The organism is Saccharibacillus deserti, assembly GCF_013618475.1.
In the GTDB taxonomy this organism is placed as follows: domain Bacteria; phylum Bacillota; class Bacilli; order Paenibacillales; family Paenibacillaceae; genus Saccharibacillus; species Saccharibacillus deserti.
Genome location: NZ_JABJVN010000002.1, coordinates 403,269 through 518,611 on the forward strand (window position 1 = coordinate 403,269; position 115,343 = coordinate 518,611).

A 115,343-nucleotide genomic window follows, 5' to 3' on the forward strand; every position below is an offset into this window, starting at 1 on the left:
CGCAACAGGAAGACGGTCAGCGATAAGCCCACGTATTCTTTTGCTGCGAAAGACTGTCGGATGGATCGCGGCTGCCGCAAACGCTGCACGTCTGCAAAATGAGTCCGATCAGCATGGGCCGGATTCCAGCAGCTGCAGCGTCAGATAGAAATTGCGTTCCGGCTGGGAAGCATCGACGATATTGAGAATGGAGGCAGGAGTTTCTTCCATCGTAAAGGGAAAATGGCTGTGATTTTTGTCGCATTTTCGTCAAAATTCCGCTTTACTTTACAGAGGGGCTTGAGTATGATAAAAAAGCGAAAAATGCCCTATTGCTTATCCTAGGCGGACGAAGGCAGAGTAAACGGAGATCAACGAAAAGGAAGGTTCCGACAGGGAGCCTTTTTTATGCTTCAAAAAGAAAATGTCCGGATTTGGTGAAGCAAGGCAGGAGAAAGCAAGACGGCGTAGAATCTATGACGAAGGTGAGACTGATCGATTTTATGACATCCCAGCAGGACGGAAGTGAGTTCATGCATACAACCCCGGCGATCCGCCAACTGAAGCTCTACGCCTTTTCCGTCTTTCTTCTCGTTCTTGCATGCGAAGCGGTAGAAATGTTCTTCTACGCCGCAGGCGCCGACAGCCGATGGGCCCCCGCTTTATCTCTACTGACGGCCTGCTTTTCGGTTACGGCCTGCTTGACGGTTTATTTCCATGCCACTCCGCTTTTTGACCGCAGGATCGGCAGCTACAGCAAACGCATGGTCAAGCTTATGGGAGCGGCCGGTGCGATCGAACTGCTGTATCTGCTGACCCATTTACACGCTTTCATGACCGAGACGAAGCCGGGAAGCTCCGGCACGGAATGGCTACTCTCGCTGGCGGCTCTTGTCTATTCGCTTGGACTTGTACTCTTGTTCGTTCTTCCCGACCGACCGGGTCGGATTCCCGGCCGTTTGATGTATTTCGGACTCCCTCTGGCTGCATTGGCTGCAGCGGGATTGTTGTTCTTCGTTCGCTCCGCGCTTCCTGCCTATCAGTGGAGCGGCGTTGAGCGGGTCTTGACGATCCTGGCTCTGGCAGGGGCCGGAATCGCCGCGGTCCATCTGTGTGTCCGTTATCTTCGCCTGCGCATCAAAGCGCTGTGGGTCGCGGTGCAGTCTCTGGGGTTCATGGCGATTGCCCAGATTCTGATGCTTCAGGCCGACGCCTCCCCTGGAGTTGCGCTGCTGGCCGCTTCCGCGCTCCATGCGCTGGCTTATGCCGTTCTGGTAAGCCAGGGTCTTCGCCTGGCGATTGCCGAACCTCTGCGGGAACAGCGTCAGGCGGAAGACCGGATCGAATTTCTGGCTTACAATGACGAACTGACGGGTCTGCCGAACCGCAGAAGTCTGCATGCGAGGCTGAACACGCGGCTTGAAGAAGCCTATTCCGGCAAGACGTCACTGATGGTGCTCAATATCAACCGTTTCAAGACGATCAACGATTCGCTCGGTTACGAGGCGGGCGATCGTCTGCTCGGCATCGTTTCGGAAACGCTGCAGAGCCGCCTCAAAGGGAGCGAAGAAGTATTCCGTACCGGCGGAGACGAATTTGCGGTCGTTCTGCCGGAAAGCGGGGGCGAGGAAGCCATGCATCGTGCACAGGCGCTGCTCGAAGAGTTCGAGCGTCCGGTCAACGTAGGCGGAATGGAACATTATGTCGCATTGTCCGCGGGCATCTCGGTCTACCCGGAAGACGGTCATGCCGCAGACGGACTGCTGCAAAGCGCCGATGCGGCCGTCCATCTGGCAAAGGAGCAAGGGGCCGAAGTTAAACGTTTCTCCAAAGGCATGACGATGATCGCCCGCGAGAAGCTGATTCTGGAAAGCGATCTGCGCAAGGGATTGGAACGCGGCGAATTCTTCCTGGAGTACCAGCCTAAAATGTCGGTCGAAAACGGCGGGATTTTGGGCATGGAGGCGCTCGTGCGCTGGAATCATCCGACGCGGGGGCCCGTATCTCCCGGCGAATTTATTCCTTTGGCGGAAGAATGCGGTCTGATTGTGCCGCTTGGCGAATGGGTGCTGCACGAAGCCTGCCGGCAGAACAAGGAATGGCAGTGCAAAGGATACGCGCCGCTCTGCATGTCCGTCAATCTGTCGATCCGCCAATTCCGCCAGCCCCGGCTTGCGGAACAGATCGGACAGATGCTCGAAGAGATCGGTCTCGATCCGCAGTATGTGGAACTTGAGATTACCGAGAGCATGACCGTGGACAAAGATGCCGCTTTCGAACAGCTCAAGCGTTTCAAGCAGCTCGGCCTGCATATCAGCATCGACGACTTTGGCACAGGCTACAGTTCGCTGCATTATTTGAAAAACATGCCGATCGACCGTCTCAAGATCGACCGTTCCTTCGTCAGCGAAGTGATGAGCGGCGAGAGCGATGCGGCGATCGTCTCCACGATCGCTTCGATGGCGCATCACCTGAAGCTGAAAGTAACGGCGGAAGGCGTGGAGAACGAAGAGCAGCTTGCGTTCCTGCGCAGCCAACGCTGCCATGAAGCCCAGGGATTCCTGTTCAGCCGTCCTGTCCCTGCAGGGCGATTCGAACGAATGTTTTTGCAGCAAAAAAAGCTCGGTTAAGCTGCTTGAAACTGCTGCATCAGCAAGTCACGCCAAAAGGTGTACGGCCGATTCGAATGGGCCGTACACTTTTTTTGAAATAATGCTTGCAAACTTTTTCTGAGCGTGGTATATTATTTCTTGTCCTCAAGAGGACGTGAGAGCCAAAAGGCAATACACAATGTCGGGACGTAGCTCAGCTTGGTAGAGCACCTGGTTTGGGACCAGGGGGTCGCATGTTCAAATCGTGTCGTCCCGACCATTATTTTTTCAACAATATCATATTGATTTGTGCGGGTGTAGTTCAATGGTAGAACTCCAGCCTTCCAAGCTGGTAGCGTGGGTTCGATTCCCATCACCCGCTTTAGAGCAAGTCTTGCAAGAAACCGCTGCGGTGCAGCGGTTTTTGTTTTTTAGGAAGTATGTTGTTGGCCTGTTATAAAGAAAGCCCGCTGTCGTCTGTCGACTAAGCGTGGCTTTTTTATGTTGCCGGAAACTTGTCATTATGTTGAAAAGAGCAAGCGAGAAAAAGAAGACGAACAAAAACCGCCGAGATTTCTCCGGCGGTCTTTGTTCGTCTAATGGTAAAATCATATTCAAGTTAAATACATCGAATCAGGCCGTAACTTCCGCGGTTACCCGTACTTCGAGAACGGTCTGCTGACCGGCCGTAACGATCTGGGACGGCCGCGGATGTACGTCCAATACGGCATCAAGCCCGTCAGGAACGATCACCGGCGTGACGGACGAGAGGCCCGCCGCATGGATCACATCCAGATCGAATTCGAGCAGCGGCTGCCCCGCCGTTACGCGTTCGCCGCTCTGTACGTGAACGGTGAAACCGGCTCCTTTGAGCGATACCGTATTGATCCCGACATGGATCAGAAGCTGTGCGCCGCTGCCGTGTTCCAGGATTACGGCGTGCTTGCTTTTGTCCATCACGTGCGCGACGGTACAGTCGAACGGAGCCAAGACCAACCCTTCCGACGGAACGATAGCAAGACCGCGCCCCATATGTCCTTCGGAGAAGGCCGGATCGGGAACTTCCGATAACAGAACCGCGCGTCCGGTCATCGGAGAGAGGACCGAAAGGGACGAGAACGGAACTTCATCCGGATCGGCGGAAAGAGCGTTCTCTCCGGCTTTTGCGGATACGGGGGCAGGTGCTGGGATCTCCGCATTCGTCGGCGCTTTGGCGGCCGGAGTTCCGGCTGCAGGCACAGCGGACGCGCTGCCGGCGTTCAGGCGTTCTGCTTCGACCGCAGGCTCGTCTTTGTAACCGAACAGCCAGGTCAGCGTAAAGGCGACTGCCGCCCCAACCAGGTTGCACAGGATGTACATCGGGAGCTGATCGTTCAGATACAGCAGGGCGCCCGGAATGACGGTGACCGCCATACCCGTACCCGCCAGATGCAGCAGCGAAGCGAGGAAGCCGCCGGCCGCGCCGCCGATCAGACCCATGACGAACGGTTTCATGTAGCGCAGGTTGACGCCGAAGATCGCAGGTTCGGTAATGCCGAGGAACGCCGACAGCGAAGACGGCAGCGCCAGCGCTTTGAGCTTGGCATTCTTGGTCTTCAAGCCGACGGCCAGGCAGGCCGCGCCCTGAGCCGCCATGGCGCAGGTGATGATGGCGTTGAACGGATTGGAACCGGTCTGCTCCAGCAGTTGGATCTCCAGGAAGTTGAAGATATGATGCACGCCGGTGACGACGACGATCTGATGGAAAAAGCCGATCAGCAGGCCCGCGATGCCGAAAGGCAGGTCAAGCAGGTACGTCGTGCCGTGCAGGACGACGTTCTCCAGCGAGTGGAACACCGGTCCGATCGCGAACAGTCCAAGCGTAATCATGACGAGCAGCGTGACAAACGGCGTCAGAATCAGATCAAGCGCTTCGGGCACCCTTTTGCGCAAAAATTTCTCGAACTTTGCGCCGAGCAGGCCAACGAAAAACGCCGGCAGAACGGAACCCTGATAGCCGACGACCGGGATGAAACCGAACATCGTCAGCGCTTGGGCGCTGCCGTCGGCGACGGCGTAGGCATTCGGCAGCGCCGGATTGACGAGCATCAGGCCGAGCACGATCCCGAGCACGGGACTGCCGCCGAAGACGCGGAACGCGGACCAGGCGACGAGCGCCGGCAGGAACGCGAACGCGGTGTCGGTCAGCACCTGCGTGAACAGCAGGAAATTCGGCGGAATACTGGCCGACGTCAGGCCGAACCAGGACAGGACCAAATCCTGTGTCAGCAGGCCGCGCAGGCCCATGAACAAGCCCGTCGCGACGAGCACGGGAATGATCGGGACGAAGACGTCGCCGAACGTACGGATGGCGCGTTGGAACGCATTGCCCTGTTTTTTGCTTTCGCTTTTGATTTCTTCTTTGGATGTACTGTCGATGCCGAGCCGTTCGACTTCTTCAAATATCCGGTTGACGGTGCCGGTTCCGAAGATGATCTGATATTGGCCGGAGTTGAAAAAGGCACCTTTGACTTTGTCGGTATTCTCGATCCGGTTCTGGTCGATCTTGTCTTTGTCGCGGACCATGATGCGCAGCCGGGTTGCGCAGTGCGCGAACGAGGCGATATTTTCTTTGCCGCCGATAGCTTCGACGATGTCGCGGGCGATGTCGCGGTTTTCGGACATAAGAGTCATTCCTTTCCGGATAGGGGGTGGAGGGGCTGCGACTGCATAAGGGTTTCGACGGCGGCGCGTTCCGGCAGAGCGGAAATTGCGCCTTTGTTCGTGGTGGTCAGGGCTCCGCTCGCATTGGCGAACCGAAGGATTTCGGCATGATGTTCGTCAAGGACGGCCGTCAGATTCGCAGGATTGGCGCCGCGTTCCAGCAGATGCAGCAGCAGTCCGCCGACAAAAGCGTCGCCTGCGCCGGTCGTATCCTGGGCATCGACTGCGAAGCCGGGAGCGTTGTAGCGGCCGGCGGCCGTATGCAGCTGCGCTCCGCCGGGGCCGCGCGTGTAGACGACCGCCTGCACGTCGCCGCGGAATAGCGAAGAGATCGCGGTCTCCTCGTCTTCGATGCCGGTGATGAACGTCAATTCTTCGTCCGATATTTTGACCAGATGGGCTTTCGGCAAAAATTCCAAAATGGCGCGGCGGCAGTCTTCGGCGTCTGTCCACAGCGGAAGCCGGACATTGGGGTCGAAGCTGACGAGGCCTCCGGCTTCCTTGACGGCGCGAATGGCTTTGCGGTGCGCCTGTTTCATCGGGCTTTCGACGAGGTCGACCGAGCCGAAATGCAGGATATCGCCGGCTTGGAACAGCTGCGCGTCGATCTCGCTCTCCGACAGCAGCAGGTCGGCGGACGGATTCCGGTAGAAGGAGAAGTCGCGTTCGCCGTTTTCTCTCAGCGAGACGAAGGCAAGGCCCGTATTCGCTTCGTGGGTTCGCAGAATATGGCGTGTGTCTACGCCAGCCTGACGCAGCGCTTCCAGCAGGAAGTCGCCAAACGCATCGGTGCCGAGTTTGGTCAGTACGGCGGCGGAAGCGCCGTATTTGGCCGCGGCGGCCGCTACATTTGCGGGAGCTCCGCCGGGTGCGCGTTCGAACGCGGTCACGTCTTTGAGCGCGAAGCCTTTTTGCAGCGGAATAAAATCGATCAGCACTTCGCCGATCGCGTACAGCCGGCTCATGGTCTCACCTTCCCGAAGTCCGACATGCCGGCCGGAAGTCCGCGCGGAATCGCGCCTGTGCCGTACGGCCAGCAGGAGCCTTCGAATGCCGCGCCGCCTCCGTCCGCAAAGAACGCAATACCGGTGCTGGCGGAATCGGGGAACAAGCGCGCGGTAAATACGGCTTCGCCGTCGTTGACGAAAATTTCGACGGATGAGGTGTCCACGAATAAGCGGAACTCCACAGCGGTTCCGCCGTGTTCGCCGCCCAGCGTGCAGCTGCGCGTCGTTCCGTAGTCGGGGCTAAGCGGAGCGCCGGAGCGGGAACGGTCGAGCGTGACCGTGCGGCTGCCCGCGTCGTAGGTCAGCACCGTGCGTTCCTCGGCGCCGGTGCGGAATTCGACGCCGAACCGGCCGCTTCCGCTCTCGGGGAGCCTGTCTGCGTGTCTAACATCGGAAGCGCTTGGATCCGCAGGCGTTATCGCGACCAGCAGCTCGTAGGCGGTGCCTTCGATTCCGTCGAAGCTGCGGCGTCCGTCGGCCCAAGCGGCGGAGAAAGAGCGCGACTCGCCGCGCAGATTCCGCAGTCCGGCCGCGGGCCGCTGAATCAGCCGGCCGCCGCGCAGCGAGAGTTCTCTCGGTAGAGTCAGGCAGTGTGCCCAGCCCCGATCGTCTGTCGGATATTCCAGATCGGGCAGTCCCATCCAGCCGACCAGGATTCGCTGTCCGTCGGGTCCTTCGGTCGTCTGCGGCGCGTAGAAGTCGAAGCCGCGGTCAAGTTCCGCGAAGGCCCCGTGCTTGAATGTACCGTTCTTCGTATTCAAGGGATCGCCGAGCAGATAGCCCGATTGGTAAATGTTGCGGAAGTGTTCGCCGTCTCGCTCCACGCCCTGCGGGCAGAGCAGCAGCAGACCGGCGCCGTCCAGCTCAAAATAATCCGGGCATTCCCACATATAGCCGAAATCAGGCAGCGAAGTCTTGAGCTCGCCCGCGAACGTCCAGTCCAGCAGGTCCGGCGAACGGTACAGCACCGCTGCTCCGGTCAGATCGCTGCGCTGCGTGCCGATGACGCACCAGTAGGAATCGCCGTTTTTCCAGACTTTGGGGTCGCGGAAATGATCGGTATAGCCGTCGGGAACGTTCGAAATGACAGGCAGTTCCCGTTTCGCGATCGCTCCGGTTTCGTCCATGATGGCGAGGCATTGATATGGACGGCGTACCCAGTCTTCGTCGCGTGTATTGCCGGTATACATCAGATGCAGCCGACCGTCTTTTTCGATCGCGCTGCCGGAGTAGGCTCCGTGCGAATCGTACGGACCGCCCGGTTCCAACCCGATGCCGGCATCGGTCCAACAGGCCAGATCCGTAGAGACAACGTGGTACCAGTATTTCATTCCGTGGTCCGTACCCAGAGGGAACCATTGATAGAACAGATGATATTTGCCGTTGTAATAAGCAAAACCGTTGGGGTCGTTCAGCAGTCCGGCGTGGGGTTGGATATGGTACGTTTGGCGCCAGCCGCAGCCGTCCGCCTGTTTCGCCAATATCTCCAACTCGCCCGGTTCCGCCTGCCGGAGCAGCCGGTATTTTTGTTCGCGCGTCATGTTCATAAGAGTAGGCATTCCTCCGCATTTATTTTGGGAACCGGTTCCGTTTTCGGTTAAAAAAGTAGGGCAGGTAGAGAATCAAACCCGGAACCGGTTCCAAAAGAGAATGAAAAAAGACCGTGAAAAGATTCGGCGAATCAGAACGCCGTTCCGGTCCGACGAGAGGGCATAGCCCGAGCCTCAAACCGGAACCGGTTCCGATTGCATTATACAAAAGGTATATTTAAATTGTCAACGCTTTCTCGGGAAAGCATTTCGACGTCCATGACAGTGGAACGCCGAACGTCTTCGCCCGCCGTCAGCTTGAGTATGCTGCGGGCGGCCAGCCTGCCGGCCTCGTAATACGGGAAACGCACGGTAGTCAGCTCCGGATTGATGATTGCCGTGACTTCATAGCCGCCGAAGCCGGTCACCGACAGCTGCGACGGGATCGACAGACCGCGCACATGGGCCGTTTTGACGACGCCCAGCGCAATATTGTCCGTAGCGCAGACGATCAGCGAAGGCGCATGCTCATCCAGAATCTTCTCTGCCGCAGCCCGGGCGTCGCCGATCGCGAAACTGCTCTCGTAATAGCGGATTTCGCAGTCCGGGCATTCCTCCGCCGCGGCCCGGAAACCTTCTTTGCGCAGCCGTCCGACCGCTTCGTCGTCTTCGGTCACGCCCAGATAGGCGATGCGGCGGTGCCCCATGTCCAGTACGTGGCGTCCCATCAGCCGCCCGGCTCCGTAATCGTCGTAGACGAGGCTGTGCAGCCGATCATTTCCCTGGCCCACGAGCAGCACGGGAATACCCGCCGCTTCGGCCGCCCGCAGATGTCCGTCCGTTACCTGCGCCGGCATTAGAATGATACCCGCCACTTTTTGCCGGGCCAGATCCTGCATCGCTTCGATCTCCCGCTGCCGATCCTGCCCCGCGTTATAGACGAGCATACGGCCGCCGGCCGTGCGAAGCTCCTCGTCGATGCCGGTCATTGTCTGCGCGGCCGCGAACGAATCGAGCCGGGGCACGATAGTGCCGATCAGATTGGTCCGTTTGGCTTTGAGGCTCTGGGCGAACGTATTGGGCACATAACCGGCTTCCCGGGTAATGCGCTCCAGTTTCTGTTTTGTTTTGACGCTGACGGAGCCGCCGTTCAAGTAACGGGATACCGTGCTTTTGGCGACGCCCGCCATCTGCGCGATATCCGATATATTTTTGGTCATATCCGCTGATTCCCCTCGCTTTCGCTATGCCGATTTTACCACGTTCACACAATCTTTGCAGATACGGGGTATCGAAATTGCGTTGAAATGCCGATAAACAAACGGAAGGGTTTTTGGCTGGGGAGAAACACAGGCCGCAGGCCCAATCGGAGAAACGGGGAGTGTTCGGATATGGAAGACCGCATGCACGGGAAAAAGGAAGCCCGAGTCTCGCACCGAATCGCAAATCGGATCGGGAACGGAATCCGGATCGGCGTTGCGCTGATTGCGGGGATCGGACTGCTGGTTTATCTGGCTTTTATCGCAGGCATCCTGTTTCTTGCGGGAACGGGGCTGCACGCGGTCTGGGGATTCATTTTCGGCTAACCGGGTAAAAAAGGTTGTCACCGTTATAAAGTTTTGTTAGACTTGCGGTGTTCAACCATTCTGTAGAATTCGAGAGGTACACTCTATACGATGAAGTATACTGCGCATGTCCTCATCTAACTCGGCATACTTGCTTTTCGGCAGCTATCGGTTTTCGAACCGTTTAATTTCTTGCGCCGAAAAAGCGGGACACGACAGGCGGACGTTCAAACGTTCGGCTGCGGCAGGAGTGAGAGAGGGAACCGTGCGTCTTCCATCGGGAGTGTGTGCCTCTTTTTGCGTACCGATTTTTCGGAATTTTCCGACAGGCGCGCCTCACTTCCCGTGAAATACGCAGGTTTCTGCTCGATCATCGACTCTCCAAGTCCGCAGCGGCGTTTGCCGTCACGCGGACTTTTTTATTCGGAGAGGATGATCGATCGATGCGAACCTGGATGATTGCCAAACAATTGGAGAAAGAATGGAACGGGCAGCCGCTGTTTGAAAAGGTGAATCTGGAAGTGGCGGAAGGCGAGCGCCTGGCGCTGTTCGGACGCAACGGCTGCGGCAAAACGACGCTGCTGCGCATACTTGCCGGTATGGAAGAAGCGACGGGCGGCAGCGTGGAACGCATCCTGCCAATCGAAGAATGGGGCATGATGAAGCAGCACGAAGACGTTCCCGAAGAAACAACCGCGCTTGAGCGGGCCTATCTGGAAAACGATCATCTGCATGCGCTCAAAATGAAACTGGAACGACTGGCCCGGGAGATGAGCGGTTCCGGTCATCCGGCGGAGCAGGCGCTGGAAGCGTACGGACCGACCCTTGAAGAGTACGAAAGCCAAGGCGGATTTCACTGGGAAAACGAAGTCGAGAAGCAGCTTCAGCGGATCGGGATGCCCAAAGAAAGCTGGAATCTGCCGTATGCGTCGCTCAGCGGCGGCCAAAAAACGCGGGTGCGCCTGGCCGCGCTGCTGGCGAAATCGCCCAAGCTGCTGATCTTGGACGAGCCGACCAACCATCTGGACGAAGAGAGTCTGCACTGGCTCGAAGAGCAGCTTCGCCATTACGCGGGCACGCTGCTGTTCGTCTCGCACGACCGGCAGTTCATCGACGAGGTGGCGACTGCGGTCTGCGAACTGAATCCGGACGGCATTGTAAAATACCGCGGCGGTTACACCGATTACCAAGGCCACAAGGAACGCGAACTGCGCGAACACGAAGCACTGCACAAAAAGCAGGAACAGCAGCGCAAAGCGCTCGAGGAATCGATCCGCAATTATCAGCAGTGGTTCCTGCAGGCGCACAATTCCGCGACGCATCAGAGCGAAGTCAAAATCACGCAGAGCTATTACAAAGCAAAAGCCAAAAAAAATATTTCCCGCTACCATGCCAAGCAGAAGCAGCTGGAGCGGCTGGACGCGGAAAGCGTCGGCAGCGTGCGCCAGGCGCCCAAATTGAATATGACCCTGGAAGACGAAGGATTCGAAGCCCGCACGCTGCTGCGGTTCGAACATGCCGATTTCGCGTACGACGGGCAGCACATTTTGGAAAACGTCCATTTCAAACTGGATCGCGGCGATCGGCTGGCGGTGCGTGGACCGAACGGAAGCGGGAAGACCACCCTGCTGCGTCTGGCGACAGGGAAGCTTGAACCGACGCGGGGCGAAGTACGGCTGCATCCCGGCGTGAAGATCGGATACTTTTCGCAGGAGCTGGAAGGACTGCCGGCCGATCAAAGCCTGTTGGACAGTCTGCTTGAGCTGCCGAACATGACGCAGACGGAAGCGCGGACGATACTCGGCTGCTTCTTGTTCCCGCGCGAAGATGTATTCAAGCGGATCGGCGATCTCAGCATGGGAGAAAAATGCCGGGCGGCGTTTATTCGGCTGTATTTCGGCGGAGCGAATCTGCTGGTGCTCGATGAGCCGAACAATTATCTCGATATTGATACGCGCGAAGTGATGGAAGCGGCGCTGATGCGCTATCAGGGTGCGCTGCTGCTCGTTTCCCACGACCGGATGCTGGTGCGCAAAGCGGCCAACCGGATTGCGGAGCTGCAGCCTGAAGGCGGGTTTTCCTTGTTCGAAGGCAGTCTGGAGGAGCAGGAAGAGGACGCGAAGCTGCGCGAGAAAAATCCGGGCGGCCGCGAAGAAAATGAACGGCGGTTGATGCTAGAGCTTAGACTGGCGGAGCTGCTGCGGGGAGAAGCGGAAAATCGGACGGCTGTAGGCGCGAAAGATAGGAAGAACTCTTTTTCGGAAATATTCTCGAATAATAAAATTAAAGAAATACGCAAATTGAAAAGAGAATTAGAAGAAAATTCATAAATAACATGTACAGAAACTTTTCTAACACCGTTTTTCATATTTTTTCATCTTTACATTGAAAATATATGAATAAGGTGTTAGATTATTTTTATCTAAAGGAGGGATAAAATGCGAGGTTTAATATTTGAAAACAAGAAGTTTATAGGTATCACTTTGTTATTGGTAATTATGTCTTCTATTACAGCTACAATCGTTCCGGTTCTTATTCAGTTTTTTTCGAAGCAAACTGATAAACTTGATGTTAAATTATTTGTTTTTGCAATAACTGCCATGATTGTATCATTTGTAATACAATTTTTTCTTCTTATTTATAGACAAAACTATGCATCTAAATTCAATACACAGCATCTTTCATCACTTATAAAAAAAATGTATCAGCTAAAATATGATCAATATAACAAGTTTGAACCTACATACCTCATCAATAGAATTTTCGCTGCTGTTGATACCTTATATATTTTTTTGATAACCAGTTTTGAAAGTCTGGTTCAAGCGTCGTTTCTTATTTTAGTTTCGTTGATTCTTTCTTTTTCTATACACTGGTCAATAGCTACAATATTATTTCTTCTAATTCCAATCAATCTTTTCGGTTTTCGGTTCATTAATACTCGATTGAAAACGAAAATGGAAGAACTACAATTCATGGGTGCGGCGGCTAATAAAGACTTAGTCGTTACTTTATCAAACGTTGATCATATCAAACAGATCCCTCAGTATTCAGATTTAGAAAAAGCTATTGTTCCTAAAATAGAAAATTTATATAAAATACTATCTAATACTAATAAATTTGCTCAAGGATCAAGTTCCATTATTGATTTCGTCAACCAGATCATTCAAAATGTTTTATATATTTCAGTTGCTTATTGTATTATTCAAGGATGGCTTCCTATAAGCAGTATGATTATGATCGGAATAATTTTTCCTTTGTTTTTTAATTCATTGAAAAAACTAACAGAAGTAAATATCAATTTAAAAGCTTTAGAAACGAGTAATGACTTTATTAAAAAAGACTTAGATGATCATAGTGAAACAGACGGATCGATAGAAATCGAAAAAATCGAAAAAATAACCTTAAGAAATCCAGCATTTCAAATTGAAAATTTCCAATTTAGATTGTTAGTGGATAGTACCTTATTGAAAGGTCAAATTGTTTATATACAAGGAGATTCAGGATCAGGGAAATCCTCTCTTTTAAAGCTTCTAGTCAAATTTAGAGAAAGTTCAGGAATTGAAATTAATGAAATTCCAATCCATTTAGTAAGCAACTGTTCTCTAAGATCAAAAATTGCTTATCTTTCTCAGAACACTACAATTTTATCAAGAACAATCGAAGAAAATATCGGATTTGGGAGAGATTTGACTGAAAGAGAGAAACAGATTGTGGAAGAATCCGGAATATTGGATCCGATTTTTAAAACTAAACAGTGGAGCACTCTCTTGACGGAAAATGGAGCGAATTTATCAGGAGGAGAAAAGCAAAGAATTGCAATTGCTAGAATGTTAATCAAAGAAGCTGATGTATATATATTCGATGAGAGCACAAGCAGTATTGACCAAGTGTCAGCTAACGCTCTTTTTCAGTCTCTCATAAAGCTATCTACAGGAAAAATCATGATTTATACTTCGCATGATATAGTATTCAAAACTTATGCAACACATACAATTCCCATAGAAACGGTGAAAGAATGAAAAATTATTGGACGATCGAAGAAGTCGCTCAAGAATTAAGCGTTACAACGAGAACAGTCAGAAATTATTTAAAGTCGGGTGAACTTTCAGGCATAAAAGTTGGAGGACAATGGAGGTTCACAGCAGAAAATATCCGTAGATTAGTAGGGGTTAATAGCCCGCTAATTTCTTTTTCTGAGAACAAAGAAACAGATAAGGATTATCAAGAAGCAATCATAGCATTCAACCTTCCCATAAGGAGCGAAGATGAAAGTTCCAATTATCGAAATTTACTTCTTGAACAATACAATAAAGTTTATTCCGGAGAAAATCGGAATTTTTATTATGAGAATGTTTCTCCAAAAGTAGTTAGAATAATTTTATCAGGATCCGCAAAATATGTTTTGAATTTTGGAGCATGGATTGAACAGAAATTTTATTAACCTTCAGATATAAAGGTGGCTCTTCACCACAAGTTTTCCATGACAGAATCAGGGCCATTTTCTAGCCAGATTGATGCATGAAATGAGTCATGTTTCGGTAGCCATACGCTCGATGTTTCAGAGATTCACTTTCGCGTTCAGGGCTTCATCTACACGCAGATGCTCTCGGACTTCGCGCCGTTGTTCGTCGGTCGGGCGGTAAGCAGCCGAAGCGCAGGTCGGGTTTCGCCATGCGCTTCGGCTGAACAATGTCATTTTTCGTCGTTGCTTCATTGAATCCGCAAAGAATACAATCGAGTGAAACCGATCCAAAACCTGTTTGGTCTGCAGATAGGTTATTTGCATCGCTTTGCTCATCACCGGTGTTACGTCTCTCACTACAGCCTGGGCCTGCTGCATCTTATTCATTGGAGACAAGTCAGATCCAGCTGTCTTCCCGCTGCTCGGTTTCTTTCCCTTAGACTGCTGGCAGATTGATGAGTTGTTTGATAAACGGAACATGCAAGCCGCTCTCCTCTTCGTGCGGGTCTCGACAATTACAGGATTACCGGAAGTGAAGCTTATTTTCTATTTTTTAGTTTAAAGCCTGTAAAATACATTTTATGATGAAGATATAATAAATGTTTAATTTGTAAAAGATAGAAGTAAAGCGGATTTCTAGCTTACTTCTATCTTTTTGTTATAAAATGTGATCTTTTTCATTTATGTATAAGTGCATATAAGGTATTTTTTTGAAAAAGGAGGTGATTTCTGTGAAGGAATATTCCAAGCCAAAAGTATTTATGATGTCAATTAAAGCTCAAGCAGCATGTATGTGTTCATGTGGTTTTATCACGGGAGCCGGATCCGGTTAAAGCTTCGAAAATTGATTTGGATTATCCGCTTACTCTTTTAAAAAAGAACTGAGAGTAAGCGGGATTCTCGTAATTGATTATTGATTTTCACACTTTGAGAAGGAGTAAATAAAATGAACAAAATTTCATTTCCTAAAATAGCTGTTTATAAAGAAAAACAAGACTATATTGTTCACAACTTTCAATTGAATAGCTGGGTGGTTTTTGGAAAAAGTGAATACGATATTGCATCCAAAATTATTTTTCAAAATCGATCTGAACAAGAATTAATCGTTGAAGGATATGAAAAGGATAAAATCGTTTATATTTTAAACTTGCTTTTGCTTTATAAAATTGGATATATAGAAAAGCTGCCGGAAGAATATAAGGAATATAATTCATATAAGCAAAAAAAAATAGAATCTGAAAAACCCAGTACTATGTATTTTGTGACAACTTATAAGTGTAATTTAAATTGTATATATTGTTACGCTGAAAGTAGCCCCACACGTTCTACTTGTGATGATTTAAATACCGAGGAAGCAATGAGAATGTTTGAAAATGTTCAAGAACTGGGAGTCGAAACAATTGTTTTTACAGGAGGAGAGGCATTTTTAAGAAAAGATATTTTTGAATTAATAGAATTTGTGAGAAATTTAAATATGAACGCAAACATTATAACAAACGGTTCTTTAATTCAGAATAAAAAGGTTGCTGGAAAATTAGCTTCTCTAGCAAATCTTATTACAATTAGCTTAGATTCAATGGATGCTGCAAAACATGATCTTAATAGAGGTAAAGGATCTTGGGAAAAGGCAAAAAAAGCGATTGATTTATTGGTAGAAGCAAAGGCAAACTTGAAAATCAATCAAACAATTACAAAGAATAATCTAAATGCTTCTGAGAAAGTTCTGAAGTTCGCTAATTTAAATAATCTTCATGTGAAAGTAATCGCTACTTCCTCATTGGGTAGAGGAAAGGATTTTGCTTTTAGTCAATCTTTAAATCGTTATGAAAGAATTAAACTAGACGAAAAATTATTTGACTTAAACAGAAAAAAAGCTAATAAATTATCAATCAAACAATTTGAGCATAAAAAACATTGTGGACACGGTGTAGGGGAGTTTTCTATAGACAGTATGGGAAATATATATTTATGTAAGTTATTACATGACGATAAAATGGTGGCAGGTAATATTAAGAATGATGATCTGAAAACCGTTTTTTATGAATCGGATTTGTTTATGAATGCAAAAAACAGGACTGTTCATAATATTTCAGGATGTAAAGATTGTACTTTTAAAGAATTTTGCGGAGGCGGCTGTAGAGCCATTCAAGCATCTCAAGATGGTGATTTGGATCAAACGGATTTTCATGAATGTTTTCACATACGTAAAAATTTCAAAACACAAATGTGGAGTTATTTCAAAAATTGAAAGGTGGTTTTAATAAATATGAACATCTACTCTTTAAATGGTTCTGTTTTCTCTAACGCTAATACTGAAGGTGTTTTTATTCTATCTCCTACTGGAGAAACGTTAATTTTAAAAGACGATGTTTCTTGTTCAATTTTCAATGAATTCAAAAAAGATAACTCTGTATCATTGGAGCAAATTTCCGAAGTTGTACGACGCAACTTTAAAATATCAATCGAAGAAGAAGAATTTCAAAAGGATATTTCCGAGTTTGTTGAAGTTTTACTACAACATCAAATAATTCAAGTGATGAGCTTATGATAAAAAATTTTACTAAAGAAGCTCTTTTGTCTGGGAAAGATGTCTTAATGGAAATTGAAGGGAATTGTATGGTTCCACTTATTTTAGGAGGAGAAAAAGTTTTAATACGGTCGATAAAAAGTAATGAAAAATTACGTATAGGTGATGTCGTTTTATTTGAAGATGAAGTTTTAAATAATTTAGTGCTTCATAGGATAAATTATATATATGAAGATTTTATCGTAACGTCAGGAGATAACAACCCTTTTTTTGATCCCATTATAAATAAAAGAAAAATCATTGGTAAAATTAAATTTTCTAATAAAAACACAGAGCAAGATTCATCTAATATAATATATGTAATTAATTCTTCATTGAAAAAAACAAAAAAACAAAACTTTTATTATACAGATTGTCCTAATGAAATGATTGATAAAATGAAAGCTCTAAATTATTCAATTGTTGTGCTACATAATCAAGCAAAAGTTCATTTATTTGAATGTGATCTTTCTAAATTTAATAAGATCGCTTACTTTTTCGGATATGAATTCAATGATGAACTAGACAATCACATTTCCAAAAATAAAGTTGATGCGGTTTTGAGAACAGAAATATTTCCTAGCACGACGGACTTGGTAGAACAAATTAAATCAATAGATTTTCTACATACGAAATATAACACATTACCTTTTTTGCATAGTGATTGACGTCGTGAATAAAATTTTAGTACAATAATGCAGTGAATATTTAAAATCTAATGCCGCGATGATAGAGAAAAGTAAGCGCCGACGCCGTACAGGGAAAAAATGCCGTGGATTGAGAGCATTTTTACGACAACGCCGACGCCGAAGTTCGCTCTGGAGCCGCTGTCTGAACCGGGACGCCTGCCGCCCCGCATTAGGACAGCCGGGTCGACGACCCGTTATCTTCGTCATCTGAGAGAAGTCCGGCCGCTGCGGCCGCGAGTTTCCCGATACCGACAGGTCGGCGGGAAGGCTTCTGAATTAGGGTGGTAACGCGATCTTTTCGTCCCTTGGGGCGGGAAGATCTTTTTGTTTTTCGGGTTTTTTTAAGGTAAAAATGACGAGTATTCATTACTTCCCTTGGCGGGAAAGGAGTCTGCGGACGATGAGAGAACGTTTGGAACAGTTGAAAGCCGAAGCGCTCGAGCATTTGAGAAGCGTGGCGGACGCAAAACAGCTCGATGAGCTGCGCGTCAAATATCAGGGCAAAAAAGGCAAATTGACCGAGATTCTGCGCGGCATGGGCGGGCTGTCGGCCGAAGAGCGTCCGGTGATCGGACAGCTGGCGAACGAGGTGCGCGATGCGATCGATGCGGCCGTCAGCGCGCACAGCGAACGTTTCGAACGCGAAGAAACGGAGCGCCGCCTGGCGTCCGAGACGATCGACGTGACGCTGCCGGGGCGCAAACTGCCGCGCGGCGCGGCACACCCGCTGAACCGGATCATCGAAGAGATCGAACAGATCTTTATCGGCATGGGCTACCAGGTGTCCGAAGGCCCGGAAGTCGAGACCGACTACCACAACTTCGAAGCGCTCAATCTGCCGAAAGACCATCCGGCGCGCGATATGCAGGATTCCTTCTATATTACGGAAGATCTGCTGATGCGTACGCATACGTCCCCGGTTCAGGTGCGCACGATGCAGAAGATGGACGGCGAAGTGCCGGTGAAGATCATCTGCCCGGGCAAAGTATACCGACGCGACGACGACGACGCGACCCATTCGTTCCAATTCCACCAGATCGAAGGACTCGTGATCGGCAAAAATATCCGCATGAGCGACCTCAAAGGCACGCTGCTGCAGCTGATGCAGGAGCTGTTCGGCAGCGATACGCAGATCCGGATGCGTCCGAGCTTCTTCCCGTTCACCGAACCGAGCGCGGAAGTGGACGTGAGCTACCGCAAAAAAGGCGCGGAAAGCACGGGCTGGCTCGAAGTGCTCGGCTGCGGCATGGTGCATCCGCGCGTGCTGGAGATGAGCGGCTACGATCCGAAAGAGTACAGCGGTTTTGCATTCGGCATGGGCGCCGAGCGTCTCGCGATGCTCAAATACGGCATCGACGATATCCGTCATTTCTACAACAACGACGAACGGTTCCTAAACCAGTTCGCCCGTCAATAGAAGCGTAGAAGCAGGAATATAACACAAGAGAAGGAAGTGAGCGGGCAGTGAAAGTATCGACGCAGTGGTTGTCCGAATACGTAAATATCGAAGGCATTACGCCTGAAGAGTTGGCAGAGAAAATTACGCGGTCCGGCATCGAGATCGACGAGATCGAGCAGCGAAATCAAGGCGTGCAGGGCGTAGTGGTAGGCTATGTCAAGCACAAGGAAAAGCATCCCGATGCCGACAAACTGAACGTCTGTACCGTCGACGCCGGAACGGGCGAAGATTTGCAGATCGTCTGCGGCGCGAAAAATATCGATGCGGGCCAAAAAGTTCCGGTCGCGGTCGTGGGCGCGGTTCTGCCGGGCAACTTCAAGATCAAAAACGCCAAGCTGCGCGGCGTGGCTTCGCAGGGCATGATCTGCTCGGCCAGCGAGCTTGGCATGAACGACAAGCTGCTGCCGAAAGACCAGCAGGAAGGCATCCTCGTGCTGCCGGAAGGCGCCGAGATCGGTCTGCCGATCACGCAGGTGCTCGGCCTGGACGACGCGGTGCTGGAATTCGATCTGACGCCGAACCGTTCCGACTGTCTCAGCATGATCGGCGCGGCTTACGAGACGGCCGCCATTTTGGGCCGCGAAGTGAAGCTTCCCGCGATCGATCTGATCGAAACGGGCGGACCGGCAGCGGACCAAGTGAGCGTTACGGTCGAAAACGGCGAATTGAGCCCGCATTACGCGATCCGCTACATTTCCGGCGTTCAGATCGGTCCTTCGCCGCAGTGGATGCAGAATCGCCTGATGGCCGCGGGGATCCGTCCGACGAACAACGTCGTCGATATCACGAACTATGTCATGCTCGAATGCGGACAGCCGCTGCATGCGTTCGACGCGGACAAGCTCGGCCGGGAGATCGGCGTGCGTTCCGCGCGCGACGGAGAAACGCTGACGACGCTCGACGGGCAGGAGCGCAAGCTCGATCCGTCGATGCTGCTGATTACCGGCGGAGACCGTCCGGCGGCGCTTGCGGGCGTGATGGGCGGACTTGAGACCGAAGTGACAGATTCGACGGTTAACATCGCGCTGGAATCGGCCCGTTTCGCCGGTTCTTCCGTGCGCAAAACGTCGAGAAAGCTCGGTCTGCGCTCGGAAGCGAGCCTGAGATTCGAAAAAGAAGTCGATCCGTCGGCCGTGATCGCGGCCTTGGACCGGGCGGCACTGCTGCTGTCCCGCCATGCGGGCGGCGCCGTTTTGCACGGAATCGTGGAAAGCAAAAGCGGAGCCGTCGGAGAAAAAACCCTATCGCTGTCGCTGCCGAAACTGAACGCTTACCTCGGTACGGATATTTCGATGCTGGAAGTGAAAGCGATCTTCGCCCGTTTGAATTTCAAATGCGCCGACAGCGCGCAGGGCGTGCTGGACGTACAGGTGCCGACGCGCCGCGGCGACATTACGCGCGACGTGGATCTGATCGAAGAAGTCGCCCGGATTCATGGCTACGACAATATCCCGTCGACGGTCATCGAAGGCCCGACGACGGCGGGAGCGTATACGAAGTCGCAGGCGGTTCGCCGTGCGGTTCGCCGCACGCTGACCCACGGCGGGTTCCATGAAGCGGTGACGTATTCGTTCACCCGCCCCGAGAACACGCAGCGCTTCACCGCCTTCTCGGCCGGCAGCTATGCGGTACCGCTGGCCATGCCGATGAGCGAAGACCGCAGCGTGCTGCGCACGACCCTTGTTCCGCTGCTGCTGGAAGCGGCGCAGTACAACCGCAACCGCAAGAACGCCGATCTGTCGATGTTCGAAGTCGGTACCGTCTTCCACGGCAGCGAGCAGAAAGTGACGAAGCAGCCGACCGAGCGCACGATGCTGGCCCTGCTCATGGCCGGCAGCCGTACGGATGAAACCGTAGGCGCCGCATCGCGCAAAGTCGATTTCTTCGATCTCAAAGGCGCCGTGGAGAGCGTGCTCGAAGAGCTGGGCCTGCATGCGGAATTCCGCGCCGATTCGCCGGACGGGTTCCATCCGGGACGTTCCGCTTCGCTGTATCTGGCAGGCGCTCCCGATAAACGTATCGGCGTACTGGGACAGCTGCATCCGCAGCTGCAGCTCGATTACGATCTGGATGATACCTATGCGGCCGAGATCTGCTTGAACGATTTGTATGCGCCGGCCGCGCCGGAGATCGAATACCGCGATCTGCCGCGCTATCCGTCCGCACAGCGGGATATCGCCGTTGTGGTCGGCCTCGACGTTGAAGCCGGTTCGCTGATCGCGGCGGTCCGCGAGTCGGCGGGCGAACTGCTGCAGGATGTGCGCGTATTCGACGTCTATACGGGAGACCGCGTCGCATCGGACAAGAAAAGCGTAGCGCTGGCGCTGACTTACCAGCATGGCGAACGTACACTGACGGACGAGGAAGTGGCGGCTGCCCAGCAGAACGTCATTGCCCGTCTGGAACAAAGTTTTGCTGCCGAATTGAGAAAGTAAGCAGTCTCGGCAGGAGAAGAGCAAAACCGCATCGAATTCTTTTAGGAATCCGGTCCGCCGCGCGGACCCCTGTCCTGAAGAAGGGTGCGGTTTTTGCCCGTCGGCTGTGTATTTTGCGGGTATTGGAAGCGCTCGGAGCAACTTTCAGGCGGAAATGGCGTCAAAACCCGATAGGTGGTGTGAGGCGATCCTTCGAAGCCGACAACCGAATTCTGCAATCCAAGCGGATCCTGCCCAAGAGCGTCGGGCGATCCCCTGAAGTGTTTATTTAGAAGAAACGGCGGCTGAACGCCAGCGTGCCGCCTCCGAGCGGCAGGCGATAGATGATGGATATAATGGAGAGGAGCGGGCGAATATGGCTGAACGAAAAACAGTCAGCGTGGAGATTTACGGAACGTCCTATAAAATTTTCGGAAGCAGCCAAGATTATGTGAAACGGGTCGCCCGACTGGTCGATGAACGGATGACTACGATCGCAAACGGCCATCCGAGGCTGGATACGGTGCGTATTGCCGTTCTTGCTGCGGTCAATATGGCCGAGACCAATATCGCGAATCAGGATTTGCAGGAGCGGCTGGACGAGTCGCTGTCGCGCACCGGTCTGCTGGAAACCGAAACGGCGGAGCTGCGCGAACGGACGGCGGAGCAGGTTTCGATCGCGGACTCGCTGCGCGCCGAAAATGCCAAGCTGGCCGAAGCGGACAAAGAGCTGACGCTGCGCCGCGAAGAACTGCGCAAAGCGAATGCCGAATTGGAACGGCTGAACGGCCTGAAACGGCAGCTGGAAGGGAAATTGGCCGAAGCGGAGAAAAACGGCAGCGTTTCGCGCGAAGCGCTGCAAAAAGCGGGCAAAGAACTTACGGCGGAACGTACAGCCAAAGAAGATCTTGCGGGCGAACTGCAAACGATCCGTCTGGAACTTCGCCAAGGCGAAGAAGCGCTGGCCGAAAGCCGCGAACGGGCAGGACGTTTCGAGCAGGAAGGCGAAGAACTCCGGGTACGCCTGGCGGAGAGCGAGTCGAAGCGGGAAGAGCTTGAACTGGAGCTTGGTCTGCTGCGCGAAGAAGAAAGCCGCCTGAACGGACTGCGGAGCGAACTCGAAACCCGGGTCGCGGAATTGAAAGCGTCCGGCGAACGCGCGGCTGCCGAGAGCCTCGAGCTCAGGCAGCAGCTGTCCGCGCTGCAGGCGGAAGAAGCCGAGCTGCGGCAGGAACTTGAAGCGGCGGTCCGGCAGACTTCGGAACTTGAAGCCGGTATGCGGTCGCTGGAGGAAATCCGTGCGGGACTGGAAGCGCGGGTCGGCGAACTGGAAGAAGGCGAGACGATTTGGAGCGAGGAACATACGCGTCTGGAATCGGAACTTGGCGAGACCCGTCTGCGCGAGAACGGGCTTTCCGAGCGTTACGAGGAAGCCCGTGCGCATCTGGAAGAACTTCGCACCCGCGAAGCGGCGGAGCAGGAGCTCCGCGGCAAGCTGGAAATCGAACTTGCGGACGTCCGCGAAACGGAGCTCGACCTGCGCGCAGAACAGGAGCGTCTGCGCCTTGCGATGGAGGAGCAGCGGAAGGAACGCGAAGAACTGGAACGCCGGACAGCCGAGCTGACCGAAGCCGAAGCGGCCCGCGCAGCGGAGAATGCCGCGCTTACGGCAGAACTTGCGTCGTGGACGCAGCGCGAAAACGAATGGAAGACCGAGAAAGAAACGTTCGAATCGATGCTTGAAGAAGCGGAACATTTCCGAGGCGAACTGAAACGCGTACTGGAAGAACGCCAGGCGGAAACGGTCCGTCTCGGGGAAGAACGCGATCAGCTGGAGATCGGGAAGACGCGTCTGGAGCAGGAACTGGCCGCTCTGTCGGCCGACAAAACCCGTCTGGAACAAGAGTTGTCGGGTCTTGGCGAGAGTAAACAGCGCCTCGAACAGGAGCGGGAAGAAGCGAATGCGGAGAAAGTCCGTCTGCTGGGCGAACTTGAAGCTGCGTCTTCCGACCGGACACGCCTGGAAGGCGAACTTCAGGCTGCAGGCGAAACGGCTCGGAACCTGAAAAGCGAAACGGAAGCGTTAAACGGGGAGAAACGGCGCCTGGAAGCGCTGCTCGATGCGCTGACCAACGAGAAAAACGTGCTGGAAGAAGAATGGATAGCGCTGGGCGAAGAGCGGGACCGTGTAGACGGCGAACGTTCTGCCGCAGTCGGCGAGCGCGATCGGTTTGCCGCCGAGCTGGCTTCGCTGACCGGCGAGAAATCGGGGCTTGAGCAGGAATTGTCCGGATTGAAAAAGCGTCTGGATGAACTGGAAGAAGAGCGGACGACGCTGGCAGGCCGCTTGGACGATTACCGGCTTGCCGAAGAGAATTGGGAACTTCGCCGCCTCGAACTGGAAGAAGCGGCGGAAACCCGCGAACGTCTGATCGCCGAACGCCAGGTGCAGTCCGCGGAACTGGAAGCCAAAGCGGCGGAGCTCGAAGAGCGGCGTTCGCAGCTGGAGCAGCGTGTACGCGAGCTGAACGAGAGTGAAGAGTATCTCACGGGCGAAGCGGTGCGCCTCGAAGAGGAAGTCGCCGGGCTGGTGGAACGCGAGCGCGGCCTGCACGGCGATCTGCGCGAGCGTGATGCGGCGGCGGAAGCGCTGCGTGCGCGCCTCGCCGAACTTGAAAGCGAGCGCGCGGCGCTGCAGCAGCGGCTGCAGGCCGAGCGCGAAGCGGCCGCGGAACTGGGCGCGGCCCAAGCCGAACTGGAAGCCGGACTGCAGTCGGCGCATACGGAGCGCGAAGCGCTTCGGGCGGACAAGGATGCCCTGGCCGCCGATCTGTCGGCCGCGCGCGAAGAAAGCGCGCGGCATGCGGAAGCGGAAGCTTCGCTTGCGCTTCGTCTGGAGGCGCTCGAGCAAAGCGCCGAAGCTCTGGCGGACGAGAAGCGGGCGCTTGCCTCCGAATTGGAAGCGGCCCGGCTTGCGGCCGAGGGTCTTGCCGAGAGCGGCGCACGCCTGGAAAGCGAGCTGCGCGATGCAGGCAGCCGCATCGAAGAGCTGCAGGGCGAGCGCGAAGCGCTCGAAGCGCGGCTTGCGGCCCGAAGCGGCGAACTGGAAGAGACGAGAGCGCGCCTGGAACAGCGCGTAAGCGAGCTGGGAGCAAGCGAAGAAGCGCTGACGGGCGAAGTGATCCTTCTGGAAGAAGCCCGAAGCGGCCTCGCCGCCCGTCTGGCCGGGACGGAAGCTTCGCTCGGGACGCTGGAAAACGCTCATCGGGAAGCGGTTCGTGAGCTTGACGATCTGCGCGGGCAGGCGAGCATGCTCGAAACCGAACGCGATACGCTCGCCGGACGTCTGGGCGAAGCCGAAGAGCGGGAACGCGAACTGCAGGACGTGCGCGAAAGCGTACAGGCGGAACTTGAACGCCTGCGCGGCGAGCATCAATCCGCCGTGCAGGCCAACGGCGACCTGTCGGCCGAACGGGAAGAACTGCACGGAAGATTGGCCGAGGCTGAATCCCGCCTTACGGACCTGTCGCGCGAGCTGGAATCCTATACGGCCCGGGAAGCCGAATGGACCGGCGAACGCGAACGCCAGGAGCGGCTGACCGGCGACCTGGAAGAACAAGTACGCCGTCTGCGCGAACAAAAAGAAGAACTGGAACGCGGACTCGAAGCGCTGACGTCCGGCGAAGAAGAGCGCGCCCGGGAATATGCGCGCCTTGAGAATGAACTTGCCGCATCCCGGGAACGGGAACAAGCGGCCGAGAGCCGGGAGCAGGATTTGGTTGCGCAGCTTCACGAATCTTCCCGCACCGCGCAGCGTCTTGACGAACAAGCCGGCAGCCTTGCCGCCCGAATCGGCAGCCTGGAAGCCGAATTGGAAGAAGCGCGAAGCGGGCTCGGCGAAGCCTCCGAAGCGCTGGACGAAGCGAAGCGGGAAGCCGAGCGCCTCGCCGAAGCCGAAACGCAGTGGAACGCGGAACGCGAGCGGCTGTTTTCCCGGGTGGCGGAATTCGGCGGCCGCGAAGCTTCATGGCGTCTGGAGACCAGCCGTCAGCGCCGCGAACTCGAAGAAGCCGGCGAACGCGAACGCCTGCTGACCAAGCAGAAGAATTCCGCGGAACGCAAAAGCGAAGAAGCGGCGGCCCGGGCGGCGCAGACGGCCGAAGCGTGCGAACAGCTTCAAGCCGAGCTGCGAACGGCCAAAGAGTCGGCCCGCGAACTTGAACGGCGCAGCGCGAAGTGGAATGCGGAACTGGAACGGCTCCGGGAGCTGCGGCAGGGCTGGGCGGAAGAGAAAACGGAACTCGAACGCCGGTTGGAAGCTGTGGCGAACAAGGCACCAAGAGAGGAAGAACCGGGCAGCCTCCAGCGCGAGCTCGCCCAGGTCACCGAGCAGTACGAGATGCTGTCCCATCAGCTTCGCATTCTTCATATCGAACGCGAGCTGGAGAAAGATAAGCGCGAAGAGACCGACCGCGAATACGCGCGTCTTCAAGAGGAGTACGCGGCGCTGCAAAAAGAGCACAACGAATGGATGGAAATGCTGGAGCAGGAGCAGCGGTAGGGCATGGGAAACGTGGATCGCCTGAACAGACAGATCCTGACTGCGTATTGGATCGTGGCGGCGATGGTTATTGCGGTCGACTCGACCTACTTTTTTTCGGGAGCCAATGCGGAAGAAGGACACTCCCCTTCTTCCCTGCTTACCCGGATCCTGTTGATCCTGGGTATTGCCGGACTCGGAGAACTTCTGTACGCATCTTTCCGGCGCTACGGGAGACAGATCGTGGTCGGAATAAGCCTGACGATGGCCTATATCAACTATTTGAACTTGAGCGCCTACACGGAGAGTTCACCCGGTATTCTGCTGATGTTCCCGATGTTCGTGCCCTTGATCTATTTCGACCGCAGACTGCTTGACGGGTTTGGCGTTTCGAACATCGTTTTGTATACGGCTTTTTACTTTTTGGTGGAACGGCCGTTTTACGAACGGGGAATCGAGGATTTTGCCCTTAGAGTCTTGATGCTGGCCGCCTCGCTGCTGCTGGGCCGTCTGGTGCTGATCCGCGCACTGGAGATCGGCCGCCAGGTCGAACTGCTGACCCAGGCGCAGCAGGATTTAATCGTCGACAAAGCGGTCTCGCAGCGTCTGCTCAAGACCGATGCGCTGACGCAGCTGTACAATCACGGAACCTTTTACGAATATCTCGAAGACCTGGTCGACCAGTGCATGCGCAACGGGCTTGAAATTCAGGTGGCGGTGCTGGACATCGACAATTTCAAAAAAATCAACGATACCTACGGCCATCTGATCGGAGATCTGGTACTCAAGGAAGTCTCGATCCGAATCGGAATGATCGTGGCGCCGAACGATTTTGCAGCCCGTTACGGCGGCGAAGAGTTTGCCGTCATTTTCACCGAGAAAACGATCGGCGAGTCCGCCGAATATACCGAGCGCATACGCGAAGCGGTGCAGAGCGCCAATTATTCCTACATGGGCAACCATCCCGTTACGGTCAGCGTCGGCATCAGCGCCTATGAGCCCGGCGATACGGCGGAGACCCTGTTCGGCAAAGCCGACGGCGCTCTGTACCGGGCGAAGCGCTCGGGCAAGAACCGGGTCGAATTGTACGACGCGGGCCGGGATACGTTGTCGGTGCGCGATTAACGTGTACGCCCGTTGTTTCGCGGAGCTGCGGCCGAAAAGCCTTTTCGATTCTCCGACCGGAGGCGAAAAGGCTTTTCGTTTATTCCCGGTTAGCGGAGGCAGCCGGCAGCCGCGAACGCCCGATGTCCGGCATCCATGGTGTCCGCGCCCCGAATCCGGTATAATTAAAGGACGGAGAACCGCTGCGTTCTCCAGAACCGATAAGGAGTTGTCACGTTCTTGAACGATAAAATATTCGAAATTTTACAATATGCGAGCATCTCGAATGCCTTGGCGGACCAGGCGCAGACTTCGCTCGGCAAGGAAGCGGCGCGGGCGCTCAAGCCCGATACCGATCTTTCGTCCGTGCAGAAGCTGCTGCAGGCCACGCACGAGGCTTTTCACGTCGATCGTCTGAAAGGATCTCCGCCGTTCGGCGGGATCGTCGATATCCGTGCGTCGGTGCAGCGTGCCCGGATCGGCGGCATGCTGAATCCGCACGAACTTCTGGGCATTGCAACGACGCTGTACGGTTCGCGCCGTCTGCGCCGCTTTATCCAGACGCTGCACGACGAACATCCGGTCGAGCTGCTGGACGGCCTGGCCGAGCTGATCTCGGACCAGAAAGCCCTGGAGCAGTTGATAAATTCCTGTATCGGAGAGTCGGCCGAAGTAATGGATTCCGCCAGTCCGACCCTGGCGGCCGTTCGGCGCGAGCTGCGCGGAGGCGAATCCCGTATTCGCGAGAAACTGGAGTCGATGATCCGTTCGTCGAGCGTATCCAAGATGCTTCAGGATCAGCTGATTACGATTCGCGGAGACCGCTTCGTGATTCCCGTGAAGTCGGAATACCGTTCGCACTTCGGCGGCATCGTGCATGACCAGTCCAGTTCGGGCGCCACGATGTTTATCGAGCCGGAAGCGATCGTGGCGATGAACAACAAGCTGCGGGAGACCAAACTGCGCGAGACCCGCGAAGTCGAAATCATCCTGCAAAAGCTGACTGCCGCAGTCGGCGAACAGGCCGAACTGCTCGCGTACGACGTGGATGTGCTGGCGCAGCTCGATTTCATTTTTGCCAAAGGACGCCTTGCCCACAAGATGAAAGCGACCGAGCCGACCGTCAACGACCGCGGGTATCTGCGGATCCGCAAAGGACGCCACCCGCTGATCGATCCCAAACAAGTCGTGCCGCTCGATGTCGAACTTGGCGGCGAGTTTTCCAGCATCATCGTAACCGGTCCGAATACGGGCGGCAAGACGGTTACGCTCAAAACGATCGGCCTGCTCAGCCTGATGGCGATGTCGGGATTGTTCGTTCCGGCCGACGAAGGCTGCGAGCTGTGCGTATTCGATGCGATCTATGCCGATATCGGCGACGAACAGAGCATCGAGCAGAGCCTCAGTACCTTCTCCAGCCATATGACGAACATTATCCGGATTCTGAAAGACATGACGCCGAAAAGCCTTATTCTGCTGGATGAAGTCGGGGCGGGGACCGACCCGGCGGAAGGTTCGGCGCTGGCGATCGCGATCCTGGAATATATCCATCAGTTCAACTGCCGCATGGTGGCGACGACCCACTACAGCGAATTAAAAGCCTACGCGTACGAACGCGACGGCGTGATTAACGCCAGTATGGAGTTCAACGTGGCGACGCTGAGCCCAACCTATCGGCTGCTCGTCGGCGTTCCGGGACGAAGCAACGCTTTTGCGATTGCGGAGCGTCTCGGTCTGCCGGGCAAGATCCTCAGCTTCGCCCGCGGCGAAGTCAAAGAAGAAGATCTGCGCGTCGAGAACATGATCAGCGCGCTGGAAGAGAACCGGATCGGAGCGGAAGCGGAGCGCGGGGAAGCCGAGCGTCTGCGCCGCGAGATGGAAGAACTCCGGACGAAGCAGGAACGCGAACTCGAAAAGCAGGAAGCGCAGCGCGAAGCCAGACTCGAGAAAGCCGAGAACGAAGCCCGCGACATTATCGCCAAAGCGCGCAAAGAAGCCGACGAAGTCGTATCCGAACTGCGCCGTCTGGCGATGGAAGAAGGGGCGTCGGTCAAAGAACACAAGCTGATCGCGGCCCGGCGCCAGCTCGATCAGGCGGAACCGGAAGTCCGGGTGAAGAAAGCCAGGAAATCCGCCGGCGCCAAATCTTCCCAAAAGATCGAGCCGGGCGACGAAGTGATCGTGGTCAACCTCGGCCAGCGCGGCCATGTCATCGAGATGGACGGCAAAGAAGCCCTGGTGCAGATGGGCATCATGAAAATGAAAGTGGCGCTGGGGTCGCTCGAACGTGTGCAAAGCGCCCCGGTTACAGCGCCCAAACAAAAGCCGGTCACTTCCGTCAAACGGACCAAAGACGACAGTACCCGTTCGGAGCTCGATCTGCGCGGAACGAATCTGGAAGAAGCTTTGATGGAGACGGACCGGTTTATCGACGAGGCGTTTCTGTCGAACCTGGGTCAGGTGTATCTGATCCATGGCAAAGGAACAGGGATTCTGCGCACCGGCATTCAGGAGCATCTTCGCCGGCACAAGCTGGTTAAATCTTACCGGCTTGGCAATTACGGCGAAGGCGGCAACGGCGTAACCGTAGCCGAACTCAAGTAACGGAAGGAGCGGGGCCAGAACAAGATGAATACGGTAATCGATCCTATATTGGCGACCCCGATCGGGGCGGCCGTCGCTTATTTTTCGGTAGCCGTCCTCGAACTGGTTGTGTTTCTGGCCATTTTCGAAGCGGTCACCCGCTACAAATGCTGGGATGAGATTCGCAAAGGCAACCTGGCGGTGGCTATGGCGACCGGCGGCAAGATCTTCGGGATCTGCAATATTTTGCGATTCTGCATCGAGTCCGGTTCGACCATTTACGAAAGTATGCTGTGGTCGCTGATCGGTTTTGTACTGCTGATGGTAGCCTACTTTCTGTTCGAGTTCATCACGCCTTTTTTCAAGGTCGACGAAGAGATTGGACGCGATAATCGGGCGGTAGGCCTGATCTCGATGATTCTGTCGGTGTCGCTGTCTTACGTCATCGGCGTTTCGGTCCTTTAAAGTTCCGCGGCGGCAGCAGACCTTGAACGCGAAAAGAAACGACTCGCGAGGCTCCAAACCCGCTTCCTTCGGAAGCGGGTTTTTGGGCATGGAAGAAGAGGAGAGGCCGCACGGAGCGCATTTTCGGGCGGGGGCGGTATGCTCGGATTGGCGCGAAGCGGTGGCAGAACGGTTTTTTTTGGGGTAAGATGAGGTACAATAAGCGAGACCGAGTTAACCGAACGAGTCATCTATCAAGCAAAATCGATCTGGAGGCATGCGTAGTGAAAGAAACGAACAAGCTCAAACTGGATATTCTCGAACTGTTGGAAGAAGATGCGCGGCGCACGCACGGGCTGCTGTCGACGATGCTGAACGTGCCCGAAGAAGAAGTTCGCGAAGCGGTGGCCGAGCTCGAGCAGGATCGCGTGATCGTGAAATACGCAACGGTCGTCAACGAAAGCAAAGTCAACGACGAGAAAGTAACGGCGCTGATCGAAGTGCAGATTACGCCCGAACGCGGACGCGGCTTCGAAGGGATTGCCGAGCGGATCTACCTGTACCCGCAGGTTAAAGCCGTATTTCTGATGTCCGGCGCCTATGATCTGCTTGTCGAAGTGGAAGGCGTCAACCTCAAAGACGTGGCGAGCTTCGTTTCCGACAAGCTGTCGCCGATCGAATCCGTTCTGTCGACCAAAACGCACTTCATCCTCAAAAAATACAAGCAGAACGGTATCATTTTCGAAGAACACGAAGAAGACCGCCGTCTGATGATCTCGCCGTAAAGGATGCGAAACAATGATAACTAAAAGCGAAATGAACGAAAACGGAGCTGTTCAGCCTTCCGATTCCGAACACGGTTCGATGGAACGCTATCTCTCGCCTCTGGTCCGCGATATCAAGCCTTCGGGCATCCGCAAATTTTTCGATCTTGTCAGCGCCAGCAAAGACATCATCACGCTTGGCGTAGGCGAACCCGATTTCGTGACGCCGTGGCATGTGCGTGAAGCCTGCGTGTATTCGCTGGAGCGCGGCTATACGCGCTACACATCGAATGCGGGGATGCCCGAGCTGCGCGAAGCGATCGCGTCTTACTTGAGCAGCTCGTTCGGCACGTCGTACGATCCGGGAAAAGAAGTGCTTGTCACGGTCGGCGGCAGCGAAGCGATCGATCTGGCGCTGCGGGCGCTGATCCGTCCGGGCGACGAAGTGCTGGTGCCGGAGCCCTGCTACATCTCCTATTCGCCGATCACTTCGATCGGGGGCGGCATTCCGGTGGGCATCGAGACTTTTGCCAAAGACGGTTTCAAATTGACGGCCGAAGCGCTCGAAGCAAGCATTACGCCGAAATCGAAAGTCCTGATTCTCTGCTATCCGAGCAATCCGACCGGAGCGGCGATGACGGCCGAAGACTGGGTGCCGATCGCGAAGGTGGTCGAGAAGCACGATCTGATCGTCATCTCCGACGAAATCTATGCCGAACTCAGCTACGGTCCGGTGAAGCACGCAAGCTTTGCGGCGGCTCCGGGCATGAAAGACCGCACGATTCTCGTCAGCGGATTCTCCAAAGCTTTTGCCATGACGGGCTGGCGGATGGGTTATGCCTGCGGTCACCCCGAGCTGATCTCCGCGATGCTGAAGATTCACCAGTACACGGTGATGTGCGCGCCGGTCATGGGACAGGTGGCCGCGCTCGAGGCGCTCACGAACGGTCTTGGCGAAAAAGACAAGATGGTGGAATCGTACAACCGCCGCCGCCGACTCGTCGTGCAGGGGCTGCGCGATGCCGGTTTGGAATGCCATGAGCCGGAAGGAGCGTTCTATGCGTTCCCGAGTATCCAATCTACCGGTTTGACGTCGGAAACGTTCGCCCAGCGTCTGCTGGTCGAAGAGAAAGTGGCCGCGGTTCCGGGCGATGTGTTTGGTCTCGGAGGCGAAGGCTTCCTGCGCTGCTCTTATGCGACGTCCGTGGCCCAACTGAACGAAGCGCTTGATCGGATCGGCCAATTCGTATACAAAGTAAAACGCGAAGGCGCATAAAAGCTGGAGGTCCAAACTACTGTCAAAACGGAAAAAATGACTCCTTTTTGAAAAAGTTGATTTTATTGGAGAGCTTCTATATAATGGGGTTTCGAACCAGGTGATTTTTTCAAGGGGGAATGTTTTTTGTCTGCCGCTTCGTTCCAAAAGCCGAGGCATATACGGCGTTCGCTGGAGCCGTATATGCAGCGTGGGGTTCAAGCTCCAGGTGCCATGGCAGAGCGCGAACTGTTCCTGCAGGAAGAGATTCGTATGCTGCGCGCCCAGATGGAAGAAACGTTCGGACGGGAACAGTCGTTTACCGCTGCGACCGTCGTGGAAATCAGCAGCCGGCTCGACCTGAAAATCAACGAATATATGCAGTTGGTACGCTGACTCGCTTCGATGAACGCAGTCTGCGTCCGTCCCCACTTCTGCATTTGATCCCGAAATCGATTTGTTTACCGGCCAAAAGGAAGAGCCTGCTCCGCAGAAGCTCTTCCTTTTTTGTGTTGGGCGGATCGGGTGGCGGCGAAAATGCTTGCGGCAGGGGAGTATGATATATTGGTTAAGAACGACTTTGAATACGGGATCCATGCCCGGGGAAATGTCCAAGGAGGAGTAAGAGTGAAGCGGAAAAAAATAGGGGTCTGGCTGGTGCTGATCGCAGCGATCATGCTGGTGGCCGGATGCGGCAAAGAAGAAGGCGTCACGATTTTTATGTCGGACAAAGGTTCTTCCAGTCGGGAAGGCATTGATGTGATCCAGGAAAAACTGAATACGGAAGTACCGGATCTGAAAGCGGAATTCAACTATTCGCCGCTGTTCGATCTGCAAAAAGTGCTGGTCGAATATGCCGCGGGCGGGAATTCGATCGTGATTCTGCCGACGGATAACATTGAAATTTACGGTAAAGACGGTGCCCATGTCGTACTTGACGAGTATTTCGACAAAGCCGATTATCCGGATGGCGTGTTTGAAAGCGGCGTATTGAAAGACGGGGAAAGCGACGCGGTGCTTGAAGAGCATCTGTTCGGCATTCCGGTCAAAGACATGAAGATGTTCCAGGATGCCGGGTATACGCCCGAAGATATGCTTGCTTGTGTGCTGGTTAATGCTCCGGACAAAGAAGCGGCAATCAAGGTGCTGCAGAAATTGACGGAAGGCTGAGGAGGAAATCATCATGCGCATTTATACAAAAACGGGAGACGGCGGACAAACGTCGGTGATCGGGGGACGGGTGCGCAAAGACGATGCCCGGGTAGAAGCTTACGGCACAATCGACGAATTGAACAGCTTTGTCGGTCATGCGGCGGCGCTGCTTCAAGACGATCGATTCAAGGACCTGCGCGAACAGCTGGCCGTCGTGGGCCAGGAGCTGTTCGACTGCGGATCCGATCTGGCGTATACGCCGGCGGCGCAGCAGCCTTACAAGACGCACCCGGCGATGACGGAGCGATTGGAAACCTGGATCGACCGGTTGGAAGCGGATAATCCGCCGCTCGAACGCTTTATTTTGCCCGGAGGAAGTCCGCCGGCGGCGCTGCTCCATATCTGCCGCACCGTGTGCCGGCGGGCCGAGAGGCGAGTGGTGACGCTGACGGACGAATCCGAGATCAATCCGGAAGTGCTGCGGTATCTCAACCGGCTGTCGGATTACTTTTTCAGCGCCGCCCGTGCCGCCAACCTCAAACTCAGAGTGGACGATGTAGAATATGTACGCGGCGCCGATGTTTTTTCGGGAAGCCGGACTCAGGATCAACAAAACGAACAAAAGCAGGGTGAATGAAGATCGAAGCGGGAAACCAGAAACCGACAGAAGAACAGCCGCAGAGCGGAGAACCGGCAGCCTACGATTTTCCGAGAGAAAAAGGGATCGATCCGGAGCTTGGCTATTATGATCCGATCGTGTATACCGTATCCGAACGGGAGCACGGCTGGACGCTCAAAACGCTCCTGCACAACCGGCTGGGGGTATCGCGCAAGCTGACATCCCGGCTCAAAATGACCGAACGCGGCATCACGCTGAACGGCGAACGGGTGTATATCAGCATCCATGTCCATACCGGCGACCTCGTCGAGCTGCGGATGGAGCGCGAGATATCGGACGATATTTTGCCGGAAAAAATGCCGCTCGATATTTTGTACGAAGACCGCGACCTGCTGATCGTCAACAAGGCGGCCGGCGCGATCGTGCATCCTACGCACGGCCATTATACCGGCACGCTGGCCAACGGCGTCGTGCAGCATTGGCAGGACAGGGGAGAAGTAGTGCGGTTTCGCCCCGTACACCGGTTGGACCGCGAAACGTCAGGCGTGCTTGCGATAGCCAAGAATCCGTATGTACACCAGCATATCTCCGAGCAGATGATCGCGGGCACCGTCGACAAGACGTACCGCGCGATCGTGCACGGCTGGCCGGAAGCGGAAGCCGGACGTATCGAAGGGCCGATCGACCGCGATCCGGACTCTCCCCATAGGCGGATCGTAACGCCGGACGGTTACGCCGCGGCGACCCGCTACCGGACGCTGGAACGCTATGTCTCCGCGCGGGCTTCGCTGGTCGAGCTGGAACTCGAGAGCGGACGCACGCATCAGATTCGGGTCCATATGACGCATATCGGCTGTCCGCTTGTCGGCGACGGGATGTATACCTATACGGACTCGTCTCCGTTGACGGAAAGCGAATTCGCCCAAGCGCGGAAACTGGACGGGTCGATCGGCCGCCAGGCGCTGCATGCGTTCCGGTTGGCTTTCGTCCACCCGGGTACCCAGGAGCGATTGACCTTCGAAGCTCCTTTTCCGCCGGATCTGCTGGAGCTGGAGAGGTTTTTACAGAAAGCAAAGAAAGAGAAGTGACCGACACCGATGACTCATCTGAATGTGTACCATTACGCCAAATGCAGCACCTGCCGCAGCGCGATCAAGTGGCTGCAAAACGAAGGGCACGAACTGAACCTGATTCCGATCGACGAGCAGCCTCCTTCCCAAGAAGAAATTCTGGATCTGATTGCGAAAAGCGGTTTGGAGTCGAAAAAGTTTTTTAATGTCAGCGGAGAGGTGTACAAATCGCTTGGACTCAAAGACAAGCTCGCCGATCTCGACGAACAAAAACGCGCGGAGCTGCTGGCTTCGAATGGAATGCTGATCAAGCGTCCGATCGTAACCGACGGAGACCGGGTGACGATCGGTTTCAAACCGGAACTGTACGAACAAAACTGGAGTCAAAAGGAGGAGCGGGTATGAGCGAGCACGGCGGTATCGAAGGACTTCCGCAAAATGTCCTGGCGCGCAAACCGACACTGATGCTGGTCGACGGTATGGCGCTGCTGTTCCGGGCCTATTACGCAACGGCGCTCAAAGGCTATATCCGCCGCACCGAAGCGGGCGTGCCGACCAACGCCATCTACGGCTTCGTTCGCTATATGTGGGATGCGATCCAGCAGTTCGATCCGACGCATGTCGCCTGCTGCTGGGATATGGGAGGCCGTACCTTCCGCACCGAACAGTTCGAATCCTACAAAGGCAACCGCTCCGCAGCGCCGGACGATCTGATTCCCCAGTTCGACCTGGTTAAGGAAGTGGTCGAAGCAATGGATATTCCGAACATCGGCATGCCGGGTTACGAGGCGGACGACTGTATCGGTACGATTGCCAAACGCTGCGCACGCGAACAGCAGATGGACGTTCAGATCCTGTCGGGCGACAACGATATGCTGCAGCTCACCGACGAACGGATCAAAGTCATCATCATGAAAAAAGGCTACGGCAATTATCAGGTCTACACGCCCGATTATCTGATGGAGGAAAAAGGGCTTAAGCCTTCGCAGATTATCGACATGAAAGGCCTGATGGGCGACTCGAGCGACAATTATCCGGGCGTCAAAGGCATCGGCGAAAAAACGGCGATCAAACTCGTTCAGGAATTCGACGATATTCCGGGCATTTTGGCCAACCTGGACAAGCTGACCAACTCGGTTCGAACCAAGATCGAGAATGATCTCGAGATGCTGCACATGTCCCGTTCGCTCGCCGAGATCCACTGCGAGGTGCCGGTCGAATGTCCGATCGACCTGTGCGAGTTCCGGATCGACGATACCAAGATATCGGCCAAATTCGCGGAACTTGAGATGAGCAGTCTGGGCAAAATGATGGGCACGGATGTGTTCGGCTGAGGTTATGGGAGCGGCTGCGGAAGCGGCGCGGAAAGATTGCGGAAGCGGTATGGAAAAGGCGGCAGACGTACGTGGAGACGCTGCGCTGCTGCATAAGTCAGAGGCACACAGCCTTTTCCGGGAGTGTGGGAGAGGCGAGGGCAAGCGAGGGCAGGAGCGAAAGGCAAGTTCGAGGACAAAGGGCAAGTTCAAGGACGAAGATCAAATTTAAAAGCAAACACAGGAAGGGATGCCGATCGATCGGCATCCCCCTTGTAAGATTGTGTTCATTTTTTCGTTCTTAAGCGCTTAAGTATCCAAGCTCTATGTTTTCCGCCAATGAAGGCGCCGACAAGACATGGCTTTTCGGCGGGTTTGCTTGTCGAGCAGCCCGACTCTCCAGTTGGAGAGTCGGGCTGCTTTTGCATGGGACGGGGAGATGAAGGCCGCGAAGCGATAGGGATGGCAGAGATCAAATCGAGAGCTTCGGCAGAGTGTCTGGATTAAGGAGGGTGCAAGAATTCTAACGGATCGAGACGATGCTTAGAAGCGGATTTGAGCGGTTTGGAGATTCTAACGGATTCAGACGACGCTTAGAATGAAAGTGGGCTTGTTTTTGGCGAAAAAAAGCGATGAAAAGCGGCTAACGGAACTATGATCCGTTAAAAGTTCGGACGGGCTTGATTCGGCCCTCTAAGGGATATACAATCCGTGAGCCGAGCCGAGCCGAGCCGAGCCGAGCCGAGCCGAGCCGAGCCGAGCCGAGGAGACTCAGCTTGCTCTTACCGCCGGCAGGCGGCGAAGTCTCCGCGGAAGTATGGCACGCACCAGCGGAGGGGAGAGGATCCCGAAGAAACGAAGTGTTCGCATATAAAATCGGATTTCCACCTTACAGCTTGTCTGATTCGATAAAAGGGAAATCCGATTTTGGCGGCGATCGGAAGTCTCTTTCCCCCGCAGCGTCTCTCCAGGGAGCCTTCCTTCAGCCTTTGCAAGCATCCTTCTCGCAGAAAGCCGGAACTTTTCCCTCCCCGTCAAGCAGGAAAAGGCATCCTCCATCGCTAAATTAAAGAAAGCAGGCAGCCAAGACCAAACATCAATGCAAAATGTTCTAGGGAGAAGGTTCAGGATGAAAAGCAAAAAGTGGGGAACGATGCTGCTGGCGGGGGTGCTGGCGGTATCGGGAATATTCGGTCTGGCAGGGGACAAACGGGCCGAAGCGGCGGCGTCGATTGCGACGAGCATACGCAAAGTATCGGTGTCGGGACGAACGTACAGCGTGCAGACGGTCATTGTTCCCAAAGGCACGAAAGCGGCACTCGGACTGGCTCAAGGACAGGTCGGACAGACCCAGAGCTTCGCTTCGATCATCACAAGCAGCAAAGCGACCGCGGCGATCAACGGAGCGTTTTTCAACTCTTACGGAGGACCGGCCGATCCATACGGAACTTTGATCTCCAAAGGACAAATCGTGCACACGGGCTATTACGGTACAAGTATCGGCTTCGAAAAAGACGGCACTGTACGGATGGACTCGCTGCGGGCCAAAATCACCGGGAAAGTCGTCAGCCGACCGGATAAGGCGGGCAAAAGCAAAACGTCCACCTGGTATGCAACCTTCGTCAATCGGACTCCGGAAGCGGGGCAGAATGTCGTACTGATGTACAATTCGGCACGCGGGGCCCGGGTCGGATTCAGCGGCGGCACCGCAGTGACCGTCCGTCAGAACAAAGTCGTCCAAAAAGCGGCGAATGCCAACACTGCGATTCCGTCCGACGGTTATGTATTGGTCTATCACGGTTCGGAACAAAACAATGCCGGCCGCTTCGAAGTCGGTTCGACCGTGGAAATGAATATCGCGTATCAAAATGCGGCCAACCAAACGATTCCCTGGGACGATGTCGTCACATCGGTCGGCGCGGGTCCGCGCCTTGTCAAAGACGGGAAAGTATCGCTCGACGCAAAAGGCGAAGGGTTCAACGATCCGAAAATTCTCACGGCTTCGGGTGCGCGCAGCGGGATTGCGATCATGCCGGACGGTTCGGTTATGCTTGCGACGATCGGAGGCGCGACGATGAATCAGTGGGCGCAGGTGATGCAGAAAATGGGCGCCAAGCAGGCAATGAACCTGGACGGGGGAGCTTCTTCCGCCCTGTACGCCAACGGCCGGGTACTGACCGGAGCAGGACGGGCCCTCAGCAATACGCTGGTGTTCGGACAGTGGGTATCGATGGAATAGAAGCGGAGGCGAATCAGATGAACGAAGCAGTCGTTGTGGCAGTCAATGTAGGCCTGCCGAAATCCGTACCGAACGGCAGCAGAGCAGTCGAAACGGGCATTTTCAAAAATCCGGTCAAAGGGACCGTGTATCTGGGCCGGCTGGGGTTTGCAGGAGACGGACAAGCCGATCTGAAAAATCACGGCGGAAGCGACAAAGCGGTCTGCGTCTATTCGACGGACCGGTTCGCTTACTGGGAAAACGGCATCCTGCCCAAGCTTGCACCGGGGGCTTTCGGAGAAAACCTGTCGATTGCCGGAGCGGCGGAAGAAGATTTTTGTATCGGCGATACGTTTGCGATCGGCGAAGCGGTCCTGCAGCTCAGCCAACCGCGTCAGCCCTGCTTCAAGCTGTCGGTGCGCTACGGCGTGCCGGAGCTGCCTGAGGCGGTGCAGGAAACCGGCTACAGCGGTTTTTATTTCCGGGTTCTGCAGGAAGGAAACATTCAGGCGGGGGATCGAATCGAACTGCTGGAGCGCCATCCTGCCGGCATGACGGTGATGCAGGCCAATGAAATCAAGTACAAATGCAAAAACGATGCCGAAGCGATCCGCAGTCTGCTGGCTGTCGAAGAATTGGCCGACGCTTGGCGGGGGGCGCTTGCGAAACGTCTGGAAGGGCTTGAAGCGCAGGGCTGAATCCGGCTGCAAAATCGGCTTGACTCTTATTCCCTGCGAAGGGTATTATAGGATTAACAGCAAACAAGCGCGGAGGAAGCACCTCTCTTACATTCCATGTAGGAGAGGTGCTTTTTTTGCGTTTTGGCTGAAATTTTTGATAACAAGGCGGGGATTGGAATGACGATCGTGTTTTTGAACCGGATGGAGATCGAACGGGAGCATGAGGTTGAAGCCGCGCAGGTATGGATTGAAGAAGAAGGCGGATTATGGGTTTGCGGCTGGAGCGAAGAAGACGTCCCGGAGCCGGCGCAGCGGGAGAACTGGTACGAAGGAACGGTATGGAACGAGATGCTGGCCGTGTACCGGCATCGCCTGGCGATCAAACTGGCCGAAGGCTATCGTCCGGTAATCCGCGATACGTTTCAGGAATTTCTCGAATCGGGGCAGCGCGGCCGTTTTTCCCAGAAGCTGATCTGCTACAGCGAGCTGCATACGGATGAAGAATTATATAAGCGGATGGCCGCCTGGCGCAGGGTAAGAGCGACCGAAGAACATCGGGCGCCGTACTTGATCGCAACGAACCGGGCGCTGCGTCTGATCGTTGCGTTTCTTCCGCAGACGCTCGACGAGCTGCGCGAGCTTCCGGGTATCGGAGAAAATACCGTTCAGCGCTACGGGGCGGCTCTGCTCGAGCATACCGAGGGAATCGGGCGTGCGCATACTTTTCCGCTGGATTGGGTAGAGAGACGACTGGACGAAGAAGAATTCGAAGAGTGGACCTACAAAGGCAAAGAACGCAAATTCAAACGGGAAGCCGAACGGGTCCGGGCCACGCGGCTGCTGCTCGAATCGTCCAAAGGCGGCGTTTCCTCCTTGACCCAAATCAGTCAGGGCAGCGGTCTGGACCGTAGGGAATTGATCGAGATGATGGAATCGCTGGAGAAGAACGGCTACAATCTCGAAGCCGTGATCGAGCACGAACTTCAGATGATGCCGGAGGAACAGCGCCTGGCCGCCCTGCGGGCCTACACGGAACTGGGGGATTCCTTTCTTAAGCCCGTGCTGAAAAAAGTATACGGAGAAGAACCGCCGAGCGAGCCGGGACTGGACATTTTGTATGAACAGCTGCGTCTGCTGCGTATTCGTTATCGCCGGGAAGAGGAACGGAGAGAAGCCGAGGCGGCGATCCTGCCCGAAACGCCGGAAGTTTCGGAGCCGGCAGACGAGGCGCCTTCCCCGTCGCTGGTCATTGCTCCGCAAGCTTCCGCATCGTCCGGAAGAAAGCGCGGAACCCACGCAGGCTGAGCGGTCCGGTAGGCCGACTTCCAAGCAGCGAATAAAGCGCCGCAGAATTCGCGGGTGGGGATATCCCAAACGAATAGAAGGGCCGTTCGCCGCTCGGATCTCCGAAGCGCAAACCGCCCTTTTATTTGATTCGACAAACGGAATTCCCAAGACCGAACCTGCGTTACAGCCAACCTTTTTTGCGGAACAGAAGGTACATCGTAAATCCGAGCACGACCATCAGGGCGATAACCATCGGATAGCCGTACGTCCAATGCAGCTCCGGCATATGGTCGAAGTTCATCCCGTAAATGCCGGTGACCACGGTCAGCGGCATGAAGATCGTCGTGATCACGGTAAATACTTTCATGATCTCGTTCGCGCGATTGGAAATACTGGACTGGTAGGCTTCCCGAAGGTTACCCATCAGATCGCGGTACGTATCGAAAGCCTCGGAGACTTTGACCGTATTTTCGTAAATGTCGCTGAAATATTTCTGCAGTTCGTCGTCGATCAGTCGAAGATCTTTTTTGTTGAGAATATTGATAACTTCGCGCTGCGGCACCAGTACTTTTTTGAGCCAGAGAATTTCCGCCCGCAGTCCGATGATATCGTTCAGATGGGTGCGTTTGGTATTCATCAGGATGTCTTCTTCCAGCTGTTCGATCTGGTCTTCGATCCGGTCGCCGACGGCGAAGAAGTTGTCGACGACGCGGTCGATCAGCAGATACATGAAGCGGTCGGGCGTATGGACTTCTTCTTCCCACATAATCGGCTTGACCGTGCGGAGTTCATGGATCTTCTGCCGGGTCACCGTAATGACGAAATGCCGGCCAAGGAAAATGTTCAGGGCCCGCATAAAGATCTCTTCATTGTCGAAACGGATACTGTTGACGACGGTGAAGTAATGGTTCTCGTAAATTTCGATCTTCGGCCGCTGTTCTTCTTCGCCGAGCATATCCTCTACCGCCAGATCGTGCAGTCCGAATGTGAGCTGCAGCAGCGTCACGTCGTCCAGATCGGCATCGATCCAGTAAAAGCCTTCTTCGGGAGGGGTCAGGGTATCGGTCAGATTCTCATTTTCGATCAGCGTAAAAACGCCGTATTTGACATGCCGGATTTTCATGCGGTTCAACTCCTTCGAAATGGGACGATTGCTCGTCTTGAAATAGTCTCGAATTTGCGGGAGAGCGCAGGAAAAAACAGGCCGTCGCCGGAACGGGCGTCGCCTTAAACGGTTGAACGGCAGTTCAGCCCTTAAGGCGGCGGCCGGTCAGTGAACTTCCATACATGGAGGTAGTGACGCCGGTCGGCCGTTTTTTCGGTTGTCGGATGCATGCTGCGTTCTCTTACGCTTGGGCCTCGGGTCGCCGTCCATCTGAAAGTCACCTCTTATTTTCAAATTGTTTTCATAAAACCCTCGTTAAGTATACCCTGCGCCACAAGGCCTTTCAAGGGCTTGTTTGTGACCGGTTATGCTTACGTTATCGGCTTGGCAGGAACCAAACCGTAGATGAAGAAAAAGGCGCTCCCCTGCAAACTGCTTCTTGCTTGAATACACAAAATGTGTATAATAAATCTAAAGTTATCCCGGCGAAACCATCGGGATTTCGACAACCGAATACTTCGGCCGGCGCGCAAAATCCGGTTGAACAGTGGAATCTTATCAAGAGCAGGTGGAGGGACTAGCCCGATGAAACCCGGCAACCGGCGACTATGTCGTACGGTGCTAATTCTTGCAAGTTACCGAGCAATCCGAAACGAAACAGGCAAGTCGGCCCGTTTCGCTAGGACGCACCGGCAACTTGGCAGATGAGAGAGGAGCTAGCTTTGTATAGACCTTTCTCGGCCTGCCCGGAAAGGTTTTTTTTGTACCCATTTGTACAGAAAAATCCTTTCCGGCTGCCGAATGCTCGATAGATCGACATCAACGTCCAAACGAAAAAAGGAGTGAATGCGAAGTGCCGATTAAAGTGCCCGACAATCTGCCCGCCATGGAAGTACTGCTTAAGGAAAATATTTTCGTGATGGACGAAAGCCGGGCGTACAGCCAGGATATCCGTCCGCTGCGCATCGCCATTTTGAACCTGATGCCGACCAAGGAAACGACCGAAACGCAGCTGCTGCGCTTGATCGGCAACACGCCGCTGCAGGTGGATGTCGTTCTGCTGTACCCAAGTTCGCATACGTCCAAGAACACATCCGAAGAATACCTGAATACTTTTTACAAAACGTTCGACGAAATCAAGCACAAACGGTTCGACGGCATGATCATTACCGGAGCGCCGGTCGAGCAGCTGGAATTTGAACAGGTGAGCTACTGGGAAGAGATTCGCCAGATCTTCGAATGGTCCAAACAAAATGTCACCTCGACCCTGCATATCTGTTGGGCTTCCCAGGCGGGGTTGTACCATCATTTCGGAGTCAGCAAGATTCCGCTGGCGGACAAGTGTTTCGGCGTATTCCCGCATACCATGAACAAGAGCAACGTGCAGCTGCTGCGCGGGTTCGACGAATGTTTCTTCGTTCCCCATTCCCGTCACACCGATGTGCAGCGCGAAGATATTTTGCGCAGTCCGGAGCTTGAGATTCTCGCCGAATCGGAAGAAGCGGGCGTCTACCTGGTGGCAACCAAAGACGGCAAGCAGATCTTCGCTACGGGTCACTCCGAATATGATCCGCTGTCGCTCAAGTGGGAATATGACCGCGATATTGCCAAAGGCATGGACGTCCCGGTTCCCAAAAATTATTTTCCCAACGACGACCCGACCCGCAAGCCGCTGTCTTCGTGGAGAGCGCACGCCAATCTGCTGTTCTCGAACTGGCTGAACTATTACGTGTACCAGGAAACGCCGTTCGATCAGGTCAAGGAATCGGAATTCAGCGACTATGGAGCCGGCATCTGAAGGTCGGGGCGGAGCTTGCGAAGAGCCGCCCGCGGCGTCTGCCGCCTTCTTTCCATACGCCCGGAATTCAGGAATGTGCAGCATCGAAGCGTCAATCGAATCACTTAATCCAAGCTCTCATCCAGGAGGAATAGACATGACAGACGATAGACAGCTCAAGATCGAAAGCGCATTGGCGCAGATCGGTTCGCTTGAAGATCCGCATACGGGGGGAGTCACGTTCCCGATTTACCATTCGACCGCGTACCGCCATCCGGGGCTCGGGCAGAGTACGGGCTTCGACTATACCCGGACCAAGAATCCGACCCGCGCCGTGCTCGAAGAAGCTTCGGCCAAGCTGGAAGGGGGCGACGCCGCTTTTGCCTGCAGCTCCGGCATGGCCGCGCTGCAGACGGTGTTTGCGCTCTTCGGCCAGGGCGACCATCTGATCGTCTCGCTTGATCTGTACGGCGGCACCTATCGCCTGCTGGAGCGCGTGCTGTCCCGATTCGGCGTTACGGCTTCGTACGTCGATACGAACGACCTCGAAGGGATCGAGCGGCTGCGCACGCCGAATACCAAAGCGGTGTTCATCGAGACCCCGACCAATCCGCTGATGATGGTTACCGACATCCAAGCGGTCACCGGCTGGGCGAAACCGCACGGGATTCTGACGATCGTCGACAACACGCTGCTGACTCCGTTTTTCCAGCGTCCGATCGAACTCGGTGCCGATATTGTCGTGCACAGCGCGACCAAATATCTGGGCGGACACAACGATGTACTTGCCGGATTGATCGTTACGAAGGGCAAAGAGCTGTCCGAAGAAATGTTCTTCCTGCACAACTCGATCGGAGCGGTACTAAGTCCTTCCGATTCCTATCAATTGATGCGCGGGATGAAAACGCTGGCGCTGCGGATGGAGCGGCATGAGAGCAATGCGCTGACGCTGGCGCGCTTCCTGCAGCAGCATCCGCAGATCGAAGCCGTCTACCATCCGGGCCTGCCGGAGCATCCGGGACACGATGTGCAGAACCGGCAGTCGAGCGGCAATACGGGGATCTTCTCGTTCAAAGTCAAAGACGCCCGCTGGATCGATCCGATTCTGCGCCATATCCGGCTGATCGCGTTCGCGGAAAGCTTGGGCGGCGTCGAGTCGTTGATGACGTACCCGGCGATTCAGACGCATGCGGACATTCCGCAGGAGATTCGCGACGCGATCGGCGTGGACGACAAGCTGCTGCGTTTCTCGGTCGGTATCGAGCATATCGATGATCTGATTGCGGATCTGGACGGGGCCCTGCAAGCGGCATTCCGCCAGACGGAAGGAGCGGAGGCTTAACATGACGAGCGCCCATAACGAAAATAACGAGCACAGCGGCGGCGAAACTCTGGAGACCGGCACGGAAAAAACGGCCCAACCGCAGGGGCGAACACCGGAGCAGGCAGCGCCCCGGCAGTTGCAGACTCCCGAAGAAGCGGCCCAAGCGCTCAAGAATCGCCATTTCGATACCAAGCTGATCCATTTCGGCGCGGAGATCGATCCGGCGACCGGCGCGTCCAGCGTGCCGATCTACCAGGCGTCGACCTTCCACCATTTCGATATTTACAACCCGCCGCAGTACGATTACAGCCGTTCCGGCAGTCCGACCCGGCAGGCGCTCGAAGATTATATCTCGCTGCTGGAAGGCGGAGCCGGCGGTTATGCGTTCGCATCCGGTATGGCGGCGATTTCGGCGGCGCTGATGATTTTCTCGGCCGGCGATCACCTGATCGTCACGGAAGACGTTTACGGCGGGACATACCGGCTGCTGACGACGATCTTGAGCCGGATGAACATCGAGACGACGTTCGTCGATATGACCGATCTCGCGCAGATCAAAGCGGCGCTGCGTCCGAATACCAAAGGCGTCTATATGGAGACTCCGTCCAATCCGACCCTCAAGATTACCGATATGGGCGCGGTAGCGGAGTGGGCCCAAGCGCACAATCTGTTGACGCTGGTCGACAATACATTCATGACGCCGTATTACCAGCGCCCGATCGAGCAGGGAGTCGATATCGTGCTGCACAGCGCAACCAAGTTCCTCGGCGGGCACAGCGACGTACTGGCGGGGCTTGCGGTAGCGCGCACGCCGGAGCTGGCCGCACAGCTCAAGAAGCTGCAAAACGGACTTGGCACGGTACTTGGTCCGCAGGACAGCTGGCTGCTGATCCGCGGCATGAAGACGCTTGGAGCGCGTATGGAGCGAAGCGAAACGAGTGCCCGCAGATTGGCGCAGTGGCTGTCGGAACGCGAAGACATCGCGGCCGTTTATTATCCCGGGCTGCCCGGGCATCCGGGACGCGAAATCCAGGAAAAACAGTCCACGGGCTACGGCGCGGTGGTCTCGTTTGATGCCGGTTCCGAAGAGCGGGCCAAACGTCTGCTGAGCCGGGTAAAGCTGCCGCTTGTGGCGGTCAGTCTGGGAGCGGTGGAGAGCATTTTGTCGTATCCGCCGATGATGTCGCATGCGGCGATGCCGCGCGAAATTCGTCTGGAACGGGGAATTGCCGACGGTCTGCTGCGCTTTTCGGTCGGTCTGGAGAATATCGACGACCTGATCGCCGATCTGCAGCAGGCTTTGGCCGATTAACTTTCTTCCGGTAAAGGGAGCAATCTTTTTTTTCGATACAATGGGATGGCAGGTACGTGCCTTGAAAGAAAAGGGGAAACAAGATGGAATGGGTGGCCAATATTCTGGTCGCGCTGATCGCGCTGCTGCACGTGTACATTCTGGTACTGGAAATGTTCATGTGGAACAAACCGAGAGGAATGAAAGCCTTCGGTTTGGAACGGAAGTTCGCCGACGCGACGTTGTCGCTGGCAGGCAATCAAGGATTGTATAACGGATTTCTGGCTGCGGGCCTGGTTTTCGGCCTTCTCTATCCGAACGCGGAAGCGGCTGCGCATATCCAGATCTTCTTCTTGGTCTGTGTGATGATCGCCGGTATTTACGGAGCAGCGACAGCCAAGTTCAAGATTCTGTTTATCCAGACGATTCCGGCTTTGATCGCGTTGATTGCCGTACTGATCGCCTGACCGACGTTCTCCGGATTCTTCTTGGTAACGGAGCAAGCCAGCAGTGTCCTGCATACAGATGCGGCGCCGGAAGACCGATTCGCTTTGGCGGATCGGTTTTTTTGCGGTTTGAAGGCGGCAGTTCGCGACAAACATTTTCTTCTCATTTGAAATATGGTAGGATAAACTGTATTGCAATGCTTGTTACAATTTTAAATTTTTAGAATAAAGATTTAAAGTCAAGACCGACCGGATACGACTGGCTTCATTTGAACCTATTTTCACAAAGGAGGCTGCATGAAATGAGTGCGGTTGACAAAATACTGGATAAAGCTTTAAACGGAGGACGTCTCGATGTCGAAGACACGATCGCCCTGTACGAGTCGAACGAAATCGAGAAAATGGGTCACGCCGCCAACGAGCTGATGATTCGCAAAAATCCCGATCCGATCACGACGTTCGTGATTGGGCGCAACGTAAATTATACGAACGTGTGCGACGTTTTTTGCCGTTTCTGCGCGTTTTACCGCCGTCCGGGTTCGCCCGAAGGCTACGTGCTTCCCGATGAAGTGATCCTGCAAAAAATTCAGGAAACCGAAGACGTAGGCGGTACGGAAATCTTGATGCAGGGCGGGGTCAACCCGGATCTGCCGTTCGAATATTATCTGAACATCCTGCGCAAGATCAAGGAGCATTTCCCGAACGTGACCATGCACTCGTTCTCTCCCGCGGAGATCATGAAGATGCAGAAGCTGTCGGGGATGTCGATGGAAGACACCATCCGCGCGATCCACGAAGCGGGACTCGACTCCCTGCCGGGCGGAGGCGGCGAGATTCTCGACGACCGGACCCGCCGCAAGATCAGCCGTCTCAAAGGTTCGTGGCGCGACTGGATGGACGTCATGCAGACGGCGCACAAAGTCGGCATGAACACGACCGCGACGATGGTGATCGGCTTCGGCGAATCGTACGAAGAACGCGCGCTGCATATGATGAGAGTCCGTGAAGCCCAGGACGAGTGCATGCGCAACGGATATGATTCCGAAGGATTCTTGGCCTATATCTCGTGGACGTTCCAGCCGGACAACACGAACATGAAAGTCGAGAAGCAGACTCCGGAGCAGTATTTGCAGAACGTGGCGATCAGCCGCATCGTACTCGACAACATCAAACATTTCCAATCGTCGTGGGTCACCATGGGACCGGAAGTGGGCAAGATGTCGCTGAGTTACGGCTGCGACGATTTCGGCAGTACGATGATGGAAGAAAACGTCGTATCGGCCGCGGGCACGACCCACAAAGTCAATATCGAACAGACCCTGGATATTATCCGCGCCGCGGGCAAGATTCCGGCCCAGCGCGATACCAAATATAACCTGCTCAAAGTGTTCGACGACGAAAGCTACAAGATCCAGCGCGACTTTATCATGCAGAACTAAACGTCCGGCGAGATTCCGGCGTGAGCGCTTCAAATCAAACGCCCCTCCGTTCAAACGGCTGCCCGAAAAGGGACCGAAGAATGGAGGGGCGTTTTTGCCGTTTTTTTAGTTCGTTTTTTTGAGCAGCAGATAAAGAAAGTAAGGGGCACCGATAAACGCCACTACGATACCGGCTGCAATCCCGTTCGGATCGTTCAGATTGCGGCCGATCGTATCGGCGAGCAGCAGCAGCCAGGCTCCGATCAGTACGGAGACCGGGATGAAGCGCTGATGGGCCGGTCCGACCAGCGCGCGTGCGATATGCGGCGCCATCAGCCCGATAAAAGAAATGCCTCCGGTGACGGATACGGCCGAAGCGGCCAAGGCGACAGCGGCCAGCAGCAGCAGAACGCGGTCTTTCTGCACCGGTACCCCGGCTCCGACAGCGGAAGCTTCGCCCAGTGACATTAGATTGAGGGTCCGGGTCTTGATCAGCGCGAAAGGAATCAGCAGAAGCAGCCAGGGCAGCAGCGCGAGAACGAACGGCCAGTCGGTTCCCCAGATATTGCCAGCCAGCCATTTGGAAATAAAGTCGACTTTGACCCGATCGACGGAAGAGATCAGCACGATCATCATGCCCGACAGGGCAGTCGAGAAGCCGACCCCGATCAGAATCAGCCGGATCGGCTGAACGCCTTCTCCCGGGCTGTAGGCCAGCAGATAGATCAGCGCCGCGGTCAGCAGGGCCCCTCCAAAAGCAACGGCAGGCAGCAGGTAGGCGAACGAGCCGACTTCGATCGGTGCGAACAGGAAGAAGACCGTGACGCCCAGTCCGGCCCCCGCGTTGATCCCGACAATGCCCGGATCGGCCAATTCGTTGCGGGTAATCCCCTGCAGGATCGCCCCCGACAGAGCCAGTGCCATACCGGCCAGCAGCGTAATCAAAATACGCGGCAGCCGGATCGAAAACAGTACGAATTCATCTTTGAACGCGCCTTGTCCGAACAGAGTCGGCAGTACCCGGTCAAAAGAAACCGAAGACGAACCCAGGCCCAGACTGACAAAAAAGGTTGCGACAATCAGCAGCAGGAGCAGAGGGAACGCCAAACGGGGCCGGTGCGGCAGACGCAAACGCCGTAAGATCCGGTTCATGAGAGGGATCGGCCTCCTTTGCGTACGATGAACAGAAAGAAAGGCAGACCCAGCACCGAGACGATCGCCACGATCGGGGTTTCCATCGGAGCGTTCAGCATCCGGCCAAGCGTATCGGCCAGCACCATAAAGACGGCGCCGCAGATTGCGGACAAGGGAAGGATCGCCCGATAGTCGGTACCGGCAAAGATCCGAACGACATGCGGAATCATCAATCCGACAAAAGCGAGATTGCCGACCAAGGAAACGGCTGCGCCCGCGAGCAGCGTAATGACGACATAGAGCGCCAGCTTGACCCAGCGGGTGTTCAAACCGAGGCCGACTGCGGTCGACTCGTTGAGGCTGAGCAGCGTCAGGTGCCGCGACAGCAGCAGGGACACGGCAATACCGACCGCAATCACCGGGGAAATCGCCAGCAGCTGGCCCCAGTTCGTCCCGATCAGACCGCCCGAAGTCCACATGGAGACGCTTTTGGAAATTTTGAATTCCAGGCTGATCGCTTCCGCGGCGGCCGACAGCAGCGCGGATACCGCTGCGCCGGCCAGCACCATACGCATGGGAGAAATACTTTTGCCGCGCAGGGCCAGCATGCCGAAGACGAACAGGACGCCAACAGCCGCACCGGCGAAGCAGGCCAGCATCACACCGAAATAGCCGGCTGCCGGCGCAAAAGCAAACACGACAGCCAAAGCCGCATTGGCGCCGGCCGTGACGCCGAGCAGTCCGGGATCGGCCAACGGATTGCGGGTCAGCCCCTGCATGATGGCCCCGGATACGGCCAGCGCGGAACCGACCAGCACGCCGCCGAGTTCCCGGGGCAGCCGCAGTTCGCGGATGATGGAAATGTCGGCGTTCGAGCGGCCGGGATCGTTCAGCGCGATCCAGATGTCCGGCAGCGAGACGTTTTTCGCACCGACGAGGATCGCTCCGACAACGACCAGAAGCAGAAGAAACAGACTCAGCAGCAGCTTAAACGCAAGAGAGCGCGCAACGGTCTTTTTCATCGGAAAAAGTTACTGGCCCAGGAACGATTTTTTGAAGAAATCGAGCTGGTAGTCAAGCGAATAGGCGTCGTTGAAGTAGAAACCCGTCGCATCGACTTCGTACACATGGCCGTTTTGGACAGCCGGGATATTGCGGTACGTATCGGTTTCCTCGAACGAGTTGTCTCCGGTCAGCGTCTTGCTGAAGATGACGTAATCTCCCAGATATTCGGGCAGCACCTCGAGCGAGAGATCGTAGTAACCCTGCTTCGACGTCATTTCTTTGACTTTCTCCGGCATGTTCAGCCCCATAGCTTGATACAGGATTTCCGTTCCGCGTCCCCAGGCGTCGCCGAAGACGTACATTGCTTTGGCATCGCCTTCCATGACGGTTACGGTTTTGTCGGCGCCGATCTTCGCTTTGATTTCTTCGCCGGCTTTTTGCGCGCGGGTCTTGAAGTCCGCGATCCAGGCAGCGCCTTCTTTGCCTTTGTTGACCGCTTTGGCGACTTCTTCGATCTGGGCGAGATAGTCGACTTTGTTGTATGTATACGTGACGAGCGGAGCGATCTGCTTGAGTTTGTCGGCGTTCTTCACGTCGCTTGAAGCGATGATCAGGTCGGGCTGCAGCTCGATGATCTTCTCCACATCGTCGGCGGAGACTTCGGCCACGTCGGCCAGCTGTTCTTTGAAGTTCGGATTGTTCTTGGTCCATGTATCGACACCGACAACCGGAACGCCGAACTGGATCAGTGTGCCCGTATAGCTGGACAGGTCGACGACACGCTGCGGATTGGCCGGCAGTTCGATGGGTCCGTTCTCGGACTCGTAGGTCACCGTTCCAGTCTCGCCCGGAGCGGCTTCGGCCGCGGCGGTCCCGCCTGTGTCGGGATTTGCGGCGGTCGGGGTGGAGCTTCCGCAGGCGCTAAGCGCCAAGACGAAAAGCAGCAGCAGAGGTAACAAAGATTTCTTCATGATTAGATAATCTCCCTTTTGAATAAGATCGCTTAATGAAAACGATAATCGTTATCATTGAATGCAGTATCCAAACATTAAAGCCGGCACGAAAGTTTGTCAATACCGACGAGGAGGTTAATTTTGAAGATTTTTGCGCACCTATGTCCGCACGGGAGAGACGTTCTGCAGTCGGGCCGAGCCAAAAAGACCCGGACGAAGGCGAATGAACTCGCCCCGATCCGGGTCTTGAGTGGGAGTAAGCAATATCGAAAAGAAGGAATAATCAGCCTTTTACAGCGGCCGGCTGCTCTTTGATAGCTTTTTCCAGGAATTCCAGTACGGCGCGGTATACCCGCATTTCATTTTCTTTTTTCAAGAAACCGTGACCTTCGTCTTCCAGCACGATATATTCCACATTCGCGCCTTTTTCCTGAAGAGCCCGCACGATCTTGTCGGACTCGGCCTGTACGACGCGAGGGTCGTTGGCGCCCTGGATCACCAGCATCGGCTTGGTCATCCCGTCCAGATACGTGATCGGCGAATAAGCGATCAGCTTCTCTTTGTCCGCAACCGGATCGCCGACCCATTTGTTCATGATCGGCTTCCAGTGTTCGGGAACCGATTCGATAAACGAGAACAGGTCGCTCGGACCGAAGATATCAACGACGGCTTTGAAATAATCGGCGTGTCGTCCGTGGAGGAGCAGGGCCATATAACCGCCGAAGCTTCCGCCCATCAGCAGCAGTTTGTCCCGATTGGCGTAGCCGTTTTCCACGATCCAGTCCAGACCGGCGATGTTGTCCAGTCTCGGTCCGTCTCCCCAGTCGCCTTCGACGAGTTTGCAGAAGGACAGTCCGTAGCCGGTGGAACCTCTGAAGTTCGGAGCGAAGATGTCGAAGCCCCGGCTGACGAGGAACTGGAACAACGAGCGGAAAGCGAGCCGTTCCGATGCCTGCGGTCCGCCGTGCGGCCACAAGATCGTATGTCCGTTGGAAGACTCTTCCGAAGCCCGGAAGAAAAGGGATTCGATCTTCAGTCCGTCGAACGACGGATACGTGAGAACTTCCGGACGTACGAGCTGTTCTTCGGAGATGCCGGGAACGCCGTAATTCGTGCAGCGCGTCCACTCTTCGGACAAACGTTCTTTTTTGAAAATATTGGTCGGACTGACGGCGCTGCGGCCGAGCACATACAGATTGCCGCTGTCGGACACTTTGACCGAAGAGATGGCGTCCACCGGAAGCGGAACGCCGCCGAGAGCTCCGCTTTCGAGATCGTAGGTGTACAAATAGTCGGATACGCCTTTGCTTGCGGTCAGATAGAGCTGTCCGCGTTCTTTATCGTAGATAACGGAAGTGAAATCGACACCTTCGAGTTCAAGCAGCTTGGTCTTCGTCTCGCTTTCGATATCGTACCGGGCCAAATAAGAAAAATCGCCGCCCGCATTCGTCAGGAAATGCAGTTCGTGCTTGCCCGTAAACACGGAATCGGACACCGTATACTCGCCTTCGGCTTCCGGATCGAGCGAGACATGCTTATCGCCGAAGCAGAGGAAAGCGGGCGCATACGTATTGGCAAAATGCTTGACGTAAACGAGATATTCTTCCTTGGGACTGACGTCGATCAGGAAGATCGAGGCGTCGCCGGAACCTTGAAGTACCGAAACTTCCTGGCCTGTCTTCAGGTCGCAGCATAGGGCGCTGAGATAGGTCGGATCTTCTTTGGTCGACGTATAATAGAGGCGTTTGCCGTCCTCCGAAAGGATCGGATTCATATGCCGGTGGCCTTCTTTGACGCACAGCGGAAGAAGTTCGCCCCCATGCGGCTGCAGAGCGTAAAGCTGCGAATTTTCGTCGCCGTCATGATCGAATCCGGCGACGAGGAAGCGACCGCGTTTGTCATATTGGATAGAATCGCAGCTCTGTCCGTTAAAAGTAAGCGGATACGGAAAAGTATTCGGAAGATCCATTGCCCAGAGATCGAACTTGCCGCTGAGATTGGTGCTGAACACAACCTGTCCTTCATCCGGACTGACCGCAAAATCCTGAATCGCGAACGTACGGAAGAACTGCTCGACATCGGGTTTTTTGAACGTTAGCATGGAATCCTCCTTGTGTCGGCTTGCAGCCGGTTAGTGGGATGTTGCAGGACGTACACTACATAAAGATTCGCCGCGGCAAATGAAACTCCTGCCCAAATCGTATGAAAAACCGCCAATTCCAAATCGAGGAAACTGTCGATCCCGACCGGGAAAGAAGAGAAATGCACGGAATGGGGTAATAAGAAATCATGGACATAACAAAATGAACATAATCATATAAAGAAGGAGAGAACCCCATGAACCCATCCTCTACTTTTAACGCCGCCGGCATCGAGGTGATCGCCTTCGATCTGGACGGGACGCTGATCGACACGTCGGAAGCGATGTACGACGTCAATCACCGCGTATTCGAAGAAGCGATCCGAAACGGGGACGCCGCGCATCAACCTTCCAAAGAAACGATTCGCTCGGCATTTGGCATGACGGGCCAAGAAGCGTGGAAAGTCGTAGCGGCCGAGCTGGACGAAGAAAAGCAGGACCGTTACAAACAGCGTCACGACGAGCGGCTCGGAGAAGCCATGCGGGAGCGTTCTTATGCGCTTGACGGAGTTCCGCAGCTGCTTCGGCGGCTGTCCGGGAAGTATGAGCTGGCAACGGCCAGCAACTGCGGCCAAGACTATCTGGACCGCGTATTGGACATCGACGATCTGGCCGGTCTGATTCGCTATCCGCTGTGTGCGGGAAACGTAGGCGCCAAGCGAAAAAGCGAGGTGCTGCAGGAACTGCTCCGGCGCAGCGGACGGGGAGCGGACCGCGTGCTTATGGTAGGGGACCGCAAATCCGATATTGAAGCGGCCAAAGAAGCGGGAGTGGCGGTGATCGGCGTTCGCTCGGAATTTGCCGAAGCCGGGGAACTCGACGGAGCGGACGCGGTGATCGACAGCATCGGCGAATTGGAGTCTCTGCTCCAAAGCTCCGCCGACCGTTCGGCCTGATTGCATAGCCGGCGAAAGTCCGTATCCGTGCGGGAAGACGCGCCCGGCCAAGCCTTGACGCTCGTTGCGGTACCGCTTATAATGAACAGCAGCAAAAGCAACGACGAAGACAACAATGCCAGGTGCCCGGTACCGTCCCAGAGAGAGGAAACGATGGCTGAAATTTCCTCCGGATCGATCTGCATTTACCCCTTCCGAGCTGCGTTTTCGAACCCCTGACGTACGGCCGGCGGAGTCCTCCGCAAGCTTGACGCATACGGGCAGTAGAGAACGCCGGACCGCACTTCCGTTATTTATGTGCTCAATGAGGGCTTATCGCCTGCCTTCGGTCCGAGAAGACCGGGTGGCGGACCTACGGCCGAATCAGGGTGGAACCACGGGTATAACGCTCGTCCCTTCGCGGGACGGGCGTTTTTTGCGCGCGTTTCGCGGCCCATTTTCCCAAATTTAAAGGAGGAATTTTAATCATGGCCATCTCTATCAGCCTGCCGGACGGCTCTGTCCGGGAATACGCGGACGGGAGCACAATCGAAGACGTCGCTGCGTCGATCAGCAGCAGCCTGCGCAAAAATGCGCTTGCCGGCAAACAAAACGGAATCGTGGTCGATCTCAGTACGAAGCTCGAGAACGGCGCGCAGATCGAAATCGTGATGCCCGGTTCGCCGGAAGGGCTTGAAGTGGTTCGCCACAGTACGGCCCACCTGACGGCCCAAGCGGTACGCCGTCTGTTCGGTACGAAAGAAGTGAAACTCGGTATCGGTCCCGTGATCGAAGAAGGTTTCTACTATGATATGGATCTCGAGCACGGTCTGAATCCGGAAGATCTCCAGAAGATCGAAAAGGAAATGGAGCGGATCGTCGGCGAGAACCTGCCGATTACCCGCCGCGAAGTCAGCCGCGAAGAAGCGCTGAAAATCTTCGGCGAGCTGGGTGATCCTTACAAGATCGAACTGATCGAGGCGCTGCCGGAAGAAGCGGCGATCACGATCTACGATCAAGGCGAATTCTTCGACCTGTGCCGCGGACCGCACGTACCGTCGACCGGCAAGCTCAAAATCTTCAAGCTGCTCAGCGTAGCCGGCGCTTACTGGCGCGGCGACAGCAAGAACAAAATGCTGCAGCGGATCTACGGCACGGCTTTCTTCAAGAAAGCGGAACTGGACGAGCATCTGCACTTCCTCGAAGAAGCCAAAAAGCGCGACCACCGGAAGCTTGGCAAAGATCTCAAGATGTTCACGTTCAGCAATCTGGTCGGTCAGGGTCTGCCGATCTGGCTGCCAAACGGCGCCAAGCTGCGCCGGACGCTGGAGCGCTATATCGTCGATCTGGAAGAAAGCCTCGGCTACCAGCACGTGTACACGCCGGTTATGGGCAACGTGGAACTGTACAAAACATCCGGTCACTGGGAACATTACCAGGAAGACATGTTCCCGCCGATGGAGCTTGACAACGAATCGCTCGTTCTGCGTCCGATGAACTGTCCGCACCATATGATGGTCTACAAAAACGATATGCACAGCTACCGCGAACTGCCGATCCGGATCGCCGAACTCGGTCTGATGCACCGGTACGAAATGTCCGGCGCGCTGACCGGTTTCCACCGCGTGCGCGCGATGACGCTGAACGACGCGCATATCTTCTGCCGTCCGGACCAGATCAAGGAAGAGTTCGGCCGCGTCGTGAAGCTGATCGCCAAAGTGTACGAAGATTTCGGCATCGACAGCTACCGTTTCCGTCTGTCTTACCGCGATCCGCAGGATACCGAGAAGTATTTCCAGAACGACGAGATGTGGGAAATGTCCCAGCGCATGCTGCGCGAAGTCGTCGAAGAACTCGATCTGCCGTTCTACGAAGCGGAAGGCGAAGCGGCGTTCTACGGACCGAAGCTCGACGTACAGATCAAGACCGCACTTGGCAAGGAAGAGACGCTGTCGACCGCACAGCTCGACTTCCTGCTGCCTGAACGTTTCGAACTCGAATACGTAGGCGACGACGGCCAGAAGCATCGTCCGGTCGTCATCCACCGCGGCATCATCAGCACCATGGAACGCTTCACGGCATTCCTGTTGGAGAACTTCGCCGGCAATCTGCCGCTGTGGCTGTCGCCGATGCAGGCGAAGATCATTCCGGTATCGGGCAACTACAGCGAGTACGCCGAGCAGGTGGCGGACCGCTTAAGAGAATCCGGAATTCGCGTCGAGACGGACGTGCGCAACGAGAAGCTCGGCTACAAGATCCGCGAAGCCCAGCTGGAAAAAGCGCCGTACATGTTCGTCGTCGGCGAGAACGAGAAAGAAGCGGGCGGCGTATCCGTACGCAAGCGCGGCGAAGGCGACCTCGGCGCGAAGCCGCTGGACGAAGTGATTGCCATGCTGCAGGAAGAGATCCGTACCCGCAAAATTTAACGGTCGGCACGAGTTCTTCTTGGGTTTCGAAATTGGGCCGCTCCTTTCGGGGAGCGGCTTTCTGCTGTGCCTGCGGCTGCGCAGCCGCAACGTTCTCGGCCTTGCGACCGGGACAGCTCCGACTGCAGGCGGCAGCGAAGTTCCCTCTCCGGCCGGATCGAAAGATCGTTCGCGCGCAGCTTCGTACCGACGCCTTTTTGCCGCATACTGAAAAAAACGAAGGAGGCGCGGACAATGGGAACCTACGCACGCAGAAGAACGAGAAGAAACAAGCTGCTGAGCCAAGCTTACGGCTGGCTGTTCGGAAAGCGGGAGAATCGGGGAAGCGGCGGCACACGTACGGCGGCGGAGACGGATTTTTATACCGGCGAGAGCACTCTGAAACGGGTATTCGACTATACGCAGGAATTGAACCGGGAATTGACGATCGGCCTGCTGCGCAGCCGGTTCTGACCCGAACTTCGCTTGCGGCCCGACTGCGGCGTCTCGGTCTTGAGACCGAGGCGACTTTCATTCCCGCGCCGCTTCCGCAAGAAGAAGGCTTCCGGTAAAGTAAAGGCATAACCACGAAGTTCCCGGAGCATGAACGAATGTTTCCGGCCCTTATAGAAGAGGAGGAGAGTATAATGAAGAAGAGCGGAGCGTTGTGGCTGATCGCGATCGGCGGTATTTTCCTGGCGTACCAGCTCGGATATATCAGTTTCAGTATCGGGGATTTGATTCGGACATTCTGGCCGATGATTCTGATCCTGGTCGGACTGCAGCACTTGATCAGCAAAAAGAAGCACAGCTCAAGCCGGGCAGGCAATGTGATCCTGATTGCGATCGGCGGGTATTTCCAGGCCCGAAATCTGGAACTTACCGTACTCAGCCCGGGCGAATTTTTCAAATTCCTGATTCCGGCGGCGCTGATTGCAACGGGCATTTATGTCCTGTTGAAACCGAAAAGCTCGCCGGAATATCCGGTTCATCATTCGAATCAAGAAGAATTTCACGGCGGTATGCCGGATACGCCGCCTGTCCCTCCCATGCCAATCGAGCCGCTCGAATCGCCGCTTGACCGCATGTTCGTGAATTTGGACAAGGAAGATGGCGCTCCCGGCAGCGAACCCCGCAAACGGTACGACTGGCAGCCCGAAGAGGAAGGACGCCGGGACTTCGGCCAAAGCCGCGAACGCTCCGGCAGTGCCGGGGAATTCCACAAAATCGGCGATATGGCCCGCGATTTGGGCAAACAGACCGCCGACCAGATGCGCAAAATCGACTTTTCACGCATCGCGGACGAGGTGAAGCAGGAAGTAGACAGCGCGATGAAAGATTTGAAAAAATCGATGCACAAGGATGGAGGCAAAAAAACGACTCCCGGCATCTCGCTTGAAAAAGAGCCGTTTCCGGATGATTTCCCGGAAGACGACCGGTTCTACGACGACTGCCGGGAAGACGGCAGAAGCCGGGAGTACGATCGTTCGCAAATGAAGCAGGCACGCGAGAAAGCGGATAAAGGCAAAAAAGAGAAGATGGTGAACGAGTCGAGCTTCGTCGGCGATTATTATATCGGCAAAGATTATTTCCGGCTCAAGCCGCTGAATATCTCCCACTTTATCGGGGATACGGTGATCGATCTGACCAAAGCGCAGATCCCTTACGGCACGACGAAGATCAATATCTCCTGCTTTATCGGCGATGTGGTCGTCTATGTGCCAAACGATCCCGAACTCGGCGTTCGCGCCAACAGCAGTTCTTTCCTGGGCGACCATAACGTACTGGGAAGCACGAGATCCGGGATTGTCAGCGGCGTGGACGAGACCCGGAATTACGACGAATGCGCCAAACGGATCAAAATTTCGGTAAGCTCCTTTATAGGGGATGTGCATGTGACAAGGGTCGGTTAATTCGATCAAGACGGGGTGAAGGGTGTCCTTATGGGGAACTTATTGAAAAACACCAAATGGGAACTGATTTTGTACTTCCTGCTCAGCGGCGGAATTCTCGCCGCTTTGTTGTATTGGTTCAGCCTGTACGGATTCGTACAGGTTTTTCCGCGAAGAATCTGGGTCTTTTATCTGCTGGCCGCCGTGCTTGTCGCGGTTATTACCGGTTACGTGGCGGGACAGCGTATTCAGCGCCGGATCGATGTGCTGCATTACAGTATGCTTCAGGTGTCGCAGGGCAATCTGGGTCTGCGTCTGGGCGATACGGAAGACCAGTCGTTCACGCGCGTGTACCGCGAATTCAATGCCATGATGAATTCGATCGAGACCAAGACCAAACTGCTGCAAAAACTCGGCGAAAGCGACGCGGTCGACAAAGAACAGCTGGTCGAGAGCGCGGTGCGCGAAGAACGCCGCCGAATGGCGCGCGATCTGCACGACTCGGTCAGCCAGCAGATTTTTGCGATTCATATGTCTGCCGCTTCGCTGCCCAAAGTGCTGGAGCGAAATCCGGATGCGGCGGATGCGGTCATGCGGCAGCTGATCCAGATGTCCAATCTGGCCCAGCGGCAGATGCGAGCGCTTATTGCGCAGCTGCGGCCGGTCGAGCTGGAAGGGATTGCGCTGCCGGCGGCACTCGATCGCTGGTTCCCCGATTACTGTATCCAGAACGGGCTGAAAGGGGTCAAAGACGTCGAGCTTTGCAACGAGCTGTCCGAAGCGATCGAGCAGCAGCTGTTTCTGATCGTGCAGGAAGCGATGGCCAACATCGTCAAGCATGCCCAGGCCGGTATAGTCAGCTTGTCGCTGCGCGAAAACGAACGGCAGGTGCTGCTGTCGATCAGCGATGACGGACGGGGCTTCTCGGGCGGCGCCGCGCAGAAGCAGGGTTCCTACGGCCTGCTGACGATGCGGGAAAGAGCGGAGAAGCTGGGCGGACGCGCAGAAATTTTGTCAAAACCGGGGGCGGGAACGACTATCCGGGTACATATTCCAAAATTCACAGAAGGAAAGGCAGTGGAGGAGCATGGAGAAGATCAAGATCCTGCTGGCGGACGATCACGACATGGTAAGAATGGGACTGAAGACTTACCTGATGCTGGAGCCGGGGTTTGAAGTCATCGGAGAAGCGGCAAACGGACGCGAGGTACTGGAACGGCTGCGGGCCTTATCCGCCGAGCAGGGCGTAATGCCCGATATGGTCCTGATGGATCTGATGATGCCGGAGATGAACGGTACCGAAGCGACCCGCTTGGTCGTGTCCGAATTTCCGTCTGTGCGCGTCGTGATGCTGACCAGTTTTCTCGAAGACAAGCTGGTTATGGAAGCGATCGAAGCGGGGGCGGTCAGCTATGTGCTGAAGACCGTTACGGCGGAAGAATTGATCTATGCGCTCAAAGGCGCTTATCGCGGTATGCCGGTGATGACGGGTGACGTCTCCCAAGCGCTCACGCGCGGGATTCGTCAGCGGACCGTGGAAGCCGATTCGTCGCCGCTGACCGAACGGGAAAAAGAAGTGCTGCTGCTGATCGCCGAAGGCATGGGCAACAAAGAGATCGGGGAAGAACTGCATATCAGTATCAAAACGGTCAAAACCCATGTCAGCAATCTGCTGATGAAGTGCGAACTGGAAGACCGGACACAGCTTGCGATCTATGCGCACCGGCAGGGCATGGTTCGCTCATGAATCCTGCTTGACAGACGTTCCGACTTTTCGGCCGGCATACAAGGTATGCGCTCCGCACAAGTCCATCAAGCTTTTGAAAAGTCTCTGTTCCTTTCGATCCGGGAAGGAAGAGGCTTTTTTTGGGTTGTGTTGAGATTTATCCGCTTTCTTATCTATCTTTATACCTCTTTTAAGGTGCAATTAAGGTTGCTGGGCGAAAATAAGGACAGAAGCAAACAGCGGCGCCGAACTTTTCGAACGGCGCTTTCCACCCGGTTATCCCAAAAGCGGTTCACATTTACGTTATTCGGCATAGGCCGATACGCGAGGAGGAAATAGAGATGGACGAAAAGAAATACGGAAATTCTTTTGAAGACAACAATGCGGAAGGCCGTGCCCAAAGCGGCGGTCACAGCGAGAATCCCGGCAGCGGTTCCTCCGAGCGGAAAGGCACCAACCCGGACGGCTCTTCTTATTATTATTCTTACGGGCCATTCCAGTCGGTCGGTTCGTCCGATCCGGAAGTGCCCAAAGTCCAAGAGGTTGAAGTGACGCCTCCGAGTGCCGTAAGGGGATACGATTCCTACGGAACGCCAACCGGTTCGAACGGTTCCGCACCGGGCGGAAAATCGGGCGGCAACTGGAATTATAATCAGAAACCGAAATCTTCGTTCAGAAATGCCCTGACCTCGTTCGCGGCGGGAGCGCTCGGCGCTATCGTGATTACCGGCTCGGTCTTCACGGCAGGACACGCCGGTTGGTTCTCGGGCGAAGAAGCGGCGGCCACCCCGGCTGCGGCTACGGCGACCGCACCGGCGAATCCGAGCGGCGTATCCACCGCTGCATATACGATCGCTTCGTCCAAGGATATCTCGGACGTCGTGAATCAGGCCAGCCCTTCGGTCGTCAAGATCGAGACGCTCTCCAAAGGCGGATCTTCAAGCACGCAGGGCAACTATAACGATCCGTTCTTCCGGTACTTCTACGGCGATTCCCAAGGCAGCGAAAATAACGGCGGCTCCGGTACAAACTCCGAGTCTTCGCCGGATCAGCTGACTCCGCTGGGACTCGGAACAGGTTTCATTTTCGATAAAGAAGGCTATATCCTGACGAACAATCACGTGGTTGAAGGCGGAGACGTGATCCAGGTTACGCTGGACGGTACGACCAAGCCTTACGAAGCGAAATTGCTCGGTCATAGCGCCGATCTTGACCTGGCCGTTCTGAAAATCACCAGCACCGACGGCAGCGACTTCCCGTACATCTCGCTGGGCGATTCCGATGCTACGGCAATCGGCAACTGGGTAGTGGCGATCGGCAATCCGGAAGGTTTCGAACATACGGTAACGGCCGGTGTCCTGAGCGCCAAAGAACGTCAAATTTCCATTGCCGACGAAACGACAGGGAAAGCGACCGAATACAAGCATCTTCTGCAGACCGACGCGTCGATCAATCCGGGCAACTCCGGCGGCCCGCTGCTTAATCTGAACGGCGAAGTGATCGGTATGAACACGGCCGTCAGCACCGAAGCGCAGGGGATCGGCTTCGCGATTTCTTCCAATACGATCAAGGGCGTCGTCGAACAGCTCAAGAACAACGAAGAAATTCCGAAAGAAGCCGTTCCGTTTATCGGCGCGAGTCTGACCACCATGTCCGACAGTATCGCGCAGCAGATGGGCGTCGATACCAAAGAAGGTTCGCTGGTCAGCGAAGTGCTGTACGGATCTCCGGCTTACAAAGCCGATCTGCGCAGCTACGATATCATCACGGGTGTGAACGGTACGCCGTATGCGACCAGCCAGGATCTGATTGCGGCGATCCAGAAGCTCAAAGTCGGAACGGAAGTCACGCTGAACGTCGTGCGCAACGACAAAAAGGTCGATCTGAAAGTGACGGTAGGCGACCGGAACGAATACGACGAATCGGCTGCGGCCCAGCAGAACAACAACAGCCAAGGCAATAACGGATTGACCAATCCGTTCGGCAGATAATCGTTTTGTCCGCTGCCGCGGCAGAACGCTCAATACGGCGGGAGGGGGATACCCCTCCCGCTTTTGATGCCGGTTCCCGCGCCAAATCCGAAACGGGGTGCGCAAGTTCGGGAACGTTGCTACAATAATAGAAAAGAACGTAGAGGGGAACAAAAATATGCGATCCAATATTCTGGTTGTCGACGACGACGAAAAAATCATTTCCATGCTTCGAAGAGGGCTGGCTTTTGAAGGCTACGAGGTTCATACGGCACCCAATGGGGCGGAAGGTCTCAAAATGATGCGGACGACCGAACCCGATCTGCTTGTGCTTGACGTGATGATGCCGGAGGTGGACGGCTTCGAGGTGGTGCGCAGGCTGCGCGAAGCGGGCAGTGCCGTACCGGTTCTGATGCTGACGGCCAAAGACGAACTGGAAAACCGGGTCAAAGGGCTCGATCTGGGAGCCGACGATTATCTGGTCAAGCCGTTTGCGCTCGAAGAACTGTTGGCACGGGTTCGTGCGCTGCTGCGCCGCAAGACCGATACGGTGCGCGAAGACGACGGGGAACGTTTGAGTTTCGAAGATCTGGTCATGAATGTGGACTCGCGCGAAGTGACCCGGGGAGACCGCAAAGTCGAGCTCACCGCCAAGGAATTCGAGCTGCTTCACCTGTTCATGCTTAACCCGAGACGGGTTCTGTCGCGCGATTTGATCATGGACAAGATTTGGGGCTACGATTACAGCGGCGAATCCAATGTGCTTGAAGTGTACGTAGCCATGCTTCGGCAGAAGACCGAGGATTCCGGTGCCAAGCGTCTGATCCAAACGATCCGCGGCGCCGGTTACATCTTAAGAAGCGATTCCTAAAAGGGGGCGGCCCTCTGTCATGTCTATCCGTTTACGTCTGACGGCCTGGTACTCGGGCATTCTCGCACTGACGCTGTTGATGTTCAGTGCGATCATTTATACTTTCGTTTATTACAACACCTATCAAAATACGTACGATACCTGGCAGAGCCGTATTCGGGAACAGATTCGGCAGAGCATTGTCACCGATAATCAGGGCGTGGTCACTTCAGGGATCAATATCGACAATATTTTGAAAACGATCGACAGCCGTCTGTACGTGCAGATCTATTATTACAACGACGGTCTTCTGCAGCAGTCGGACAATATGACGTTCGGCAGCGGCGCTTTCAAATTCAAAGTACCGCCGCTTGATGCCGTCAAGCAGGACTTCAGCCGGATCCGTTCCGAAGGACGGCCCTACCTGATGTACCAGCAGCTGCTATTTCCCGCCAACGGCATAAAAACGCCGGTTCTGCTTCAGATTGCGGCCAGCACCGAAGAAGCGGAGAATATGCTGTCCGACCTGCGCTTCATTCTGCTGCTCGGCTCGGTATCCACGCTGATCCTCGCGGCCACGCTCGGCATGTTCATGGCCCGCAAGTCGATGGCGCCGATCGGCAAAGTGATCGAAGCGGCGAACGCGGTCCAGACCAGCAGCGATTTGAGCGTCCGGATCGATTACGCCGGTCCGCAGGATGAAGTCGGTCAGCTCATCAGCACCGTCAACCGGATGCTGGCGCGTACCGAATCGTTCTACAAAGACCTGGAGGAATCCTACCGGGCCCAGCGCCGCTTCGTTTCGGATGCTTCCCACGAGCTTCGTACGCCGCTGACCACGGTTCGGGGCAATACGGATCTGCTCAAAAAAATCTGGACGCTCGACAGCATGCCTTCCAATTTGAGCGAAGAAGATCTGCGCCAGATGTCGGTTGAAGCGATCGGCGATATCGCCGACGAATCCGAGCGAATGAGCCGGCTGATCGGGGATATGCTGTCGCTTGCCCGGGCGGACGCCGGACAAACGATGCAAAAAGAACTGTTGAAGCTGGGGCCTCTTGTTGAAGATGTGGTGCGCAGGGCGCAGTTTCTGCCTCACCGGGCGGAATGGGCTCCCGGCGATTTGAGCGCGCTGGACGGCATCGCCGTGATCGGCAACAAAGACTATCTGCAGCAGATGCTCTTCATTTTTATCGAGAACGCGTTCAAATACACGGAGGAAGGCCAAGTGCTGCTGGATGTCGTCGTCTATCGGCAGCAGGTCGGCATCCGGGTCAAAGATACCGGTATGGGCATGGACAAAGACGAGGTTCCGCATATTTTCGAACGTTTTTACCGGGCCGACGAATCCCGGGGCAAGACGCCGGGAACGGGTCTCGGGCTGTCGATCGCCAAATGGATCATCGACGAACATCAGGGATCGGTCGAAGTCGTTACGGTCAAAGGGGAAGGAACGACTTTCATCATCTGGCTGCCGGCGCTGTTCCCCGAAATCCAGGCTGCGGCGGAAGCGGTCGATGTCGAGGATCTCGAGGATGTGCAGATCGAAACGGAAGACGGCAGATAGCCGGAAGCGGCGGAAGAACGGGGGAGTTCCGCTTCCGCTGTGCTGCTTCCGGGCATCCGTATGAAGGCCGGGATATGTCCGCGGCAGAGCGGAAAAGTACGGGGCGGTTTGCGGACAGCCGAGAGCTGCGCCGTGAACCGTCTTTCTTCGCGTCGTTCGATGAGGTATAATTGAGATGTGCGCGAAGCCGCGCTTAAGCCATGAATCCGAAAGCAGGTGCAAAATAGATGGAAGTTCTACGTATAGCCCCGCGGGGCTATTGCTACGGCGTAGTCGACGCGATGGTACTCGCCAGACAAGCGGCCAAAAACCTCGATCTGCCCCGGCCGATTTATATACTCGGGATGATCGTGCACAATGCGCATGTGACCCAGTCGTTCGAGGATGAAGGAATCGTAACGCTTGACGGACCGAACCGCCTCGAGATTCTGGAGAAGGTGGACAAAGGGACCGTTATTTTCACTGCGCACGGCGTTTCGCCGGAAGTGCGCAAGCGTGCCCGCGAACGCGGCCTGACGACGGTCGATGCGACCTGTCCGGACGTGACGAAGACGCATGACCTGATCCGCGAGAAAGCGGGCGAAGGGTACGAGATTATTTATATCGGCAAAAAGAACCACCCGGAACCGGAAGGCGCGATCGGCGTAGCTCCGGACCAGGTGCATCTGATCGAGAAGGAAGAAGAAATCGAAGCGCTGAACATTCCGCCGGGCAAAATCATTATCACGAATCAGACGACGATGAGCCAATGGGATATCAAGGCGATCATGAAAAAGCTGTTGGAGCGCTATCCGGGAGCCGAAGTGCATAACGAGATCTGCCTGGCGACCCAGGTGCGTCAGGAAGCGGTAGCCGAGCAGGCCGGGCAGGCGGATCTGGTTATCGTGGTCGGCGATCCGCGCAGCAACAACTCCAATCGTCTGGCGCAGGTATCCGAAGAAATCGCCGGCACGACCGCTTACCGCGTGTCGGATGTGAGCGAGATCAAACAGGAATGGCTGATGGGCATTTCCAAAGTGGCGGTGACCGCCGGAGCTTCGACGCCGACGCCAATCACCAAAGAAGTGATTCTGTACCTGGAGCAGTTTGAAGAAAGCGATCCGTCCACTTGGGAGATCAAGCGTACGGTCGATATGAAAAAGCTGCTGCCGCCGGTGCGCGAGAAAACCAAAGCCAAAGCGGCCGAATAAAGGAAGGCGATCTCTGCCTTTTGCAAAGCGCAGAAAACGTAAGCCGGTTCTCGGAAGAGAACCGGCTTTTTGGTCTGCCAATGGATAGAGAAGGGTCAGATCAGCACATACGTCGCTCTCAGCGGACCGTGTACGCCGACAACGAGCTGCATCTCGATATCGGCGGAGTTCGAGGGTCCGGAGATCAGATTGATGCAGGAACCCAGAGAGCCGCCGGATTCGTGGCGGCGGTTCAGTTCCGCCATCGCCTGCGTCGAACGCGGAACGATCCGCTCCCGTTCGATCACGGCGATATAATGCGAAGGCAGGAAATGCAGGGCGCGTCCCTGATCGGGCCGGCTTTCGAGCACAACCGTTCCGGATTCCGCCAGCGCGTAATCGGCGAATACCAACGCGATATTGGCGTCTTCCGCAAGCCGGATGTTTTCTTCGCGACCGGCCTGCGCCGACCAGACGGAATCGCCCGGGAAAGACAGTCCGTACCGCATGAAGCGGGGGTCGCCGGAGCGCATGATGGGGCCTCCGCCATAGCCGGCAATCAGATCGTCGAGCGTCCGCTGAAGCAGATCCGGCATCGATTCGATCACCTGGGTATGGATGAAGAAACATTGTTCTTTCAAAATCTCGACCAGCTGCTCCGGTGTCCGGTCGGCCAGCTGCTCCAGATGGACGTTATGCTTCCAGGCGGGGCGCTGCACGCCGTCCGTCCGCCGGGGACGTCCCAGACTGTCGGCGACGCGGTTTAGAAACGCGCTTCGGTTCGAATGTTGAGCATTCATGGATGGCCGCCTCCTTCGCGATGATGATACCAGTCCCGGAAGCCGTCCCGCTTCTTCGCCGGCTGCGGCAGATCGCGGCTGCCGATCCAGCCCGAGAGCGGCGCGGGACCGCGGACGATCCGGCCGTGCTTGCTCAGCAGCGCGCTCATCGGATTCGCAAGCCGCAGCGTTCCGGCGAACAAGGCAGGAGAAGACAGCACTTTTCCGGCCGTCTTCATCTGAATCCGATCGGCGCTTCCTGTCCTTCCCTGGGAGACGATATTCTGTCTGTGCAGGACCAACTGCTGATGCAGCGGAATCTTCACGGGACAGACATCCGTGCAGGCGCCGCATAGACTTGAAGCGTACGGCAGTTCCTTGTAGTCGTCGTAACCGCCAAGCAGGGGGGTGATGACCGCGCCGATCGGGCCCGGATAGATCGAACCGTAGGCATGGCCGCCGATATGCCGGTAGACCGGGCAGACATTCAGACAGGCGCCGCAGCGGATACACTGCAGCGCTTCATGGAATTCGCTCGCCAGAATATCCGACCGGCCGTTGTCGACGATCACAAGATGAAACTCCTCGGGACCGTCGGTATCCCCTTCTTCGCGGGGCCCCATAACGGTGATGTAGCTGGTCAGCTTCTGCCCTACCGCACTGCGGCAGAGCAGATTGTCGAGCACTTCCATTTCTTCGAGTGTCGGCACGATCCGCTCCATGCCCATGACCGCGATATGCGTCGGCGGCAGGGCGGCGGTCAGATCTCCGTTGCCTTCGTTGGTCACCAGATTGATCGCTCCCAGGTTGGCGACCGCAAAGTTGCAGCCGGTGATTCCGATCTCGGCTTCGAGAAATTTCTCGCGCAGCACGGTCCGGGCGAACCGGGCCAGGTGCTCGGGAGTTTCGTCGCCTTCATAGTTCAGCTTGGAAGCGAATACGTCGCGAATCTGTTCCCGATTTTTGTGCAGGGCGGGTGCCACGATATGCGAAGGCGGGTCCCAATCGTCTTCCTGCAAAATATACTCGCCGAGATCGCTCTCGATCACTTCGCATCCGGCTTCCAGCAGGACGCGGTTCATCTCGATTTCTTCGGTGACCATCGATTTCGATTTGACGATTTTGCGCGCTTGTTTGCTCTGCGCTACACCGAGGATATATCCGCTCGCTTCTTCTTTTGTCCGTGCAAAAAAGACATGCCCGCCCCGGCGTTCTACGTTGTCCGCCATCTGCTCCAGATAATAGTCGAGGTTCGCAAGCGTATGCTGGCGAATCTGTTGGCCAAGCTCCCGCCAGGCTTCCCAGTCGCCGAGCGCCGTGGCTGCCGTCAGTCTGCGCGTCTTGAGACTGTCCTGGGCCGAACCGACCGCCCCGCGCATAAAGGCATCGCCGATTCCGTCCGCGGTGCGAGCGCCGAATTCCCTGCTGTCCGTTTTCAGACTCATGATGTTGTGCCTCCTTTGACCGGGTCCGCCGCGCAGTTCAGCACTTCGGCGATATGCATGACTTTGATCTCCTGTCCGGTTCTCGACAAACGTCCGCCGATATTCATCAAGCATCCCATGTCCGCGCTGATGAGATAGTCGGCGCCGGTATCGACGACGCACGCGCTTTTCTCGTCGGCCATCTGCTGCGAAATTTCGGGCATTTTGACGGAAAAGGTTCCGCCGAATCCGCAGCAGTTGTCGGCGTTTGCGAGCGGCGCCAGCTCCAGCCCGCCGACGCGATCGAGCAGCAAAAAAGGCGTTTCCGTTTCCCCGAGCAGCCGGCTCATATGACAGGAGCGATGATAGGCTGCGCGCCCCTGCAGGCGTGCGCCGACATTGGTAATGCCGAGTACGCGCACGATGAACTGGGTAAATTCGAACGATTTGTTTTTTAGTGCAATCGCTTTCAACTCCCAGGTCGGATCGCCTTTGAAAATATGGGGATACTCGTGGAACATGGCGACGCAGGAGCCCGAAGGGCCTACGACATAGTCGGACTGTTCGAAAGCGACCATCATATTGATCATGGCCTGCTTCGATTCTTCCAGATAACCGCTGTTGTAGGTCGGCTGCCCGCAGCAGACTTGAGAAGCGGGAAAATCCGTTTCGCAGCCCAGACGTTCAAGGACTTCGACCATCGATCTGCCGACGCCGGGGAACATGAGATCGACCAGGCAGGTCGAGAAGATGCTGACTTTCATTCGCAATCCCTCCGTTTCCCTTCTATTGTACTCTGCCTGACATCGATTGAAAACCACAAGTGGACAAAAAATAAATAAAAAACATCACAAAACCACATTAAAAGTCGTAAAAATGTTGACAATAAAAATTGATAACGTTTACAATGCAATAGAAGAAACAGATTTTAATCCCATTTCTGAGGAGGCAGTACCGGTGCAAAAACATCAAATGTATATCGACGGGCAGTTTACGGATGCGGAAAACGGAGAGTGGATGGATGTAACCAACCCGGCGACGGACGAGACGGTCTCGCAGGTGCCCAAAGCGACCCGGGCCGATGTAGCTCGGGCGATCGACGCGGCGGAAGCGGCACAGACGGCCTGGGAGGAAACGCCGGCCGTGGAACGCGGAGTCTATCTGCACCGGATCGCGGCCGGCATTCGCGAGCAGGCGGAAGAAATTGCACGGCTGATTTCCGAAGAAGTGGGCAAGACGCTCGAGCTGTCGACGGTGGAGGTCAACTTCACGGCGGATTATATGGATTATATGGCGGAATGGGCGCGGCGTTACGAAGGCGAGATCGTTCAGAGCGACCGCGACAACGAGCACATTTTCGTATTCAAAAGAGCGATCGGGGTCACGACCGGCATTCTGCCGTGGAACTTCCCGTTTTTCCTGATTGCCCGCAAGATGGCACCGGCTCTGATTACGGGCAATACGATTGTGGTCAAACCCAGCGTCGAGTCCCCGAACAATGCGATCGCTTTTGCGAAAATTGCGGATAAAGCCGGTCTTCCGAAAGGCGTGTTCAATCTGGTGACGGGACGCGGCGGAGAAGTCGGCAGCGAACTTGCCAGCAACCCGAAGGTGGGTATGGTCAGTCTGACGGGCAGCGTGCCTGCCGGACAGAAAGTCATGGAAGCCGCCGCCGGGAACATTATCAAAGTCAGCCTGGAGCTTGGCGGCAAAGCGCCGGCAATCGTGCACAAAGACGCGGATCTGGACCTTGCGGTCAAGGCGGTCGTCGATTCGCGGGTCATCAACACCGGTCAGGTATGCAACTGCGCCGAGCGCGTCTATGTGCACGAGGAGATCAAGGAAGAGTTTACAAGCCGGCTTGTCGAAGCGATGAAGGCGGTCAAATACGGCGATCCTCTGCAGAATAACGAGATCCAGATGGGTCCCCTGATCAACAAGGAAGCGCAGAACTCGGTTCAGGCCAAAGTCGACCGCGCGGTGCAGCAGGGCGCGAAACTGCTGCTCGGCGGCAAAAAAGTCGAAGGCAAAGGCAGCTTCTACGAGCCGACCGTTATCGGAGATGCGACCAACGATATGGAGATCATTCAGGAAGAGATTTTCGGACCGGTCATCCCGATCGTATCGTTCAAGACCCTGGACGAAGCGATTGCGCTTGCCAACGACAGCGAATTCGGCCTGACCTCTTCGCTGTATACGCAGAATCTCAATGTGGCGATGAAAGTGGTCAAACGTCTGAAATACGGAGAGACCTACATCAACCGCGAAAATTTCGAGGCGATGCAGGGCTTCCATGCCGGCTGGCGCAAATCGGGGATCGGCGGAGCGGACGGCAAGCACGGCCTGAACGAATATCTGCAAACGCAGGTCGTCTATTTGCAGTACGACAAAGATATTCAATAAGAACCGGATCACAGACTCGGATATCGGATGCGGAGAACCGCCTACAGGCGCGTTCTTCGCTTTTTTTGCGTAGTGATAGAGGTCAGAATATTTCTCTCAAGGACAAGTCCGGTTTTTTCGAATCAAACTACTTTACCTGTCGTAGTAATCGTGATACATTGAAACCAACCCAATACTACGACAGATGAAGTAAAATCGATTGAGCGAAATAGTAAGGAGGGAAACCGTTGATTAGCAGCGACGTCATCCGGGGATACAACGATACGATGATTTTGTATATGCTGCTGGAGGGAGAATCGTACGGCTACGAAATCTCGAAAAATATCCGCAGATTGTCGCAAGAAAAGTATGTGATGAAAGAGACGACTCTTTATTCGGCTTTTACGCGTCTGGAGAAAAACGGTTGTATCTCTTCTTTTCACAAGGACGGAGAAGCGGGCAAGCGGCGTACCTATTACCGGATTACGGAAGAAGGTCGGGCTTATTACCGGGAAAAATGCATCGAGTGGCAGCTCACGCAGGAAGTCGTCAATACATTCATAAAGGAGTAGTGAAGACGATGGACGTATTAAAAGCCTATCTGGACAGTTTATTTGCCGCATGGCCGCGCAGCGATCAAGTACTGGCTTTGAAACGCGAGATGCTCGATACGATGGAGGACAAATACGAAGAATTGAAGCGGGACGGCAAATCGGAGCATGAAGCGATCGGGATCGTCATCTCGGAATTCGGCAGCATCGACGAACTGATGGACGAGTTGGGGATTGTACCTTCCGCTGCAAGCGGGAATATCCCTGTGCTGACAGAAGAAACGGTACAGGGCTATGAAACGGTCGTCAGACGCTCTTCGCGGCTTCAGGCACTGGGCTGGCTGCTCGTTTTGTTTGGCGTCGCTGCCATGGTTCTGATTGCGGCATGGAACGAAAACGGCGTATTGGGCGGGATATCGGAAAATACGGGCTATCTGTTGGCGGTGATTGCGGCATTTGTGCTGGGGGTGCCCGCGATCGGACTGTTTATCGCAAGCGGAAGCGGCAAAGAAAAGTACCGGGTGCTGGGCGAAGACTTCGAGCTTTCCGCGGGGACCCGGGCGAATGTCGAACGGCGCAAGGAGACATTTCGCCCGGTACGCGTCCGTTCGATTGTGACGGCCGCTTGTCTGGGGACAGTGTCGCCGGCAGCGGTATTGGTTGCGGCTGTGCGCGGAGAAAGCCAGACCCCGTACGGGGCGGCGGTCATGCTGGCGCTGCTCGGCATCGTCATCTTCCTGTTCGTGTACTCCGGCGGTATTGAGGCAGGGTACCAGAAGCTGCTTCAACTTGGCGAATATACACCCGAGAAAAAGGAAGAGAACCGGGTGATCGGCCGGATTGCCGCCGTTGTATGGCCGCTCGCGCTGATCGTCTTCCTGGTCAGCGGATTCGGGTATGAACGCTGGGATGTGAACTGGTTGGTATTTCCCGTTACGGCCGTTTTGTTCGGAGCGATCGGCGGCGTGTACGGCATGCGGCACAAACCGAAACAAAAAGCCTAGACGGAGCGGCGGCTGTGCGATCGGCAGTGGGGGGAGTATTCGGCATCTGAAAACCGAGCTCGTTTCTTTGCTCTTCGGGTTGACGAAGGGCTATTTTTTTGTTAATATTGCTTTAGTGATTAAAAGCCTAAAAGCATAGAAGCGTCTAAGCGAGAAAGAAGTTATCGTCCAAAGCCAAAAGGGACCCGGTTCCCATTCCCATATCGAAAGGAAGAGATCCCATGATCGCTATTTTATCGAATCAAGCTCCGGAGGAGCAGCTGCAGGAAGTCATTCGCGTTATCGAGAAAGAAGGCTTGACCGTTCACCTGTCGAGAGGAGCCGACCGTACCGTTGTAGGCCTGATCGGCAAAGCCGAGCCGAGACTGGCCGAGCATCTGCGTCAGATGAAAGGCGTGGAAGACGTCGTGAAGATTTCCAAGTCGTACAAGCTGGCCAGCCGCGATTTCCATCCGGAAGATACGGTCATCCGGATCGGCGACGTCAAGATCGGCGGCGGAGAGCTGGTTGTCATGGGCGGACCGTGCGCGGTCGAATCGCCGGAGCAGATCGATGAGATTGCCCGTCTGGTCAAAGCCGCGGGCGGCCAGGTGCTGCGCGGAGGCGCGTTCAAGCCGCGTACCGGCCCTTACAGCTTCCAGGGCGTCGGTGTGGAAGGTCTGATCATGATGGCCGAAGCGGGCAAGAAGCACGGTCTGCTGACCATTACGGAAGTCATGACGCCGGAGTATGTCGATATCTGCGCGGAATACGCGGACATTCTGCAGATCGGCACACGGAATATGCAGAATTTCGATCTGCTGCGCAAGCTGGGAACCTGCGGACGGCCCGTCCTGCTCAAACGCGGTTTCAGCTCGACCTACGACGAACTGCTCAATGCGGCCGAATACATCCTCGCCGGAGGCAACCCCGACGTGATGCTGTGCGAGCGCGGAATCCGCACGTTCGAACCGTACACACGCAACACGCTTGATCTGGCGGCGATTCCCGCCTTGCAAAGCCTCAGCCATCTGCCGGTTATTTCCGATCCGAGCCACGGGACCGGCCGCCGCGAATTGGTGGAACCGATGGCCAAAGCTTCCGTTGCCGCCGGTGCGGACGGCCTGATTATCGAAATGCATACCGATCCCGACAATTCCATGACGGGCGACGGCGTGCAGTCGCTGTTCCCGGATCAGTTCGCCGGACTGCTCAAAGATTTGGAGCAGCTTTCCCCGATTGTAGGCAAAAGTTTCGCTACGCCGAAGGCCGAAGCGGAGTCTTTTAAAAATTGGGCGATCGTCTAAATTTTGAACGCCGGCGTTCCTGTAACGCTGCCTGCTTCGCCATCTTGCACAATCGAACAAGCCCGCGTCGTGCCGCCGTTTGCGGCCGACGTCGGGCTTTGTTGATAAGCGGCTTTAAATTTCACGAAAGTGTGAGCATAACTCACATTATCGTAAAAAATACCTAACATGAGTCTTGACGGCTAAATTGCGTCGTTTTATAATGACGACAGCTAAAAAAGAGCATGAACGTTTCATAACGCATATCCGTTCAATGTTCGGAAATTTGGGGGGAAAGTGACATGTCGGTACAAAAAGTATTGAAGCTTATTCAAGAGAACAACATCGAGTGGGTTGATTTCCGTTTCGTGGATCTGTCGGGAAAAGCACATCACATCTCCGTTCCTGCAAGTGCGGTTGAAGAAGAAACGTTTGAAAACGGGGTAGCTTTCGACGGTTCGTCGATTCCGGGCTTCCGCGGTATTGAAGAATCGGATATGGTCATGATGCCGGATCCCGAATCGGTATACATCGACGCTTTCACCGCTCATCCGACATTGAACATCATGTGCAACATCCATACGCCGGACGGCGAACGTTACGACCGCGATCCGCGCAATATTGCCGAGAAAGCCGAAGCGTTCCTTCAGGAAAGCGGCGTAGGTTCGGAAGCTTTCTTCGCACCGGAATCCGAATTCTTTATTTTCGACGACGTCCGCTACCACAGCGGCATGAACAGCTCTTCGTTCCATGTCGATTCGGAAGAAGCGGGCTGGAATACGAACCGTACGGAAGAAGGGGGCAACCTCGGCTTCAAAGTGCCGGTCAAAGGCGGTTACGTGCCGGTTGCTCCGGTCGACAGCCAGCAGGATATCCGCAGCGAAATGTGCCGTCTGCTTGAAGAAGCCGGCCTCGTGATCGAACGCCACCACCACGAAGTGGCGACGGCGGGACAAGCGGAGATCAACTTCCGTTTCGATACGCTCAAGAAAACGGCAGACAACCTGCTCAAATACAAATACATCGTGCACAACACGGCGCGCCAATACGGCAAAACGGCAACGTTTATGCCTAAACCGCTCTTCGGCGACAACGGCAGCGGCATGCACGTTCACCAATCGATCTTCAAAGACGGCAATCCGCTGTTCTACGAAAAAGGCGGCTATGCCAACCTGAGTGAAATGGCGCTGCACTACATCGGCGGCCTGCTCTACCATGCGCCTTCGCTGATCGCGCTGACCAACCCGAGCACGAACTCGTTCAAACGTCTGGTTCCGGGTTACGAAGCGCCGGTTAACCTGGTCTTCTCGAAAGGCAACCGTTCCGCGGCCGTGCGTATTCCAGTAGCCGCTGTAACGCCTAAAGGCTGCCGCGTCGAGTTCCGTACACCGGACTCCACCGCTAATCCGTACCTCGCATTCTCGGCGATGCTGATGGCCGGCCTGGACGGAATCAAGAAAAAGATCAACCCGATCGAGCTCGGTTACGGCCCGGCCGACAAAAACCTCTACGACCTGCCGGAAGAAGAAAAATCGCAGATCCGCAGTGTTCCGGCTTCGCTGGAAGAAGCGCTTGATTCGCTCGAAGCGGACAGCTCGTTCCTGACGGAAGGCGGCGTCTTCTCGGAAGACTTCGTAGCGAATTACATCGCGTTCAAACGCGCCGAAGCCAAACAGGTTGCGATTCGCGTTCATCCGCACGAATACAGCCTGTACTACGACTGCTAATCGCTTTTCGGGCGATCACAGAGTCCCCTTTCGCTGTTCGACGACCGGCTTCCGCTTTGTATCAGAGCGGAAGCCGGTTTTTTTGTTTTGGTCAGGAATACGCTAAATCCGAACATTGTTCGAAAAATGGCGAAAAACGTACAGAATGCGGAATATGCCTCATCACCGCTTTGTCGCGTCGGGGTTTTACTTGAAGTAATGTTAGATTGCTGTTATGATTAACCCTAAATTAGGGCTTGAGGGGGCAAACGATTCATGGGCAAACGGGCTTACAACTTTAACGCGGGACCGGCGGCGCTGCCGCTTGAAGTACTTGAACGTGCGCAGGCGGAATTCGTGGAATTTCAGGGAACGGGTATGTCGATCATGGAAATGTCTCACCGCGGAGCGGTCTACGAGAGCGTACATAACGAGGCACAGGAACGGCTGCTGAAGCTGCTGGGCAATCCGTCCGGTTACAAGACGCTCTTCCTGCAGGGTGGAGCCAGCACCCAGTTCGCCATGATCCCGATGAACCTGCTGACTCCGGGCAGGCAAGCGGGTTACGTCATGAGCGGAAGCTGGGCTTCCAAAGCCGCCAAAGAAGCGAAGCTGATCGGCGAGGTTTATTCGGCCGCTTCGACGGAAGGCGACAAGTTTACCCGTATGCCTACGCAAGGCGAGATCGAGATCCGGGAAGATGCGGCTTATCTGCATATCACGTCCAACGAGACGATCGAAGGCGTGCAGTATGCCGAATATCCGGATACCGGCGGCGTGCCGCTGGTCGCGGATCTGTCCAGCGATATTTTCTGCCGTCCGCTTGATATCGAAAAGTTCGGTCTGATCTATGCCGGTGCCCAGAAGAACCTCGGTCCTTCCGGCGTAACCGTTGTGATCGCCAAGGAAGAGCTGCTGTCGGCCGAAGCGAAGAGCATCCCGACCGTTTTCCGCTACAGCACGCATTTGTCGAACAATTCGCTGTACAACACGCCGCCTTCTTTCTCCATTTACATGGTCAACCAAACGCTGCGCTGGATCGAAGAGCAGGGCGGCCTGGAAGGCGTCGAAGCCAAGAACCGGGCCAAAGCGAATCTGCTGTACGACACGATCGATAACAGCGGCGGATTCTACAGCGGAGTTGCCCAAACCGGCAGCCGCTCGCTGATGAACGTCACGTTCCGACTCGGCTCCGAAGAACTGGAGAAAGCTTTTGCCAAAGAAAGCGAACAGAACGGTTTTGTGGGTCTGAAAGGACATCGCAGCGTAGGCGGTCTGCGCGCTTCGATCTACAATGCCGTTCCGCATGAAAGCGTCGCGGCGCTGGTCGACTTCATGGGAGACTTCGCCAAACGCAACGGTTGACGCCGGGAATGCCTGCAGGCGTTCCTCATGCCGTGCGTTTCCGGAACGGCTCCGGTTCTTCGGAAGTCAGGGCGCCGTTCTTCCCTTAAGCAGGCAATTCGGGTACTATAGAAGCAGAAGAGACGGAAAGAGCCGCCCGACTTCGGGCGGCTCTTCTGCGCGTGGAGGCCCGTTTGCGCGGACCTCTTTCGCCCCATTTCCCAGAAACGGAGTGAATCAACCTTTATGGCACTGCATATCGTGCTGGTGGAACCCGAAATTCCGGCAAACACCGGCAATATTTCCAGAACCTGCGCGGCTACGGATACCCATCTGCATCTGGTTCGTCCCCTAGGCTTTCGAACCGATGATGCTTCGCTGAAGCGGGCCGGACTCGACTACTGGCCGTCCGTCAAGCTGGAGTATCACGACTCGTTTGCGGAACTTCGCGAGAAGTATCCGGAAGGCCGCTTTTTCTACGCGACAACCAAAGCAACCAAGCGCTACAGCGACGTTTCGTTCCGCGACGGAGATTTCCTAGTGTTCGGCAAAGAAACCAAAGGGCTTCCGCCCGAACTTATCGAAGCGAATCCCGAAACCTCGATTCGGCTGCCGATGAGAACCGAACATGTCCGTTCGTTGAATTTGTCCAATTCGGTTGCGATCATGCTCTACGAAGCACTGCGCCAGCTTGAATTTCCCGGTATGGAGTAGGAAGTTTATCAAGAGATTTCCTCTGAAATCGGCTGATTGCCTGATTAGACAAAAAACCGATAATTAACCAACGTTTCTTTTTTTATCCGTAAAGAAGGAATTCTTGATTGAACCTCGAATATGTAATCTTGGGTTTGCAGAATCATTTCTGCAGGTGGGGCAGAAACAGCAAACTAAAAATAAAAGAGGTGTTTTCAATTATGAAACCTGCTGGAGTTGTCCGGAAAGTCGACCAATTGGGAAGAATCGTACTCCCGAAATCGCTGAGAAAAAGATACCAAATGAACGAAGGCGATCCGGTTGAAATTTTGGTCCAGGGAGATCATATCATTTTGGAACGGTACCGTCCGAAATGCGTGTTCTGCGGTTCGATCGATGAAGTCAGCGAATTTAAGGACCGTTACATCTGCGGAGCGTGTGTCTCCGATATGATGCAGCTTCCCAAGCACGGCTGAACAACATTAAGAGGGTCCGGGTCACGCAAAAAAAGAGCCCTAGGGCTCTTTTTTTCGTCGGGCTGCGCGCCGTTTGAAGAGAGTTAATCGAAGAACAGAAAGCTTGTCGGAACGGGCCGCAGAATGCCGTCCGAAGGACGATTGACGACGCGGCCGTTCATGACGAGCGAAGAAGAACCCCCGCCGTCGAGATTGTAGGCATTGACGACTCCGATCTTGTACAGCTGGCCCTGGATCTCTTCCAGCGTAGCGCCGGAACCGCCCGCTTCGTTATAACCGTCAATGACGAAAACGATCAGCTGATCGTCTTTGTAGCTGCCGATGATGGTGCGAGGGGCCCGCTTGGGGGCCGATTTCCATTTGGCGGGTATAGCCGTTTTGCGGCCGTCTTTGAGCAGGATCGGGACAAAAGAAGCGCCGAACTGCGGCTGAAGCCGGTCAAGTTCGTTCTGACGGTTGAATTGGCCTCCGATCAGTTTGCCCGAATCGTTCAGACCAACGAAATACAGCTCTTTGAAGCTCGACTGGAAGCCGGTCAGATATTCGCCGTCCATGACGGTCGTACTCAGCGGATAACGTTTGCCGTCCTGATCGGCGAAGCCGCCGGCGTTGATCCCGGCGACCGCACCGTGCCTCTGAACGGCTTTGAGCGTCGTCTCCGAGCTTCCGAGCGCTTCACCGGCCAGACTCATCCGCATGGCGGACGGATCTTTCAGTTTGACTTTCATGGCATAGCCTTTATAGGTTACGGCATTGACCCGGAAGAGTTCGATCCGGATCTTCTCGCTGTCGACCGTCTCAACGGGACGTCCCAGCTTGGAACGGATCCGTTTGTCGTAAATGTTTTCCGGACGCTGTGCCTGGATCGAGGCTTTCTGTACGATCGAAGACATGGTCTGCGTCGTTCGATTGTACAGATTCATCGTTTTTTTCAGCGAAGCCGAAGTGGACTTGGCTTTTTTTTCCGCCGTGTCCAGATCCTGAAGCAGTCTGGCCGAAGACGGATCGAGTTTCTTGTCCGTTTTGTACAGGTCCGTATTCAAAAGCAGAGCAGGCTGGGGCGGGAACAGCAGCAGACAGAGCATCAGGCCAATGACCGGGGCGGCCAGCATCAGAAAGAAGCGGTTTACCCGCTGGACTCTTGTCATTTCAACAGGTCCATTTTCTTCTGGAGCTCGCCGAGCTGGCTCTTGACCTCGTTCAGCTGCGTATAAAGCTTGTTGCTGTTGTCCGTCTTGCTGTTCGCATTGTCTTTGGTGAACGTCAGCAGCTCGTTGAACGAGTCTACTTTGCCCTGCAGCGCCGTCATCTGTCCGTTAAGCTCGGTGAACCGCTTCTCGTAATCGGCGCGCAGATCGGCCATCTGGGCCTGCGTTTGGGCTTGCAGGGCAGTCAGGGTCTGTGCCTGGAGCCGTTGGCTGTATTCGTAGGCGGCATAGACAAACAGGCCGATCAGCACGATCCAGGCCAGCAGAAACCATCTGACGGGAAGCCTGTCCTTTTTCGTGCTGCGGGACGTGCTGGAGGTAGGTCCCGTTGAAGCCTTCATTACAATCACCTCATTGCAGATTTGGAAAAGGGCCTCCGGCCCGAATTTCAGCTTTCATTCTAACATGCGGGGTTTTATTTCGCAAAAGCCGTTTCGTACATTTTCAAGCAAAGTTTTCAATTTTCACGCCGAATTCTTCATGCTTTTTCGGGAAGTTCCGGCCAAGCGGAGATCACGGACGCATATTCGTTCAGGGCGGCACTGCCGGCTTCGGTCAGCTTATAGCGCCCGCGGGAGACCCGCTCGAACCAGCCGTAATGATTGTCGCGCAGCAGCAGGGCCGCTTTGCCGACTCCGCTTGCTTCTTTAAGCATCAGGGGAGAAGCTTCGCCGAACATCCACAGCTGGCGTGCGACTTTCAGCGCATTTTCCCGGTAGGCCGTTACCAGCTTGCGTTTGCTGGAACCGCCGATATTGTGGTCGCCGCTGCGTGCATCGAATTCCGCTTTCAGCCGCTTGGCGCGTGTGCCGTTTTTTCCGGTTTTGGATTCGCCCGCTTCGCACAGCATTTCAACAAAGGGAGCCTTGGTCTTGTAGAACGTCACGGTCAGCAGCCCGATGCCAAGTCTTGAACACAGCAGCGCAAGATCGCCGAAGCGCTGGTTGTGGGCTCCTTTTTTTGTTCGGTTGCGTTCGACTGCCAGATAGACGAGTCCGCCGGTACGCTGACGGTCGGCGCCCTGGAGCAGCAGTTCGAGGGTGAATGTTTTTTTCATCTCGACGATGAGCGGCCGTGCTTCGCCGTCGCGATAGCCCAGCAGGTCGCAGTGGCGTACCTCGCTCTTGACGGCATATCCCCGCTGCTCGAAAAAAGCTTTAAGCGGCGGATACAGCTCGGTTTCATATTTTACGGCCATGATGGAGACTCCTTTTGATTCGCAGATCGCGTAAATTCAATATCTTATCATACTCTTAAAAAAGCGGTCTGGCAAAAAAGCTTGTCGCGCAAACGACACCTATATATAATAGAAGGAAAAAACATGGGTTTCCGGCCGGACAATCGCAAAATGCAGAATCCGGCCGGAAAGGAGGTAAAACAATGGCTTCGATCCACGACGTGGCCAAAGAAGCGGGAGTGTCGGTCGCAACCGTTTCCAAGGTCATTAACAATTATCCGGACGTCAGCGACAAAACGCGCAAAAAAGTAAGCCAAACGATCAAAAGGCTTAAATACCATCCGAACGTTGCCGCAAGAGGACTGGTCAAAGGCCGTTCCTGGACGGTTGGCGTGTTCGTCACGACGCCGTTTACGAATCCGTTCGTCACGGAACTGCTGGAAGGAATCAAGACGGCGCTGCAAAACAGCGGCTACGATCTGGTTCTGCTCTCGACGCGTTTCAACGACGACAACTATTCGTTCGTGGAACACTGCCTAAGCCGTAATGTCGACGGCGTGGTCGGCTTCGGTGTCGACCGGGACGATCCGCATCTGGAAGAGCTGCTGGATTCCGATATTCCGACAATGTTCGTCGATGCCGATATTCGCGGCCGCCGCGCCGGCTACATCACGACGGAGAACAAGGCGGGAACGATGCAGGCCGTTGCGCATCTGGCGGAGCTGGGACATTCGCGTATCGCGTTCATCTCGGGGGAGATGGACAACGCGGTAGGCGTGCTGCGGCACGAAGGCTATGTGGAAGGGATGGGATCCCGCAAGCTGCAGGTTCCGGATGCGTACGTCAAAGAGAGCGACTATTCGATGGAAGGCGGTGCGCGGGCGATGGCCGAACTGCTGGAGCTGGCCGAGCGTCCGACCGCAGTCGTCTGTACGTCGGATATGATGGCGATAGGCGCGATCAATGTTATTCACCGCAGCGGCTTGTCCGTGCCCGAAGATATTTCCGTAGTCGGCTTCGACAATACGCATTATGCGGAAATCTATAGTCCGGCGCTGACCACGATCAATCAGAATATCCGCTCGATCGGTTCGCACGCGATCGAGACGCTGATTACGATGATCGAGAATACCGATTTCCTGCCGCCGGTTGTCACAGAGCCTTCGAATCTTGTGGTGCGATGCACGACGGCCGAGGTCCGCGCTGCGGCGCTGTAGGTTTCCGTATCCGTCGAGACAGCCGTACGTTTTACGTTCAAGCCGATTTTCTGCCTGTTATACGGCGGAGATCGGCTTTTTTGTGCATGAAAACAAATACTAACAAAATAATTATACCTAATTTTGTTTTGCTAAAAAAATAAAAATTAAATAAAAAAACAGGAATTTATTGAATTTCGGCACGGAGAATGATACGGTGATGGTGAGATTAAAAGCGGTTACACTTTGGTATTGGAGGAAGGCGACTTGAACGAAATCAAATGGGATTTGAATGAATGGACCTTTAGGGCAGTCGGGGAAAATGAATGGCTGCCTGCAGCCGTGCCGGGCTGCGTACACAGCGATTTGTACCGGAACGCCAAGATTCCGGATCCTTATTATGGAACGAACGAGCACGACCTGCAGTGGATCGACAAGCGCGATTGGGAATACGAAACGGTATTTACGGTCCCGGGCGATCTGCTTCGCCAGGATCATATCGGTCTGGTGTTCGACGGATTGGATACGTACGCGGACGTCGAGCTGAACGGCCAGCGTATCTTGTCGGCCGACAACATGTTCCGCATTTGGCAGGTGCCTGTAAAGACCCACTTGAAAGACGGAGAGAACCGTCTGCGGATCAAATTCCGTTCGCCGATCAACGAAGACCTGCCCAAGCTCGAGAAATTGGGCTACGCGCTTCCGGCAGCCAATGACCAATCGGAACTCGGCGGACTCGGCGACAAACGCGTCAGCGTGTTTGCGCGCAAAGCGCCTTACCATTACGGTTGGGATTGGGGCCCGCGCTTTGTGACAAGCGGGATCTGGCGTGCCGTGCGGCTCGAAGCCTGGACGGGACTGAGGATCACGGATCTGTTTATCCGTCAGAACGAAGTTGCGGCGTCCACAGCCAAACTGACGGCTGTGCTGACGATCGAATCGGACCGCGATTTCGAAGGACGCGTACGCATTTCCGCCGAAGGATTCGAAGCCGAGAGCACGGAAGCGATCCGCCTCGGCGACAACAGCGTGCGCCTGGAGTTCGAACTGAACGATCCGAAGCTGTGGTGGTCGAGAGGTCTTGGCGAAGCGAATCTGTATACCTTTACCGCCGAAATCTTCGAAGGCGAATCGGTCAGCGCTTCCAAAAGCGTGCGTACCGGTCTGCGCAGCGTCAAGTTGAAGCGCGAGCAAGACGGCGCGGGTGCTTCGTTCTACATTGAACTGAACGGCGTGCCGGTATTCGCCAAAGGCGCCAACCATATTCCGAACGACAACTTCGAAACGGACGTGACGCGGGAGCGCTACCGGTACGAGATCGTATCGGCGGCCGAAGCGAATATGAATATGCTGCGCGTCTGGGGCGGGGGCATTTATGAAGAAGATGCTTTCTACGAACTCTGCGACGAGTACGGCATTATGGTCTGGCAGGATTTCATGTTTGCCTGCAGCATGTACCCGGGCGACGAAGACTTCCTCGAAAGTGTCCGTCACGAAGCCGAAGACAATCTTCGCCGTCTGCGCAACCATGCCAGTATTGTACTGTGGTGCGGCAACAACGAGATCGACTCGGCATGGGCGCACTATCTTCCGGACGGCGGCTGGGGCTGGAAAAAAGACTATACCCAAGAACAGCAAAACAGCATTTGGGCGGATTATGAAGCGATCTTCCACCGTCTGCTGCCAAACGCGATCTCGAAGCTTGCACCGGGAGCCGAATACTGGCCGTCGTCGCCGCTCGTCTCGCTGACAGGCGACGAGAACCAGCATGCGCATCCGGGTACATCGGAAGGCGATATTCATTACTGGGGCGTATGGCACAATTCCGAACCGTTCGAAAATTACAACAAGCATATCGGCCGTTTCATGAGCGAATACGGTTTCCAATCGTTCCCCGAACACAAATCGGTTCTGCAGTATGCGCCGGAAGATGCGCTGCAGCTTGATTCGAAGATTATGCTGGCGCATCAGAAAAACGGACGCGGCAACTTCCTGATCAAAGAATATATGGACAAGTATCTGCCGGAGCCGAAAGACTTCGTCTCGTTCCTGTATATGAGCCAGGTGCTGCAGGCCGAAGCGATGAAGTCGGCGATCGAAGCGCACCGCCGCAGCATGCCGTACTGCATGGGCACCTTATACTGGCAGATGAACGACAGCTGGCCGGTCGCTTCGTGGTCGGGTATCGATTATTACGGACGCTGGAAAGCTCTGCATTATTATGCACGCCGCAGCTTCCGCGACTTGTCCGTCTCGATCGACGGGACGAACGGCGAAGACGTAAATTTCCATATTCTCAACGACGGTCTGCAGGGCGAATCCGCATCGCTGAAACTCCGTCTCATGAGCTTCGACGGCGATGTACGGCAGGAACAGGTGGTGCCGGTAGAAGTGTCCGCCAACAGCGCGTCACTGATTTATTCGGTCAAAGCGGCCGATCTGCTCGGCGGTGAAACACCGGGACGTACGGTACTTCTGGCCGAATTGGAGCAGGGAGGACGTATCCTGGATCAGCGGACGCATTACTTCGTGTCGGCCCGGGAAATCGAACTGTCCGTTCCCCATATCCGTGCGGTTCGTACGGAAGACGGCGAAGGCCGCACTACGATCTCGCTTGAAACGGACGTATTGGCCAAGCAGGTCTGGCTGTCGGCCGAGCAGGAAGGCGTGTTCAGCGACAACTACTTCGATCTCGTTCCGGGCAAAACCGCAATCGTCGAGTTCCGATCCCGCCGGGAAGACGGCACTTTGGAACACGGTGCGGCAGGAGAAGTCGAGATCAAGTCGATGGCCGACTTTATCAAACAGGGTTAACATAAACAAAATGGCGCGAACCCACCGGAAGTTTCCGGGGATTCGGCCCGCACCCTATACCAAGAACCGCCGCCTCGCACAGAGACGGCGGTTTTTGCGTCCTCCAGAGAAACCGTTCGGCCCCAAGCTTGTTCCTTCAAGCGGACCGGGCGTATAATGAACGCACGAGATTCTACAACGAGACAAAGGAAGTGCAGTGCCAAATGGAGCCTATCCCGATTCGAACCACACGCAGCTACAAAATGGCCCGTGTCTTCCCGACCGACGTCAACAGCTACCATACCTTGTTCGGCGGAAAGCTGATGGCCTATATCGACGATATTGCCTCGATTGCCGCAGCCAAACTTTCGCGCGCGAATACCATTACCGCTTCAACGGACTCCGTCGACTTTTTGTACCCGATCTATATGACCGATTCCGTAACGCTGGAATCGTTCGTGACCTGGACCGGCCGCAGCTCCATGGAAACGTTCGTCAAAGTAATTCGCGAAGATCTGAAAAGCGGGGAAAGACAAATTGCAGCTACGGCATTCCTGACTTTCGTAGCGATGGACGATCATGGACGCAAGATCGAGACCGCCCAGGTGTACCCGGAGACAGAGGAAGAACGCAAACTCCACGAGAGCGCACCGGAGCGCGCGAAGATGCGCAAACAGCGCCGCGAAGCAAGCCGGGCGTTGGCGGAGTTCCTGACCTCCCGTTATCCGTGGGAACCGGAAACCGAGTAAGCAGGAGCTTTTATGGAGGCGTAATACAGAACTAACTTTATTTTATTCAGCAGCTTGTAAAAATGTTAATGATCGTTTATGATAATTTTAGAAATAAAAAAGCGATACTTGTGAAATTTCACGAAATGCTACCGAGAATCCTGACGATTTGCAGAAAATTCGGCAGCGTCGAAATATTGTGACGGATTTCACGTGTACGGACGCGAAAATGGTTTAAAATAAGAATATAAAAACAAATGAATAAAGGATCTTCGGGGTAGGGTGAAATTCCCGACCGGCGGTAATGTTCGCTTCTGCGAACCGAGCCCGCGACTCCGGCCGTGTCTTCTCGAAGACGCTGCCGGACTGATCTGGTGAAAATCCAGAGCCGACGGTACAGTCCGGATGGGAGAAGATCAAGCGCAGACATGCCGGTGCGAGCCGACTGCAGGTTTATTTATGGAATCTGCCGCAGGCTACCGCTTCGTATTTGACCTGCCGCTCGACCCTTCGATTGACGTAAAAACCGCCCCGAACGCCGGAACTTCCGGCTTCGGGGCTTTTTGCGCACGGGATCCCCCTTATTCGGATGAGGAGACTAGGGAAATGAAAACCGCCAATCGTAACGACTTTACTCAAGCAAGCACAGGAGGGAACGGATCGTTCTTTTCCAGAGCCGGAAGCGGCTTCTGGCTAATTGTATTGGGAGCGGCGCTGTGGGGCGTCGATCCGCTGTTCCGGATTCTGCTGCTGGAATCGATGACCTCTTCGCAGATCGTACTGCTCGAGCATGTGGTGATTGCGCTGTTCGTGGCTCCGATTCTGTGGAAAAACCGTTCGGAATTGAAAGGCCTGGGTCTGCGGCATGTCGGCGCTCTGCTGTTTATCTCCTGGGGAGGTTCGGCCCTCGCCACGCTGATGTTTACGCTTGCGCTTCAATATGCCGGAGGCGCGTTTAATACAGTGCTGCTGCTGCAAAAACTCCAGCCGCTGTTCGCGATCATCCTGGCGCACTTTATGCTTAAAGAAGCGCTGCCTCGCCGCTTCGGTCCGCTGTTCCTGGTCGCACTGGCGGGAACCTATCTGCTGACTTTCGGCTTTACTTTCCCGGTCGGTCATGCCGGCGAGTTTTTCCAGCTGGGCAGTCTGCTTGCGCTGGGAGCAGCCGCTCTCTGGGGCGGATCGACGGTTATGGGCCGCTTCATGGTCGGCAAGCTGAAATATGAGACGGTAACCTCGCTGCGCTTCATTCTCGCTCTGCCGTTGCTGCTGGCGATCACGGCCGGTGAAGGCGCCGCTTGGGCACTGCCCGCCGGCGGCATTGCGCTGACGCTTGTCGGCGTAAACCTGCTGCTCCAGGCCCTGCTGCCGGGGCTGCTCAGCCTGCTGGCTTATTACAAAGGCCTCAAAACAACCAAAGCGTCGGTCGCCACCCTGGCCGAACTGAGCTTCCCGATGGTCGGGGTACTGGTCAACTGGCTGTACGGCGGCGAAGTCGTAACCGCGGCTCAAATCGTCGGATTTATCTTGATCTGGTCGGTCCTGTTCGTGATTTCCCGTCAGCAGACGAAAGAGATCGGACCGAATCGTCTGTCTCAACAGGCGGCTTGAACAAGAATGAGCCGGCCTCCCGTCCCAAGCCGACGATTGTGCGAAACGCCTCCCGCTTCAAGCGGGAGGCGTTTCTTTCGATTTGGGTAAGCTTGCAGTCCGGCGTACGGAACGCAGCGAATCGTTAGCCGTTTTATCTATTTGCCGAACGTATGTTATGATGAACATATTGAAAACTTTTCACGGAAACGGAGAGAGTCCCTATGAATACACAAGAAACCTGGTCGGCGGCTCGCGCCGACCGTCCGTTTGTCCGGCTTGTTCCGGACGTGCAGTTCGCACAGTTTGCGGGCGGCAAGTCGCTCAGTTTGAACCTGCTGCTGCCGGCTGCCGATCATCCTGTTCCCCTGATTGTATGGATCGTCGGAGGTGCCTGGGTGAGCTGCAACTCGGCCCGCAATCTGCCTCAGTTGGTCCGCTTTGCGGAGCAGGGCTACGCCGTCGCCGCGATCGAATACCGCCTTGCGCACGAAGCCCGCTTCCCGGCACAGATCGAAGATGCGAAGAGCGCTGTGCGTTTCCTGCGCGCCAATGCCGATAAATACGGAATCGATGCCGCTCGCTTCGGCGTATGGGGCCATTCCGCAGGCGGACAGCTGGCTGCGCTGCTCGGCGTAACGGGCGGTTCGCCGGAATTCGAAACGGCCGATCACCTGCAGCAGTCTACCCGTGTCCAGGCGGTGGTAGATTTCAGCGGGCCGATCGATATCGAACTGGATTTCCAGAGCGAGTTCCATATGCCGGTTATGGCCATGATGCTCGGCGGCACAATCCGAATGAAGCCCGAACTTGCCCGCAGCACAAGTCCGATCCCTTATCTCGACGGCCGTGAAGTGCCGCCGTTCCTGATTATGCACGGAGACGCGGATACGACCGTTCCGCTGCGCCAGAGCCAACTGCTCCACGATGCGCTGACCGCTTCGGGCGCCGCTTCGGAGTTTTGTATTCTCGAAGGTACGGGTCATTCGACCGCCGAGATGCTGACCCGCAGCGATGTTCTGGACAAAGTCGGAAGTTTCTTCGATAAGCATCTCAAATCCTGATCTTACGGGGACCGAAGAGAAGGATGCCGTTCCCTTTCGAATCCGCAGCAAAAAGGCAGGGCGAGAATTTCGCCCTGCCTTTTTGCTGCGGACCTTTTTTTGTGCGGGATCGGATTCGGTTGGCGGATCAGAAGGTCGTAAAGCCCAATCTCATCTGAATGCGGTACACGATATCCTTGAGCCATGTCGTCGCTTCCAGGTGTTCTTCCAGATCAAGGGTGTAGGCGGCGCCGTCATTGGTCCAGATCCGCTCGAAGTAACCTTGCACTTCGCCGATCATTTCGCTGTCCGCCGCGCCTTCGACGAACAGATCGTTCTCCAGATTGTAATCTTTGAGATTGCGCGGCGTGAAGTTGGTCGAACCGGCCAGCACGCTGCTGTCTCCGTTTTGTCGCTGCACGAAGAGCATCTTCGTGTGGTATTGCTCTTTGGTCGTGTTGTACCAGCGGATTTCGATCTTGCCCGGCGCCTCGTCGTGGAGCTGTGCGGCAACCGGCCGGTTCGGAATGCCGATTTTGTCGCGTCCGAACGCATTTTCGTTGGGATCGAGTACCAGCCGCACTTTGGCACCGCGATCGGCCGCTGCGCTCAATTCCTGGATCACTTTTTTGTCCGCGAGATAGAACATGCCCATCCAGACCGTATCGCCGGAAGAAGCGCTGCCGATCTCTTTGAGCAGACGGTCATAGACTTTTCCTTCCGTCAGATACTGGACCGCATATTGTCCCTGCGTTTCTTCGGCGTCGTCCGCCGGATAAGCCGGAAGCGTGCCGCCGCCCGACAGATCGAGAACGGCCTGCTCCGCCTGCAGCATATCGCCGATGATCGGACCGCTGACTTCAAGCGCGACATTGGAGTGGTAGGCGCTTGCATCGTGGATGTTGCCGCTCGAGACAAGGGCTCCTTTTTCCGTAATAAAGGCTTTGCGGTGGTTGGCTTTCACGTTCAGCAGCTTCAAATAAGAACGCAGGGTGATATCCGGTCCGCCGCTTGCCATCAGATTGGGAATGCGTCCTTCGCCCGACTGGCCGAACCATTGGAAGAAGGTCCGCCATACCGCCGAATACAGGGGAGTCGAATCGCGCAGCGGATCCACATCGGTCATGACGACCCGGATACCGGCTTTTTTGAGACGTTCCAAAAGGGCATTCGGAGCCGAGCCGTAGTTGGTATTGACCTCATCCGTGATAAACACGATATCGAGGTCGGGAACCGCCTGTTTGCGTTCGATCAGCGTACGGGCCAGCTTGGCGCTGACTTCCGGGTACTGCTGGTCTTTGTGGGTATAGTCGTTGAACAGGAACACATCGATGACGATAAAACGTTCCGCTTCGCCGATCATCTCGATCGTCCGATCGAAGATTTGCCTGTCCTGGGTGAATTCGCTTGTTTTTGCCGGGTAAGTCAGATCGTACAGAAAGTCGACGCGGTCCGTCCGATAAACGGGACTCTCGTACGAAATGCCGGCCGGCAGCGGTTTGTTCATCTGGTACAAGACGACGGCCAGCAGCCACAGCACACACAAGGCAAGGAAGATCTTCAGGATCCTGCCCCGGGAAAAAGAAAAGCTGCGGCGGCTGCCGCTTTTTGGCCGCTTGTTGGAGGCAGGTCTTCCCGGTGAAGATCCCCGCATGATCGTACCGCTGCGGTGGGTCGTCCATGATTCTTCGTTGTTCATTGCCGTTCATCCTTCCTTTTGCCGACCGGCCGCTTGCAAGGCCGCGCTATTTCTATATAACAACAAGCAAGCTAAAATGACGCATCCGGCCCGGAAGAGCGAAGAAAAGAAAGGAGCGGTTTTCTCGAACTCTGTATTTTGCAAGAAATTTGAGATAATATACGGGTATATAGGCAGCGATATGAGAGAAACGAAAGGGAGTCCGCCTTGAAAAACTCACTTGGTTTGTTTGGAGAAACGTTTGCGGAAAACGATATTTATCGTCCGCTGTTTGTCTATCATCCCGATGCCATCTATGTGATGAACATGGCGGGAGAATTAATCTATGCGAATCCGGCGACCGAACGCATGATTGGATATACGCTGGCTGAACTGCGATCGATGGATCTGCGCGATCTTTATCAGGAAGGGGAACATCAGCAGAGCATAGCGCGCCGGATGGAAATGAAGGAAGAGAGACGGCAGGAATTCACGCTGAAACTGATCCGCAAGAACGGCAGCCCGCTGCTTCTGGCGGTGACTTATGTGCCGATCGAGCAGAACGGCTGCCGGGTCGGTATTTACGGTATTGCGAGGGACATCACGGAAGAAGAAGAGAAAAACCGGAAATTGAGGGAGCAGGAAAGGCTGTACCGTTCGCTGTTCGAGTACAATCCGGCCGGCGTGCTGTCTTTTGATCCCGAAGGCTGCTGTCTGTCCGTCAATCCGAACCTGGAAGCCATGACCGGTTATGCGGATGTGGAGCTGTCGGGACAATCGTATGCGCTTTTGTTCCCGTCCGAAACCGCCGAGATGCTGCGAGTGCGGTTTGACCGGGCCCTGAAAGGCAGTTCCGGCAATTTCGAGACGCGGCTGCTGGGCAAAGACGGACAGCGGATCGATGTGAATCTGACCGTTCTTCCGATCGTAGTCGACGGCGAAGTTCTTGGCGTCTATATGATTGCGCTCGACATCACGGAATGGAAAAGACAAATGCAGCGCAGCCGGGAACTGACCGAGCAGTATACTTCGATCTTGAACGCGGTTAAGGAAGGCATTTACGAAATCAACCGGGAAGGCCGTTCGGTGTTCGTCAATCAGGCGGGAGCCCGGATGCTCGGATACGAAATCGAAGAGTTCCGTAATATGTACAATCACGATCTCATTCATCACAGCCGTTCGGATGGCAGCCCTTATCCCCTGGAAGAATGTCCGATTCACCGTTCCATGCGCGAAGGGGTGCCCTGTAGGGTCGAAGGCGAAGTATTCTGGCGCAAAGACGGTACGAGCTTTCTGGTCGAATATCAGGTGAATCCGCTGTTCGAAAACGGGAGTTCCGCCGGAGCCGTCGTCGTGTTCCGGGATGTGACCAGCCGCGATGAAATCGTCCGCCAAAAAAACGAAACGCAGCGGGGACTCGCCGAAAAAGCGAAATTCCTGAGTCTGATGAGTCACGAAATCCGGACCCCGCTTAACGGCGTGCTCGGCATGACGGAGCTGATGGACGGAACAGGAATGACGGAAGAACAGCAGGAGTATATGGAAGTGCTTCGGCTCAGCGCCCTCGGTCTGCAGGGAGTGGTCGACCGGATTCTCGACTTTAATGCGGCCGAGAACGGGGCGGCCCGTTTCTTGAAGCAGTCTTTCGACGTCCGTTTGCTGCTGGAAGAAGCGGTCGGGAATTTTTCCGTTCAGGCGGAAGCCTCCGGGGTGGAACTGGATGTTCGGATCGACGAGAAATTCCCGCCCGAACTTGTCGGCGATGCCGACAAACTTCGGCGGGTGGTGATCGGACTGATCGGCAACGCGGTCAAATTCACGCCGCGAGGCTCCGTAAGCGTCTTGGCGGAGTGCCTGATTCGCCCCCGGACGGGTGTGGGCGAGCTGACCCGCTGTGTGCTCAAAGTCGAAGTGCGTGATACGGGAATCGGCATTCCTGCGGATAAAATGGCGCTTTTGTTCCAGCCTTTCTCGCAGATCCATTCCGCGCTGGACCGGAAGTACGAAGGGACGGGCCTCGGGCTTGCGATCTGCAAACGCTGGATCGACCGTATGGGAGGAACCATTTGGGCCGAGAGCCGGGAAGGGGCCGGGTCGACTTTTGCGTTCACCCTGCCTATGCTGTACGACGAGGACTGAAGAAGGCGGGGCAAGCTCGGAACAGGCGGTAAGCCGATGTGCGGAACAAGCAAAAAGCGGCGCTTCGATCGTATGGATCGAAGCGCCGCTTTTTCCCGATTTGCAAGCCGGTATTATTGGGTTTTGGCGTACATCAAGCCGACCGTTCCCGGTCCGCAGTGAGTCGAAATGACACAACCGGCGGTGCAGAGCAGCACTTCTTCCGCGCCCGTTTCCCGAAGGATGGTGTCGCGCAGACGAAGAGCGTCTTCTTCGGCGTCCGCATGCACGACGACGACGGGACCGTCCAGCTTTTCTTTGTTGGCCAGCAGGTTTTGCAGCATTTTATCAAGCGCTTTTTCGCGCTTGCCGCGAACCTTGTAGGCCGGCGCCATCGTGCCGTCGATAACCTTGATGATCGGACGAATACTCAACAGACTGCCGATCAGATTCTGCATCCCCGAACAGCGGCCGCCTTTGTGCAGGTATTCCAGCGTATCGATCGCAAATTCGGTCTCCACCAGCGGACGTTCGCGTTCCAGCATATGTACGATTTCCGGAACGGCCATCCCGGATTCGGCCGCGCGGGCCGCCCGCAGAACGAGCAGTCCGATCGCGGTGGAGAGATTGAGCGAATCGAAGACGGTGACACGGCCGGGTTCGAAATCTTCGGAAGCGATAAGCGCGTTTTGATAAGTGGACGACAGTTCGGACGAGAGGCCGATGTACAAAATACGCTCCCCGTTATCCAGATGGGGGGCGAAAGCCCGGCTGAAATCGGCCGGCGAAGGAGCCGCGGACTTGGGAAGCTTGCCCTGCCGGGCGACTTTATCGAACAGCCGGGCCGGTGTCAGATCGATGCCGTCCCGGTAGGTCTGATCTTCGAATACGACGTACAGCGGAACGATCTCGATGCCGTACTGCTTCAGCAGCCCGGCGGGAAGGTCGCTTGTGCTATCGGAAAAAATTCGGATGTTGGACATATTCATCTCCTTGTAACCGCTCCCGTACGCTTTGAAAGCAGGCGGGCGAAATAAGCGAAAATAGGGCTTTTTCCAAACGGGAAGCCGCTCCGTTAACAGTATAGCACGATCTGCATCGATTCGGCAGGCAAAGAGCCGCCGCCCGAGTGGCGCCGGCCCTTTGTTCAAACCGAAACGATCAAACCGTCGGAAAATCGGGAATACGGCTTACAGTCCCGCTCCGCCCATCACCGTGGCAAATACGATAAATCCGCCGCCGCCGAGCAGGCACAGGCCGTTCAGAATCGTGCCGATGACCGGGAATACCTTTTTGCGATCTTTGGATACCAGACCCACGATTCCGAGAATAACCCCGACCAGGTTCAGAACGGCCGCGCCCAAAATGCTCAACAGCAGAACCAGGGCGCCGACGCCGAATCCCATCAGCTGTTCTTCGGTCGCCGTGTAAGGATCGAGCGTCGTGCCCATTTCGCTGAACGAATAGGCGACGCCTATCGCGGCAACGAAAAACACGACGTACAAGGCGATCGAGACCAGAGACAAAACGAACGAAGCGATACCGACTCCCGAATGCTTCAACCGTCCCGGAAGACGGTCGTCGCGCGGAAATTCGTCATAAGGACTGAACGGGGGATTGATCCGCTCGTCGTAGCTGCGTCCATCCGGATCGCTGCGGTAGGGATCTCCGGCATTGGGCTGTCCGAATTCATTGCGTTCGGGTTCTTTGCGAAGATCCGGACCGCCCGGGCGGGAGTTCGGATCGTCCGAAGGTGGAAAACGATTGTCCATACGGCAACTCTCCTTTATTTGGAAGCTTTTACGTGATTACTCTTTCATATCCTGCTGCAAAAAGCAACCCTGAATCGCAGGCTTTCCGTTATTACGGCAGCCGGACCAAACGGTTTCATTTCTATTACCCGCCGCAAGCGGACCAAGAAGGCAAAAAGGTGAAGTTTGCGGCTTTTTCTGGTTTTTCGGAGGGGCAGCCTCTATAATGAAAGTCGATTTACAGCCGCGCGGGCTCCGGATTTCCGGACCGCCGCGTCTGTCCGACTTCAGGGAAAAGAGGGATTCCATGCAAAGGAAAATTGCGGTTATCGCTTGTGTCCTGGCGATGATCGGCGTTGGATTGGGGGCTTTCGGCAGCCACATGCTGGGCGATAAGATCGGCGCCGGCTCGTTGGAGACTTTTCAAACCGGTATCCAATATCACTTCATTCATGCGTTGGCGATGCTGATCGTGGCCGTTGCCATGGGCGTATGGGGCGAATCGCGGCGCCTGGCCTGGGCAGCCTGGCTGTTCCTGGCCGGGATCGTGATGTTCTCCGGCAGTCTGTATCTGCTCAGCACGACCGGCTTGCGGATCTTCGGTCCGATTACGCCGCTTGGCGGCGCAGCTTTTATTGCCGGCTGGATCGTGTTTGCTTTGGCCGCGGGCCAAAAAAACGCTTCGCACTGAAGCTTCCGGCGAAAGGGTCCGGAAAGGGAAGCAGCCCAAAAACCGGGTATCCGCCGCATGGCGGGTACCCGGTTTTTGGTAAGAAAAAGCCGGAACCAAGGCGAATCCGGCGGCATATAAAAAGATAAAGCATCGACCCGGCCGATCGGCGATCCGGCCCGGGGAGAAGAGGCGGTCTTACTGTCCGCTCAACTCGTCGATTTCGTTAAGGGAGAAGCTGTAAACCTGCTTTTCGTCGACGTGATAGACGCTGAGCATCTGCGCGGGTTCGTCGAAATTGAGAATCCGGCAGGGAATACTGAGCCGGTTGCCTCCCGGTTTGTTGACGACCACGCGAACCAGCCGGTTCTTGCTGATACTGTCCCGAATATCGTCGGGAGTCAAATGGGAAGAAGCTTGTGAGAGCGCTTTGGCAACGGTGGCCGCAGCCGCAGTTTGGGCAGCCGCAGCGGCTTTGGCCTGAAATCCTTTGGCTGCGGACAAATTGGCTTTGGACTTTTCCACGTAATTCGTTTTCATGCTGGCCAGCGCCGATTCGATGACTTTGCCGAGCTCGATTCCCGAGTTGATACGAAGGTCGACGACTTTGTCCGAAGTGTTCAAAAGCGCCAGGAGGGCCTGCAAAGTCTCGGCGTTGGTCGAGCCTTCGATCAGAATGTCCACGTTGAATAAAAAGCCGGAACGTTCTTGCGATGTCTTATTGTTCATAATTCCCCCGGTCTGAACCCGTTCAAATTTGGATAAGGATTTTGCCTTAAAATCGGAATCCGTGTCTCCTCATATTACCATGACTTTTGGCATAATCCTAGTCCCGTAGGACTTCCGGCCAATCGGAATATCCATTTTAAGGGGGCGGGTTCGAGCGGATGTTCCGGAAAATATGTTCGCCTACTTGCCTTTGATAAGGCGGCTGCGGAGGCTTTAAGCGGGTCTATTGTTTCGCCGCAATTTCGATCGGGTAAACTCTAACTAGAAGCGGCAGAGCAAAATGCTGCCGTGCCCGTTTGACAACTTGTCCGCTGCGCTCCATATTTCAAACGCGGATTACATTTTGAAGGAGAGAGGGATAATCATGGATAAAACAAAAACGGAAGCCCAAACCAAAACACTCGAGGAAATTCTGAACCGTCAGGTCGCGAACCTGAATGTTCTTTACGTTAAAATCCATAACTTCCACTGGTATGTAAAAGGCGAGAACTTCTACACGCTGCATGTGAAGTTCGAAGAACTTTACAACGAAGTGACGGAGAAAATGGACGAAGTGGCCGAGCGCATGCTGACCATCAAGGCAAGCCCTGCCGCTACCATGAAAGAATATCTGGAATTGTCCAGCATTCAAGAAGCAGCCGGCGGCGAAGATTACCGCACGATGGTCCAAACGATCATCGAAGACTTCGCAACGGTAGCCGAAGAGATGCAGGAAGGCCTGGAACTTGCCGAAGAAGCACACGATCAAGCGACAAGCGATATGCTCATTGCCATGAAACAGGATCTCGAGAAGCATATGTGGATGCTGCGTTCGTTCCTCGGACACTAAGAGAACAACAAAACTTACGGAATTCCGGCTGTGGCCGGTTATATGGAAAGCCCGGTCTGAAAACGACCGGGCTTTTGCTTTTTGAACAGGAAAGTCCGATACAAATAGTTGCACAAAATTCATTGATTACACGCTTAAATTTTTAAATGTATGGCGATTCGTTGAACTGAAAAATAAATTCGGGTAAAATAAATTGAGAATCAACGATAATCAGTTTATAATCATTACAAGGTTATAATTATTTTGGTTAGAGTGTTTGATCAAAAGGATATCACGGATTCACCATTATATTTCTGGAGGGACGCTGAACATGGCAACTAAATTCGTCATCGAAGGACTCAAAGCTCAGATCGAAGGCAAGGAAATTCTGAAAGGCATCAATCTGGAAATGAACGGCGGGGAAATCCATGCGATCATGGGACCGAACGGCACAGGCAAAAGTACGCTGGCTTCCGCGCTGATGGGACATCCGAAATATGAAGTGACCGAAGGTACGGTTACGCTGAACGGCGAAGATGTGCTGGATATGGGCGTGGACGAGCGTGCGCTCGCCGGTATGTTCCTAGCCATGCAGTATCCGAGCGAAATTGCCGGCGTCACGAATTCCGACTTCCTGCGCAGCGCGATCAATGCGCGCCGCGGCGAAGGCAACGAGATTTCGTTGATCAAATTCATCCGTCAAATGGAGAGCAGCATGAAAGGGCTCGAAATGAATCCGGAGTTCGCCCACCGCTACCTGAACGAAGGTTTCTCCGGCGGCGAGAAAAAGCGCAACGAAATTCTTCAAATGATGATGCTCGATCCGAAACTTGTCATCCTGGACGAAATCGATTCCGGTCTCGACATCGATGCCCTGCGGATCGTAGCGAACGGCGTGAACGAAATGAAACACGAAGACCGCGGTTTCCTGATCATTACCCACTATCAGCGCCTGCTGAATTACATTACGCCTGACTTCGTACACGTCATGATGCAGGGCCGTATCGTCAAATCCGGCGGACCGGAACTGGCGGCGCGCCTCGAGCAGGACGGTTACGACTGGATCAAGGAAGAACTGGGCATTACCGACGAAACGGTCGGACAAGAACAAGAAGCCTAATCCCATAACGAACGGAAGGAGGAACACCGATTATGACTTTACAAACCATTCTTCCGGTTCAGGCCGCGCAGATCAACGAATGGGCGGAGGCCCGCGGCGAAGCCGCATGGCTGACCGAACGCCGTCTGCAGGCGCTCGAACTGGCCGCTTCGCTGGAACTGCCCAAACCGGAGAAAACCAAACTTGACCGCTGGAATCTCAGCGACTACGGCACGTTCAAAGCGGCCGTACCCGTATCTTCGCAAAGCGCCCTCCCGGCCGCGGCGCAGGATCTGATCGAAGAAGGCACGCAAAACCTGATCGTCCAGCATAACTCCGGCGTCGTGTTCACTTCGCTGTCGGAAGAGCTGAGCGCCAAAGGCGTTATTTTCACCGATCTTGAAACGGCTGCCCGCGAACACGAAGTGTTGGTCAAGAAATACCTGGGCACGGCTGTCAAGCCAAGCGAGCACCAGGTATCGGCCCTGCATCACGCGGCATGGAACGGCGGCGTCTTCCTGTACGTGCCGAAGAATGTCGAACTTGAAGTTCCGCTGCAGGCCGTATTCCTGAGCGACGACGCTTCGGCTTCGTTTGCTCCGCATATTCTGGTCGTGGCCGACACGAACAGCCGCGTGACTTACGTGGACAACTATGTATCCGCCGGTCTGAACGGAAAGGTGCTGCATAACGGCGCCGTGGAAGTCATCGCGCTGGACGGTGCCAAAGTCCAATACGCGACGGTTCATCAATTCGGCAAAGAAGTGACCGACGTTTCCTACCGCCGCGCGCTTCTGTCGAACGATGCCGATATCGAATGGATCGTCGGCGAGATGAACGACGGCGACACGGTGGCCGATACGGCGACAACGCTGAACGGACGCGGTACGCATTCCGATGCCAAGATCATCGCGATCGGTTCGGGCGCCCAGAAGCTCAACTTCACGACCCGTGCTGTCCATTTCGGCAAATCGTCGGAAAGCGACATGTTCACCCGTGCGGTTATGCGCGAAGAAGCGCAGGCGATCATCAACGGCATTACGAAGATCGAGCACGGCGCGACCAAAGCGAACGGACAACAGACGGAAAAAGTTCTGATGCTGAGCCCGGCCGCACGCGGAGACGCGAACCCGATCCTGTTGATCGACGAAGACGACGTTATGGCCGGACACGCGGCTTCCGTCGGCAAAGTCAATCCCGAGCAGATCTATTATCTGATGTCGCGCGGCATTTCCAAAACGGATGCCGAACGCCTTATCATCTACGGCTTCCTGGCGCCGATCATTGCGGAAATCCCGCTGGAACTGCTGCGTACGCGGCTGCAGCGGATCGTTGAGCGAAAGCTGGGGCAGTAATGAATGCCTCGGTTCGGGAGCAATTCCCGATTCTCCACCAAGAAGTAAACGGACATCCGCTGGTCTATCTCGACAGCGCGGCGACTTCGCAGAAGCCGCGGGCCGTATTGGACGCGGTGCGCCGTTATTACGAACAAGACAACTCGAATGTGCACCGCGGCGTTCATACGCTGGGCAGCCGGGCAACCGACGCGTATGAAGGAGCCCGGGAGAAAGTCGCGAAGTTTATCGGCGCGGCCCGTCCCGAGGAGATCATCTTCACCCGCGGGACGACAACGGCTTTGAACCTTGTGGCCGACTCCTACGGCGGCGCCCATGTCAAAGAAGGCGACGAGATTGTCATTACGCCGATCGAACACCACAGCAACCTGATCCCTTGGCAGCAGCTTGCCAAAAGAACGGGCGCAACATTGAAATATATCGAACCGAATCCCGACGGCACGATCGATATCGAAGCCGCCGGCAAGGTCATTACCGACCGAACCAAGATCGTCGCCATGGCTTACGTTTCGAACGTCATGGGCGTGGTCCATCCGGTCAAAGAGATCGGAGCGCTCGCCCATAAGCACGGAGCGGTCATGGTCGTGGACGGCGCGCAGAGCACGCCGCACATGAAGGTCGACATGCAGGATCTGGACTGCGACTTCTATGCCCTGTCCGGGCACAAAATGTGCGCACCGACCGGCATCGGCGCCCTGTACGGCAAGAAAGCTCTGCTCGAAAAAATGGAACCTACGGAATTTGGCGGAGAAATGATCGATGAAGTCGGTCTCTACGAATCGACATGGAAAGACCTTCCTTATCGATTCGAAGGCGGAACCCCGATCATTGCCGGAGCCGTGGGGCTTGGCGCCGCTATCGATTTTTTGAGCGAGCTCGGCATGGACAATATCGCCGAACACGAACACAAACTTGCGATGTATGCGATGCGCCGAATCAACGAGATCGACGGTCTGCAGGTCTTCGGTCCGCAGGAGCGCAAAGTCGGTATCGTGACGTTCAATCTGGACGACGTGCACCCGCATGATGTGGCAACGGTGCTCGATTCCTACGGCGTCGCGATCCGTGCCGGTCACCACTGCTGCCAGCCGCTTATGCGTTGGCTGAATGTCAGCTCGACGGCACGCGCCAGTGTTTACCTGTACAATAACGAACAAGACATCGACCGAATGATCGACGCCTTGATCCGGACAAAGGAGTATTTTGGCGATGCAACTTGACGATTTGTACCGACGCGTCATCATGGATCATTACAAAAATCCGCGGAACAAAGGCAAGTTCGAAGAAGAGGGCCTGACGATCGACCTCAACAATCCGACATGCGGCGACAAGATTTCGCTGCAGCTGCAGTTGGAAGACGGAATCGTGAAAAATGCCCGCTATACCGGCGACGGCTGCTCCATCAGCATGTCTTCCGCATCGATGATGACGGAAGCGGTAAAAGGGAGAACGCTGCCGGAAGCCCTTGAACTGGCCGAACGTTTTTCTTCTCTCATGAAGGGCGAAAACGTGGAGTTTGAAGAATACGAAGACATCGAAGCCCTGTCGGGCGTCAATAAATTTCCGGCACGCATCAAATGCGCAACCCTGGGCTGGAATGCCCTGCGAAAAGGGATCGAACGGGAAACCCATTAACGAAAGGGAGGCATTAACATGGCTAAAGAAGCACCGATCAGCGAAGAGTATCAATATGGCTTCCGCGACGAGCACGAGTCTATTTACAAGAGCGGTAAAGGCTTGACCAAAGAAATCGTCATTTCCATTTCGAAGATGAAAAACGAACCCGAATGGATGCTCGATTTCCGCCTGAAAGCTTTCGAACAGTTCCAAAAGATGCCGATGCCAACATGGGGCGGCGATCTGAGCGAATTGAACTTTGACGAGATCCAATACTATGTCAAAGCGTCCGAAGGACAAAGCAAAACGTGGGAAGAAGTGCCAAGCGAAATCAAGGAAACTTTCGATAAGCTCGGTATTCCGGAAGCGGAACAAAAGTTCCTCGCCGGCGTTTCGGCGCAGTATGAATCCGAAGTCGTCTATCATAATATTCAAAAAGAACTCGAAGACCAAGGCGTTATCTTTATGGATACCGATACGGCGCTCAGAGAGCACCCGGAAATTCTGAGAGAACATTTCGCCAAAGTCATCCCGCCGACCGACAACAAGTTTGCGGCATTGAACAGTGCGGTATGGTCCGGCGGCAGCTTCATCTACGTCCCTAAAGGCGTGAAGTGCGAAGTTCCGCTGCAGGCTTACTTCCGGATCAACTCGGAAAACATGGGCCAATTCGAACGCACGCTGATCATCGCGGACGAAGGCAGCTTCGTGCACTACGTCGAAGGATGTACGGCTCCGGTCTACGGAACGAATTCCCTGCACAGTGCGGTCGTTGAGATCATCGTCAAAAAGGACGCCCGCGTCCGTTATACGACGATCCAGAACTGGTCTTCGAACATCTACAACCTCGTAACCAAACGTGCGGTTGCGGAAGAGAATGCCAATATGGAATGGGTCGACGGCAACATCGGCTCCAAGCTGACCATGAAATATCCGGCTGTCGTTCTCAAAGGACGCGGCGCCAAAGGTTCCGTTCTGTCGATCGCGGTTGCCGGCAAAGACCAGCATCAGCACGCAGGCGCGAAAATGATTCACCTCGCTCCGGATACGACATCGACCATCATTTCCAAGTCGATCAGTAAACACGGCGGCAAAGTGACGTATCAAGGTCTGGCTTCTTTCGGCCGCAAGGCGCAGGGCGCCAAGTCGAACATCAAGTGCGATACGCTCATTCTTGATAATCAATCCACGTCCGATACGATCCCGTACAACGAGATTCTGACCGACGACGTGATGCTGGAGCACGAAGCGACGGTATCGAAGGTATCCGAAGATCAGCTCTTCTACCTGATGAGCCGCGGCCTCAGCGAGAACGAAGCGACGCAGATGATCGTCATGGGCTTCATCGAGCCGTTCACCAAAGAACTGCCGATGGAATATGCGGTCGAAATGAACCGTCTCATCAAGTTCGAAATGGAAGGCTCGATCGGTTAATTCCGAGTGCGTCTGCCAGGCACAACGAAAAAGGCGAACCTTCGGGTTCGTCTTTTTTGAATTCCCCCTGTTTTTCCATTAAAACGCCAATCGTTTTGTTTTGCGGCTCGCCGGAGGTGCGGTTCGTCTGGTATACTGAAAAAGCTGACGTTTTATTTGAAATTTGCGGAGATGGCAGGAATCGCTTGGCTCGCCCTCGAATTAGTTGGCTTACGGCGTGTGCGCAAATTGAGCATGGGAAGCCTATCGAGTTTCCGCCCGGCGGGAGCCGAGCCGCAGCGGTCGCCGCCGCTTCGGGATGCAGGAGTTCATGAGCCGTTTGCGTGTACGCTTTTAAAGAAGGAGGAAGATAAGAAAATGAGCTTCATTTCCGTAATCGCAAAAGAGCAATTTATAACCGTGATGAGCGACAGTGGCGCCGCCGGTTCGGAACATACGCCTCAGCCCGAACAGCACATGGTCAAAGTGGGGGAAAAAGAATTCGTGGCTACGGCCGGCGGAGACCGCGAAGCGCGCGAAGTCATTGCCAAGCACGTATCCGATCTGCTGGAAGAAGGCACGCCGTACGACCGGATTCTGGTTATTTTGCAGATGACCCTGTCCGCGTTCTCCGAAAAAGGCAAGTCCGTCATGACCGCTTTCGGCGGCGTGAACCGCGAAGGGGATATCGAAGTGTGCACGTACGATCCGAACAGCCATGCGGAACGCCACTTGAAGCCGCGCGGTACCGAGATCGCTTATTTCTTCCTGGCGGAAGGAGCGGGCAAATACGGCAACCTGTATGAGCTCCTGCAAAGCTATTGGAAAGAAACCGGAACGGAATCGCCGAGTGCCATGATCCAGTCCCAGAAGCTTCTCAACCGCTATGTCGCTTCCAAAGACTCGGACGTCAGTCTGTCTACGGCCAAACTGGTCCTGAAGAAGTAAACGCAAAAAAACACGTACCCGCTTTTGGCGGCACGTGTTTTTTTGTCTGCGATAAGGAGAAGGCCCGGGAGGCGCGACGCTCGCCGATCTGGTATTCAGTCGAACAAAAGGGCTGCTCAGGTCTCGTTGTCCGAAAATACTTCCGCGATATCCAGATCTTGTTCCAGAGACAGATCGATGAAGCGGTCGCTGACCCGGATCAGAGGTCTGAAAAAGTCGGTCGGATGATTCATTACGATATAGCCGTATTCCCCGTTCGTCAGCCGAACTTTCTTGTTGATGAAATAAGGGAGCATATTGCGGATAAAAGTATGGGTCGGCTCCGGGGCCAATTGTCCGAAGCTGAGCGCGTACAGTTCTTTGAGGACGTTGATCAGCTCCTGCTTGTCCTGATACACGCGATTGCTCGTCATGGCGCTGTAAACGTCGGCTACCGCGATAATCTTCGACCACGGGTGCATCTCGTCTTCTTTGATCCCGTAAGGGTAGCCGCTGCCGTCGCCGCGTTCGTGATGCTGCAGCGCCGCCGTCGCCGCGACCGTATCGCCCAGCGAGTTGCGGATGATCTCATAACCGTTTACGGTATGTGTCTTGATGATCTCGTATTCTTCGTTGGTCAGTCGGCCCGGCTTATTCAGAATCTCGCCAGGAACCGTCGATTTGCCGATATCGTGCAGATACCCGGCCTGACAGATCGCGGACGCCTGATCGTGGGGATACCCTAGCCAGAGAGCAAGGTAATACGACAGCATGCCTACCTGCATCGAGTGCACGTACGTATAGTTGGCGTCCCGGTTCAGCAGCAGAAGCAGGGCAACGGCATCTTTTTGGGAAGCCAGCACGTTAAACAGCGGCTGCATGATATCTTCGACCAATTCGCTGTCGAACTTGCCTGTGGTCATCGATTCATGAAAAAGGGATTCGAACATAAGTACCGCATCGTCAAACGTAGATTTGATTTCCGGGAAAAGGAAGGCGTTCAAAGGAGCCGAGGGAGCAGGCACCTCCTCGATCTGCTGAACTTCGACATAATCGATGCTGTGCTGAACCAGCCGGGCGATTTCCGCGTCATGCAGAGCGGTACCTTTGGCGAGAATATGCACGCCGTGCCGATTGAAGGTATCGGCGAGCAGGCGGTCACCGGTTTTGAGATCGGTCACATGAACTTTCAAAAGCGATGTCTCCTTTCTGTAACGAACGAGTACTGCGATCAAACGAGGAGCCGATCCGGGAATGCCGATTCCGGACGGTTTCGTCAACCTCCGGAACTCCGGTATGCAGATCGGCACAATCTGGCCGCTCGGACACGTCGCCCGATTCGAGTCGGGAAAAACTCGGTCGGGGAGCGGATTGGGCGCAGAATAGAGGATAACTTCGATCCCTGGTAGATAGATGCAGAGATCGTTTGATTCGTATATCGGCAGAATAGGTCCAATTTGTTTGCGACTTCAATCTTTCCGTAAATTGGGATACTGACCCTATTAATATAGCATACTCCGCGTTAGAAATGGTGCACAATGAACCAGTCAATTTTATCATACAAGTGCAAAATATCCTTTTTTCTTTACTGTTGGTAAGCAAGCCGGCGATAATTTGCTCCAAAGGAGCGGCTTATTCTTTTCGGGGACCCGGCGGCATGTTAAAATAGTTGCATAGGCCGCGGAAGCGCATCGGCGTTTCCCGTGCTTGACGCTGCTTCCTACCCGGAATCGTGGTTGTTCGTTTGCGGGTAAGGCTTTATGATCGAAAGAGGGACCGAATACGATTTCGCAGCGAAAAGGCCCGCGCAGGCGGAATTTGCGCTGTATAGGATGCAGGGTCCGAAGGAGGACGGCTTCAATGGTCTCAAAGACGCAAGAGCGGGATACGCTGATTCTGCTGCACACCAACGACCTTCACAGCCATTTTGAGCAGATGGGCCGGATTGCCGCGTTTATCGCTGCGGAAAAAGCGCAGGGCAAGCCGGTATGCACACTCGATGTCGGCGATCACATGGATCGCATGGCAATCGAGACGGAAGGCAGCTTGGGAGCGGCCAATGTCGACATTTTGAATCGTTCCGGGTACAATGCCGTAACGATCGGAAATAATGAAGGATTGACCTTTACGCCGGAGCGTCTCGGAGAAGTTTACGCGTCGCTGAAATGTCCGGTCGTATGCGGCAACGTGCGGATGGGAGATGGCTCGCTGCCGGAGTGGCTGCATGAAACGGCAGTGGTGGAAACGGGCGGATTCAAAGTCGGGATACTTGGCCTGACCGCTCCGTTTTCGGATTTTTACCGGCTGCTGGGAGTCGAAGTGTCCGATCCGTTCGCCGGGCTGCAGGATCGGGTGAACGAAATGCGCGGACAGGCCGACATTGTGGTACTGCTGTCCCATCTGGGGCTGGCTTCCGACGAGCGGATTGCCGCAATGACCGAAGGAATCGACCTGATCCTGGGCGGACATACGCATCATCTCCTGCCGGAACCGGCCGTGATCGGCGGGACTGTGGTCTGTGCGGCCGGCAAATTCGGCCGTCATATCGGCCGGATCGTGATTGAACGCGATCCTCTTTCGGGTCTGTGCAGCGTCCGGGAAGCCGGATTGGTCGAACTCGCCGATACCGCCCCTTCCGATGCCGCGATCGACCATGCCATTGCGAGGCATCACGAAGAAGCGGCGGAGCGGCTGCGAAGCGTGGCGGCCGTATCCGAATGCGAACTGCCCGTCGACTACGAGCAGGAATCGCAGCTCGGCAATTTGCTTGCCCAGTCGGTTCGGAACTTTGCGGGCGGCGAGTTCTCGCTGGTCAATTCCGGACAGGTGCTCGGTCCGCTTCCGCCGGGCGAGATCACGGAGGGGATGCTGCATGCCCTCTGTCCGTCTCCGATTAATCCGTGCGTGGTGACGCTGCGGGGCAGCGATATTCTGCACAGTCTCGAACAATCGCTGCTGCCGGAATACACGGGCAAGAAGCTGACCGGTTTCGGTTTTCGGGGCGAAAGACTGGGCGGACTGTGCGCCGATGGATTGACGATCCGCTATGATCCGGAAGCGCCTCCGCATTCCCGAATTATCGAAGCCAGGACGTCCGACAGAACGATCGAGCCCGACGGCGAGTACCGTGTAGGCACGCTGGATATGTTCACTTTCGGCGCGGGTTACGAATCATTGAGCCGCGGAACGGATAAAAGCTTCATGCTGCCCGAATTCTTGCGGGATCTGCTGCGTTTGGAACTGGGTCGTCCCGGCGCTGTCGAAGAGGCTTTTGTCCTACGTTGGACGGAAGCCTAAAGGATCTTTGTGCCCAGTACCTGCTTTTGTAAGGTTCAAAATATCAACGGCCCTCGCCGACGTGAACGCCAAGCAGCACGGTCCGGATGACGAGACGGCTTAAATGGAGTGGAAGTTTGTGCGCCTGCTGTCGATCGGACAAATACGCCCGGGCATGAAGCTGGGCAAACGCATTTACAATGAAGAGGGTCTGACGTTATTGGCCGAAGGGGCGGAGCTTACGGCTTCGATTCTTCGCAGGTTGGAAAAGATCGGAATCGACATGCTGTATATCCGGGACGAAGTGACGGACGATATCGTTGTGCCGGAGATGGTGGCCGACGAAACGCGCCGCCAGGCGGTCAAGCAGATTCGGACGGTTTACCGGACGATGATGAACGATACGATGGGACGTATGTCTTATCCTCATCTCGGCTATAGTTTCCGCAAAATGACCGAGGAAATTCTGGACGATCTGGGTTCGCGCGAAGACGTTCTGATTATGCTCGGCGATATTCATACCACGGATCATTATTTGTACACCCATTCGTTTAATGTTTGTCTGTATACGCTGACACTCGGCATGGCGGCGGGTTATTCGCGGGACGATTTGTTTACGCTCGGAATGGGCTCAATCCTGCACGATATCGGCAAGACCAAAATCTCCCCCAAAGTGCTGCTCAAACCGGGCCGGCTGAACGAAGAGGAATATGCCGAGATGAAAAAGCATACCGAATTCGGCTTCGCCATTTTGAAAGACGAGCCGTTTGTGCCGCTGCTCGCGGCGCACTGCGCGTTTCAGCACCATGAACGGTTGGACGGCAGCGGGTACCCGAGAGGGATTCAAGGCGGCGAGATTCACGATTTTGCCAAGTGGATCGCCATTACGGACTCCTACGATGCCATGACGACCAATCGGGTCTATCGCAAGGGGATGCTGCCCCATCAGGCGGTAGACATTCTCTACGGAGGCTCCTGTATCCAATACGACCAGCGCAAGCTTGAAGTGTTCCGCGACAAGGTGGCGCTGTACCCCGTCGGATTGACCGTCAAGCTCAGCACGGGCGAGACGGGCGTGGTGACCTCGGTACCTCCCAAAACGCCGAATCGGCCGATCGTTCGCGTGATCGAAGATGAAGAAGGCGCCACCGTGCAGCCTTACGAAATCGATCTTTCGCACCATCTGTCGGTCATGGTCGAGCAGATCGCGGACAAATAAATTCCGCGATTCCGCGCAAAATGCGGGGATACGGTTAATAACAAGAAAGAAACGGGTTATATCCTTGAAAGCCGTTCCGGCAGCTGCCGGCGATTCCAAGGAAGTTCTTAATCATAAAGGTGGTCAACATGACAGTAATCAACAACGGTGTTCCCCGGCTTCCCGATTTATCCCCAAGCTACGATCCGTGGGACCCGATTCGCTCGCTGCGCAAACACGGACGGCACCGTCTGACGAGTGTGGAAATGACGGTAACCAATCTGTGCAACATGCGCTGCGAACACTGCGCGGTAGGCGATACGCTCGTATTGAACGAGCCGGATATGATTCCGCTCGATCTGATGCTTCGTCGACTGGACGAAGTGGAGCATTTGGAGACGATCAGCATTACGGGCGGAGAGCCTTCTTTCCGCCGCCAGACCGTCGACAATGTCATCGTGCCGCTTCTGCGATACGCGCGAGAGCGCGGGATCCGTTCGCAGATCAATTCCAATCTGACGCTGGATCTGGAGCGCTACGAGAAGCTGCTTCCTTATCTGGACGTCATGCATATTTCGTTCAACTATACGGGCCCGGAGCATTTTCATCAGACGGGCTTTGCCAACAGCGGTCATCCCGTTCCTTTTGCGGCGGCCGAGAAAATGTACAATCGGATGATCGACAATGCCAAAAGTCTCAGCAAATCGGGCATGCTGATTTCGGCGGAAACGATGATCAATTTCCGCACGCATAACCATCTGCCGCAGATGCACGAGACGATTCTGGAAATGGGCTGCCGCCGTCACGAGGTGCACCCGATGTACCCGTCGGCTTTTGCCGCTAATCTGCCTGTACTGTCGCTCGACGAGATGCGCCTGGCGATCCACGATCTGCTCGACCATCGCAATGAAGACGTCTGGATGCTGTTTGGCACGCTGCCCTTTTTTGCCTGCGGCAGCACGGACGAAGAACGCGAACTGCTGCGCAGACTTCGCAGTGCGAAGAACGTGACGGTTCGCAACGATCCCGACGGCCGCAGCCGCGTCAATGTGAACATGTTCACCGGCGACGTATTCGTGACCGACTTTGCGGCTATCCCTTCGTTCGGGAGCGTGTACCAAGACAGCCTGGACTCGATCTTCGAAGAATGGACGACCAATCATCCGTTGAACCGGACCGTGGACTGCCACTGCGATGCGGCAGCCTGCTGCGGACCGAATCTGTTGGTGGCCGACATGTACTACAAAGGAATCGATTTCAAATCGCGCCGTGCGATCATGGATTGAGCCGGCCGCGGGTTTCGGCGTTCCGGCGCGTATCGGGATCGCGGAAAGACTGCGCTGAAGAAAAGAGGAGATTTCATTGGGCCACGAGATAGAACTGGGAACCTTGGCGATTAATTTATTTTTGGTCCTGCTTCTGGTTCTCTTGAACGGTGTGTTCGTCGCCGCGGAATTTGCGCTCGTCAAAGTTCGCCATTCCCGGCTGACGCAGCTTAACAGCGAAGGGAACCGGCTGGCTCCCTATGCACTCAAAGTAGCCGGGCGGCTTGATGCTTACCTGTCCGCGACCCAACTCGGCATCACCTTGACGTCGCTCGGACTGGGCTGGCTCGGCGAGCCGGCCGTTTCGGAACTGTTGGTCGAACCGCTGATGTATCAGATGGGCTTCACGGATCCCGGGCTGATTTCGGGCGTATCCGTCGCCATCGGTTTTGCGATCATCACCTTTTTGCATATCGTACTCGGAGAGCTTGCGCCCAAATCGCTCGCGATCCAAAAGTCCGAAGGGACCTCGCTTGTGCTGGCCGGACCGCTGCTGGTATTCTATTACGTATTCCTGCCGGTCATCTGGCTGCTCAATCATGCCGCGAATGCTTTTCTGAGATTGTTCGGCATTCGGCCGGCAGGCGAAGCGGATGCGGCCCATTCGGAAGAAGAAATCCGGATCCTGATGAACCAGAGCGCCAAAAGCGGCGCAATCGATCTGGAAGAAGTCAAATTAATGGACAATATTTTTGATTTTTCGGATATGCTGGCGCGCGAGGTTATGCTTCCGCGAACGGACATGGACTGCCTGTACGTCAATCTTCCGCTAAAAGAAAACCTGAAGATCATTACGGAAACGCGGCATTCGCGGTATCCGGTAGCGATCGAAGACAAAGACCGGATTATCGGTTTCGTACATATCACCGATATTCTGCTCTGGCCGCAGGGAACGGAACCGAACTTGCGCAAGCTGGTCCGGCCGATCCTGAACGTGCCCGAGTCGATGGAAATCAGCCATGTGCTTCGATTGATGCAGCAAAAAAGAGCGCAGCTGACGCTCGTCGTGGACGAATACGGCGGAACCGCAGGTCTGCTGACGGCGGAAGAAATCCTGGAAGAAATCGTAGGCGACCTGTATGACGAATTCGAGAACGAACGTCCCGAAATCGAAATGATCGGCGATCTGATCTCAGTGGACGGCCGGCTGCTGATCGAAGACGTAAACGATCTGACGGGTGCCGAGATCGATGACGAAGAGGTCGATTCGATCGGCGGCTGGATGTTTAAGGAGCTTGAAGGCAATCCGCTGCCGGGACAGACGGTCGAATTCGGAGGCATCACGTTCGAAGTCGCCGAGGCCGAGCGGCTGCGCATTACCCGGGTCAATATCCACAAACCGCACAAAGAAGCGGAGCGGGGCGAAGAAGACGAAGAAGAAAACGGCCGGGGCGACGATTGATCGCCCCGTCTCGTTTTTGGGGGAGGATGGAAGGTAACCATGCGAAACGAAATGCGTCTGTACAAACCGGAAGCGATGATTTTTGATATGGACGGCACGCTGTTCCAGACGGAAACGGCACTGCTGCCGGCCTATCATCAAATGTTCGATATTCTGCGGGCCGAAGGGCTCTACACGGGAGAAACGCCGCCGGAGCGTCTGATTCTCGGGAGTCTGGGAATGCTGCTCGAAGAAATCTGGAAGATTGTGATTCCCGATGCCGACGAGAACGTACGCAGCCGGGCCAACGATCTGCTGCTCGATCTGCAGTTGGAAGTGCTCAAAGGCGGAGAGGCGCTGCTTTACCCGGATGTCAAAGAAACGCTGGAGCAGCTGCGGGAACGCGGCGTGCGCCTGTTCGTGGCCAGCAACGGCCTGGAAGGCTACGTAAAAGGCGTGTCCGACGCACTGGGAATCGCGTCGCTGTTCGAATCGCAGTACAGCGCGGGCGAGTATCAGACGGCGACCAAAGTGCTGCTGGTCGAAATGCTGCTGAACGCGCACAATGTCCGGAGCGCCTGGATGGTCGGAGACCGTTCGTCGGACGTTCAGGCAGGCCGCGGAAACGGCCTGGGTGTGATCGGCTGCGCCTATGCCGATTTCGGAGCCAACAAAGAGCTGGAAGACGCGGATGTGAAGATCACGAAATTCGGGCAGCTGCTCGAACTGTACGATAACGCTCCATCCGCTTAAACGAATTGCAGCACGCAGATCCACAAATCGAACATCCAGAGGAGACGAAACGAAATGACGAACATTTACGATAAAGCGCACGATCTTGCAAAATCGCTTCAAGAAAGCCCGGAAGTGCAGGATATCACTTCGGCGCTGAAACTGATCGAAGCCGATGCCGAGAGCAAACGCATGCTCGACGATTTCCGTACCCGGCAGATGACGATCCAGCAGCGGATCATGAGCGGCGATATGCCTCCCCAGGAAGAGATGGAACAAATGGAGAAGCTGTTCGAAGTGCTTAGCCTGAATTTGAACATCCGTCGCCTTTTTGATGCCGAGCAGCGTCTGAGCGTCATCATCCAGGACGTGAACAAGATTATTTCCGACAGCTTGGCCAACATGTACGGCCAAGGCTGAATCAACGGTTTCGCCGCTTGGACCGGCCAAGACCGGGCTCCGGTTTCCTTTTTGGGAATCGGGGCTTTTTGTTGTCGCTCCGCTCAAGTCGGACTGATTTCCAATACCGATATTTGTGCTATAATATAGGTACAGTCTAATACAGATTTCTGGAGAGGAGTACAACAGTTGGAAGGGCATGAGCAAACCGTGACGAAACACGAACAACTGCTGCAGCATATCGAGCAGCTCAAGGTCGGCACCAAGATCTCGGTCCGTAAGCTGGCCAAAGAAATGGGAGTCAGCGAAGGGACTGCCTATCGGGCCGTCAAAGAAGCGGAAACGCTCGGCATCGTGATTACCAAAGAACGGATCGGCACCGTTCGCGTCGAGAAAAAACCGCGCAATATCACGGACCAGCTGACCTTTGCGGATGTGGTCGATATTGTGGAAGGGCATGTGCTGGGCGGTGTCGAAGGGCTGTCCATCACGCTGAACAAATACGTGATCGGCGCTATGAAAGTGGATGCAATGGCCCGTTATATCGATATGGGAAGCCTATTGATCGTCGGCAACCGGGAAAATGCGCATTCGCTTGCCATCGAGCACGGGGCGGGCGTCCTGATTACCGGCGGATTCGGAACGAGCCGCGAAGTCAAAAGCCTGGCCGACCGTCTCGGTCTGCCGATCATCTCTTCGCGGCACGATACGTTTACGGTCGCCTCGATGATCAACCGGGCGATCTTTGACCGTCTGATCAAAAAGAAGATTATGCTGGTGGAAGATTTGGTGGGTCTGAAATCCAAACCGTATTCGCTGAAAGCGACCAGTACGGCGGAAGATTTCCGGCGCGTGGCGGAGCGGACCGGCGAGAACAGCTTCCCCGTGACCGACGAATGGAACCGGGTTCTCGGTATCGTGAGCCGAAAAGACATCGAGAGCGTAGAAACGGGACATACGATCGAACGGGCGATGGTACGCAGTCCGGTAACGGCAGGCATGCTGACCTCCCTGGCTTCGGCAGCGCAGATCATGACCTGGGAAGGCATCGATTTTCTGCCGGTCGTCGACCGCAACCGCAAGCTGGCCGGGGTATTGACGCGGCGGGAAGTGCTTCAGGCCATGCGCGATGCGCGCGAGCAGAGCAGCCTCGGCGAGACGTTCGACCATCTGATCTGGAACGGATTTGCGGAGGAGCGGGACGCTGACGGCCGACTCTTTTTCCATGGATTCATTACGCCGCAGATGGCGACGGACCTCGGCACGATCTCGGAAGGGATCATGATTTCGGTCATGATTCAGGCCGCGCTGCGTATGGCCAAGGATCACAGCGGCAACGATTATGTCGTAGACAATATGAGCACGTATTTTATCCGCCCTGTCCAGATTGAAGATGCCGTATCGGTCATGCCGATCGTTCTGGAAGTCGGCCGCCGGATCTGCCGTTTGGAAATCGCGATTTCGCACGAAGAACAGACGGTAGCCAAAGCGATGATGACGCTGCATTCGATCGAGAACGGCTGAACGACACAAACTCAACCCAAATATAAAGCCCAAACGGCGACAACGAACGGAAAAGGGGGAACGCCCGCATGAACGATTTTGTCCATCTGCATGTGCACAGCGAATACAGCCTGCTCGACGGAGCGGCGAGGATCAAGGAACTGGTGGGCCGCGCGGCCGAGCTTGGCATGAAGTCGCTCGCGCTGACCGACCACGGCGTCATGTACGGCGCCATTCCCTTTTACAAAGCCTGCCGGGCCGCCGGGATCAAGCCGATCATCGGTTTCGAGGCTTACTATACGTCGGCCTCGCGGCATGAACGGGCCAGCCGCAAAGAACAGCCGATCTACCACCTGCTTCTCCTGGCCAAAAACGAGACGGGTTATCGCAACCTGATGAAGATCTGCTCGGCCGGCCATCTGGAAGGCTTCCACTATAAACCGAGAATCGACCGGGAAGTGCTGAAGCGCTACAGCGAAGGGATCGTCTGTACAAGCGCATGTATCGGCGGCGAGATTCCGCAGCATTTCCTGAACGGGCGTCCCGAAGAGGCCAAAGCGGCGGCACTGCGCTACAAAGAAATTTTCGGGGAAAACTTCTATATCGAGCTGCAGGATCACGGATTGGCCGAACAGAAAAAAGTCAATCCGATGCTGGTCGCGCTGGCCCAAGAAATCGGCGTGGAGCTGATTGCGACCAACGATTCGCATTATCTGTCCGAACCGGATGCCGAGATCCAAGACGTTCTGATCTGTATCGGTACCGGCAAAACGATGGAAGACGAAGAACGGTTCCGTATTCCGACGCGCCAGCTCTATCTCAAGACCGGCGAAGAAATGGCGCGGCTGTTCCCGCATCTGCCGCAGGCGCTGGCCAACACGGCGAAGATTGCGGAGGAATGCGAGCTGGAGATCGAACTCGGCCGCTCGATCCTGCCGGAATACCAGCCGCTGCCGGAAAGCAAATCGCCGCAGCAGTATTTGATCGATCTGTGCAAGGAAGGCCTGGAGCGCCGTTACGCGCATCTGCCGGGCTGGGAAGACGCCGGTCATCGGAGCAAACTGGACGAACGGTTGGAGTACGAGCTTGGCGTCATCGGGACGATGGGGTTCTCCGATTATTTCCTCATCGTCTGGGACTTTATCCGTTACGCGCATGAGCAGGGCATCGTCACGGGCCCGGGCCGGGGCTCGTCGGCGGGCAGTCTTGTGGCGTATACGCTGAACATTACCGACGTCGATCCGATCAAATACAATCTCCTGTTCGAACGGTTCCTGAACCCGGCGCGGATCACGATGCCCGATATCGATATCGATTTCAGCGACGAACGCCGCGACGAAGTCATCGCCTATGTAACCGACAAATACGGGTCGGACCGTGTGGCTCAAATTATCACGTTCGGTACGCTGGCCGCCCGCGCCGCCGTGCGCGACGTGGGACGCGTGCTGGCGCTGCCGTACGGCGAAGTCGACAAAACGGCCAAACTGATTCCGGTACAGGTCGGCATGACGATCGACCGTGCCCTGGCCCAGAACGCGGCGCTGCGGGAGCGCCTCGAAGCTTCGCCCGACGCGAAGCGGCTGATCGAGACGGCGCGGCGGGTCGAAGGCATGCCGCGTCACGCTTCGACGCATGCCGCCGGCGTCGTTATCGCGCGGGGACCGCTGACGGATTATGTCCCGCTGCAGGAAGGCGGGGAGAAGACGGCGCTGACCCAGTATCCGATGGAGAGTCTGGAATCGGTCGGACTGCTCAAGATGGATTTCCTGGGGCTGCGCACGCTGTCGATCATCGAACGCTGCCAGAAATGGATTGCGGAGCGTACCGGAGCGGCCGTCGATTTCAAAGCCGTGTCCGAAAACGATCCCGGCACGTACGAACTGCTCGGCCGCGGCGATACGACCGGAGTATTCCAGCTCGAGTCGCCGGGCATCCGCCGGGTGATGAAAGAAATGAAGCCTTCGGTCATCGAAGACATTATCTCGGTCGTGGCACTGTACCGTCCGGGCCCGATGGAATTCATTTCGAATTATATCCAGGTCAAGCACGGCCTGGTCCGGGCGGATTATCCGCACGAAGACCTCAAGCCGATCCTCGAAGACACGCACGGCATTATCGTGTATCAGGAGCAGATCATGCAGATCGCTTCGACGATGGCGGGATTCTCGCTCGGCGAAGCGGATCTGCTGCGCCGGGCCGTGTCCAAGAAAAAGCGCGAGACGCTGGATGAAGAGCGCGGCCACTTCGTGCGCGGCAGCCTCGGGCAGGATTACAGCGAAGAAGACGCCAATAAAGTCTACGACATGATCGTGCGCTTCGCCGATTACGGCTTCCCGCGTGCCCACGCCGCCGCCTACGGCGTGCTGGCGTTCCAGACCGCATACCTCAAGGCGCATTATCCGGTCGAGTTCATGGCGTCGATGCTCGCCGCCGTGACCGGCAACCACCGCAAGGTGGCCGAATACGTCGTCGAGACGCGCCGGATGAATATTCCGGTTCTTCCGCCCGACGTGAACAAGAGCGGCATGCTGTTCACGCCTTCCGACGAAGACGGCAAGGCAAGTCTGCGCTTCGGACTTGCCGCGATCAAGAACGTCGGCACGAATGCGATCCGCAACGTGATGGACGAACGCGCGGAGCGGCCGTTCGACAGCCTGCTCGACTTCTGCCGCCGCGTCGATCCGAAGACCTGCAACCGGCGCGTGATCGAAGCGCTGATCCAGGCGGGAGCGTTCGATTCGCTGCCGGGTCACCGGGCGCAGCTGCTCGCCATGCTGGACGAAGCGCTCGACGCCGCCGCCAAATGGCGCAAAGAGCGCGAAGATTTCCAGATCCAGATGTTCGATTTCGTGGAGACGCCGAACTGGGAGATCGAATACCCCGACGTACGCGATTACACATCGTCGGAACAGCTCGATCTGGAGCGCGAGCTGCTAGGCTTGTATTTGTCCGGCCATCCGCTGGACGATTACGAACCGCTGCTCGGCGAGCCCGGCGTGCAGAAGCTGATGGAACTCGGCGAGGCGCCGGACGAGAGTCACACGGTAACCGCCGGTATGGTCGTCAGCTTGAAGACGATCACAACCAAGCAGGGCAAGGCGATGGCTTTCGCGGAGATCGAAGACCAGATCGAGCGCTGCGAACTCGTGATGTTTCCCGAAGTGTGGAAACGAAGCCAGGAAGTCATGCAGCCGGGCGCGCTGCTTGCACTGCGGGCGAAAGTCCAGCAGCAGGATGAAGGCTTCAAGCTGCTCGCGGACACCGTTCTGCCGCTCGGCGAAGAAGCCGTGCGCAGTCTGCTGGCCCGCGGCGAATCGCGCGGCGGCGGCCCGACCCGCCCGGCCCGATCTTCCCGCAGCGGCCCGAAGGCTTCTGCCGGAAACGCCGCAGCACCTGCGCCCGGAGGTGCAAAGTCCGGCGCCGCCGGCGGTACGCCCCAGCGCGTCTTCGTCAAGATCGCGGCGGACCGCCGCAGTCCCGAGCTGCTCGAGACGCTCAAGACGATGCTGCAGACCCATCCGGGAAAGATGCCGACCTTACTGTTCTACGAAGATACGCAGAAGCTGATGGCATTGAGCGACGCGTACCGGATCGAGCCTTCGCCCGAGCTGTTCGGGGAAATGGAAGAACTGCTCGGTGCCGGAACCGTCCGGGTCAAATAAAGAATCGCACCGTTTCTTTTTCGCTTCGGACCGGGCTTGCGCCTTCCCCATGCGCAGGCCCGGTCTGTGCGTTTTTCTTCCGGCCGCGAGTCTCCGGGCCGGCCGGCCGCCGATTCTGTTGCTAAAAAAAACAGCCTTATGGTATCATTAAGCCATTATGCAGAGGAAACGGGTTCATACGGACAGTCGACAAGGGGGACGTATTCGTTCATGTGGACGGTGATCTATATCGCCTCTACCGCCAGGTTGGCGGAGAAGCTTGAGAGCAGGCTTACCGAAGAAGGATTTCTCGTCAAAATCCGTCCCGTCAACATGTCCAAACAGCAGTTCGAGATTCTGGTTCCTTCCGGCGAACTCGAGGAAGTCCAGGAGGTGCTGAATCATATTCTGCACCCTTGACCCGGCCCGACCCGGCCGGGCTCGAAGCGAGAGAGCAGTGCGGTTTGTCAGATCGAACTTCAAGGCGAGGCCCGCCAAATAACGGCTGAAGAGGTGTAGTGGTGTTCAAGGATTTATTTCAGAAAAAAAGAAAGTACGCGACCCTTCCTCCCGATCGCAGCGCCGGAAGCGGCGATGCGGAAACGCAGCAGCGCCCCAAGCGGGAGATCCCGGAAGGGCTCATGAATAAATGCAGCAAGTGCGGAGCGATTCAATACAGCAAGGAACTCGAGAAGAACCTGAAAGTATGTACATCCTGCGGCCACCACATGCGTCTGAACGCGGTGGAACGTATTGCGATGACTTTGGACGAAGGCAGCTTCGTCGAACACGACGGCGATGTGGTGTCGATCGATCCGCTGCATTTTCCGGGATACGCGGGTAAATTGGCGGAGCAGAAGCTGAAGTCCGGGCTGAATGAAGCGGTCGTGACCGGAGAAGGTGCGATCAACGGCCAGCCGGTTGCGGTAGCCGTCATGAGTTTCGACTTTTTCAGCGGGAGTATGGGATCGGCCGTCGGCGAGAAGATCACACGGATCATCGAGCATGCGGGCGAATACGGCCTGCCGCTGATCATTTTCTCGACTTCGGGCGGAGCGCGGATGCAGGAGAGCATTCTCAGTCTGATGCAGATGGCGAAGACCAGCGCGGCTTTGGGGCAGTTCGCGGAAAAAGGCGGATTGTATCTGTCGGTGATTACCGATCCGACGATGGGCGGAGTATCGGCCAGTTTCGCCATGCTCGGAGACATCATTATTGCCGAGCCGAGCACGACCTTCGGTTTTGCCGGACGGCTCGTGATCGAGCAGACCATCCGCCAGAAACTGCCGGACGATTTCCAGACGGCGGAATTCAATATGCAGCA

At 55.3% G+C, this 115,343-nt stretch carries 95 protein-coding genes, 2 tRNA genes and 2 riboswitches (2 of these 99 cut by a window edge); of the genes, 75 read left to right on the top strand and 22 right to left on the bottom strand.

Features of this window, described 5'->3' with window-relative positions; all coding sequences use genetic code 11:
• On the top strand, positions 1 to 26 hold the 3' end of the coding sequence (locus HOP44_RS07855; RefSeq protein ID WP_172252171.1) for a hypothetical protein. The gene continues 1,222 nt to the left of window position 1, outside the view; the window shows 26 of its 1,248 coding nt (coding positions 1,223–1,248); the start codon falls outside the window, past its left edge; it ends in the stop codon at positions 24 to 26.
• A gap of 82 nt (positions 27 to 108) precedes the next feature.
• Here the strand turns inward: HOP44_RS07855 and HOP44_RS23250 are convergent, their stop codons facing one another.
• On the bottom strand, positions 109 to 210 hold the full coding sequence (locus HOP44_RS23250; RefSeq protein ID WP_172252173.1) for a FeoB small GTPase domain-containing protein: 102 nt from the start codon (positions 208 to 210) through the stop codon (positions 109 to 111).
• Positions 211 to 455: 245 nt separating this feature from the next.
• Between HOP44_RS23250 and HOP44_RS07865 the strand changes: the two genes are divergently transcribed.
• The 3 genes from HOP44_RS07865 to HOP44_RS07875 all read left to right on the top strand — a co-directional run bounded on the left by HOP44_RS07865 (position 456) and on the right by HOP44_RS07875 (position 2,952).
• A complete protein-coding gene (locus tag HOP44_RS07865; protein WP_172252175.1) occupies positions 456 to 2,609 on the top strand; it encodes a putative bifunctional diguanylate cyclase/phosphodiesterase in 2,154 nt (717 codons plus the stop codon).
• Between the two features lie 164 nt (positions 2,610 to 2,773).
• Positions 2,774 to 2,850: transfer RNA gene (locus HOP44_RS07870), tRNA-Pro, on the top strand.
• A gap of 31 nt (positions 2,851 to 2,881) precedes the next feature.
• Positions 2,882 to 2,952, top strand: a tRNA-Gly gene (locus HOP44_RS07875).
• Between the two features lie 251 nt (positions 2,953 to 3,203).
• On the opposite strand, the gene HOP44_RS07880 is transcribed toward HOP44_RS07875, so the two are convergent.
• From HOP44_RS07880 to HOP44_RS07895, 4 genes are all read right to left on the bottom strand, one after another.
• Positions 3,204 to 5,234, bottom strand: coding sequence for a sucrose-specific PTS transporter subunit IIBC (locus tag HOP44_RS07880; RefSeq protein WP_172252177.1), 2,031 nt, complete (start codon positions 5,232 to 5,234; stop codon positions 3,204 to 3,206).
• Positions 5,235 to 5,239: 5 nt separating this feature from the next.
• A complete protein-coding gene (locus tag HOP44_RS07885; protein ID WP_172252179.1) occupies positions 5,240 to 6,238 on the bottom strand; it encodes a PfkB family carbohydrate kinase in 999 nt (332 codons plus the stop codon).
• The gene (locus tag HOP44_RS07890) at positions 6,235 to 7,827 is read right to left on the bottom strand and encodes a glycoside hydrolase family 32 protein (protein WP_172252181.1); all 1,593 of its coding nucleotides are present in this window, start codon (positions 7,825 to 7,827) and stop codon (positions 6,235 to 6,237) included. The genes HOP44_RS07885 and HOP44_RS07890 overlap by 4 nt, the downstream gene beginning before the upstream one ends.
• 203 nt (positions 7,828 to 8,030) lie before the next feature.
• Positions 8,031 to 9,029 (bottom strand): LacI family DNA-binding transcriptional regulator, encoded by a 999-nt coding sequence (locus HOP44_RS07895; protein ID WP_172252183.1) that lies wholly within the window; start codon positions 9,027 to 9,029, stop codon positions 8,031 to 8,033.
• Between the two features lie 171 nt (positions 9,030 to 9,200).
• Here HOP44_RS07895 and HOP44_RS07900 point away from each other — a divergent pair, with 171 nt between their 5' ends.
• The 4 genes from HOP44_RS07900 (at position 9,201) to HOP44_RS07915 (ending at position 13,815) form a co-directional block, all read left to right on the top strand.
• The gene (locus HOP44_RS07900; protein WP_172252185.1) at positions 9,201 to 9,395 is read left to right on the top strand and encodes a hypothetical protein; all 195 of its coding nucleotides are present in this window, start codon (positions 9,201 to 9,203) and stop codon (positions 9,393 to 9,395) included.
• 422 nt (positions 9,396 to 9,817) lie between these two features.
• Positions 9,818 to 11,704 carry a ribosomal protection-like ABC-F family protein gene (abc-f, locus tag HOP44_RS07905; protein WP_172252187.1) on the top strand — a complete coding sequence of 629 codons (1,887 nt, stop codon included), beginning with the start codon at positions 9,818 to 9,820 and terminating at the stop codon, positions 11,702 to 11,704.
• A gap of 108 nt (positions 11,705 to 11,812) precedes the next feature.
• On the top strand, positions 11,813 to 13,393 hold the full coding sequence (locus HOP44_RS07910; protein ID WP_172252189.1) for an ATP-binding cassette domain-containing protein: 1,581 nt from the start codon (positions 11,813 to 11,815) through the stop codon (positions 13,391 to 13,393).
• Positions 13,390 to 13,815: a helix-turn-helix domain-containing protein gene (locus HOP44_RS07915; protein ID WP_172252191.1), complete on the top strand. Its 426-nt coding sequence runs from the start codon at positions 13,390 to 13,392 to the stop codon at positions 13,813 to 13,815. The genes HOP44_RS07910 and HOP44_RS07915 overlap by 4 nt, the downstream gene beginning before the upstream one ends.
• Before the next feature lie 117 nt (positions 13,816 to 13,932).
• Here the strand turns inward: HOP44_RS07915 and HOP44_RS07920 are convergent, their stop codons facing one another.
• Positions 13,933 to 14,316: a hypothetical protein gene (locus HOP44_RS07920; RefSeq protein WP_172252193.1), complete on the bottom strand. Its 384-nt coding sequence runs from the start codon at positions 14,314 to 14,316 to the stop codon at positions 13,933 to 13,935.
• A gap of 466 nt (positions 14,317 to 14,782) precedes the next feature.
• Here HOP44_RS07920 and HOP44_RS07925 point away from each other — a divergent pair, with 466 nt between their 5' ends.
• The 20 genes from HOP44_RS07925 (at position 14,783) to HOP44_RS08020 (ending at position 40,011) form a co-directional block, all read left to right on the top strand.
• The gene (locus tag HOP44_RS07925; protein WP_172252195.1) at positions 14,783 to 16,084 is read left to right on the top strand and encodes a radical SAM/SPASM domain-containing protein; all 1,302 of its coding nucleotides are present in this window, start codon (positions 14,783 to 14,785) and stop codon (positions 16,082 to 16,084) included.
• Between the two features lie 18 nt (positions 16,085 to 16,102).
• On the top strand, positions 16,103 to 16,384 hold the full coding sequence (locus tag HOP44_RS07930) for a hypothetical protein (RefSeq protein ID WP_172252196.1): 282 nt from the start codon (positions 16,103 to 16,105) through the stop codon (positions 16,382 to 16,384).
• On the top strand, positions 16,381 to 17,070 hold the full coding sequence (locus HOP44_RS07935) for a S24/S26 family peptidase (RefSeq protein ID WP_172252198.1): 690 nt from the start codon (positions 16,381 to 16,383) through the stop codon (positions 17,068 to 17,070). The genes HOP44_RS07930 and HOP44_RS07935 overlap by 4 nt, the downstream gene beginning before the upstream one ends.
• A gap of 421 nt (positions 17,071 to 17,491) precedes the next feature.
• Positions 17,492 to 18,508: a phenylalanine--tRNA ligase subunit alpha gene (gene pheS, locus HOP44_RS07940; protein ID WP_172252200.1), complete on the top strand. Its 1,017-nt coding sequence runs from the start codon at positions 17,492 to 17,494 to the stop codon at positions 18,506 to 18,508.
• A gap of 47 nt (positions 18,509 to 18,555) precedes the next feature.
• A complete protein-coding gene (pheT, locus tag HOP44_RS07945) occupies positions 18,556 to 20,985 on the top strand; it encodes a phenylalanine--tRNA ligase subunit beta (protein ID WP_172252202.1) in 2,430 nt (809 codons plus the stop codon).
• Between the two features lie 355 nt (positions 20,986 to 21,340).
• Positions 21,341 to 25,525: a cell division protein ZapA gene (gene zapA, locus HOP44_RS07950; protein ID WP_172252204.1), complete on the top strand. Its 4,185-nt coding sequence runs from the start codon at positions 21,341 to 21,343 to the stop codon at positions 25,523 to 25,525.
• A gap of 3 nt (positions 25,526 to 25,528) precedes the next feature.
• Positions 25,529 to 26,629: a GGDEF domain-containing protein gene (locus tag HOP44_RS07955; protein WP_172252206.1), complete on the top strand. Its 1,101-nt coding sequence runs from the start codon at positions 25,529 to 25,531 to the stop codon at positions 26,627 to 26,629.
• 219 nt (positions 26,630 to 26,848) lie between these two features.
• Positions 26,849 to 29,212, top strand: a complete 2,364-nt coding sequence (locus HOP44_RS07960; RefSeq protein WP_172252208.1) for an endonuclease MutS2 — start codon at positions 26,849 to 26,851, stop codon at positions 29,210 to 29,212.
• 24 nt (positions 29,213 to 29,236) lie between these two features.
• A complete protein-coding gene (locus HOP44_RS07965) occupies positions 29,237 to 29,656 on the top strand; it encodes a DUF350 domain-containing protein (protein WP_172195579.1) in 420 nt (139 codons plus the stop codon).
• Positions 29,657 to 29,919: 263 nt separating this feature from the next.
• The gene (locus HOP44_RS07970; RefSeq protein WP_172252210.1) at positions 29,920 to 30,420 is read left to right on the top strand and encodes an Lrp/AsnC ligand binding domain-containing protein; all 501 of its coding nucleotides are present in this window, start codon (positions 29,920 to 29,922) and stop codon (positions 30,418 to 30,420) included.
• A 31-nt stretch (positions 30,421 to 30,451) separates the two neighbouring features.
• Complete coding sequence (locus HOP44_RS07975; RefSeq protein ID WP_172253005.1) at positions 30,452 to 31,675, top strand: aminotransferase class I/II-fold pyridoxal phosphate-dependent enzyme; 1,224 nt, start codon at positions 30,452 to 30,454, stop codon at positions 31,673 to 31,675.
• 183 nt (positions 31,676 to 31,858) lie between these two features.
• Positions 31,859 to 32,050, top strand: coding sequence for an aspartyl-phosphate phosphatase Spo0E family protein (locus tag HOP44_RS07980; protein WP_172195577.1), 192 nt, complete (start codon positions 31,859 to 31,861; stop codon positions 32,048 to 32,050).
• Between the two features lie 231 nt (positions 32,051 to 32,281).
• Positions 32,282 to 32,824 carry a hypothetical protein gene (locus HOP44_RS07985; RefSeq protein WP_172252212.1) on the top strand — a complete coding sequence of 181 codons (543 nt, stop codon included), beginning with the start codon at positions 32,282 to 32,284 and terminating at the stop codon, positions 32,822 to 32,824.
• A 13-nt stretch (positions 32,825 to 32,837) separates the two neighbouring features.
• Positions 32,838 to 33,443 (top strand): cob(I)yrinic acid a,c-diamide adenosyltransferase, encoded by a 606-nt coding sequence (locus HOP44_RS07990; RefSeq protein ID WP_172252214.1) that lies wholly within the window; start codon positions 32,838 to 32,840, stop codon positions 33,441 to 33,443.
• Positions 33,440 to 34,513, top strand: coding sequence for an RluA family pseudouridine synthase (locus HOP44_RS07995; RefSeq protein ID WP_172252216.1), 1,074 nt, complete (start codon positions 33,440 to 33,442; stop codon positions 34,511 to 34,513). Before HOP44_RS07990 ends, HOP44_RS07995 begins: the two co-directional genes overlap by 4 nt.
• A gap of 9 nt (positions 34,514 to 34,522) precedes the next feature.
• Positions 34,523 to 34,900: an arsenate reductase family protein gene (locus HOP44_RS08000; protein ID WP_172252218.1), complete on the top strand. Its 378-nt coding sequence runs from the start codon at positions 34,523 to 34,525 to the stop codon at positions 34,898 to 34,900.
• Positions 34,897 to 35,829: a 5'-3' exonuclease gene (locus HOP44_RS08005; protein WP_172252220.1), complete on the top strand. Its 933-nt coding sequence runs from the start codon at positions 34,897 to 34,899 to the stop codon at positions 35,827 to 35,829. Before HOP44_RS08000 ends, HOP44_RS08005 begins: the two co-directional genes overlap by 4 nt.
• A gap of 1,108 nt (positions 35,830 to 36,937) precedes the next feature.
• The gene (locus tag HOP44_RS08010; protein ID WP_172252222.1) at positions 36,938 to 38,047 is read left to right on the top strand and encodes a phosphodiester glycosidase family protein; all 1,110 of its coding nucleotides are present in this window, start codon (positions 36,938 to 36,940) and stop codon (positions 38,045 to 38,047) included.
• 17 nt (positions 38,048 to 38,064) lie between these two features.
• Entirely contained in the window at positions 38,065 to 38,724 is a 660-nt protein-coding gene (locus HOP44_RS08015) for an MOSC domain-containing protein (RefSeq protein WP_172252224.1), read from the top strand.
• A gap of 159 nt (positions 38,725 to 38,883) precedes the next feature.
• Positions 38,884 to 40,011 (top strand): HRDC domain-containing protein, encoded by a 1,128-nt coding sequence (locus HOP44_RS08020; RefSeq protein ID WP_172252226.1) that lies wholly within the window; start codon positions 38,884 to 38,886, stop codon positions 40,009 to 40,011.
• A gap of 163 nt (positions 40,012 to 40,174) precedes the next feature.
• Here the strand turns inward: HOP44_RS08020 and corA are convergent, their stop codons facing one another.
• Positions 40,175 to 41,116, bottom strand: a complete 942-nt coding sequence (gene corA, locus HOP44_RS08025; RefSeq protein ID WP_172195569.1) for a magnesium/cobalt transporter CorA — start codon at positions 41,114 to 41,116, stop codon at positions 40,175 to 40,177.
• 534 nt (positions 41,117 to 41,650) lie between these two features.
• Positions 41,651 to 41,759, top strand: a riboswitch (SAM riboswitch).
• Positions 41,760 to 41,951: 192 nt separating this feature from the next.
• On the opposite strand from corA, the gene metA reads away from it, so the two are divergent.
• The 5 genes from metA to mqnC all read left to right on the top strand — a co-directional run bounded on the left by metA (position 41,952) and on the right by mqnC (position 47,375).
• Positions 41,952 to 42,896 (top strand): homoserine O-acetyltransferase MetA, encoded by a 945-nt coding sequence (gene metA, locus HOP44_RS08030; RefSeq protein ID WP_172252228.1) that lies wholly within the window; start codon positions 41,952 to 41,954, stop codon positions 42,894 to 42,896.
• A 136-nt stretch (positions 42,897 to 43,032) separates the two neighbouring features.
• Complete coding sequence (locus HOP44_RS08035) at positions 43,033 to 44,217, top strand: PLP-dependent transferase (RefSeq protein WP_172252230.1); 1,185 nt, start codon at positions 43,033 to 43,035, stop codon at positions 44,215 to 44,217.
• Between the two features lies 1 nt (position 44,218).
• Positions 44,219 to 45,511, top strand: a complete 1,293-nt coding sequence (locus HOP44_RS08040; RefSeq protein WP_172252232.1) for a trans-sulfuration enzyme family protein — start codon at positions 44,219 to 44,221, stop codon at positions 45,509 to 45,511.
• Positions 45,512 to 45,594: 83 nt separating this feature from the next.
• Positions 45,595 to 45,957 (top strand): DUF1304 domain-containing protein, encoded by a 363-nt coding sequence (locus HOP44_RS08045; protein ID WP_172252234.1) that lies wholly within the window; start codon positions 45,595 to 45,597, stop codon positions 45,955 to 45,957.
• Positions 45,958 to 46,238: 281 nt separating this feature from the next.
• On the top strand, positions 46,239 to 47,375 hold the full coding sequence (mqnC, locus tag HOP44_RS08050) for a cyclic dehypoxanthinyl futalosine synthase (protein WP_172252236.1): 1,137 nt from the start codon (positions 46,239 to 46,241) through the stop codon (positions 47,373 to 47,375).
• A gap of 105 nt (positions 47,376 to 47,480) precedes the next feature.
• Here mqnC and HOP44_RS08055 read toward each other — a convergent pair whose 3' ends face one another.
• The 4 genes from HOP44_RS08055 to HOP44_RS08070 all read right to left on the bottom strand — a co-directional run bounded on the left by HOP44_RS08055 (position 47,481) and on the right by HOP44_RS08070 (position 52,547).
• Positions 47,481 to 48,506, bottom strand: a complete 1,026-nt coding sequence (locus tag HOP44_RS08055; protein WP_172252238.1) for a FecCD family ABC transporter permease — start codon at positions 48,504 to 48,506, stop codon at positions 47,481 to 47,483.
• Positions 48,503 to 49,510, bottom strand: a complete 1,008-nt coding sequence (locus tag HOP44_RS08060; protein ID WP_172252240.1) for a FecCD family ABC transporter permease — start codon at positions 49,508 to 49,510, stop codon at positions 48,503 to 48,505. The genes HOP44_RS08055 and HOP44_RS08060 overlap by 4 nt, the downstream gene beginning before the upstream one ends.
• A 9-nt stretch (positions 49,511 to 49,519) precedes the next feature.
• Positions 49,520 to 50,464 (bottom strand): iron-hydroxamate ABC transporter substrate-binding protein, encoded by a 945-nt coding sequence (locus HOP44_RS08065; protein ID WP_172252242.1) that lies wholly within the window; start codon positions 50,462 to 50,464, stop codon positions 49,520 to 49,522.
• A gap of 265 nt (positions 50,465 to 50,729) precedes the next feature.
• Positions 50,730 to 52,547: a S9 family peptidase gene (locus HOP44_RS08070; protein WP_172252244.1), complete on the bottom strand. Its 1,818-nt coding sequence runs from the start codon at positions 52,545 to 52,547 to the stop codon at positions 50,730 to 50,732.
• A 236-nt stretch (positions 52,548 to 52,783) separates the two neighbouring features.
• On the opposite strand from HOP44_RS08070, the gene HOP44_RS08075 reads away from it, so the two are divergent.
• The 10 genes from HOP44_RS08075 to HOP44_RS08120 all read left to right on the top strand — a co-directional run bounded on the left by HOP44_RS08075 (position 52,784) and on the right by HOP44_RS08120 (position 65,061).
• Positions 52,784 to 53,482 (top strand): HAD family hydrolase, encoded by a 699-nt coding sequence (locus HOP44_RS08075; protein ID WP_172252246.1) that lies wholly within the window; start codon positions 52,784 to 52,786, stop codon positions 53,480 to 53,482.
• A 467-nt stretch (positions 53,483 to 53,949) separates the two neighbouring features.
• Positions 53,950 to 55,887 (top strand): threonine--tRNA ligase, encoded by a 1,938-nt coding sequence (gene thrS, locus HOP44_RS08080; protein WP_172252248.1) that lies wholly within the window; start codon positions 53,950 to 53,952, stop codon positions 55,885 to 55,887.
• A gap of 234 nt (positions 55,888 to 56,121) precedes the next feature.
• Positions 56,122 to 56,340, top strand: coding sequence for a hypothetical protein (locus HOP44_RS08085; protein ID WP_172252250.1), 219 nt, complete (start codon positions 56,122 to 56,124; stop codon positions 56,338 to 56,340).
• A 173-nt stretch (positions 56,341 to 56,513) separates the two neighbouring features.
• Positions 56,514 to 57,779, top strand: a complete 1,266-nt coding sequence (gene liaF / locus HOP44_RS08090) for a cell wall-active antibiotics response protein LiaF (protein ID WP_219915564.1) — start codon at positions 56,514 to 56,516, stop codon at positions 57,777 to 57,779.
• 30 nt (positions 57,780 to 57,809) lie between these two features.
• Positions 57,810 to 58,934 (top strand): sensor histidine kinase, encoded by a 1,125-nt coding sequence (locus HOP44_RS08095; RefSeq protein WP_172252252.1) that lies wholly within the window; start codon positions 57,810 to 57,812, stop codon positions 58,932 to 58,934.
• The gene (locus HOP44_RS08100; protein ID WP_172252254.1) at positions 58,846 to 59,505 is read left to right on the top strand and encodes a response regulator; all 660 of its coding nucleotides are present in this window, start codon (positions 58,846 to 58,848) and stop codon (positions 59,503 to 59,505) included. The genes HOP44_RS08095 and HOP44_RS08100 overlap by 89 nt, the downstream gene beginning before the upstream one ends.
• Positions 59,506 to 59,825: 320 nt before the next feature.
• Entirely contained in the window at positions 59,826 to 61,475 is a 1,650-nt protein-coding gene (locus HOP44_RS08105; RefSeq protein WP_172252256.1) for a S1C family serine protease, read from the top strand.
• 157 nt (positions 61,476 to 61,632) lie between these two features.
• Positions 61,633 to 62,325, top strand: a complete 693-nt coding sequence (locus HOP44_RS08110) for a response regulator transcription factor (RefSeq protein WP_172252258.1) — start codon at positions 61,633 to 61,635, stop codon at positions 62,323 to 62,325.
• Positions 62,326 to 62,344: 19 nt separating this feature from the next.
• Complete coding sequence (locus tag HOP44_RS08115) at positions 62,345 to 63,871, top strand: sensor histidine kinase (RefSeq protein WP_172252260.1); 1,527 nt, start codon at positions 62,345 to 62,347, stop codon at positions 63,869 to 63,871.
• A 227-nt stretch (positions 63,872 to 64,098) separates the two neighbouring features.
• Positions 64,099 to 65,061, top strand: a complete 963-nt coding sequence (locus tag HOP44_RS08120) for a 4-hydroxy-3-methylbut-2-enyl diphosphate reductase (protein ID WP_172195551.1) — start codon at positions 64,099 to 64,101, stop codon at positions 65,059 to 65,061.
• 95 nt (positions 65,062 to 65,156) lie between these two features.
• Here the strand turns inward: HOP44_RS08120 and HOP44_RS08125 are convergent, their stop codons facing one another.
• From HOP44_RS08125 to HOP44_RS08135, 3 genes are read right to left on the bottom strand one after another with little or no spacing between them, the layout of a single operon-like run.
• Entirely contained in the window at positions 65,157 to 65,840 is a 684-nt protein-coding gene (locus tag HOP44_RS08125; protein WP_172252262.1) for a LutC/YkgG family protein, read from the bottom strand.
• Positions 65,837 to 67,264 (bottom strand): LutB/LldF family L-lactate oxidation iron-sulfur protein, encoded by a 1,428-nt coding sequence (locus HOP44_RS08130; protein ID WP_172252264.1) that lies wholly within the window; start codon positions 67,262 to 67,264, stop codon positions 65,837 to 65,839. Before HOP44_RS08130 ends, HOP44_RS08125 begins: the two co-directional genes overlap by 4 nt.
• Positions 67,261 to 68,007: a (Fe-S)-binding protein gene (locus HOP44_RS08135; RefSeq protein ID WP_172252266.1), complete on the bottom strand. Its 747-nt coding sequence runs from the start codon at positions 68,005 to 68,007 to the stop codon at positions 67,261 to 67,263. The genes HOP44_RS08130 and HOP44_RS08135 overlap by 4 nt, the downstream gene beginning before the upstream one ends.
• A 208-nt stretch (positions 68,008 to 68,215) precedes the next feature.
• On the opposite strand from HOP44_RS08135, the gene aldA reads away from it, so the two are divergent.
• The 8 genes from aldA to HOP44_RS08175 all read left to right on the top strand — a co-directional run bounded on the left by aldA (position 68,216) and on the right by HOP44_RS08175 (position 76,664).
• Entirely contained in the window at positions 68,216 to 69,646 is a 1,431-nt protein-coding gene (aldA, locus tag HOP44_RS08140; protein WP_172253009.1) for an aldehyde dehydrogenase, read from the top strand.
• Between the two features lie 227 nt (positions 69,647 to 69,873).
• Positions 69,874 to 70,197 (top strand): PadR family transcriptional regulator, encoded by a 324-nt coding sequence (locus HOP44_RS08145; RefSeq protein ID WP_172252268.1) that lies wholly within the window; start codon positions 69,874 to 69,876, stop codon positions 70,195 to 70,197.
• A gap of 8 nt (positions 70,198 to 70,205) precedes the next feature.
• A complete protein-coding gene (locus tag HOP44_RS08150; RefSeq protein ID WP_172252270.1) occupies positions 70,206 to 71,180 on the top strand; it encodes a permease prefix domain 1-containing protein in 975 nt (324 codons plus the stop codon).
• Between the two features lie 221 nt (positions 71,181 to 71,401).
• Positions 71,402 to 72,466, top strand: coding sequence for a 3-deoxy-7-phosphoheptulonate synthase (aroF, locus tag HOP44_RS08155; RefSeq protein ID WP_172252272.1), 1,065 nt, complete (start codon positions 71,402 to 71,404; stop codon positions 72,464 to 72,466).
• A gap of 281 nt (positions 72,467 to 72,747) precedes the next feature.
• Positions 72,748 to 74,172: a type I glutamate--ammonia ligase gene (gene glnA, locus HOP44_RS08160; protein WP_172252274.1), complete on the top strand. Its 1,425-nt coding sequence runs from the start codon at positions 72,748 to 72,750 to the stop codon at positions 74,170 to 74,172.
• A gap of 255 nt (positions 74,173 to 74,427) precedes the next feature.
• Positions 74,428 to 75,516 carry a 3-phosphoserine/phosphohydroxythreonine transaminase gene (gene serC, locus HOP44_RS08165; RefSeq protein ID WP_172252276.1) on the top strand — a complete coding sequence of 363 codons (1,089 nt, stop codon included), beginning with the start codon at positions 74,428 to 74,430 and terminating at the stop codon, positions 75,514 to 75,516.
• 225 nt (positions 75,517 to 75,741) lie between these two features.
• Complete coding sequence (gene trmL, locus HOP44_RS08170) at positions 75,742 to 76,209, top strand: tRNA (uridine(34)/cytosine(34)/5-carboxymethylaminomethyluridine(34)-2'-O)-methyltransferase TrmL (RefSeq protein WP_172195542.1); 468 nt, start codon at positions 75,742 to 75,744, stop codon at positions 76,207 to 76,209.
• A gap of 200 nt (positions 76,210 to 76,409) precedes the next feature.
• Entirely contained in the window at positions 76,410 to 76,664 is a 255-nt protein-coding gene (locus HOP44_RS08175) for an AbrB/MazE/SpoVT family DNA-binding domain-containing protein (protein ID WP_018975377.1), read from the top strand.
• Between the two features lie 83 nt (positions 76,665 to 76,747).
• Here HOP44_RS08175 and HOP44_RS08180 read toward each other — a convergent pair whose 3' ends face one another.
• The 3 genes from HOP44_RS08180 to HOP44_RS08190 all read right to left on the bottom strand — a co-directional run bounded on the left by HOP44_RS08180 (position 76,748) and on the right by HOP44_RS08190 (position 79,070).
• The gene (locus HOP44_RS08180) at positions 76,748 to 77,812 is read right to left on the bottom strand and encodes a phosphodiester glycosidase family protein (protein WP_172252278.1); all 1,065 of its coding nucleotides are present in this window, start codon (positions 77,810 to 77,812) and stop codon (positions 76,748 to 76,750) included.
• Complete coding sequence (locus HOP44_RS08185) at positions 77,809 to 78,213, bottom strand: conserved oligomeric Golgi complex subunit 6 (protein WP_172252280.1); 405 nt, start codon at positions 78,211 to 78,213, stop codon at positions 77,809 to 77,811. Before HOP44_RS08185 ends, HOP44_RS08180 begins: the two co-directional genes overlap by 4 nt.
• 137 nt (positions 78,214 to 78,350) lie before the next feature.
• The gene (locus HOP44_RS08190; protein ID WP_172252282.1) at positions 78,351 to 79,070 is read right to left on the bottom strand and encodes a DUF2161 domain-containing phosphodiesterase; all 720 of its coding nucleotides are present in this window, start codon (positions 79,068 to 79,070) and stop codon (positions 78,351 to 78,353) included.
• A 182-nt stretch (positions 79,071 to 79,252) separates the two neighbouring features.
• On the opposite strand from HOP44_RS08190, the gene HOP44_RS08195 reads away from it, so the two are divergent.
• The 5 genes from HOP44_RS08195 (at position 79,253) to HOP44_RS08215 (ending at position 86,420) form a co-directional block, all read left to right on the top strand.
• On the top strand, positions 79,253 to 80,266 hold the full coding sequence (locus HOP44_RS08195; protein ID WP_172252284.1) for a LacI family DNA-binding transcriptional regulator: 1,014 nt from the start codon (positions 79,253 to 79,255) through the stop codon (positions 80,264 to 80,266).
• Positions 80,267 to 80,512: 246 nt separating this feature from the next.
• Complete coding sequence (locus HOP44_RS08200; RefSeq protein ID WP_172252286.1) at positions 80,513 to 83,059, top strand: beta-mannosidase; 2,547 nt, start codon at positions 80,513 to 80,515, stop codon at positions 83,057 to 83,059.
• Between the two features lie 203 nt (positions 83,060 to 83,262).
• A complete protein-coding gene (locus HOP44_RS08205) occupies positions 83,263 to 83,787 on the top strand; it encodes an acyl-CoA thioesterase (protein WP_172252288.1) in 525 nt (174 codons plus the stop codon).
• Positions 83,788 to 84,030: 243 nt separating this feature from the next.
• Positions 84,031 to 84,187, top strand: a riboswitch (FMN riboswitch).
• A 185-nt stretch (positions 84,188 to 84,372) separates the two neighbouring features.
• The gene (locus tag HOP44_RS08210) at positions 84,373 to 85,377 is read left to right on the top strand and encodes a DMT family transporter (protein WP_172252290.1); all 1,005 of its coding nucleotides are present in this window, start codon (positions 84,373 to 84,375) and stop codon (positions 85,375 to 85,377) included.
• Between the two features lie 203 nt (positions 85,378 to 85,580).
• Positions 85,581 to 86,420, top strand: coding sequence for an alpha/beta hydrolase (locus HOP44_RS08215; RefSeq protein WP_172252292.1), 840 nt, complete (start codon positions 85,581 to 85,583; stop codon positions 86,418 to 86,420).
• Between the two features lie 127 nt (positions 86,421 to 86,547).
• Here HOP44_RS08215 and HOP44_RS08220 read toward each other — a convergent pair whose 3' ends face one another.
• A complete protein-coding gene (locus tag HOP44_RS08220; RefSeq protein ID WP_246369714.1) occupies positions 86,548 to 88,053 on the bottom strand; it encodes a phospholipase D family protein in 1,506 nt (501 codons plus the stop codon).
• A 252-nt stretch (positions 88,054 to 88,305) separates the two neighbouring features.
• On the opposite strand from HOP44_RS08220, the gene HOP44_RS08225 reads away from it, so the two are divergent.
• On the top strand, positions 88,306 to 90,216 hold the full coding sequence (locus tag HOP44_RS08225; RefSeq protein WP_172252296.1) for a PAS domain-containing protein: 1,911 nt from the start codon (positions 88,306 to 88,308) through the stop codon (positions 90,214 to 90,216).
• Positions 90,217 to 90,329: 113 nt separating this feature from the next.
• Here HOP44_RS08225 and HOP44_RS08230 read toward each other — a convergent pair whose 3' ends face one another.
• Together HOP44_RS08230 and HOP44_RS08235 are read right to left on the bottom strand one after the other, a co-directional pair.
• Entirely contained in the window at positions 90,330 to 91,178 is an 849-nt protein-coding gene (locus tag HOP44_RS08230) for a DegV family protein (protein ID WP_172252298.1), read from the bottom strand.
• A gap of 207 nt (positions 91,179 to 91,385) precedes the next feature.
• The gene (locus HOP44_RS08235) at positions 91,386 to 91,967 is read right to left on the bottom strand and encodes a hypothetical protein (protein WP_172252300.1); all 582 of its coding nucleotides are present in this window, start codon (positions 91,965 to 91,967) and stop codon (positions 91,386 to 91,388) included.
• A gap of 286 nt (positions 91,968 to 92,253) precedes the next feature.
• Between HOP44_RS08235 and HOP44_RS08240 the strand changes: the two genes are divergently transcribed.
• Entirely contained in the window at positions 92,254 to 92,637 is a 384-nt protein-coding gene (locus HOP44_RS08240) for a DUF423 domain-containing protein (protein WP_172252302.1), read from the top strand.
• Between the two features lie 177 nt (positions 92,638 to 92,814).
• Here the strand turns inward: HOP44_RS08240 and HOP44_RS08245 are convergent, their stop codons facing one another.
• Positions 92,815 to 93,345 carry a hypothetical protein gene (locus HOP44_RS08245; protein WP_172252304.1) on the bottom strand — a complete coding sequence of 177 codons (531 nt, stop codon included), beginning with the start codon at positions 93,343 to 93,345 and terminating at the stop codon, positions 92,815 to 92,817.
• Between the two features lie 364 nt (positions 93,346 to 93,709).
• Here HOP44_RS08245 and HOP44_RS08250 point away from each other — a divergent pair, with 364 nt between their 5' ends.
• The 7 genes from HOP44_RS08250 (at position 93,710) to HOP44_RS08280 (ending at position 100,585) form a co-directional block, all read left to right on the top strand.
• Positions 93,710 to 94,174, top strand: a complete 465-nt coding sequence (locus tag HOP44_RS08250; RefSeq protein ID WP_172252306.1) for a Dps family protein — start codon at positions 93,710 to 93,712, stop codon at positions 94,172 to 94,174.
• Between the two features lie 310 nt (positions 94,175 to 94,484).
• Positions 94,485 to 95,273 carry a Fe-S cluster assembly ATPase SufC gene (sufC, locus tag HOP44_RS08255; RefSeq protein ID WP_172195525.1) on the top strand — a complete coding sequence of 263 codons (789 nt, stop codon included), beginning with the start codon at positions 94,485 to 94,487 and terminating at the stop codon, positions 95,271 to 95,273.
• 32 nt (positions 95,274 to 95,305) lie between these two features.
• Positions 95,306 to 96,607 carry a Fe-S cluster assembly protein SufD gene (gene sufD, locus HOP44_RS08260; protein WP_172252308.1) on the top strand — a complete coding sequence of 434 codons (1,302 nt, stop codon included), beginning with the start codon at positions 95,306 to 95,308 and terminating at the stop codon, positions 96,605 to 96,607.
• Entirely contained in the window at positions 96,607 to 97,827 is a 1,221-nt protein-coding gene (locus tag HOP44_RS08265; protein WP_172252310.1) for a cysteine desulfurase, read from the top strand. The genes sufD and HOP44_RS08265 overlap by 1 nt, the downstream gene beginning before the upstream one ends.
• Positions 97,817 to 98,242, top strand: coding sequence for a Fe-S cluster assembly sulfur transfer protein SufU (sufU, locus tag HOP44_RS08270; protein WP_172252312.1), 426 nt, complete (start codon positions 97,817 to 97,819; stop codon positions 98,240 to 98,242). The genes HOP44_RS08265 and sufU overlap by 11 nt, the downstream gene beginning before the upstream one ends.
• 18 nt (positions 98,243 to 98,260) lie before the next feature.
• Positions 98,261 to 99,658: a Fe-S cluster assembly protein SufB gene (sufB, locus tag HOP44_RS08275; RefSeq protein ID WP_172252314.1), complete on the top strand. Its 1,398-nt coding sequence runs from the start codon at positions 98,261 to 98,263 to the stop codon at positions 99,656 to 99,658.
• 357 nt (positions 99,659 to 100,015) lie between these two features.
• Positions 100,016 to 100,585 carry a hypothetical protein gene (locus HOP44_RS08280; protein WP_172252316.1) on the top strand — a complete coding sequence of 190 codons (570 nt, stop codon included), beginning with the start codon at positions 100,016 to 100,018 and terminating at the stop codon, positions 100,583 to 100,585.
• A 116-nt stretch (positions 100,586 to 100,701) separates the two neighbouring features.
• On the opposite strand, the gene HOP44_RS08285 is transcribed toward HOP44_RS08280, so the two are convergent.
• Positions 100,702 to 101,757, bottom strand: coding sequence for an HD-GYP domain-containing protein (locus HOP44_RS08285; protein ID WP_172252318.1), 1,056 nt, complete (start codon positions 101,755 to 101,757; stop codon positions 100,702 to 100,704).
• Between the two features lie 667 nt (positions 101,758 to 102,424).
• Between HOP44_RS08285 and HOP44_RS08290 the strand changes: the two genes are divergently transcribed.
• From HOP44_RS08290 to accD, 10 genes are all read left to right on the top strand, one after another.
• Positions 102,425 to 103,861, top strand: coding sequence for a bifunctional metallophosphatase/5'-nucleotidase (locus HOP44_RS08290; protein ID WP_172252320.1), 1,437 nt, complete (start codon positions 102,425 to 102,427; stop codon positions 103,859 to 103,861).
• A gap of 103 nt (positions 103,862 to 103,964) precedes the next feature.
• Positions 103,965 to 105,059 carry an HD-GYP domain-containing protein gene (locus HOP44_RS08295; protein ID WP_172252322.1) on the top strand — a complete coding sequence of 365 codons (1,095 nt, stop codon included), beginning with the start codon at positions 103,965 to 103,967 and terminating at the stop codon, positions 105,057 to 105,059.
• 128 nt (positions 105,060 to 105,187) lie between these two features.
• Positions 105,188 to 106,324, top strand: coding sequence for a radical SAM/CxCxxxxC motif protein YfkAB (gene yfkAB / locus HOP44_RS08300; protein ID WP_172252324.1), 1,137 nt, complete (start codon positions 105,188 to 105,190; stop codon positions 106,322 to 106,324).
• A gap of 76 nt (positions 106,325 to 106,400) precedes the next feature.
• On the top strand, positions 106,401 to 107,765 hold the full coding sequence (locus HOP44_RS08305) for a hemolysin family protein (RefSeq protein WP_172252326.1): 1,365 nt from the start codon (positions 106,401 to 106,403) through the stop codon (positions 107,763 to 107,765).
• Between the two features lie 39 nt (positions 107,766 to 107,804).
• Positions 107,805 to 108,497 carry an HAD family hydrolase gene (locus tag HOP44_RS08310; RefSeq protein WP_172252328.1) on the top strand — a complete coding sequence of 231 codons (693 nt, stop codon included), beginning with the start codon at positions 107,805 to 107,807 and terminating at the stop codon, positions 108,495 to 108,497.
• Between the two features lie 54 nt (positions 108,498 to 108,551).
• Complete coding sequence (locus HOP44_RS08315; RefSeq protein ID WP_172252329.1) at positions 108,552 to 108,896, top strand: YlbF/YmcA family competence regulator; 345 nt, start codon at positions 108,552 to 108,554, stop codon at positions 108,894 to 108,896.
• Positions 108,897 to 109,064: 168 nt separating this feature from the next.
• The gene (locus tag HOP44_RS08320) at positions 109,065 to 110,399 is read left to right on the top strand and encodes a DRTGG domain-containing protein (protein WP_172252331.1); all 1,335 of its coding nucleotides are present in this window, start codon (positions 109,065 to 109,067) and stop codon (positions 110,397 to 110,399) included.
• A gap of 68 nt (positions 110,400 to 110,467) precedes the next feature.
• The gene (locus HOP44_RS08325) at positions 110,468 to 114,040 is read left to right on the top strand and encodes a DNA polymerase III subunit alpha (protein ID WP_172252333.1); all 3,573 of its coding nucleotides are present in this window, start codon (positions 110,468 to 110,470) and stop codon (positions 114,038 to 114,040) included.
• A gap of 210 nt (positions 114,041 to 114,250) precedes the next feature.
• Complete coding sequence (locus HOP44_RS08330) at positions 114,251 to 114,439, top strand: glutamate decarboxylase (protein ID WP_172252335.1); 189 nt, start codon at positions 114,251 to 114,253, stop codon at positions 114,437 to 114,439.
• Between the two features lie 101 nt (positions 114,440 to 114,540).
• Positions 114,541 to 115,343, top strand: partial view of an acetyl-CoA carboxylase, carboxyltransferase subunit beta gene (gene accD, locus HOP44_RS08335; RefSeq protein ID WP_172252337.1) — the 5' portion only. 91 nt of this gene lie beyond the right edge of the window; the window shows 803 of its 894 coding nt (coding positions 1–803); it begins with the start codon at positions 114,541 to 114,543; its stop codon lies off the right edge, out of view.

Coding starts and splice junctions, on each gene's coding strand:
- HOP44_RS23250 (WP_172252173.1), bottom strand. CDS start 210: ATGGAAGAAACTCCTGCCTCCATTCTCAATATCGTCGATGCTTCCCAG.
- HOP44_RS07865 (WP_172252175.1), top strand. CDS start 456: ATGACGAAGGTGAGACTGATCGATTTTATGACATCCCAGCAGGACGGA.
- HOP44_RS07880 (WP_172252177.1), bottom strand. CDS start 5,234: ATGTCCGAAAACCGCGACATCGCCCGCGACATCGTCGAAGCTATCGGC.
- HOP44_RS07885 (WP_172252179.1), bottom strand. CDS start 6,238: ATGAGCCGGCTGTACGCGATCGGCGAAGTGCTGATCGATTTTATTCCG.
- HOP44_RS07890 (WP_172252181.1), bottom strand. CDS start 7,827: ATGAACATGACGCGCGAACAAAAATACCGGCTGCTCCGGCAGGCGGAA.
- HOP44_RS07895 (WP_172252183.1), bottom strand. CDS start 9,029: ATGACCAAAAATATATCGGATATCGCGCAGATGGCGGGCGTCGCCAAA.
- HOP44_RS07900 (WP_172252185.1), top strand. CDS start 9,201: ATGGAAGACCGCATGCACGGGAAAAAGGAAGCCCGAGTCTCGCACCGA.
- abc-f (WP_172252187.1), top strand. CDS start 9,818: ATGCGAACCTGGATGATTGCCAAACAATTGGAGAAAGAATGGAACGGG.
- HOP44_RS07910 (WP_172252189.1), top strand. CDS start 11,813: ATGCGAGGTTTAATATTTGAAAACAAGAAGTTTATAGGTATCACTTTG.
- HOP44_RS07915 (WP_172252191.1), top strand. CDS start 13,390: ATGAAAAATTATTGGACGATCGAAGAAGTCGCTCAAGAATTAAGCGTT.
- HOP44_RS07920 (WP_172252193.1), bottom strand. CDS start 14,316: ATGTTCCGTTTATCAAACAACTCATCAATCTGCCAGCAGTCTAAGGGA.
- HOP44_RS07925 (WP_172252195.1), top strand. CDS start 14,783: ATGAACAAAATTTCATTTCCTAAAATAGCTGTTTATAAAGAAAAACAA.
- HOP44_RS07930 (WP_172252196.1), top strand. CDS start 16,103: ATGAACATCTACTCTTTAAATGGTTCTGTTTTCTCTAACGCTAATACT.
- HOP44_RS07935 (WP_172252198.1), top strand. CDS start 16,381: ATGATAAAAAATTTTACTAAAGAAGCTCTTTTGTCTGGGAAAGATGTC.
- pheS (WP_172252200.1), top strand. CDS start 17,492: ATGAGAGAACGTTTGGAACAGTTGAAAGCCGAAGCGCTCGAGCATTTG.
- zapA (WP_172252204.1), top strand. CDS start 21,341: ATGGCTGAACGAAAAACAGTCAGCGTGGAGATTTACGGAACGTCCTAT.
- HOP44_RS07955 (WP_172252206.1), top strand. CDS start 25,529: ATGGGAAACGTGGATCGCCTGAACAGACAGATCCTGACTGCGTATTGG.
- HOP44_RS07965 (WP_172195579.1), top strand. CDS start 29,237: ATGAATACGGTAATCGATCCTATATTGGCGACCCCGATCGGGGCGGCC.
- HOP44_RS07975 (WP_172253005.1), top strand. CDS start 30,452: ATGAACGAAAACGGAGCTGTTCAGCCTTCCGATTCCGAACACGGTTCG.
- HOP44_RS07980 (WP_172195577.1), top strand. CDS start 31,859: ATGCAGCGTGGGGTTCAAGCTCCAGGTGCCATGGCAGAGCGCGAACTG.
- HOP44_RS07990 (WP_172252214.1), top strand. CDS start 32,838: ATGCGCATTTATACAAAAACGGGAGACGGCGGACAAACGTCGGTGATC.
- HOP44_RS07995 (WP_172252216.1), top strand. CDS start 33,440: ATGAAGATCGAAGCGGGAAACCAGAAACCGACAGAAGAACAGCCGCAG.
- HOP44_RS08000 (WP_172252218.1), top strand. CDS start 34,523: ATGACTCATCTGAATGTGTACCATTACGCCAAATGCAGCACCTGCCGC.
- HOP44_RS08005 (WP_172252220.1), top strand. CDS start 34,897: ATGAGCGAGCACGGCGGTATCGAAGGACTTCCGCAAAATGTCCTGGCG.
- HOP44_RS08010 (WP_172252222.1), top strand. CDS start 36,938: ATGAAAAGCAAAAAGTGGGGAACGATGCTGCTGGCGGGGGTGCTGGCG.
- HOP44_RS08015 (WP_172252224.1), top strand. CDS start 38,065: ATGAACGAAGCAGTCGTTGTGGCAGTCAATGTAGGCCTGCCGAAATCC.
- HOP44_RS08020 (WP_172252226.1), top strand. CDS start 38,884: ATGACGATCGTGTTTTTGAACCGGATGGAGATCGAACGGGAGCATGAG.
- corA (WP_172195569.1), bottom strand. CDS start 41,116: ATGAAAATCCGGCATGTCAAATACGGCGTTTTTACGCTGATCGAAAAT.
- HOP44_RS08035 (WP_172252230.1), top strand. CDS start 43,033: ATGACAGACGATAGACAGCTCAAGATCGAAAGCGCATTGGCGCAGATC.
- HOP44_RS08040 (WP_172252232.1), top strand. CDS start 44,219: ATGACGAGCGCCCATAACGAAAATAACGAGCACAGCGGCGGCGAAACT.
- HOP44_RS08045 (WP_172252234.1), top strand. CDS start 45,595: ATGGAATGGGTGGCCAATATTCTGGTCGCGCTGATCGCGCTGCTGCAC.
- mqnC (WP_172252236.1), top strand. CDS start 46,239: ATGAGTGCGGTTGACAAAATACTGGATAAAGCTTTAAACGGAGGACGT.
- HOP44_RS08055 (WP_172252238.1), bottom strand. CDS start 48,506: ATGAACCGGATCTTACGGCGTTTGCGTCTGCCGCACCGGCCCCGTTTG.
- HOP44_RS08060 (WP_172252240.1), bottom strand. CDS start 49,510: ATGAAAAAGACCGTTGCGCGCTCTCTTGCGTTTAAGCTGCTGCTGAGT.
- HOP44_RS08065 (WP_172252242.1), bottom strand. CDS start 50,464: ATGAAGAAATCTTTGTTACCTCTGCTGCTGCTTTTCGTCTTGGCGCTT.
- HOP44_RS08070 (WP_172252244.1), bottom strand. CDS start 52,547: ATGCTAACGTTCAAAAAACCCGATGTCGAGCAGTTCTTCCGTACGTTC.
- HOP44_RS08075 (WP_172252246.1), top strand. CDS start 52,784: ATGAACCCATCCTCTACTTTTAACGCCGCCGGCATCGAGGTGATCGCC.
- thrS (WP_172252248.1), top strand. CDS start 53,950: ATGGCCATCTCTATCAGCCTGCCGGACGGCTCTGTCCGGGAATACGCG.
- HOP44_RS08085 (WP_172252250.1), top strand. CDS start 56,122: ATGGGAACCTACGCACGCAGAAGAACGAGAAGAAACAAGCTGCTGAGC.
- liaF (WP_219915564.1), top strand. CDS start 56,514: ATGAAGAAGAGCGGAGCGTTGTGGCTGATCGCGATCGGCGGTATTTTC.
- HOP44_RS08095 (WP_172252252.1), top strand. CDS start 57,810: ATGGGGAACTTATTGAAAAACACCAAATGGGAACTGATTTTGTACTTC.
- HOP44_RS08100 (WP_172252254.1), top strand. CDS start 58,846: ATGGAGAAGATCAAGATCCTGCTGGCGGACGATCACGACATGGTAAGA.
- HOP44_RS08105 (WP_172252256.1), top strand. CDS start 59,826: ATGGACGAAAAGAAATACGGAAATTCTTTTGAAGACAACAATGCGGAA.
- HOP44_RS08110 (WP_172252258.1), top strand. CDS start 61,633: ATGCGATCCAATATTCTGGTTGTCGACGACGACGAAAAAATCATTTCC.
- HOP44_RS08115 (WP_172252260.1), top strand. CDS start 62,345: ATGTCTATCCGTTTACGTCTGACGGCCTGGTACTCGGGCATTCTCGCA.
- HOP44_RS08120 (WP_172195551.1), top strand. CDS start 64,099: ATGGAAGTTCTACGTATAGCCCCGCGGGGCTATTGCTACGGCGTAGTC.
- HOP44_RS08125 (WP_172252262.1), bottom strand. CDS start 65,840: ATGAATGCTCAACATTCGAACCGAAGCGCGTTTCTAAACCGCGTCGCC.
- HOP44_RS08130 (WP_172252264.1), bottom strand. CDS start 67,264: ATGAGTCTGAAAACGGACAGCAGGGAATTCGGCGCTCGCACCGCGGAC.
- HOP44_RS08135 (WP_172252266.1), bottom strand. CDS start 68,007: ATGAAAGTCAGCATCTTCTCGACCTGCCTGGTCGATCTCATGTTCCCC.
- aldA (WP_172253009.1), top strand. CDS start 68,216: ATGTATATCGACGGGCAGTTTACGGATGCGGAAAACGGAGAGTGGATG.
- HOP44_RS08150 (WP_172252270.1), top strand. CDS start 70,206: ATGGACGTATTAAAAGCCTATCTGGACAGTTTATTTGCCGCATGGCCG.
- aroF (WP_172252272.1), top strand. CDS start 71,402: ATGATCGCTATTTTATCGAATCAAGCTCCGGAGGAGCAGCTGCAGGAA.
- glnA (WP_172252274.1), top strand. CDS start 72,748: ATGTCGGTACAAAAAGTATTGAAGCTTATTCAAGAGAACAACATCGAG.
- serC (WP_172252276.1), top strand. CDS start 74,428: ATGGGCAAACGGGCTTACAACTTTAACGCGGGACCGGCGGCGCTGCCG.
- trmL (WP_172195542.1), top strand. CDS start 75,742: ATGGCACTGCATATCGTGCTGGTGGAACCCGAAATTCCGGCAAACACC.
- HOP44_RS08175 (WP_018975377.1), top strand. CDS start 76,410: ATGAAACCTGCTGGAGTTGTCCGGAAAGTCGACCAATTGGGAAGAATC.
- HOP44_RS08180 (WP_172252278.1), bottom strand. CDS start 77,812: ATGACAAGAGTCCAGCGGGTAAACCGCTTCTTTCTGATGCTGGCCGCC.
- HOP44_RS08185 (WP_172252280.1), bottom strand. CDS start 78,213: ATGAAGGCTTCAACGGGACCTACCTCCAGCACGTCCCGCAGCACGAAA.
- HOP44_RS08190 (WP_172252282.1), bottom strand. CDS start 79,070: ATGGCCGTAAAATATGAAACCGAGCTGTATCCGCCGCTTAAAGCTTTT.
- HOP44_RS08195 (WP_172252284.1), top strand. CDS start 79,253: ATGGCTTCGATCCACGACGTGGCCAAAGAAGCGGGAGTGTCGGTCGCA.
- HOP44_RS08205 (WP_172252288.1), top strand. CDS start 83,263: ATGGAGCCTATCCCGATTCGAACCACACGCAGCTACAAAATGGCCCGT.
- HOP44_RS08210 (WP_172252290.1), top strand. CDS start 84,373: ATGAAAACCGCCAATCGTAACGACTTTACTCAAGCAAGCACAGGAGGG.
- HOP44_RS08215 (WP_172252292.1), top strand. CDS start 85,581: ATGAATACACAAGAAACCTGGTCGGCGGCTCGCGCCGACCGTCCGTTT.
- HOP44_RS08220 (WP_246369714.1), bottom strand. CDS start 88,053: ATGCGGGGATCTTCACCGGGAAGACCTGCCTCCAACAAGCGGCCAAAA.
- HOP44_RS08230 (WP_172252298.1), bottom strand. CDS start 91,178: ATGTCCAACATCCGAATTTTTTCCGATAGCACAAGCGACCTTCCCGCC.
- HOP44_RS08235 (WP_172252300.1), bottom strand. CDS start 91,967: ATGGACAATCGTTTTCCACCTTCGGACGATCCGAACTCCCGCCCGGGC.
- HOP44_RS08240 (WP_172252302.1), top strand. CDS start 92,254: ATGCAAAGGAAAATTGCGGTTATCGCTTGTGTCCTGGCGATGATCGGC.
- HOP44_RS08245 (WP_172252304.1), bottom strand. CDS start 93,345: ATGAACAATAAGACATCGCAAGAACGTTCCGGCTTTTTATTCAACGTG.
- HOP44_RS08250 (WP_172252306.1), top strand. CDS start 93,710: ATGGATAAAACAAAAACGGAAGCCCAAACCAAAACACTCGAGGAAATT.
- sufC (WP_172195525.1), top strand. CDS start 94,485: ATGGCAACTAAATTCGTCATCGAAGGACTCAAAGCTCAGATCGAAGGC.
- sufD (WP_172252308.1), top strand. CDS start 95,306: ATGACTTTACAAACCATTCTTCCGGTTCAGGCCGCGCAGATCAACGAA.
- HOP44_RS08265 (WP_172252310.1), top strand. CDS start 96,607: ATGAATGCCTCGGTTCGGGAGCAATTCCCGATTCTCCACCAAGAAGTA.
- sufU (WP_172252312.1), top strand. CDS start 97,817: ATGCAACTTGACGATTTGTACCGACGCGTCATCATGGATCATTACAAA.
- sufB (WP_172252314.1), top strand. CDS start 98,261: ATGGCTAAAGAAGCACCGATCAGCGAAGAGTATCAATATGGCTTCCGC.
- HOP44_RS08280 (WP_172252316.1), top strand. CDS start 100,016: ATGAGCTTCATTTCCGTAATCGCAAAAGAGCAATTTATAACCGTGATG.
- HOP44_RS08290 (WP_172252320.1), top strand. CDS start 102,425: ATGGTCTCAAAGACGCAAGAGCGGGATACGCTGATTCTGCTGCACACC.
- HOP44_RS08295 (WP_172252322.1), top strand. CDS start 103,965: ATGGAGTGGAAGTTTGTGCGCCTGCTGTCGATCGGACAAATACGCCCG.
- yfkAB (WP_172252324.1), top strand. CDS start 105,188: ATGACAGTAATCAACAACGGTGTTCCCCGGCTTCCCGATTTATCCCCA.
- HOP44_RS08310 (WP_172252328.1), top strand. CDS start 107,805: ATGCGAAACGAAATGCGTCTGTACAAACCGGAAGCGATGATTTTTGAT.
- HOP44_RS08315 (WP_172252329.1), top strand. CDS start 108,552: ATGACGAACATTTACGATAAAGCGCACGATCTTGCAAAATCGCTTCAA.
- HOP44_RS08325 (WP_172252333.1), top strand. CDS start 110,468: ATGAACGATTTTGTCCATCTGCATGTGCACAGCGAATACAGCCTGCTC.
- HOP44_RS08330 (WP_172252335.1), top strand. CDS start 114,251: ATGTGGACGGTGATCTATATCGCCTCTACCGCCAGGTTGGCGGAGAAG.